This is a genomic window from Lysobacter sp. A289 (assembly GCF_054072675.1).
The window spans coordinates 1-115343 of record NZ_JBSVRN010000001.1 but is presented as its reverse complement, the minus strand read 5'-3'; the positions used below and the strand labels follow the sequence as shown (position 1 = coordinate 115343).

The following is a 115343-nucleotide window of genomic DNA, read 5'->3' as shown; positions in this document are numbered from 1 at the left end:
ATGTACCGCGACATGTACGACCAGCAACTGGCCAAGGAAATGAGCAAGGGCCGCGGCCTGGGCCTGGCACCGATGATCGAGCGCCAACTGTCGCGCAGCCTGCCCATGACCCCGGCCGCGAGCGAGGCGATGCCAATGACCATTGGCCCCTTGTCCAGCGCCCGTCCCGCCACCCACGCGCCGATGGCGTTGATGAAGAACCTGCCGCTGCCAATGCCGCTGCCGGGAGCAACGATAATGACCGGCTTGTCGCTGGCGCCCAGCCATGGCGGCATTTCGTTGCCGGCGTTGGCGCCGTTGTCGCCGCCGCCTGCGCCGGAGCCAGCGGCCATATCGAACGGGGTCGGCGCCCCCGGCCATGTCGACGGCCCTTGCGATCCCAACGCCCAGCTTGACTGCAGCAGCCCGGAAGCCTTCGTACAGTCGATCTGGCCACACGCGGTGGAAACCGCGCGCGAGCTGGGAGTGTCGGCCAAGGCGCTGGTCGCCCAGGCCGCGCTGGAAACCGGCTGGGGCCGGCGTCTGGTTGGCGGCGATGGTTCGCACAATCTGTTTGGCATCAAGGCCAGCGGCCACTGGGACGGCAAGCGCGTCGACTCAGGCACCCATGAGTTCGTCAATGGCCGCCGCGTCGAGACCCGCGCCCAGTTCCGCGCCTACGGATCGGTGCACGAAAGCTTCGCCGATTACCGACGGCTGATGCATAACGACCGCTATGCCGGCGCACTTGCCGCCGGCGAAGACACCTCCCGCTTTGCCAACGCATTGCAAAAGGCCGGCTACGCCACCGATCCGGCCTACGCCGCCAAGATCTCCGCGATTGCCAACGGACCGACCCTCCGGCGCGCGCTGGAAGCCCTGGATGACACCCACGGCCGCACCTTCGCCTCCCTACCCGACACCACACCCCGAGGCTGACCATGAGCGGACTGCTATCCACCGGAAGCTCGGCCCTGCTCGCGTTCCAGCGTGCACTGAACACCGTTGGCCACAACGTCGCCAACGCGTCCACGCCGGGCTATAGCCGCCAGCGTGTGGACCTGGAAGCACGCCCCGGGCAAAGCACCACGGCCGGCTACATCGGTGCCGGGGTGGACGTCGCCGGGCTGCAGCGATTGGCCGATGGCCTGGTATTCGGCCGCCAGATCGACAGCAGCGCCGAGATCGGCCGGCTCGGCCAGCTGTCGTCGATGTCGACCCGGCTGGACATGCTGGTCTCGGATTCGGCCAGCAGTCTGGCGGCCCCATGGTCGGCCTTCTTTGCCGCCGCCGAGGGCGTGACCGCCGAACCCACCTCGGGTACGGCACGCAACGCACTGCTCGCCGCTGGCAACCAGCTCGCCACGCGCTGGGGCAACCTGGACGCCCAGATGGCGACCCAGGAAGGCCAGGTCGACCAACGCATCAAGGCCCAAGTCGCCACCGCCAATCAGCTGGCCGGCGAAATCGCGATCCTCAATCGTGATATCGCCGCCGCCGGCAGCAATGTCGTGCCCGACATGCTCGACCAGCGCGCGCTCCGGATCGACCAGCTGGCCAACCTGGTGGGCGCGGAGACCGTCGCCCAGGACGACGGCTCGGTCAACGTCTTCACCACCGGCGGCCAGCCAATGGTGCTGGGCAGCCGCGCCATGAGCCTGGGAACCGTTGCCGACCCTTACCGCGCCGACCGGGTGCAACTGTCACTGGAAACCGCCGGCGGCGGCTCGATCCCGCTCTCGTCGACCACCGTGTCGGGTGAAGTCGGCGGCCTGCTGGAGTTCCGCAGCCGCGTGCTCGACCCCGCGCGCGCCGAACTGGGCCGGCTGGCGACCGCGTTCGCCGAAAGTTTCAACGCCACCCAGCGCGCCGGCGTGGACTACCACGGCAATCCTGGCAGTGACTTCTTTACCCTGCCGGCGCCGCGCATCGACCGCCATGCCGGCAATGCCGGCGATGCCGTGCTCAGCGCCAGCATTGGCGACCTGGGCGCGCTGAAGGGCAACGACCTGGTGCTGCGTTTCGACGCCGGCAGCTGGGCCGCGACCCGCAGCGACACCGGCGAGCCGGTCGCGATCACCGGCAGTGGCACCGCCGCCGACCCGCTGCGGATGGACGGCATCGAGCTGGTCCTCGCCGGTACCCCCGCCAATGGCGACCGGTTCTCCCTGCGCCCCACCGCAGGGGTTGCCGGCGGGCTGAAAATGGCGCTGACCGACCCCAATTCCATCGCCGCCGCTGCGCCACTGGAAGTCAGCGCCGACAGCGGCAACCTGGGAACCGCCAAGACCGGTTCCAGCAAAATCACCGATACCACCGCCTTCGCAGGCTTCGCCGGTGCCAGCATCGAATTCATCGATGCCGGCCAGTACACCATCGATGGCGCGGGGCCGTTCCCATACAGCCCCGGCACCCCGATCAGCGGCGACGGCTGGTCGCTGGAGCTGGATGGCACGCCCGCCGCGGGCGACCAGTTCAGCCTGTCGCCCACCCCGCCACGCTCGTCCGACAACAGCAACGCACGCCAACTGGCCGGGATGGATGAGCAAGACATCCTCAATGGCGGAACCCTGGATCTTACCGCCGGGCTGGCGCAGTTGACCGGCAAGGTCGGCGGCGATGCACGCCACGCCGAGCTCAACCTGGAGGCGCAAGCGGCGATCCACGGCCAGGTCACGGCCGAGCGCGAATCGCTTTCCGGCGTCAACCTGGACGAGGAGGCCACCAACCTGCTTCGCTACCAGCAGGCCTACCAGGCCGCCGCGCAGATCATCGCCACCGCCGACACCCTGTTCCAGTCCCTGCTCAGCGCCGTCCGCCGCTGATCGCCGCCGCGCTGACCGACCCGCACCGATGAGACCACTCCCATGAGAATTTCCACCGCCGGGATGTACGCGCAAGGGCTGCAGAGCATGCTGCAGCGGCAGTCCGAAATGGTCCGCACCCACGAGCAGATGACCACCGGGGTGCTCTATTCGCGTGCCGGCGAGGCGCCTGCCGCGGCCGCCACCGCGCAAGGCCTGGACCATGCGTTGGCTGCGCTGGAGAGCTACAAGACCAGCGCCGGCCACCTCGACCGCCGCCTGAACCTGCAAGAGCACGCACTCACCAGCGCCAATGACCGCCTGGGCCGTGCCCGCGACCTGATCGTACAAGCCAACACCCCGACGTTGTCGGCCGACGACCGCAAGACCATCGCCATCGAGCTACGTCACCTGCGCGCGGAGATGATCTCCATCGGCAACACCACCGACGGCTCCGGCCGCGCCCTGTTTGCCGGCACCCGCGACGGCGTGGTGCCGTTTACCGACAACGGCGGCACCGTCACCTATGCCGGCAACGACGGCCAGAACGACCTTGACGTTGCCCCCGGCCTTGGCTTGCGCGATGCCGACCCCGGCAGTGACCTGTTCATGCGGGTGCCCACCGGCGACGGCATCGTGCGCGGCAGTGCGGACGCGGCCAACACCGGTAGCGGGGTGTTGCAATCGGCCAGTGTCACCGACCACGGCGCCTGGATCGGCGGCGACATCACCGTGGAGTTCACTGCCACCGATCAATACCGGGTACTCGATGCCGGCGGCACCGAAATCGCCACCGGCACGTGGGAGCAAGGCGAGACCATCAATGCCGGTGGCGTGCAGTTGAAGATCAATGGTGCACCTGCCGCGGGCGACAGCTTCGGTGTCGGGCGCGCCCCGCAGAACGACATCTTCGGCACGCTGCAGTCACTGGCCGATGCACTCGACGCGCCGGGCGACTCCGCGGCCGACACCGCCCGCCGGACCAACGCGCTCACTGCCGGGCTGGGCGACCTGAGCCGCGCCCAGGAACACATGATTGCCGCGCGCGCCAGTACCGGTAACCGCTTGTCGGCACTGGATGCGGCCGAGGAAAGCCGCAGTGCCACCAAGTTGTCGCTGGAGGCCACCTTGTCCGGCTTGCGCGATGTCAACTACGCCGAAGCCGCCTCCGAATTTGCAATGCAGCTCACCGCACTGGAGGCCGCACAGACGGTGACCCTGCGGATCCAGGGCCTGTCGCTGTTCAACAAACTGGGTTGATTGGCAAGTTTTTGCTAAAGCTTCCATAACCGGTGCCGTTACCTTTCTCAGCAGCGGACAAGTCCTGATTACAGCGACGCCCCTGCGAGCTACCGGTCCAACCACCGGCATCCCTTCCAGGAGAACCACACCATGTCTGTCATCAATACCAACGTCATGTCGCTCAACGCCCAGCGCAACCTCGCTGCCAACAGCGCCGACCTGGGCACCACCATCCAGCGACTGTCCTCGGGCCTGCGCATCAACAGCGCCAAGGACGACGCCGCCGGCCTGGCCATCTCCGAGCGCTTCACCACCCAGATCCGCGGCATGGACCAGGCCGCCCGCAACGCCAACGACGGCATCTCGCTGGCGCAGACCGCCGAAGGCGCGCTGGGCGAGATCGGCAACAACCTGCAGCGCATCCGTGAGCTGGCCGTGCAGTCGCGCAACGCCACCAACTCCGACTCCGATCGCGCTGCACTGAACGCCGAGGTCAGCCAGCTGAAGTCCGAGATCCAGCGCGTCGCCGAACATACCGATTTCAACGGCAAGAAGTTGCTTGATGGCAGCTTTGGCGATGCCGTGTTCCAGATCGGCGCCAACCAGGGCCAGACCATTACCGTCAGCGGCATGGCCGATGCCAACATTGCGACCTTGGGCAACTGGGACGCTCCGGACACCACGACGTATGCCCAGACCACCGCGGCCGCTACCGCAACCGCACCCGCCATCGGCGTGTCGATGGACATCAACGGTGTCACGATCTCCACCGCCGACGGCGCAGCCGACGCTGCCGCTGCTACCACAGCGCTGGTTGCCGCATTCACTGCAGCCAAGACAGCCAACCCCACTGAGCTCGGCAACGTCACGATGGGTGCCACTGGCGAGATCACCTCGACCGACCAGAACCTGGTCCTCGCCAACCTGACCAACGTCAGCGGCGTTACCGCAGGCACCACCGCAGGCACGGCAACCACTGTCTCCGGTGCCACCGGAATCGCCGGCTTCGAGAACGAAACCGTCCTGACCGCTGACAATGCCGACCGCATGATCCTGGCCATGGACGCCGCACTCAATACTGTCAACTCCTCACGCGCCGACCTGGGTGCGATCCAGAACCGCTTCACCTCGGTGGTGACCAACCTGCAGACCAGCTCGGAGAACCTGTCCGCAGCCCGCAGCCGGATCGTGGACGCCGACTACGCCAAGGAAACCGCCAACCTGAGCCGCACCCAGATCCTGGCCCAGGCCGGTACCGCGATGCTGGCCCAGGCCAACCAGGTGCCGCAGAACGTGCTCAGCCTGCTGCGTTAATCTCCCTCCCCTGGGAACCCGACCGGTCAGTGGCTTTGCCCTGACCGGTTTTTTTGTGCGCTGATTTTCGGGACGGGGAAAGTGATGTGGCTCACGGTATTGCTAAAGGTTTGCCGGCGCTGGCCGATACCTTGAGAGCAGGACCGGCGGGCGTAAGCCGCCGCCAATCCATCGGAACGGTTCTTGCTTGGTTGACGGGCCTGCTGTCGGGATCTGTTGTCGGGGTCGGTTACCCGGGCCCATCAGCCATCACTCAAAGGAGACACGTGTGGCTTCCATTTCCAGCCCAGGGTTTGCATCCGGCCTCACCGATCTGGTACCCCAGCTGGTAGCGGCCGAGCGCGCGCCGGGCGACCGCCGCTTCGACCGGATCGAGAGCACCACCAAGGCGCAGATCTCCGCCTTCGGCAAGGTCAGCAGCGGCTTGTCCGGGCTCCAGGACACGCTGGCGAAACTGGACGGCATTGGTGCCTCACTGGGCCGCAAGGTCACCGTTGGCAGCGATGCCGGCTTTACCGCCACCGCCACCGAAAAGGCCGCCCTTGGCAGTTACCAGATCGCCGTGGAAAGCCTGGCCACCACCCATAAATTGCAGTCCGCCGCCCTGGCCAAGGACACCCAACTGGGCCACGGCAACCTGTCGATCACCATGGGCGACGGTGAACCCATCGAGGTCACCATTGAGGAGGGCAAGGGCTCGCTGGCCGATATCCGCGACGCCATCAACGCCCAGACCGGCGGCAAGGGTGTCACCGCAACGCTGATTCACAGCGATGCCGGCGACGTGTTGGTGCTGGCCTCCACCGAGACCGGCACCGAAGGCCGTTTGCAAGTCACTGCCACCGGTGGTGACGGCGGTCTGGCGGCGCTGGACACCACCAGTGGCAGCATGACGGTCACCGACCCGGGCAACGATGCACGCGTGGTCATCGACGGGCTCACCCACACCAGCAGCAGCAACCGGCTCGACGGCGCGATCGACGGCATCACCCTGGATCTGACCAAGGCCCAGCCGGGGGAGACGTTCTCGCTGGACCTGAGCGCCGATGCCAGCCCGTTGAAAGCCAAGTTGCTTGGCTTTATCAGTGCCTACAACACGGCCCTGTCCGCATTGGGCACACAAAGCGCGGCCGGCGGGGAAGCCAGCAGCGGCGCACCGCTAAGCGGGGATTCCGCGCCGCGCTCGATCACCTCCAGCCTGCGTAATACCATCAGCGCCAACTACTCCCAGTTGGCCGCGCTCGGCTTCAAGACCGAAGTGGACGGCTCGTTGAGCATGGACGGTGCCAAGTTCGACGCCGCCGTGGCCGCCGACCCCGAAGCGGTGTCACGCCTGTTTGGTGGCGACGGCGGGTTGCAGAAAACCATGGCCGGTTCGTTGAAGTCCTGGGTCGGCGACGACGGCTTGATCAAGGGCCGCACCGATGCCCTCAACTCACGCCTGGAATCGCTGGCGACCGACCGGGAAAACTTCGACCGCCGGATCGAAGGCGTGGAAGCCCGGTACCTGCGCCAGTTCACCGCGCTGGACGTGATGATCTCGAAGTTGCAAAGCACCAGCTCCTTCCTCACCCAGCAGTTGCAGAACCTGCCAAGCCCTGCCGGCAACTAACTTTCCTGGACCCCGAGCCCGCCATGCATAGCGCCCGCAGTTACGCCAACCAGTACCGTCAGACCAACGTCAACAGCGCCGTGCTGGAGGCCAGTCCGCACCAGTTGGTCGCGTTGATGCTGGCCGGCGCCCGCGCCCGCGCCCGCCTCGCCATTGCCTGCCTGGAGCGCGGCGACCTGCCGCGCAAGGCCAAGGCAATCAGCGAGGCAAGCGCGATCATCGGCGGGCTGAATGGTGCACTGGACATGAAAGCCGGCGGCGAGATCGCCGATGGCCTGCAACAGTTGTATGACTACGCCCAACGCCGGCTGCTGGACGCGAACATCGGCAACGACAGCGCGCCGCTGATCGAGATCGAAGACTTGTTGGGCGAGATCGAGACCGCGTGGTCCGCCATCGCACCGGGGCAACCGGGCGCCGCGGGCCCGTCGCCTGATCAAGCAAGGCTGGGGCCATGACGCCGGTGCTGCCCAGCGACGCCATCCGTCTCGCGCTGGACAGCGGACGGCTCGACGACGCAATCGCCTTGATCACCCAACACGAGCTGGACGTGCGCGCCGCATTGGGAAAATCCCCGGCCAGCGCAGACGACCAGGACGGATGGCAGGCACTGCTATCGACACAGCGCTCGTTGCTGGAACAACTGCAAGGCGCACGCAGCGACACGATGGAGGCGTTGCAGCGGCTGCAAGGCAACCGTCGCAGCGCACAGGCCTACCGGGCCCAGAGCCTGCCATGAATGCCGACGAGGCCCGCGCCGCGGTTTTCGGTGACTCGCTTACCTGCCAGGAGGTTCGTCCGGTCGCGTTCGTGCCCGGGGCGCTGGACGAGAGCGCCCAGCGCGTCGCATGCGCCCGCGCCGAGGCGCTGCTACGCGCGATCGCCTTGGTGGAGGACAGTCGCACCGACGACCCGGACGAGCGCGGCACCCAGGAGCTGGGAATGCAGCGCATTGAAGCCAAGCTCGACCTGCTGACGGCGCTGGTTGCCACGTTGGTGGGCAATCGCGATACCCAGGACCACCCGCAGTCTGTCCGCTGGTCGGCACTGGGTGTGTGCCTGGCCGTGGGGAACTCCGCCGCCGACGTGGCGCCCGGCACCGTGGGCGTATTCCGGGTGCTACCTTGCGACTGGTTGCCACAGGCGCTGGAGCTGCCCGCGACCGTATTGGCCAGCGTCGCTGATGGCACGGGCCGTCAGCTATGGCTGCGCTTCCAGGCATTGCCGGCAACGCTCGCCTCGGCCCTGGAACGGCACTTGTTCCGGGTCCACCGTCGAGCGATCGCCGAATCGCGCAGGCCCCGCTGAACCCCTTGCCGCACGGACCTTCCCCGCAAGCGGCAATGGAAACGGGACAGTTGGGCTAAAGTGAACACGTCTCCACGTCCCGTTGGAGCACGTCCCGCGAGAGGTTCACTTGCTGCGCGTACTGATTTGCGATGACCACACCCTGGTCCGGGCCGGCTTGCGCCGGTTGCTGGAATCCTTCGATGCGATGGAGGTGGTCGCCGAAGCCGCCAGCGCTGACGAGGTGGTGATACAAGCACGCAGAACCCTCCCCGACGTGGTGCTGCTTGACCTGTCAATGCCCGGCCGCAATGGGTTCCAGGCCTTGGATGAGCTGCGCCAGGTCTGTCCCGACACCGCGGTGGTCATCATGTCGATGCACGACGATGCCTCCCATGTCCGCGAGGCGCTGGCGCGAGGGGCGTCCGGTTTCGTCGTCAAGGAGGCCGCACCCGCCGAACTGGACATCGCCCTGCGCGCCGCGGCCGCCGGGCGCACTTACCTGAGCCCGCAGGTCTCTGCGCCCCAACTGCGCGGCGGACGCTCCAGAGCGGTGACGGGGGTGGATGCGTTGCCCCCGCGCCAGCGCGAGATCCTGGCCGCGCTGGGTGCCGGCCGCAGCAGCAAGCAGATCGCCGGCGACCTGAACATCAGCGTCAAGACCGTTGAAACCCACCGTGCGCGGATGATGGAAACCCTGGGCTGTCCCAACGCCACCGAGTTGCTGCGCATCGCCCTGGGATTACACGCGGGCGGTTTGTAGCTGCAAAGCCGGCACCAGGTCCGGAAAACCCTTACATGAATTCCGGATAATCCCTACTTGGCTCGGGTTTGCCCCGATTCGTTATCTGTCACCGACGAGGCAAGATCAGCCATGCAGGATCCGTACCGCGAGTACGGCATCACGACAGGGGGATCTGTGAAACAAACCGTCCACGGGCAGTTGACGCAAACCGTCAACCTCACGCCGCAACTGTTGCAGTCGATCCGGCTGCTGCAGCTATCTGCCCCACAGTTGGAAATGGAGCTGCTGCAGGCCTTGGAGCTCAACCCAATGCTGGAGCACGATGACGCCGACGAGATTGGTGAAACCGACGCCAACGTCCAGGAGGCTGACGGCGACGATGCGACGCTGGACGCTGGTGCCTGGGACGAGCTGCCCGAGCCGATCTACACCTCGGCAGCGTCTGGCAGTGCGTCTGGCGACGACGACGCCACCGCGCGGATCGCGGCCGGCAGCTCCAGCGACCCCCGGGTCCGCCTGCTGCAGGAGCTGGCCCTGGATTGGAATATCGACGACCTGCGTGTTGCCCAGTGGTGGCTGGACCAGTGCGATGACCGCGGTTACCTGGAACACCCGCTGGCCGGTCTGGTAGCCGCCGGCGCCAGTGAGCTGTCGATTACCCGGCAGGCAATGAAAACCTTGCGTTTGCGGCTGCTCAACGGCCCGTGGCCGGGGATGGCGGCGGTCGATGCAGCCGAGTGCCTGCGTGCGCAACTGGCCCGGCAACGCCAACAGGCCGAACGAGCTGGGACACATCCGGGCGAGCCCGTCGCGCGCGAGCTCGCCACTTACGCCTTGGCCGACCGCATCCTCGCCCGCCACATCGACCTGCTGGCCGCACACGATCACCCCGCACTGGCCGCCGCATTGGATGCCACCCCGGACGCCATCAACCGTGCCACCGGATTGATCCTCAGCCTGAGTCCGTGCCCGGTCGAGGAACCCGCCGACGCCGCAACGCCCTACATCACCCCCGACGTGGTGGCGCGTTTCCTGGGCGGGCGGTGGCGGGTCGCCCTGAACGGCCGAGCCACCCCGCGCATCCGTGTCGCCGCCCATTGCGCGCGTGCCCTGGACGGCGCACCGGGTGACCAGAGCGTGCTGCGTGGCCTGCTCGACGAGGCGCGCTGGCTGGTGCGCGGCGTGGCGATGCGCAACGACACCCTGCTGCGCACCACCCAGGTGCTCATCGAGCGCCAACGTGGCTTCCTGGAACGCGGCGAGGAGGCGATCGTGCCACTGACCCTGCGCGAGGTTGCCGACGAGATCGGGATGCACGAGTCCACCGTCTCGCGCATCACCACCGGCAAGTATGTCCAGACCCCGCGCGGCACCCTGGAGCTCAAGCGCCTGTTCGCCGTCCGGCTGGAAGGTGCGAGCGTATCGGGAACCGCGGTCAAGGCGATGGTGCGGCGCCTGATTGATGCCGAGCCCCCGCACGCACCGCTGGCCGATGACACCATTGCCGGCCTGCTGGAGCGCCAGGGGGTTTGCATTGCGCGCCGCACCGTGGCGAAGTACCGCGGCCAACTTTGCATCGGCCCCGCACGCTCGCGTCAACGCCCGGCGCCTACCGCCACCGCCAGCTGAACTGGAGTAACCCCTCATGCGCACCCTCACCGTGTTGCTGGTCGACGACCACGAAGGTTTCATCAACGCCGCCATCCGCCACCTGCGCCGGGTCGACTGGGTGAACGTGGTCGGCTCGGCGACCAATGGCATCGAGGCCATTGCCCAATGCGAGGCACTGCTGCCGGACGTGGTGTTGATGGACCTGGCGATGCCGGAGATGGGCGGGCTGCAGGCAACCCGCCTGATCAAAGCCCAGGACAAGCCACCCTATGTGGTGATCGCCAGCCATTTCGACGATGCCGAGCACCGCGAGCACGCGCTGCGGGCCGGCGCGGATGCATTCGTCAGCAAGCTTTCCTACCTGCATGACGTCATGCCATTGCTGGAGGCGGTGGTCGGCGGCGCGGACGCCGGCACCACTGAGGTAGCACCGTGAGTGAATCCCGCATCCTGGTGCTGGACAACGACATGGAGCGCGCCGAGCGGGTCGCGACGTTGTTGGAGTTCATGGACTTCACCCCAAGGCTGGCCGAGCCCGGCGACATCGACCTCAAGAAGGCCCGGCACAGTGATTGGGTCGCGGTGGTCGTGGGCGACGTGGAGGGCGATCCGGCGTGGCCGGGCCTGGTGGACTGGCTGGCCCGCCAGCCCTTGCATCCGCCGCTGATGGTGCTGCCCGGCAATGCCGACGACGCCGGGTGGCGCACGGCCGTGCATCCGGAGGCGGTGTGGCCGCTGCATTACCCGATCCGCCGGACCGAACTGCAGGAAGCGCTCCGTCGCGCCAGCCTGAAGCGCATCAACGAGGACGAGCAACCCAGATCCACTACCGGCGGTCCCACCGGGAAAAGCGCAGCAGCATTGCGACTGTCGCGGATGATCAACCAGGTGGCGCCGTTTGATACCACCGTGCTGATCCTCGGTGAGTCGGGCACCGGCAAGGAAGTCGCCGCACGCGCCGTGCACGCGCGCTCGCGGCGCCATGATCGGCCCTTCGTGGCGATCAACTGCGGCGCCATCCCCGCCGACCTGCTGGAAAGCGAATTATTCGGCCATGAGAAAGGCGCCTTCACCGGCGCGCTGACCCAGCGCAAGGGGCGCTTTGAAATGGCCGACGGCGGCACCTTGCTGCTGGATGAAATCGGCGACATGAGCATGCCGATGCAGGTCAAGCTGCTGCGGGTGCTGCAAGAGCGCACCTTCGAGCGCGTTGGCGGCAACCAGACCATCCAGTGCGACGTGCGCGTCATTGCCGCCACGCACCGCAACCTGGAGTTGCACATCGCCGATGGCAAGTTCCGCGAGGACCTGTTCTACCGGCTCAATGTATTTCCCATCGAGATGCCACCGCTGCGTGAGCGCAGCGACGACCTGCCCGAGCTGATCGCGGCGATTACCCGCCAGCTGAGCGAGGCCGGCCGTGGCCAGGTCGCCCTGAGTGACGGTGCCGTTGAAGCCCTGCGCCATTACGCCTGGCCGGGCAACGTGCGCGAGTTGAGCAACCTGCTGGAACGACTGGCGGTGCTGCACCCGGTGGACACCGTCCGCGCCACCGACCTGCCCGCACGCTACCGCGCGGCAATGCCGGAGCTGCCGGACGAAGAGCCCCTGCGCGAGTCGGTGCTCGACCCCCACCCTGCCGCCACCGTGTCACCCCGCGCCACCCTGCCGCCGGAAGGCATGGACCTGCGCTCACACATCGCCGACGTCGAACTGGAACTGATCCGCGCCGCATTGGAACAGGCCGACGGCGTGGTAGCCCACGCCGCCCCCCTGCTGGGCCTGCGCCGGACCACCCTGGTGGAAAAGCTGCGCAAGTACGGCATCGAGCGCTGAGGCTTTTTACGGGCACGAGCGCTTGATTGGCTAAGGAGCGTTTAGGGACAATTTGCCGTCATCTCTGGACAAGTGCCGTCGTCCCGAGCAGCCACCGTCATTCCCAACCATCCACCGTCATTCCCGCGAAGGCGGGAATGACGAGCGAAAGCGGGGATGACGAGCAAAGGCAGGAGTCCAGCGACGGGATCCCGGCACGGCTCTGGCACACGGCTTGCATCGTCATGGGCAGCTACCCAAGACGCTTGAAGCCCGGCCATGAGCGATGCGATTTCCTCGATTCTTTCCCAGATCCGTGCCCATCAGGCGCAGGCAGGCGGCCGTTTGGGCGATGCGCCGGCCAGCAACGCGATCCAGCCCGGCGGATTCCATGCCGACGGGCCCGGCCGGGTCGGCGAAACGAAAGCGCCGGGGTTCTCGGAAACCCTCAACCACGCACTGGATAGCGTCAGCCACGCGCAGAACAATTCCGCGCAGTTGCAACAGGCATTCGAGATGGGTGACCCGCGCGCGGATCTGGCGCGGGTGATGGTCGCCATGCAGCAATCATCGGTCGCCTTCAAGGCCACCGCCGAAGTGCGCAACCGCCTGGTCCAGGCTTACCAGGACGTCATGAACATGCCGGTGTAAAGCATGCCGGTGTAATGCATGCCTGTTTGATACATGCCTGTGTGATGCCAACCCGATTGCCGACGTAGTACCGCACATTCGAGACCGCAACAATGAGCGCCACTTCCCTTCCCAAGACTGCGATCACCAACCTGCGCGAGCTCGGCCCGCTGCAGGACATCCCCGTGGTCCGCCAGATGGGCACGTTTGCGCTGGTGGCCGCCGCCATCGCGATCGGCCTGTGGTTGTTCTTCTGGACCCAGCGCCCGGACTACGTGCCGGTGTTCGCCGGGCTGGACGCTAAGTCCACCAGCGAAGCGTCCGACTTGTTACGTAGCGCGAACATTCCGTTCCGTGTCGACGCTTCCAGCGGCTCGCTGGCGGTGCCCACCGACCAGAGTGGCCAGGCCAAGCTGGCGTTGGCCTCGGCGGGCTTGCCGGCCAAGACCGGCGGTGGCTTCGAGTCATTGCAGGGCGACCAAGGCTTTGGCACCAGTCAGTTCGTGGAGAACGCGCGCTACCAGCATGCGCTGGAAACCGAACTGGCACGCACCATCGGTAACCTGCGCCCGGTGTTGGAGGCGCGCGTCCACCTGGCGATACCCAAGCCCAGCGCGTTTACCCGCCAGAAGGAGGCGGCCAGCGCATCGGTAGTGCTGCAGTTGCGCAGCGGCAGCGTGCTTGAGGCCGGCCAGGTCAACGCGATTGTGCACCTGGTGTCGGGCAGCATCCCGACCCTGCCACCGGAGAGCGTAACCGTGGTCGACCAGTTTGGTCGCATGCTGTCCAACGCCGATCCCGACAGCAGCTCGGCCATCGGCGCCAAGCGTTTCGAGCAGCAGCACCGCCAGGAAGCGGTTTACGTGCAGCGCATCCAGGAGTTGCTGGCGCCGATGACCGGCCCGGGGCGGGTCAGCGCACAGGTAAGCGTGGCGATGGACTTCTCCCAGAGCGAGCAGGCGCGGGAAATCTATGGCCCCGAGGCGGCAATCGTCCGCAGCGAGCAGGTTTCCGAATCCGGCGACCTCAGCGCAAACGCAACACCGGGCGGCGTACCGGGCAGCACCAGCAACACCCCGGTTGCCGCTCAAGCGGCCGCCAACGCCGCCGCCAACCCCGCGGCCGCAGCACCAGCCACGGCCCAACCCGCCGACGACACGCTCACCGGCACCCGTACCGCGGTACGCAACTACGAGATCGACCGCACCCTGACCCACACCCGGCAGGCACCCGGCCGGATCACCCGGGTGACCGCCGCAGTATTGGTGGACAACCTCCCCACCGCGGTCGACAAGGACGGTAAGCAGACCTCCCGCCCCCTGACCGATGCCGAACTGGAGCGCATCAAGTCGCTGGTCCAGCAGGCCATCGGCTTCGATGCCCAGCGCGATGACATGGTCACCGTGGTCAACGCGCCATTCAACCATGGGCAACTGGACGAGCCCGCGGAGCTCCCGTTCTGGCAGAACCCCAGGGTCAAGGAACTGCTGCGTATCGCGCTGGGCGGGCTGGCGGTGTTGATGCTGATCTTCACCGTGTTGCGCCCCGCCATGCGCCAGCTGATGGGTCCGGTCAAGCCACGCACGGCGGTCGCAACATTGCTCGACGATGACGAGGACGTACCGGTCACGTTGTCTGCGCCGACCAAGAAGCCCGCCGCCCGCCTGGACGGGGACGCGCAGGAGGCCTCGATGAACTTCGACGAGAAACTGCAGGTGGCGCGCACGGCGGTCAGCAACGACCCCAAGCGCGTCGCCAGCGTGATCCGCAACTGGGTGGAAACCGATGGCTGAGCCCAGAACGATGAAACAAGAACCGCTGACCGGCGTGCAGCGTGCCGCCGTGGTCTTGCTGTCACTGGGCGAGGCACAGGCCGCCGAGGTGCTCAAGCACATGGGCGCGCGGGAAGTGCAGAAGCTCGGCATGGCGATGACGTCGGTGGGCGGCGTGTCGCGGGAGGCCGTCGGCACGGTGTTTGACGACTTCGTGGAGACCCTTGCCCAGCCCAGCGCCCTGGGCTCGGGCGCCGACGATTACATCCGCGCCGTGCTCAACCAGGCCTTGGGCGAGGAGCGCGCCGGCAGCCTGATCGACCGTATCCTGGCGGGGCGCAACACCACCGGGCTGGACACGCTGAAGTGGATGGAGCCGCGCGCGATCTCCGAACTGGTGCGCAACGAGCACCCGCAGATCATCGCCATCGTGATGTCCCACCTGGACGAGGACCAGGCCGCCGAAGTGCTCAAGTGCCTGGCCGAACGCGTACGCGCCGACGTGCTGCTGCGCATTGCCACCCTTGACGGCATACCGCCCAATGCGCTCAACGAACTCAACGAGGTGATGGCGCGCCAGTTTGCCGGCAACCAGAACATCAAGTCCTCCAACATCGGCGGCGTGCGGGTTGCGGCCAACATCCTCAACTTCATGGACTCCGGCCAGGACGAGACCATCCTGGGCAATATCAGCCAGATCGACGAGCCGTTGAGCGCCCAGATCCGCGACTTGATGTTCGTGTTCGAGAATCTGGTCGAACTCGATGACCGCGCCATACAGACCGTATTGCGCGAGATTCCCAGCGAAAAACTCGGGCTGGCATTGCGCGGTGCCGACCAGAAGGTACGTGCCAAGATCACCGAAAACATGTCCCAGCGCGCGGCCGATATCCTGATTGAGGACATGGAGGCGCGCGGGCCGGTGCGACTGGCCGAGGTGGAGGCTGCGCAGAAGGAGATCCTGGCCGAAGTCCGGCGACTGGCCGATAGCGGCGCGATCCAGCTGGCCGCCAAGACAGAGGCCTTCGTATGACGGTCATGGCCAATCCCGCGCAGTTGGTGCGCTGGACTGCACCGGACCTGGAATCGATGGCCACGTGCGGCGCGAGCCCGGCCGTGCCCGCGGCGGAACCGGCACCGGCCCGACCGAGCGTGGAAGAGCTGCAGGCACTGGAGCAGTCGGCGCGAGACGAAGGCTACGCCGCCGGCCATGCTGAAGGATTGGCCAGCGGCCAGTCCGAAGTACGCAAGATGGCCGCCCAGATGGAAGGCATCCTGGACGGCTTTACCCGCCCCTTGGCGCGCCTGGACGATGAGGTGGCCGACGCGCTGGGCGAGCTGGCCGTGCGCATCGCCGGCAACCTGCTCGGCCGTACCTACCGCGCCGACCCGACCCTGCTGGCAGACCTGGTGCGCGAGGCACTCGACGCCGTCGGCACCAGCTCGCGCGAGATCGAGCTGCGCCTGCACCCCGATGACCTGGGCGTGCTGGCACCGCACCTGATGGGGCTGAGCGGCGTGCGCCTGAGCGAGGACAGCACCCTGTCCCGCGGCGAACTGCGGTTGCACAGCGAGAGCGTCCGCATCGACGGCACCCTCGCCGCGCGCCTGCAGGCCTGCCTCGACGCGGCCATGGAGACCGACGCCGACACGAACGCCGAGGACACCCCATGAGCCGCATCGCCGCCGACCAGTGGGAAGAAATGCGCAACCTGCGCCTTTCAGCGCGGCTGGGCACCATCAACCCGCAGCCCCCCTCGCTGGGTCTCGCCCGCGAAGGCGTGTTGCGGCGTGCGGTCGGCCTGACCCTGGAAGCCTCCGGCTGCAGCGCGCCGCTGGGCTCGCGCTGCCGGGTGGAAACCTCCGGCGGCCGCTGGGTCGATGCCGAAGTGGTTGGTTTTTCCGGCGACCGCACCTTCCTGATGCCCACCGCCGACCTCGCCGGCCTGTTGCCCAACGCGCGGGTGGTGACCACCCGCCAGCGCGGCGAGGTGGCCGTGGGCGAAGGGCTGCTGGGGCGAGTGATCGACAGCGACGGCGTACCGCTGGACGGTCGCGGCCCGCTGCGCCCGGAGAACTGGGTCGGGCTGGGCGGACAGATCATCAACCCGCTGACGCGCGAGCCGATAACCCGCTCGCTGGACGTCGGCGTGCGCGCAATCAATGCGCTGCTGCCGATTGGCCGCGGCCAGCGCATCGGCCTGTTCGCCGGCTCCGGTGTCGGTAAGTCCACGCTGCTGGGCATGATGACCCGCTACACCGCCGCCGACGTGATCGTGGTCGGCCTGGTCGGTGAGCGTGGCCGCGAGGTACGCGACTTCGTCGAGGCCACTCTCGGTGAGGAAGGCATGCGCCGTGCGGTGGTCGTCGCCGCCCCGGCCGACCGGCCACCACTGGCCCGGCTGCACGGCGCGTTACGGGCGACGGCCATCGCCGAGTGGTACCGCGACCAGGGCCTGCACGTGCTGCTGCTGATGGATTCGCTGACCCGCTTCGCCCAGGCACAGCGCGAGATCGGGCTGTCGGTAGGCGAGCCGCCGACCACCCGCGGCTACCCGCCATCGGTATTCGCCAAGCTGCCGCAATTGGTGGAGCGGGCCGGTAATGGCGCCGACGGCCGCGGCTCGATCACCGCCTTCTACACCGTGTTGACCGAGGGCGACGACCAGCAGGAACCCATCGCCGATGCCGCCCGCGCGATCCTCGACGGCCACATCGTGCTGACCCGCCGCATCGCGGACTCCGGCCAGTACCCGGCCATCGACGTGGAGGTCTCGGTCAGCCGGGTCATGCAGGACATCACCGACGCGCCGTGGCGCGAACGTATCCGCAAGCTGCGTCGGCTGCTGGCGGCCTACTCGGCCCAGCGCGACCTGATCGCCATCGGTGCCTACCAGCGCGGCAGCGATCCGGCGGTCGACGAGGCTGTCGCCCGCTGGCCCGCAATCCAGGCGTTCCTGGGCCAGGACGTCAGCGAGGCGTCCGATGTCGACGCCAGCCGCGCCGCACTCGCCCGCCTGCTTGACGATGCGCCCGACATTCCGCAATCCCCGACCCCCAACCCGCAGGAGACCTGACCGACATGCGATCGCAACGACTGGATCCACTGTTGAAAGTGAAGCAGCGACGCCAGGACGACGTCGCCCGCGAGGTCGCCGAACGCGACCGCGCGGTGGTTGAGCAGCAGGCACGCCTGGACGCGCTGCGCCGCTACGCACTGGAGTACGCAGTGCCCGGCGGCTCCAGCCTCACCAGCCCGGCATTGTTGGCCAACCGACTGGCATTTCGCGAGCGGCTGGATACCGCCATCGCCCAGCAAAGCCGCGTGGTCAGCGACACCCGTCAACAAAGCGACGTCGAGCGCGCGCGCCTGCTGCTGGCCAGCCGCGAGACCCACGTGCTGGAGAAGTTGTCGGCCAGCTACCGTGCCGAAGAATCCCGCACCGTCGAGCAGCGCAGCCAGCGCGAGATGGATGATCTGGGCGCACGACGGGTATCGAGCAGCCGCCGCGGCGAGCCGGAGCCGGAGCCGGAGCCGGCCGCATGATGGCCGCCGGCGGAGTTGGCGCAGGTGCTGCCAGCACGTCCGCCGGCAGCGCGCCGGCAGCGGGCGCTTCCCGAAGCTCCACCAAAGACTCAGCGCGCGACAGCGATAGCAGTGGTTTCGCCGGTGTCTTGGCCAAGTCTTCGGCGGGCAACGGTGCGTCCAGCGACGCGGCGACGACGGAAGCAAAGACCTCGTCCCCCGCCAATGATGCACACGACCGACAGCCGGCGGACGCGGACAAGACCACGGACGAAGACCATTCCCCCGACCGGATCCTGGCTCTGCTGGGAGGCCACTGGCCCACCCCGGCACCGCTCGCCCCGACTGCCCCGGCCGCACTCGCAACCGGCGCGGATGCCAGCCTGGCGCTGACGGCGGACTCGACAACATTGACCGCATCGGTGGCCCCGGCAGGGGAAGCGCTGAGCCAGCTGGCGGCCACCGATTCCGACCTCAGGCTGCCGGCCTTCGCGCTTGGCCCAACGACACTAGCCACCAATGCCACGTTGGCCGCCAATGCCGCCGGCGCCGCCTCCGCCGACGATGCGCTTCCTCTAGCAGATCTTGCCCGCGCGATGGGTCTGGCAGCCGCCGATGACGCCGGCAAATCACTCCCAGCGGCACCGGCGGTGGGTGCCGATGCGGATGCCATCGAGTTCTCCCTCCCCTCCCAACCGCTCACCGGCAACAGTCCGGTCCGTGCAGCGGCGACGGCGGCGACACCCATCCCGATGCCGGCTGATCCGGATTCAGGCTTCGATGACGCGTTGGGCACACGGATCGGCTGGCTGGCCGACCAGCGCATCGGCCGCGCCGAAATCCGGATCAGCCCGGACCACCTCGGCCCCATCGATGTGCGGCTGCATATCGACGGCAACCGGGTGAGTGCCGAATTCAACTCCGCCAACGCCGACGTGCGGCAGGCACTGGAAGCCAGCGTCGGCCGCCTGCGCGACATGCTCGCGCAACAGGGTTTGCAACTGGCCCAGTCCGACGTTGGCAGTGGGCAATCAAACAGCAGCGACGGTTACGTGGCCGATGCCGGCTCCGACCGACACGACGCCGACATCGTGGACACCCCGATTCCAACCATCCTGCGTCGCGGGTTGCTGGACGAGTACGCCTAGTTAAGGACGGCACACAGGACGGTTGCTGGACAAGTCGATTTTTGATCGTCATCCCCGCGTAGGCGGGGATCCAGGGACGTTGGTATTCAACCGCCTAAAGGCCATGGATGACCAGCCCTTTGGGCTGTTGTGGAGCGCTTCCCGCTTTCGCCGGAATGACAGGGCGGTCAAACCGCCGCCACCAGTGACCATTGCTGCATGCGTCAAATCCCTGTCACTGCCCGTCGCCGGAGTTGCGGCACACCCCTTGCATTGCCTTGGCAACCCCCGCATCCCGGAGTTGTCGCGTGCCATCCAAGAAGCCATCGTCCTCCAGCAAGCTGCCGTGGATCCTTGTCGCTACCCTGGTGCTGATACTGGCCACCGGTGGCGGATGGTTCTGGTATTCCAGTGCCGTGGCAGCGCCCGTTGCAACCGATGCGACTGCCGCGGAAACCGATCAAGCCTCGCCACGCAAGCCGGCGATCTACTTCGCGCTGGACCCGGCCTTCGTGGTCAACCTGGCTGACACCAACGCGGTGCGCTACCTGCAGGCCGATGTGCAGCTGATGACCCGCGATGACGCCACCGCCAAGGCGATGGAGTTGCATGCACCTGCCATCCGCAACCGCCTGCTGCTGCTGTTTGGGCAGTACTCCGCCGACCAGCTGGCCCAGCGCAGCGCCAAGGAACGGTTGCAGAAGACCGCCGCCGACGAAGTGCGCACGCTGCTGAAGGCCGAGACCACCGCCAGCAAGCTCGAAGCGGTTTATTTCACCAGCTTCGTGACCCAGTAGGACACCTGCGATGAGCTCCGACCTGCTCTCCCAAGACGAAATCGACGCCCTGCTGCACGGCGTCGACAGCGGTGCCGTTGATGTAGATGAGGACGCGCCCGCAGCTCCCAACGAGGCGCGCAACTACGATTTCGCCAGTCAGGACCGTATCGTCCGTGGTCGCTTGCCCACCCTGGAGATGATCAACGAGCGCTTCGCCCGCACCTGGCGGGTCGGCCTTTTCAACCTGCTGCGACGCTCGGCCGATCTGTCGGTACGCGGGGTCGACCTGATGCGCTTTGGCGAGTACATGCACTCGTTGCAGGTGCCGACCAACCTGAACCTGGTGAAGATGAAGCCACTACGTGGCACCGCCATCGTGATGTTCGAACCGCGGCTGGTATTCACCGTGGTCGACAACTTCTTTGGCGGCGCCGGCAAGTACCCGGCCAAGATCGAAGGCCGCGAGTTCACCCCCACCGAGATGCGGGTCATCCAGCTGTTGCTGAAGCAGACTTTCGCCGACCTGGCCGACGCTTGGGCGCCGGTGCTGCCGGTCGAGTTCGAATACCTCAACTCGGAGGTCAACCCGCACTTCGCCAACATCATCAGCCCTCGCGAGTACATCGTGGTCAGCCGCTTCCATGTCGAGCTGGAAGGCGGCGGCGGCGAGTTCCACGTGTCCATCCCCTACTCGATGCTCGAACCGATCCGCGAACAGCTGGACGCCGGCGTGCAAAGCGACCGGGTGGAGCGCGATGAAAGCTGGACCCGGGCCATGCGCGAGCAGTTGCAGGACGCACAGGTCGAGCTCAGCAGCTCGTTGACCCAATGCCAGATCAGCCTGCGCCAACTGTGCCAACTCAAGATCGGTGACGTGATTCCGATCCATCTGCCTGACACGGTGACCTTGAACGTTGAACAGACCGCGCTGTTCACCGGCCAGTTCGGCAGTCACAACGGCCATAACGCCATCAAGATCGGCACCGTCCACCCCGCCCGCGCCCTCCCCACTTTCGAAAGCCTGACAACGCCATGAACCCGACAGACACCCCACAGACCGACGACGGCCAAACCTCGCGCGCCGCGTTCGATACCCTGACCGCCGACGGCGACGGCCGGGCCACCGACCTGAACCTGGACGTGATCCTGGATGTATCGGTATCGCTGTCGCTGGAGGTCGGGCGCACCCGTATCCCGATCCGCAACCTGCTCCAGCTCAACCAGGGCTCGGTGGTTGAGCTGGAGCGTGGCGCGGGCGAGCCGCTGGATGTGTTCGTCAACGGCACCCTGATTGCCCAGGGCGAGGTCGTGGTCGTCAACGACCGCTTCGGCGTGCGACTGACCGATGTGGTCAGCCCCGCCGAGCGCATCAAGCGACTGCGATGAGCCCGGCGGCCGACACTGCGGCGGCGGCGGTTGCTGCGGCCACGTCTACAGCCACGTCCATGGATTCCCGCCTGCGCGGGAATGACGAGGTTGTGGTGCCGCTGCCCCTGCCAATGGCAAGCACGCACACCGCGTCGGTAGCGCCGGCGCCGATGTTCGCGCCGCCGCCAGCCGGTGGTTCCGGTGGCGCCGGCGCGGTAGGCGGTGGCGTGCTCGCGCTGCTGCTGGTGGTCGCGCTGATCCTCGGACTGGCGTGGTTGGCCCGCCGGATGCCGGGCATGGGTGTCGCGGGTGCCGGCAACCCGGCACTGCGGGTGGTCGGGTCGCTGGCACTGGGCCCGCGTGACCGGGTGGTGGTGGTCGAGATCGGCCAGACCCAACTCCTGCTTGGGGTCGGCCCCGGTGGCACCCGCACCCTGCATACCCTCGACGCGCCGCTACCGTTCGCCCCCAACAGCGGTCCCTCGCCGTTCGCCCAGTTGCTTTCACAACACTTCGGCAAAAAGCCGTGAGCCGGGTCACTGCCCGGATGTCGCGACTGCTCGGCGTAGTGCTGTTTGTCGCCGCGTTGCTATTGGCCCCGACCGTCGCGGCGCAGACTGCGCCCGCGTCAACCACACCCATGGCCGCGCCGGCAACGGCGCCATCGCCTGCCGCGACGACCACCCCCACATTGCCAAACGTGACGGTTGGCAATATCGGCGGCGAACCGGTCAGCCTGCCGCTGCAGGTGTTGTTGCTGATGACCGGCATCACCCTGCTGCCGGCGGCATTGCTCGGGCTGACGGCCTTCACCCGCATCATCATCGTGCTGGGCCTGTTGCGGCAGGCGCTCGGCACCGGGCAGACCCCCAGCAACCAGGTGCTGCTGGCGTTGGCGCTGTTTTTGACCACTATGATCATGATGCCGGTGTTCGATCAGTCCTGGGCCGCGGGCATTTCCCCCTACCTCAATGACCAGATGGATTTCCGCAGCGCCTGGACCGCCTCAATCGAACCGTTTCGCGGCTTCATGTTGGCCCAGGTCCGCGAGAACGACTTGATGACCTTTGCCGGGCTGTCCGGCAGCGGCCCGTACGCAGGACCGTCGGACGTGCCGTTCGGGGTGCTGGCGGCGTCGTTCCTGACCAGTGAGCTGAAAACCGCGTTCGAGATCGCGTTCCTGGTCTACATCCCGTTCGTGATCATCGATCTGGTGGTCGCCAGCGTGCTGATGTCGATGGGCATGATGATGCTCTCGCCGATGCTGATCTCCGCCCCGTTCAAGATCCTGCTGTTCGTACTGGTGGATGGTTGGATCCTGGTGGTCGGTTCACTCGCTGCCAGCTTCAACGCGGTGTAGGACGATGACGCCGGAAACCGCCATCACCGAAATTGGCCGCGGCCTGCAGATGGCGCTGTTGATGGGCGCTCCTCCCCTGCTGGCGGTATTGGTCGTGGGCGTGGTGGTCGGCATCATCCAGGCCGCCACCCAGGTGAACGAGCAGACCATCGCGTTCGTGATGAAGGCGATTGCATTGGCGACGATATTGGCACTGACCGGGCACTTCCTGCTCGGCAAGATGGTGGCGTTCACCATCGGCCTGTACCAGCGCATCCCGCACTTGATTGGCTGACCGAGAACCCGCGCGATGGACCCGGCGACCGCCACCGCCATCGATGGATTGAACCTGTTTGGCATGCTTGGCCAGGTGCTGTGGTACCTGCTGCGCATAGGCGGGACGTTGCTGGCATTGCCGATGATCGGCGGCCGCGGAATGCCGGTGCAGGCGCGGCTGATCGTCGCCCTGGCGCTGTCGGCGACGATGTCCACCGTGCTGCCCGTCCCGCCCATCGCCGCGATCGACGCGACAACGGTCCTTACCGTTGTGCGGGAACTGGCAGTCGGCATCGCCATTGGACTGATGCTTCGGCTCGCCTTCGAGGCCGGGCAACTCGCCGGCGAGCTGGTCAGCCAGGGCATGGGGCTGTCGTTCGCGACTCTGGCAGATCCTTTGAGCGGCGCATCGTCGACGGTGCTCTCGCAGTGGTTCTTCCTGACTTTCGGGTTGCTGTTTTTCGCCTTCGATGCCCACCTCGCGCTGGTCGAGTTGCTGGTCGACAGCTACCGAACCCTGCCGATCGGCGCGCCGCTGGTTGACCTGCACGGTTTCCTGGCGGCATTGCCCGCATTCTTCGCCACCTGCCTGCGGGCGGGATTGTTGCTGGCGCTGCCGGTAATGATGGCGCTGTTGACCTCCAACCTGGCCTTCGGCGTGCTCTCGCGCGCCGCCGCGGCGTTCAACCCGATCGCGATCGGCCTGCCGGTGGCCCTGGTCGTTGGACTGGTCCTGCTGGGGTTGCTGGCACGGGAACTGCAGGAGCCGATACAGCGACTGTTCGGGGAAGCCTTCCTGGCGGCGCGCGCATTGACCGGCTGACCGCGCTCAGCCTGCCGGTCGCGCTGTATCCGATTGGCCACCCAGTGGCCGCAGCAGGAACCCTGTCATGTCCGTCGATCAAGAGGACCGCACCGAGCAACCGACTGAGAAGCGCCTGCGCGAGTCTCGTGAAAAAGGCGATGTCCCGCGCTCCCGTGAACTGGCCAACGTTGCCGTGCTGGGGGTCACCGCAGTGGCATTGATGCTGCTGGCGCCGGGGATCGGCACCGCGGCACAGGGCTGGCTGGGCGGCGCGCTGGCCTTCAATCCGGCCATCCTCGGCCACCCTGACCGCTTGATTACCCACGCGGTGACCCTGGCCATTTCACTGATGCTGCCGGTGTTGCCGGTGCTGGCCGCCGCATTGGTGGCCTGCCTGATCGCGCCGGCCCTGATGAGCGGCATCCGCTTCTCCAACAAGGCATTGCAACCGGATTTCAAGCGACTCAACCCGGCCTCTGGTCTCAAGCGCATCTATGGCAAGGAAGGCTTCGCCGAGCTTTTGCGTTCGATGTTGCGGGTGCTGCTGGTGGTTGGCACCGGCGCCTTGGTCATCATCGGCGCGGTCGACAACCTGTTGCTGATGCCCCGGATGGGACTGCATGTCGCCATTGACACCGGCCTGCACACCGCGATGACCGCGCTGCTGGCGATGGCGGGTTCGCTGGCGTTGATTGCCGCCATCGATGTGCCGTGGCAGCGCTACCAGCACCGCAGCAAGCTGAAGATGACCAAGCAGGAAGTCCGCGACGAGATGAAGCAGACCGAGGGCAACCCTGAGGTCAAGGCCCGGGTGCGCCAGGTCGCACGCCAACTGTCGCAACGCCAGACGATGGAGGCGGTGCCCAGCGCCGACGTGGTGGTGATGAACCCGACCCACTACGCAGTCGCGCTGAAGTACGACCCCGACAACATGCGTGCGCCCCGGGTGGTCGCCAAGGGTGTGGACGAGACCGCATTGATGATCCGCGACGTGGCCGGGAAACACCGCATCACCGTGATCGAGGCACCGCCGCTGGCACGCGCCTTGTATAGGCAGGCCAAGGTCGACCAGGAAATCCCCGTGAAACTCTACGCTGCAGTCGCACAGATACTGTCCTACGTGTACCAGCTCAAGCGCTGGCAGCCGGCGCACGGTCCGGCTCCGTCGCTGCAGCCGTTGGACGTAGGCGCGGACGGCGCCGTCGACCCGGCTGACGGGGGGCCGGCAGCGTGAGTGCAACCATGAGCCGGTTTTCCATAGTCGACTTCGCCCGTTCGCTGCGCGACGGAGCCGCCGCCCCGGTAGTGGTGTTGGCGATGTTGGCGATGGTGGTGGTACCGCTGGCGCCGGTGGTGCTGGATGCGTTGTTCACCATCAACATCGCGCTGTCACTGGTGGTGTTGTTGGCGGTGGTTTACGTCAAGCGGCCGCTGGAATTCTCGGTGTTCCCGTCGGTGTTGTTGATGGTCACCCTGCTGCGGCTGGCGCTGAACGTCGCCTCCACCCGGGTGGTGCTCCTGCATGGTCACGAAGGTCCTGGCGCGGCCGGGCACGTGATCGAGTCGTTCGGCAATTTCGTCATTGGTGGCAGCTACGCCGTCGGCCTGATCGTTTTTTCGATCCTGACCATCGTCAACTTCATCGTGGTAACCAAAGGCTCCGGGCGCATCGCCGAAGTGTCGGCACGCTTTATCTTGGACGCGATGCCCGGCAAGCAGATGGCGATCGACGCCGATCTCAACGCCGGTTTGTTGACGCGCGAAGATGCCAAGGCCCGGCGCCAGGAAGTCTCGGAGGAAGCCGACTTCTACGGCTCGATGGACGGCGCCAGCAAGTTCGTCCGCGGTGATGCGATCGCCGGCCTGCTGATCCTGGTGATCAACCTGGTCGGCGGCATCCTGATCGGCGTGATCCAGCACGACATGACATTCTCCAGCGCGGCCCAGGTGTACGCGCTGCTGACCATCGGTGATGGTCTGGTCGCCCAGTTGCCGGCACTGCTGGTGTCCACGGCGGTCGCAATGCTGGTCACCCGGGCAACCCGCGAGCAGGAAATGGGGCCGGCGGTATCGGCGCAGGTATTCGGTCACAAGCGCGCGCTGTTCGTCGCCGCCTTGCTGCTGGGCCTGATCGGCGTGGTTCCAGGAATGCCCAACCTGCCGTTCCTGACCCTGTCGGCCATCGTCGGCTATGCGGCCTGGAAACTGCACAGGCGCGAGACCGCCGCCGCCGCGACCGCGGATACCGATGAGGCTGCCACCGGCAGCAGCCAGAACCAGGCCATGGCCGAGCTGAGCTGGGACGAAGTGCGCCCGGTGGAGCCGCTTGGACTGGAGGTGGGATACAAGCTGATCGCGCTGGTCGACAAGACCCGTGGCGGTGAACTGCTGGCGAGGCTGAAAGGCATCCGGCGCAAGCTGACCCAGGATCTGGGCTTCCTGATCCCGGCGGTGCACGTGCGCGACAACCTGGAGCTGTCGCCCGGCCAGTACCGGATCCTGGTGCATGGAGTGCCAATGGCGACCGGCGAGCTGTACCCGGACCGCAACCTGGCACTCGACCCGGGCCAGGTATTTGGCCCGTTGGAAGGCATCCCCGGCAAGGATCCGGCATTCGGGCTGGATGCGGTATGGATCCCGCCGGACCAGCGCGCCCATGCCGAATCGCTGGGCTACACGGTGGTGGACGCCGCCACCGTAGTCGCCACCCACCTGTCGCACGTGGTGCGCGAGCGCGCCTCCGAGCTGCTGGGTCACGACGAAGTACAGCAGCTGCTGGCCAGCGTGGGCAAGGCGACCCCGAAACTCGTCGAGGACTTGACGCCCAAGTTGCTGCCGCTGTCGGTGGTGGTGCGGGTACTGCAATCGCTGTTGCTGGAGAAGGTGCCGCTGCGGCAGATGCGCCAGATCGTGGAGGCACTGCTGGAGCACGGCGCGCACACCCAGGACCCGGCCGCACTGACTGCTGCGGTCCGCAACGCACTGGGGCGCTTCATCGTCCAGGAGCTCAACGGCCTCAAGACCGAGCTGCCGGTCTATACCTTGGCGCCGGCTCTGGAACAGGTATTGCAAGAGTCGGTCAACGGCACCGGCGCCGCGTTGGAACCAGGACTTGCCGAGCGGCTGCACCAGAACCTCAACGATCTGGTGACACAGCAGGAGGGACGCGGCGAACCGGCCGTCCTGCTGGTGCCCGGCGGGATCCGCGCAACCATCGCGCGGCTGGTGCGGCACAGCGTACCGGCCCTGTCGGTACTGGCTTACACCGAAGTACCGGAAGAGAAGCGTTTGCGGTTGGTCGGCTCGATTGGTTGACAAACCAGGGCCTGGAATAACGGGAACAAGGGAACAACGTCATGAGAATCAAGCGTTTCATTGCCACCGACATGCGCAGCGCATTGCGCATGGTGCGCGAGGAACAGGGGGCGGAGTCGGTCATCCTGTCGACGCGTCCGACCGCCGACGGGATCGAGGTCGTCGCGGCGACCGATTACGACGAGGCACTGGTGCATCAGGCGCTGCGTGCCGCGACGCCGGCACTGTCGCCGACGCCGGCTGCCACCAGGCCCGACGAGCTGCCGCCGGCAACCCCCGGACACGCGGGCCGGAACCACGACGACGCGAGCGACAAGGCAGCCGTGACGACGGCATCGGGCCCCGACTCGAAGACGTCGCCACCGCGCGACAGTTTCGCCAGCCGCGCACGCGCCGTGTTCCGCATTGGTGGTTCCCCGGCGGAAAGCCATGACAAGGAACACGCCGACGCGACCCTGGCCGAGCTCACCGGCCACACGCCGCCAGCGGCCGCCCTTCACCCGAATGCGTCACGCCCTGCCGGTGCGCGGCCACAGGCCAACGCTGCCCCGACCGCTACAGCCTTGAACGCAGCAACCGGATCACCGACCCACTTCGAGGCGATGATGAATGCCCTCGCCGAGGCCCCGGCCGGCAAGCTTCCCGCCGATCTTCCAGACCCGGCCCCAGTCCAGGAACTGCCCTCACTGGCCACGACGATGTCGTCGCCCTTGCCGGCACCGGCCGATGCGACCGGGGCCAGCGTCAAGGTAGCGCCACCGGCGGTACACGCGGTTGCCGAGCCGGACCCCGGCATCATCGCCATGCGCGAGGAACTGGGTTCGATGCGACGGATGATCGAGCGCGAGATGGGCCAGTTCACCAGCGAACGCCTGCGCGGCTCCCCGGCTCGTGGCGCCGCCTACGACATGCTGCTGGGGTATGGCTGCGACGAGTCCCTGGCGCAGACCATTGCCGCCAAGATCAACCCGGCACTGGACCCGGACAAGGTGCGCGCACCGATGCTCGCCGAGCTGGCACGGATGCTGACCATCAGCCGCAGCGAGCCCATCGACGACGGCGGCGTGATCGCACTGATCGGACCCACCGGCGCCGGCAAGACCACGACTGTGGCAAAGCTGGCGGCCCGCTTTGCCGCCCGCCACCGTGCGCGCGATGTCGCCATGGTGACCACTGACAGCGAGCGCGTGGGCGCAATCGAACAACTGCATGCACACGGACGCCGCCTCGGCATCACCGTATGCGAGTCGAACGGGCCGGAAGCCCTGGCCCAGACGCTGGCCCAGTTGCAGGACTATCCATTGGTGCTGGTCGATACCGCCGGTTATGGCGCCCGTGACCGCGCGCTGCTCAGCCAGATCACCTGGCTGCGTGCCACCCGCCAGTTGCGCAGCTTGCTGGTACTGCCCGCCAGCGCGCACCCCCATGACATGAGTGAACTGGTCCGCCGCTACCGGATGGCCAGTCCCGAAGGCGTGGTGCTGACCAAGACCGATGAGACCGGACGCCTTGGCGCGGCCTTGTCGGTCGCCATCCGCAACGGCCTGAGCCTGACCTACACCGCCCACGGCCAAAGCGTTCCAGAGGATCTGGAGGCCGCCGATGCGTCCAACCTGGTCCTGCAACTGGAGAAACTGCGCCGTGCGGCCGATAACCCCTTTGTCACCGAGGATCACCATGCCATCGCCTGACCTCCAACCCGTTCCCGCGATGATGGCGCAGCCTGCTGGCGCCACGCCGACAACGTCTGCGCGCGCGGCCCCGGTCCGGGTCATTGCCGTGGCCAGCGGCAAGGGCGGCGTGGGCAAGACCAGCGTATCGGTCAACCTGGCAATGTCGCTGCAGAACTCCGGCCAGCGCACCTTGTTGCTGGATACCGACCTGGGCCTGGCCAATGTCGACGTCATGCTCGGCCTGTCGCCGCGGTTCACCCTGGCCGATGTATTCGCCGAGCGCTGCGAACTGCGCGACACCCTGCTGGAAGGCCCGGGTGGCCTTTGGGTCGTGCCCGCTGCCTCCGGCAAGCGCCACATGGTTGAGTTGCTGCCGCAACAGCATGTTGGTCTGGTGCATGCCTTCAGCCAGCTGGACCTGCCAATCGACGCCATGGTGATCGACAACGCCGCCGGCATTGCCGACAGCGTGCTGACCTTCTGCCAGGCCGCGCAGGACGTGATCGTCGTGGTGTGCGACGAGCCGGCTTCGGTCACCGATGCCTATGCGCTCATCAAGGTGCTCAATCGCGACCGCGGGGTCAGTCGCATCCAGGTGCTGGCCAACCAGGTGCACAACCCCGGCGAGGGCCGCCAGCTGTTTGGCAAGCTGGAGCGGGTCGCATCGAAGTTTCTCGACGTGACCCTGAACTACCTGGGCGCGATTCCCCGCGACGAATGGTTGCGCCGCGCCATCCAGCGCCAGGAAGCGGTAACCCAGGCGTTCCCGTCCAGTCCTTCGGCGATGGCATTCCGTGACATCGCCCGCCGCGCCGGCCAATGGCAATCCCCGCAAGGTCCGCGCGGGCATGTCGAGTTCTACATGGAGCGCCTGATCACACCTGCCAGGAGTGCCATCGCATGAGCCATGCCGCCGCTGCCTATCGCGCCAGCCTGCCCCGCCAGGATGCATCCGAAGTGGTCGAGCGCCACGGCGAACTGGTCCGTCGCATTGCCCACCACCTCGCGGCACGATTGCCGTCGAGCGTCGAGGTCGACGACCTGATCCAGGCCGGGATGCTCGGCTTGCTGGACGCTGCACGAAACTTCCAGGACGACCAGGGCGCGGCATTCGAGACGTATGCGTCGATCCGCATCCGCGGCTCGATGATCGACGAGATCCGGCGTGGCGACTGGGTGCCGCGATCGGTACATCGCCGCTATCGCGACGTGATCGCCGCGACCCGCCGGATTGAGCAGGCCACCGGCCGCGCCGCCACCGCGCAGGAGGTTGCCGGTGAGTTGGAGATCGGCCTGGATGAGTACTACCGCATGCTGGAGGAATCCTCACGCGGCCAGTTGATCAGCCTTGACGCGCACACCGACGAGCACGACGGCGAACCGCGCGTGGCCGCCCCTGGCGATGCCAACCCTGCACGCGCGTTCGATTATGGCGAGTTCCGGGAGTCGCTCGGCGGTGCCATTGGCGAGTTGCCCGAGCGCGAACAACTGGTGCTGTCGTTGTACTACGAGCAAGAGCTGAACATGCGCGAGATCGGCGCCGTGCTGTCGATCAGCGAGTCACGCGTGTGCCAGATCCACGGCCAGTCAATGCTGCGGCTGCGCGCGCGGCTGGGCGAGTGGCGCGACACCGCCATGGACCCGAGTGGCTGAACCATCGCCGCAATCGAATCATCATTTTCAACCGCTTCCCGAGTGCCTCCAGACCCATGGACAAGAACATCCGCATCCTCATCGTCGACGACTTCTCCACGATGCGTCGCATCGTCAAGAACCTGCTCAACGACCTTGGCTTCACCAACACGGCCGAAGCCGACGACGGCACCACCGCCCTGGTAGAGCTGAACAAGGCGAGCTTCGACCTGGTGATCACCGACTGGAACATGCCCGGCATGCCCGGCATCGACCTGCTGAAGGCGATCCGCAAGGATCCCGCATTGGCCAAGGTGCCGGTACTGATGGTCACCGCCGAAGCCAAGCGCGAGCAGATCATCGAAGCCGCGCAAGCCGGCGTGAACGGCTACGTCATCAAGCCGTTTACCGCCGCGACGTTGGGCGACAAGTTGGGCAAGGTATTCGAGCGCCTCGGGGCGGGCGCGTGAACAGCGACGACCGGCAGGTCATCACCCAACGCCTGCACGCCGCGCTCTGGGCATTGGAAAACGACGACCATGACGGCTGGCGAGAGAACGTCGATGAGTTGATCCAATGGCGTACCCAACCATTCGTGCAGGGGCTGTCCCGACTTGCACGCGAACTGGAGCAGGCGTTCGGCGAGGATGGCCACGAGCAACCCAGCGCGACCTCGCTGCCCGACGCCTGCGCTCGGCTGGAGCATGTGGTCACCCTGACCGAACGCGCCAGCATGCGGTCACTGGACCTGGTCGATGAGTGCAGCGCGCTCCTGCGCCAGCTGCCCACGCCGCTGGACGATACGCAACGCGATGCCATGCTCGGCATCCGCTCGCGACTGTCGGAGCTGACCGCCGCCCAGGGCTACCAGGACCTTACCGGGCAGATCATCCTGCGCGTGGTCTCGCTGGTACGCGCCGTGCACGTCGGGCTGGGTGAGGTGGTCGGCCAGGAGGAGTCCGGCATTGCACCGCAAGCTTCCAACCGTGGCCACGGCCCCGCGATCGCCGGCCTGGATCCGGAGCCGGTCAGCCAGGACGACGCCAACACACTGCTGTCGTCGCTGGGGCTATAGCGGCATGGACACCGCGTCCGACATCTGCGCCGACTTTCTGGTCGAGGCGCGCGAGATCCTCGATCAGCTTGGCGAGCAGATGGTCGCACTGGAGCACGCGCCCGCCGATCGTGAATGCCTGAACTCGGTGTTCCGCGGTTTCCACACCATCAAGGGTGGCGCCGGGTTCCTGGATTTCCCGGCCATGGTGACGATCTGCCACGCGGTGGAGGATCGACTGAACCTGGCACGTACCGGCGATGCGGTGCTGGATGCCGCTGCCTTCGACGGCTCCCAGCAGGCCCTGGACCTGCTGGTCGACATGCTCGATTGCGTCTCCGCCGGCGAGCCGATGACGCCCGCACCCCAAGCATTGATCGACAGCCTGCGGGTCGATGCGGCCATAACCGGAATTCCGGCAAACCACGACATCAAATCGCCAGCCGCCCCCGGCGGCGGCGACCTGGATGAGCTCGACTTCGAGGCATTGCTCGACAGCCTGCACGGCAGCGGCGGCACACCCGGCGTGGTGTCGCCTACAGCGACGCCGGAGCCGCCTGCGGCCATCCCTGAAGCCGTGCCCGCGCCACCACCGGCTCAACCGGCGGCGCCCAGCCCGCCAAAGCCGCGCAAGCCTGCCGCCCCGCCACACCAGGACGAGCCGACGGTGCGTGTCGACGTGCGCCGCCTCGACACCATGGTCAACCTGGTCGGGGAGCTGGTACTGGCGCGCAACCGCCTGAAGACCTTGCGTCCGCGACTGCATGACGAGGAACTCGATCGCGCGGTCGGCGCGCTGGACGGCGCGACCTCGCGCCTGCAGTCAGCGGTGATGATGGCGCGAATGCAGCCGGTCGGCCGCGTGTTCGCCCGCTTTCCCAAGCTCGCCCGCGATGTCGCGCGACAACTGCAGAAGAATGTCGAGTTGGAAGTCGTTGGCGCGGAGACCGAGCTGGACCGCAATCTGGTCGAGGCGCTGGCCGATCCGCTGGTGCACCTGGTACGCAATGCGATCGACCATGGCATCGAGTCACCCGAGGCGCGCCGCAACTCAGGCAAGCCCGAGCAAGGCCACGTGCGCTTGTCCGCACAGCAGGAAGGCGACCACGTGGTCATCGAGGTCCGCGATGACGGCGCCGGAATCGACCCGGACCGGATCCGCGACATTGCCGTGCGCAAGAGCCTGGTCGATGCCGACGCCGCAACCAGACTGTCGCCGGACGAGTGCCTGCAACTGCTTTTCCTGCCGGGCTTCTCCACCCGCGCCGAGGTCAGTGACCTGTCCGGGCGCGGGGTAGGCATGGACGTAGTGCAATCACGCATCCACGAGTTGTCCGGCCGGGTCCAGATCCAGTCGGAACCGGGTCACGGCTCGCGCTTCATAATCCAGGTACCGCTGACCCTGGCGATTCTTCCGACCTTGCTGGTGGAGGTCGACAACGACGTCTATGCCTTGCCCCTGGTCCGGGTAATGGAGGTGCTTGCGCAGCTGCCCGGGGCGCCCATGTCGATCGATGGACAGGAGGTGCTCGACCTGCGCGAACAACCGGTGCCGCTGTTGAGCCTGCGCGGCTGGCTGGGTGTTGAATCCGAGGCGACCGCGGGCAGCACCGTGGTCGTGTTGCAAGCCGGCGAGCAGCGATTCTGCCTGTCGGTAGACCGCGTGCGCGGTCGCGAGGAAGTAGTGATCAAGGCCTTGCCGCGCACCTTGCGCGGGTTATCGGGCTATGCCGGCGCCAGCCTGATTGGCGACGGCCGGATGGCACTGATCCTGGACGTGGACGCACTGTATCGAACCGGCGTGCGTGGCACGTCGCGACTCAAGTAATCCCGGCCAGCACCGTTAACGGACAGTATGGACAGACTCAGCGTCATCGGCACCGCACTTGCGTTGTTCGCCCTCGTCGGCGGCAGCCTGCTCAAGGGCGCGGGCCTGTCGGGACTGTGGTCGCCGGCAGCATTCGTGGTGGTGATCATCGGCACCCTGGCCGCTATCCTGTTGCAGACACCGATGGACACCTTCATGCGTGCGATGAAGATCGTGCGCTGGGTGTTCCTGCCGCCAGCACATGACCGCCCCGCAATGATCAGCCGGATCGTCGAATGGAGCACGGTTGCGCGCCGCCAGGGCCTGCTCGGGCTTGAACCCGAGATCGCCGCGCAAGAGGATCTGTTCGTCCGCAAGGGCCTGCAAATGGTCGTTGACGGACTGGAGCCCGAGACGATTCGGCAGATGCTGGAGATCGAGCTGTACGGACAGTCCAGCCGCGACCTGGCGGCGGCAAAGGTGTTCGAGGGCATGGGCATCTACGCACCCACCCTGGGAATCATCGGTGCGGTAATGGGCCTGATCGCGGTGATGAAGAACCTGGCCGATCCCAGCAAGCTGGGGGCCGGCATCGCGGCCGCGTTCACTGCCACCATCTATGGCATCGGCACCGCCAACCTGGCGTTGCTGCCGGCCGCCAGCAAGCTCAAGGGCCTGATCAACCAGCAGACCGAAGAACGCGAGATGATCATCGAAGGCCTGATCGCCATCGCCCAGGGCGAGAATCCGCGCAACATCGAGATCCGGCTGAACGGCTTCGTACACTGAGATGGCACGCCGACACCAGCATGAGGAACATCAGAACCACGAAGCATGGGCAATCCCGTACGCCGACTTGTTGACGCTGCTGTTGGCATTTTTCGTGGTGATGTACGCGATCTCCTCGCTTAATGAAGGCAAGTACCGGGTACTGGCGGACTCCTTGTCCTCCGCCTTCGGCGGCGCACCGCGAACCATCAGCCCGATCCAGCTTGGCGAGACCCAGTTGCGCGGCTCCTCCTTCGACCGTCCGTCGATCCAGACCGCTGCCTCCAAGGCCGGCCCGGCCGCCGCCACCCCGATCAACTCGCCGCGGATGTTGCAAGTGCTGGACATGCCAACCTTCGGCCAGCAGGCGCGCAGCCGGCAGGCCGCGGCCGCCGCAGCGGCAACGATCGAGGTCGAGAACCGGCGTCAGACTGACCTGCACTTGCTCGGGCAGCGTATCCAGGACGCCCTGTCGGAACTGGTGCGCGAGAAGTTGGTCACCGTGCGGCGCGGGCCGATGTTCCTGGAGGTGGAGATCCAGAGTGACATCCTGTTCGCCAGTGGCATCGCCACACCCAGTCCGCTGGCGGTGGAAACCATCCGCAAGCTCGCCCACGTCCTGCGCGATGAACCCAACGCGGTGCGGGTGGAGGGATACACCGACGACGTGCCGATCGCCACCGCGCGCTTCCCTTCCAATTGGGAATTGTCGGCCGCGCGCGCCGGTAGCGTGGTGCACGAGATGATCGATGCCGGGGTGGAGGCGACACGACTGGCCATGGTTGGCTACGGCCAATACCAGCCGGTGGCCGACAACACCACGGGCGAGGGCCGTAACGCCAACCGTCGCGTGCTGCTGGTCATCCTGGCCTCGCCGCAGGGGCCGGATGCCATCACAGCCCCCTTGCCGCCGGCAGTAGCCGCCGGCGCAACACCTGATTCCACGATGGCGACGGTCGCGCGCCCCAACCCGAACTCCGGAGCCGGCTGACATGCAGACCTGGGCCATTGCCAATCAAAAAGGCGGGGTGGGCAAGACCACCACGTCGCTGTGCCTGGCACGTGGACTGGCCGAAAAGGGCAACCGGGTACTGCTGATCGACCTGGATCCGCATGCGTCACTGACACGTGCTTTCGGGGTGCCATCGGACCCGACGCCGCCGGGAACCCACGACATTTTCTCCAGCCGGAGCGTGGAGCTGTCCACCCTTGCCCGTAGTACCCCGATCGACGGCTTGCAGCTGGTGGCGGCACAGCCTGCACTGGCGACCCTGGAACGCCGTGGAGCCACCCAGCCCGGCCTGGGCCTGTCATTGGCGCGCGCGCTGCATGCCACGCGTGGTGGCTATGACCATGTCCTGCTCGACTGCCCACCGACGCTTGGGCTGCTGATGGTCAACGCACTGGCCGCCGCCGACCGGTTGGTGGTGCCCACGCAGACCGACCCGCTGGCGCTTCACGGACTGACCGACATGCTGCGCACCGCGGACATGGTCGAGCGGTCGCGTCGACGCCCGTTGCCACGGCACATCCTGCCCACCTTGTATGACCGGCGTACCCGCGCCGGGGTACGCATCCTGGAACAGCTGCATGACAGCTACGCGGCGCTGGTCTGGCCCAAGGCGGTGCCAATGGATACCCGCCTGCGCGATGCCATGGCGCTGACGGCTGCCACGCCACCCAGCGGCCGCGGTGCGCAAGCGTATCGCTCGGCACTGAACTGGTTGCTGGATGCAATACCGCAGCAACAGGAGGCCGCATGAGCTCACAGATGGTGGACAGCTACCTGGACGAGCTGCTGGCACCGCTCCAGGCGGCCACCAGGCTCGTGCCTGCACCAGTGCCCGTCCTCCAACTTGCCCCCGCGCCAGAAGTGGAGTCGGCACGACTTCCGGCCCGCCCGGCGCCAGCACCGGCTCATCAATTGGACACGGTAGCGCCGCCATTGCGGGCGACCACGGCCGGGCATCGCTGGCTACGCGCCACCCTGGGCAGCGACCACTACGCGTTTGAACTGCTGCGGGTGCAGGAAGTGGTGCGCATGGCCACCATCACGGCCATGCGCGGCACCTCCCGCGCGATGTTGGGCGTCATGAACCTGCGTGGACGCATCGTGCCGGTATTCGATCTTGCCCGCTGGCTGGGTACCGGCGAAGTCACCATCGACGAGAACGTCCGCATCATCGTGGTCGAGCGCGACGACGAGCTGATCGGCGTGCTGGTCTCGGCGGTGGAGGACGTGGTGACGCTGGCGCGCGAGCACATCGAGCCGCCGCTACCGGGCAACGACCCTGGCGGGGTACTCGGTGTCGCCCGGGTCGGCCGCGCCCCAACGGTTCTGCTGGATGCCAACGCATTGTTTGAATGAATCTTCAAGTTCCCGCGCACTGCGCCGTTAACGCCATTGACTGCAGCCATTTACTGCAACGGCCGCCCATTCCATGAATGAAATATCGTTACAACCCGACTTGGGTATCGAGCACGTCGAAGCGCTACGGGCGACGCTCGCGCCGCTCCTCAACCGTGCCGGCATGCTGGCATTGACTGGCGACCGGGTAGAGCGGGTGCATACCGCCGGCCTGCAGCTGTTGCATGCCTTCATCCGCGACCGCGCGAACGCCGGTCACGGCACCACCATCACCCTGGCCTCGCCTGCCCTGATGGACGCGGCGCGCGTGCTCGCGCTGACCGGCGTGCTGGGGCTCGGCGCACCGGTTGGAACGGCTGGCGACCTTGAAAACAATGGAGATCCCGCATGAGCGCCAAGCTGCTGATCGTCGATGATTCCACTTCCATGCGGCAGATGGTCGCCTTTGCCCTGTCGTCGGGCGGCTACACCGTGCACGAGGCGGAAGACGGACAGGCTGCACTGGATATCGCCAGGACCACCCACTTCGACGCCGTGGTGACCGACGTCAACATGCCGCGCATGGACGGGATCGAACTGATCCGCCAACTGCGCCAGTTGCCCGGCTACAAGTTCACCCCGCTGTTGATGCTGACCACCGAGTCGGGTGGCGACAAGAAGCAGGAAGGCCGCGCCGCCGGCGCCACCGGCTGGCTGGTCAAGCCGTTCGATCCCGAACAGTTGCTCGCCACGGTTCGCAAGGTTCTCGCCTGACACCATGGACATCACCCAATTCCACGCCGCGTTCTTTGAGGAAAGCCGTGAAGGGCTGCAAGCCATGGAAGCGGGTTTGTTGCGCCTGGAAACCCAAATGGAACCGGATCTGGAGCCCGGCATCGCCGACGGTGACACCATCAACGTCATCTTCCGCGCCGCGCACTCGATCAAAGGGGGTGCGGCCACGTTCGGCTTCGGTGACGTCACCGACCTGACCCACCTGCTGGAAACGTTGCTGGATGAGACCCGCTCTGGCCACCGCTATCTCGACCACGTCGCCATCGATGCGTTGCTGGACGCGGTGGATGTACTGCGAGGATTGCTCGCGGTGGCCGAACACGGCGGGCAGGTCGACCAGCAGGCCATGAGTCGCGTGCGCTCCGGACTGGACCGACTGCTGGCAAGTGAGGCGGGTGCTGCGCCGGCCATTGCTGCAGCGGGAAAGACCGGCGACATGGGCGACCCCGAACACTGGCGCATCGGATTCCGCCCGGAAACCTCGTTGTTCATGACCGGCAACGACCCGCTGCGGATCCTGCGCGAACTGGGCAGCCACGGCGAGTTGACCGCGACCTGCCTGGATGACCGCCTGCCGGCGTTCGACGTACTCGACCCGTTCGAGGCGCACCTGGCTTGGGACCTGATGCTGCCGGGCAACGTGCCGCGCGCCACCATCGACGAAGCGTTCGCGTGGGTCGAAGACCAGTGCGAGCTGTCGATCGAGGCCGTCGCCGCGACGTCGTCGCTGCGGATGCCGAAACCCGCCCTTGCCGCCGTGCCGTCCGACGACGAATCCACTGCCGCCCGCACGCCGGGCGCCGCCCGCGCCGCCAATGCGGACGCCGACACCTCCATTCGCGTCGCCGTGGCCAAGGTCGATGCGTTGATCAACCTGGTCGGCGAACTGGTCATCACCCAGGCGATGCTGCGCCAGCGTTCCGAAAACCTGGACCCGGTGGCCAACGAAACCCTGCTGACCGGGCTCGGCCAGCTCGACCGCAACACCCGCGACCTGCAGGAAGCGGTGATGAGCGTGCGCATGCTGCCGGTGGAATTTGCCTTCAGCCGCTTCCCACGCATGATCCGCGACCTGGCCTCGCGGCTCGACAAGAAGGTCCGCCTGCGCACCTTCGGCGAGGCCACCGAACTGGACAAGGGCATGATCGAGAAGATCGTCGACCCGCTGGTGCACCTGATGCGCAACGCGATCGATCACGGCCTGGAGTCCGCCGACGAGCGCCGCGCCGCGAACAAGGACGAGACCGGGACCATCACCATGAACGCCGCGCACCAGGGTGGCCACATTCTGATCGAGGTCAGCGACGACGGCCGCGGCATGGACCGCGACCGCATCGTGCAGAAGGCGGCCGAACGCAACCTGCCGCTGCCGGAAAACCCGACCGATGCACAGGTCTGGGACCTAGTCTTCCACCCCGGATTCTCCACCGCCGATGCGTTGTCGGACCTGTCCGGGCGCGGCGTCGGCATGGACGTGGTCAAGAGCAACATCCTGGCACTGGGCGGCCAGGTTGAGATCCGCAGCGAAAAGCACATCGGCACCACCGTGTCGATCCGGCTGCCACTGACGCTCGCGATCCTGGACGGCATGTCGGTCGCGGTCGGCGACGAGGTGTTCATCCTGCCGCTCAACATGGTGGTCGAGTCGTTGCAGCCGCAACCACACGAGGTGCGCACGATCGCCGGCGACACCCGTGTGCTGCATGTGCGCGACGATTACCTGCCGCTGGTCAACCTGCGCCAGCAATACCGGCTGCCACCGGCCGATGCGGCCACCGCACCGATCGCGGTGGTCGTGGAAAGCGGGGGCCGCCGCCTGGCACTGGAAGTGGACGAACTGCTCGGCCAACAGCAGGTGGTGGTGAAGAACCTGGAAGCCAACTACCGCCGGATCCCGGGCATCTCCGGCGCGACCATCCTCGGCGACGGTCGCGTCGCCCTGATCATCGACGCCGCCGGCATCGGGACCGGCACTCCGTTGCCCGTCGCCGCCTGAGCCTGCCCGCCCCATTCATTGCCGCCGCCGCGGATTGCACCAAGGACACATCCCATGACCGACTCCACGCCCAACCGCACCCTGCTTGCCCCACGCGCCACGTACACCCAACCGGGGCTGGATGCCGACACCGACAACAGCGAGTTCCTCACCTTCGCCCTGGGCGAGGAAGAGTACGGGGTGGACATCCTCAAGGTGCAGGAGATCCGCGGCTACGACGCCGTGACCCGCCTGCCCGACGCGCCCGACTACATCAAGGGCGTGGTCAACCTGCGCGGCACGATCGTGCCGGTGATCGACATGCGCCTGAAGTTCCGCCTCGCCAACGCCGACTACACCGCGGTGACGGTGATGATCGTGCTCAATGTCTCCGATCGCATCGTCGGCATCGTGGTGGACAGTGTCTCGGACGTCATCCGCCTGGGCGGCGACCAGATCCGCCCGGTTCCCGAATTGGGCGTGACCATCGACCGCCAGTTCCTGACCGGTATTGGCACACTCGACGAGCGCATGCTGATCCTGCTGGATATCGAGCGCCTGATGACCAGCACCGAGATGGGCCTGGTGGCCGAGGCTGCAGCACTGCAGTAGCCAATCTTCGGTCAGCTGCAGGTTTCACTGCAGGATCCCCCAAAATAAAAACGCGCCGGATTCGGCGCGTTTTTTTTGCGGGCGCCGAAGCGCACGGGCATAAGGCGATGGCCTTCAGAGGGTGAAGTCCAGGCGCACCTTGCCACGACCACCACCCGGCTCGAACGTCCACTGCTTCACCGCGCTCACCGCGGCCGACTCGAACGTGCGCGACGGACGCGCGTTGACGACCGAGACGCTCTCCACGCTGCCGTCGGCACCCACGGTGAACTCCACTTCGACAAACCCTTCAGTACGGTTGCGAGCCGCCTCGGCGGGATAGGTCGGCTCCACACGCTTGATCGGGCTGAGAGCGGCTTGGGCCGGGAGGGCGAACGCCAGTGCCAGCGCGGCAATGACAAGGACCTGGTAACGGGGCATGGGGGGACTCCTGAGTGTGGGAACGTATTGGATCGTGTGGGGACGGGAACACATGCTCCCGCTGTACTTCCACACATCGGCCAGCACGGAGGTTTCTTTAGCTCCACGCGGATTTGCCAGTGATCGCTAAAGTTTCCGTTCATCCAGCCGTTGTCCCGGGGGTCGATCAAAACGATTCACTCCCCGAGGTCTCCGATGTCCAATCGCCACACCCCCTCCTTGCTGGATCGCGCCCTGGCCCCAGCCATGCAGCTCATGGCGCGTCTGCGCTTCGGCCACAAGGCATTGGTCATCGGTGCCGCATTCATGCTGACCTGCGGCCTGCTGGCCGGCATCCTGGTGGTACGAACCAACGCCGACATCAAGGCGGTGAAGCAGCAACGCACGGCGGTTGAAGGGCTGTCGCACCTGCAGAGCTCGATGCTGGCCATGCAATCCCATCGACAGATGAGCACCCGGGTCTCGGCCAAACAGGACGTGCCCGCGCAGGAGATCGCCGGCACCGCTTCCACCGCTGCCACCGAACTGGATGCCGCCGCACGCTGGGCCGGCCAGACCCTGAAGGACGCGGACGTCCGTACTGCCTTCAAGCAGGCGCAGGACGGATGGGCGAGCGTCAGCAGCGGTGACGCCGGCGCCGACGTGACTGAATCCACGATCCAGCAGGTACGCGGACTGATGGGCCTGGTGGCGGAGCGCACCGGTCTGTCGCATTCCCAGGAACCCACCGTGCTGTACATGGGCCGTGCCGCCAGCGAGTGGCTGCCGACATTGGCCGAATACACCTCGCAACAGGGCGTGGTCGGATTGCGGGTACTGGGCGAAGGGGCGATCTGGGTAGACGACCGCACCGGCCTGGCCGTGTCGCGCACCATGCAGGACTTCCTGCGCAGCCGGATCGAACTGGAGCTGGCCAATGCCGAGCAGCGCATGCCGTCGCTGGTTGCCACCGCCGGCAAACCCATCGAGGCCGCGCTGGAGTCGATGGGTAAGCAGAACGATGCCATCGCCACCCACATCCTGGATGCCGACACCCCCGTGCTGCCAGTGGAAACCCTGGCCGCACGCGAGCATGCCACCCAGTTGGCGATGGCCGCCGCGATGGTCGGATCGATCAACTCGCTGGATGCCGCCGCCGCTGCCCAGATCTCACGCATGACGACATCGGCCAACCTCACCTGGATGGTGGTGGTGCTGATGCTGCTGATCGCGGGCTACCTGTTCCTGGGGTTCAGCCGCAGCACGCGCGATTCGCTGCTGAAAATCCAGCAGGCCACCGAGTCCATCGCCGCCGGTGAGTTCCCGCAGAGCGTCCGCGTCGACAGCCAGGACGAACTGCGCGACATCGCCCGCAGCCTGGAGCGCGCGGTCACCAGCCTGCGCACGTTCGCCGGCGCACAGCGCGACGTCTATGAGGCCCACCAGGCCGGCAACATCGACGAGCGCCTGGACGCGGCGGCGTTCCCGGGCGCATTCGGCGAGATGGCCGAAGAGATCAACACACTGGTCGCCTCGCACATCGACCTGACCCGCAAGACCATCGAGATGGTCGGCGCCTACGCACACGGCGACCTGTCAGGTGACATCGAGCGCTACCCCGGCACCAAGGCCGAAGTCACCGCTGCGGTGGATGCGGTCAAGGTCAATACACAATCGGTCACCGCCGAGATCAAGAAGCTGGTGGACGCGGCGGTGGCCGGCGACTTCAGCCAGCGTGGCGACGCCGAGCAGTTCGAGTTCGTTTACCGCGACATGATCCTGGGCCTCAACGAGCTGATGGCAAGCGCCGACCGCGGCCTCAACGAGGTCGGTGACCTGCTGACCTCAATGGCCCAGGGTGACCTGACCCAGCACGCGGACACCAACCTGCCGGGCCAGTTTGGTCGCTTGGCGAGTGACGCCAACGACACCGTGCGACATCTGTCGGAGATCGTCGGCCAGATTCGCCAGGGCAGCGACGCGATCAGCGCCGCCGCCAGCGAGATCGCCGCTGGCAACAACGACCTGTCACATCGCACCGAGCAACAGGCCGCCTCGCTGGAGGAGACCGCCTCCTCGATGGAGGAGCTCACCTCCACCGTGCGCCAGAACGCCGACAACGCCCGCCAGGCCAACCAGCTCGCCATCGGCGCGGCCGAGGTTGCCGGCCAGGGCGGCGAGGTTGTGGGCCAGGTGGTGGACACCATGACCGGCATCAACGAATCCTCGCGCAAGATCGTTGAGATCATCAGCGTGATCGACGGGATCGCGTTCCAGACCAACATCCTCGCGCTCAACGCCGCGGTGGAAGCCGCTCGTGCCGGCGAGCAGGGCCGCGGCTTTGCCGTGGTCGCCTCCGAGGTGCGTTCGCTCGCGCAACGCTCGGCTGCTGCTGCCAAGGAGATCAAGACCCTGATCGACGACTCCGTCAGCAAGGTCGAGAACGGCAGCGCGCTGGTCGGGCGCGCTGGCAAAACCATGGACGAGATCGTCACCAGCGTGAAGCGCGTCACCGACATCATTGCCGACATCTCCGCCGCCTCGCAGGAGCAGAGCAGCGGCATCGAACAGGTCAGCCAGGTCATCACCCACATGGACGAAGGCACCCAGCAGAACGCCGCGCTGGTGGAGGAAGCCACCGCCGCAGCGCGCTCGCTGGAGCAGCAGTCCGAGCAGCTGGTGCAGACAGTCGCCGCGTTCCGGCTGGAGGCAGGCACGACCACCGCCAGCAACGGCGTCGCTTCCGCTGCCTCGGCAAACACCGCCAAGGCGAACCTTTCGGTGGCGGATTTCACCGTCAAGGCGCCCAGCGCAGCAACCGGCAAAGCCATCACCAGCGCCCGCCGCCACAGCCAGCGCACCGCATCGGCAACGGCGGTGAACGACCAACACTGGCAGGAGTTCTGATCGCGCCGGAAACCACAGGCGCACCAGAATTCGCACACGAAAGACAGCCGTTGGCCCCTGGGTCACGGCTGTTTTTTCCTATGGGTTGCTTGATCCAGAGGCGACACCACTACTGACGGCCCGCCCCGGACACTCAAGACAAGCCCCCACCGGCCGTTATCTGGGGCATGGGATCCGCCTCGGATCCTTCCGGCGCCTGGCCGCTGAACGCAAACGCTTTCATCCCCAGAGGGTTCCATGCGCAACAACCTTCCTGTTACCGACGTCGAAATTGAACTCGACAACGACGCCACGCTGGTTTCCTACACGGACAGCAAGGGCCGGATCCTGTCGGTCAACCGGGACTTTATCCAGGTCAGCGGCTTCAACGAGGCCGAGCTGATCGGTCAGGCGCACAACATCGTGCGCCACCCGGAGATGCCGTCGGCGGTGTTCGCCAACTTCTGGCAAACGCTCCAGGCCGGTCGCCCATGGGTCGGCGTGATCAAGAACCGCTGCAAGAACGGCGACTTCTACTGGGTGCAGGCGCATGTCACCCAGGTATACGAACGTGGACAACTCACCGGCTACATGTCGGTTCGACGCAAGGCCAGCCGTGCCGCCATCGCCACCGCCGAGCGCGACTACGCGGCATTCCGCAACGGCCGCGCGAACGGATTGCGCATCCATGTCGGCTCGATCGGCAAACGCGACTCGCTGCGCGATCTCAATCCGCTTTGGCGGCTGTCGTTGCGCCAGCGCCTGATGCTGGCCGCCGTCGGCGCCGGTGCCTTCGCCATGGCACTGGTCTGGCTGGCAACCGGCGGCACCAATGTCGGCTTTCTGTATGCCGTCGCTGCGCTGGCCGGCCTGTTCGGGATCTACAGTGCGTGGTGGTTGTCGCGCGATGTCGTCGACCGGCTGGATCAGACCATCGGGCATTTCCGCCACATCAGTTCGGGCGATTACACCGATGTGATCCCGATCGCGCGCAATGACGAGATCGGCCGGGTGATGCAGGCCGTCAAGTCGATGCAGATCCGGCTCGGCTTCGAGGTCCAGGAGCAGCAACGCGGCAACGAAGCCAACACCCGTATCCGGAATGCGCTGGATTTTGCCAACACCAACATCCTGGTTGCCAACCGGGAACTGGTGATCGTGTATGCCAACAGCGCCATCCAGACATTGATGAGCAATGCTGCCAATGGAATCCGCCGCACCCTGCCCGACTTCGATGCGCAACACCTGATCGGCAGCGACATCACGCCACTGCTGCAGGATCCCGGCCAGTCGCACACGCAACTGTTGCAGCTTCAGCAGGCGTCGACCCGCCGACTCCAGCTTGGCGACTACACGATGGATGTCATCGTCACACCGGTACGCGATGCCATCGGCACCCAGATCGGCGTGGTCAGTGAATGGCGCGACCGCACCGTCGAACTGGCCATGCAGGCGGAAGTCACCGAGGTGCTGCAGGCCGCCGCCGATGGGGACTTCAGCCGCCGTATCCGCACCGACGACAAGCAGGACTTCCTGCTTCTGCTGGCCGAAAGCATCGACCGGTTGCTGGCTTCGACCAGCACCAGCCTGGATGCGATGCAATCGGTGCTGCATGCGTTGGCGCAGGGCGACCTGAGCCATCGCATCGATGCCGACCTGCGTGGCGTGTTCGGTGACATGAAGGGCAGCACCAACCGCACCGTCGACCAGATCGCCGCGACCGTCGGTGCGATCCAGTCCGGTGCCCAGGCCATCGATGCCGCCGCGTCGCAGATCGCCGTCGGCAACCGGGAGCTGTCCCAACGCACCGAACAACAGGCCACCTCGCTGGAGGAGACCGCCTCTTCGATGGAGGAGTTGACGTCCACCGTCCACCAGAACGCCGACAACGCCCGCCAGGCCAATCAGTTGACCATCAGCGCGGCGGAAGTGGCCAGCCAGGGCGGCGAAGTCGTCGGCCGCGTGGTTCACACCATGAGCGGGATCAGCGAATCCTCGCGCAAGATCGTCGACATCATCGGCGTGATCGACGGCATCGCGTTCCAGACCAACATCCTGGCGCTCAATGCCGCGGTGGAGGCCGCTCGAGCCGGCGAACAGGGGCGCGGCTTTGCCGTGGTCGCCTCCGAGGTGCGCTCGCTCGCGCAGCGTTCCGCCACGGCCGCCAGGGAGATCAAGACCCTGATCGACGATTCGGTGGAACAGGTCGGCATCGGCAGCCAACTGGTCGAGCAAGCCGGCCGCACCATGCAGGACATCGTCAGCAGCGTGAAACAGGTGGCCGGACTGGTCGCCGACATCAGCCTGGCATCGCAGGAGCAGTCCACCGGGATCGACCTGATCAACCAGATGATCATGCAGGTCGACGAGGGCACCCAGCAGAATGCCGCACTGGTCGAGGGAGCCGCCGCCGCGGCGCGCAGCCTGGAGCAGCAGTCCAGTCATCTGGTGCAGACCGCGGCGGCATTCCGTCTTGGCAGTGAAAGCACTGGCGCAACGGCCAACATGCCTCGCCCCGAATACTCGAAGGCCGCGACGCAGCGCCCATTGGGCGCCCTGCGAGCTGTGGCGGGTCCAACCACCAGACGGATACCCCGACATGCATGAGGCTGTTGCGGCCGCACCCCGTGACCCGGCGACGACGCGGGAGTTCGTCTTTGACGAGCGCGACTTCCGCCGCGTCGCCCGGTTGATCCACGTCCGCGCGGGGATCAACCTCAGTCCGCACAAGCGCGACATGGTGTACAGCCGCCTGGCCCGTCGCGTGCGTGCATGCGGCATGCAACGCTTCGACGAATACCTGGACGCACTGGAGCGCGACGGCAGCGAGGAGTGGGAGCACTTCACCAACGCGTTGACGACCAACCTGACGTCGTTCTTTCGCGAGTCCCACCATTTCGACATGCTGTCCGAGCACCTGCTGGCCGCCCATGCGGCGCGCACCGACCGGCGTGCGCCGCTGACGATCTGGTGCTGCGCCGCATCCACCGGCGAGGAACCCTACTCCATCGCCATCGCCGCCTGCGAAGCGTTCGCCACCCTCGCCCCGCCGGTGCGCATCCTGGCCACCGACATCGATACCAGCGTGCTGGAGAGCGCCGCGTTGGGGCGGTATTCGATCGACCGCATCGACGCATTGTCACCGCAGCGGCGGCAGGCCTATTTCCAGGCCGGCAGCGGGCCCAACGCGGGCCTGTGCCGGGTACGACCGGAGCTCCAGTCGCTGGTGAGCTTCCGGCCGCTCAATCTGCTGGATGAAAGCTACCGGCTGCGCGGCGGGTTTTCGGCGGTGTTCTGCCGCAACGTGATGATCTATTTCGACAAGCCCACCCAGTACCAGATTCTGGCGCGCATCGCGCCGTTGCTGGCTCCCGGCGGAGTGCTGTTCGCCGGCCACTCCGAGAGCTTCACCCACGCACTGGACGTAGTCACCCCGTGCGGACGCACCACCTACCGGGCCACCGGAACAGCACCCTCGCCATGAGAAGCCGCCACCCCGGCAATGCCGCCGTCGCCGATGCGGGCCTGGTCACCGAACCCGGCCACTATTACGACAAGGCCCTGCAGACCCACGCGGTGCGGTTGATGCCGGCCGAGTACCGGGTCAGCAGCGAGCCGCTGGCACTGGTCACGCTGCTGGGATCCTGCGTGGCGGCCTGCCTGTACGACCCGCTGATCGGCGTCGGCGGCATGAACCACTTCATGCTGCCCGGCGCGGCGGGCAACACCCGCAACGACCTTGCCGATGGCGACATGAGCGCCCGCTATGGCGCGCACGCGATGGAACTGGTGATCAACGACCTGCTCAAACGCGGCGCCAACCGCTCCCGGTTGCAGGCCAAGGTATTTGGCGGCGGCAACGTGCTGAGTGGATTCCACAACGACCCCATCGGCACCCGCAACGCACGCTTCGTGCTGCAGTACCTGGTGGCCGAACGCATCCCGGTGGTCGCGCAGGATCTGGGCGATACCCAGCCACGCAAGGTGTGCTTCTTCGTGCAGACCGGCCGCACCCTGGTGCGTCGCCTGCCGTCGACACGCGACGACGACATCGTCCGCGCCGAGCGCGCCTACTACGGCGACCTCAACCGCGCGCCGGTCGCCGGCAGCGTCGAGTTGTTCTGATGGATGGGCAACGTGTCCGGGTGCTGGTGATCGACGACTCCGCATTGATGCGCCGGCTGATGAGCGACCTGCTGTCGGTCGACCCCCTCATCGAGGTGGTCGGCACGGCCGCCGACCCGTTCATCGCCCGCACCAAGATCAAGCGCCTGTCTCCCGATGTGCTCACCCTGGACGTCGAGATGCCGCGCATGGACGGGCTGGCCTTCCTGGGCAACCTGATGCGGCTGCGGCCGATGCCGGTGGTGATGGTATCCACGCTGACCGCGAAAGGCGCGGCGGTGACCCTGGATGCGCTTGCCGCCGGCGCGGTGGACTGTATCGCCAAGCCGCAAACCGATGTCGTGGGTGGTCTGTCGGCTTACGGCGAAGAGCTGCGAGCGAAGGTTCGCCAGGCCGCAAAGACGCGCACCGGCCACCGCGTGAGCGTGCCAACCCAACCCGTGCCGGCCGCCGCCTACCGACATCCGAACCTGCACGTGATCGCCATCGGTGCATCCACCGGGGGCACCAACGCGATTCTCGACGTGCTGTCCGCCTTGCCGGCGGACACGCCGCCGGTCGTAATCGCACAGCACATCCCGGCGGCCTTCAGCGCGGCGTTTGCCGAGCGCCTCAACCAGCACAGCGCGATGACCGTGCTGCATGCCGGGCCGAGCCAGCCGCTGCTGCGCGGCCATGCCTATATCGCCCCGGGCGGGTTGCACCTGCGTGTCTACCGACGCGGCACCACCTGGCACTGCGGCACCAGCGACGACGAGCAGGTGAACGGGCATCGCCCCAGCGTCGATGTGCTGTTTGAATCGGTTGCGCGGCATGTCGGCTCCGGTGCCGGCGCCGCCTTGCTGACCGGCATGGGCAGCGATGGCGCACGCGGATTGCTGGCTTTGCGCGATGCCGGCGCCTATACGCTTGCCCAGGACCAGCCCAGTAGCGTTGTGTGGGGCATGCCGGGCGCTGCCGTCGCCCTGGGCGCGGCAAAGCAGGTCGCCCCGCTGAACGAAGTCGCTATCCGCCTGCTGGCCCGGGGCGAAGCTCGCTGACCGCGATTTACCGGCCTGATGAGATCCCCCGCACGATGCGGGAATGCGCTCACTGCTCGTTAAAGCTTGTCGCGTTCCCGCCGTTATCCGTAGTGACCGCCCCCCGCAAAGAGAGCAGCAATGGACTCCCGTGTAGTTATCCGTCTGGCCGCACCGCTAGCACTCACAATTCTTCTGTTGTGCGCACAACTGCTTGACTGGCCAAGCGCGGCACGCCTGGGCGCCACCGTGGCCGTTGCGGCCGCTTGGCTGGTGTTTGCCTGGTCCCGGCGCGAGCGCACCCCGCCAGCAGTGGTCCGCGAACAGACCCGCCTGTTGGAGGATCTGCGAAAATTCATCAGTGCCGAGGTGAGTGGCTCACACACGGAGATCGAACGCACCCGCGAGCTGATCCGCGAGTCGGTCGGCAAGCTGGGCGGCAGCTTCGAGGCCGTCAACCGGAAATCCCGCCAGCAAAGTGAGATCGTCACCCGCATCATCGACCGCACCGGCGATGAGGGCGGCATGGACGTGCACCAGTTCGCCCTGCAGGCCAGCCAGAAGATGGAGCAACTGGTCGAGGCATTGGAAGAAGTCAGCGGCCAGAGCGGCAACACCGTGACCCACATTGACGCCATGGCCGAGCATCTGGACGGCATCTTCGCGTTGCTTGAAGACGTCAAGTCAATCGCTGACCAGACCAATTTGCTCGCGCTCAATGCGGCCATCGAAGCCGCTCGCGCAGGCGAGGCCGGACGCGGCTTTGCCGTGGTCGCCGACGAGGTACGCAATCTGTCCGAGCGCTCCACTACGTTCAACGAGCAGATCCGCAAGCTGGCCCACAGCTCCAAGGATGCCATCGCCAAGGTCCGTGACACCGTCAGCCAGATGGCCTCCCGGGATCTGGATCGCTCCCGCGGCGCTCGTGCCGAGGCCGCCGGCATGCTGGAGCGCGTGGACGGCATGAACCGCGGACTGGGCAATGGCATGCGCGAGATCGCCGAATGCGGCCAGGCCATCGACAGCTCGGTTGCCGAAGCGGTACGGTCTTTGCAGTTCGAGGACATCGCCACCCAGGCCTTGACGGCGGCTACGGCCCATCTGGAACGATTGAACCAAATCAACGGCGAGGCTGCCAACCTGCAAGGACTGCTGCATCGCAGCCACAGCGACAACGATGTCCAACTCGCACTCAAACAGCTCATGCAACGCGTCGGACAGATGCGCGGCGAGTGGGAACGCCCACCGCACAAGCCGGTGATGCAGCAAACGATGGATGCTGGCAGCGTGGAATTGTTCTAGGTGACACACTGGGTTGCATGACTGAGACCCCCGACGCTTCTTCCGGCAGGCTCCCGTACTCCGTTCGTCGACACTGGCGTTCGGGGACGAGGCTTTCATGCATTACCGGCGCCGTCGTCGTGGTGGCGATCCTGGCCCGACTCGAGTTCGGTGCAGGCCTCACCCGGGAATTGCCCCTGGGTTTCGCCAGTGCGTTGTTCGGCGCCAGCCTGGCCGTCCTGGCCATCCAGCGCGGCTGGCTCCCGACCTCGAGCGGGCGTCACTCGATCGAAGCTCGCCTGAGGCAACAGCGCGAGGAACTGCGGGCGCTGGCCCGACGCATCATCACCTTGCAAGAAGACGAGCGCAGCACGTTGTCGCGCGAGCTCCACGATGATATTGGCCAGGACATCACCGCCATCAAGCTGAGCGTGATGGCGCTGGAAGATGAAGACAGTTCGCAGCGCACCGCGACCATTGCCGAAATCGGCAACATCGCCGACTCAACCGTGATCAAGTTGCGGAACATCTCGTTGCTGTTGCGCCCCCCACAACTGGACGCGCTGGGGCTGGAGTCGGCCTTGCGCTGGCAGGCCAGCGCGTTGATTCGCCCCGGCGGTCCACGACTGGAGCTGGCGCTGGAGCCATTGCCTCGGCGCCCGGATCCGGCGGTGGAGGTCGCCTGCTTCCGGATCGCACAGGAAGGGCTGACCAATGCCTTGCGACACTCAGGCGCCAGTGCGGTAAGCCTGACGCTGGTATGCGACGGTCATTCGCTGTTGCTCACCATCCATGACAACGGCTGCGGCTTCGATCGCGCGCGAACTCGCGGACTGGGAATGATCACGATGCGTGAACGGGCGCAACAACTGGATGGCACGTTGCAGATCGACACCCAGTCCGGACTCGGCACCCGCCTATCCGCACGCTTTCCCATGCACCGGTCGACCGCGATTTAACTGCCCTGCGAACGCCGCCACGCCGCCAGCAACACGGCAGTGGCGGCCGCGACGTTGAGGCTTTCCACCGCACCGCTGCCGGGAATCGACAGGCGCAGGTCACAAGTGCTGGCGAACGGACGATCCATCCCGGCACTCTCTGCGCCGAGGACATACACCAGGCGCTGCGGCAGCGCGGTAACAAACAGGTCGTCACCGCCGTCGACGACGGTCGCGGCAACGGTGAAGCCTGCCTCGCGCAGTTGGGTGAGCGCATCGGTGCTGCCCGGCAAACGCACCATCGATACCGATTCGGCGCCGCCTTCGGCGACCCGGGCGGCCGCGCCCGACAACGCCAATGACGAATCCTCGGGAAACAGCACCGCTGCGGCGCCGAAGTGCGCGCACGAGCGCAGGATCGCGCCGAGGTTGTGCGGATTGCCGACGCCATCGAGCCAGATCGCGCACTGCGGACCGGCGGCCAGCCTGGCCAGCCAGTCAGGCAGTGGCTCCGGCTCGGCACGCAGGACGTCAGCGATCACACCTTCGTGGTGGGAGCTGGCAGCCAGCTTGCGCAGGTCGTCCTCTTCCACCACCCGATAGCCGATGCGGTTGGCGGAACACCACTTCAGCAACGGCTGCAGTACCGGGATACGCGACTGGGCCAGGTACACCTTGCGGATCGCCTCGGGACGCCGCTGGAACGCAGCACGCACCGCGTTCAGGCCATACAGGCGCAACTCGCGGCCTTGCTTGTCGGACGCGTGCTTGTCAAAGACCGGTTTGCCGGACGCCACGGTATCCGCATCGGCCGCTGCCGGCGCGTCGACTCGCCGCGGTGATTCGGACGACTGGCCCCCTGATGGCACACCACGTCGGCCACCACGCGCCGCACCGCGCGCCCAGGGATCAACGCTCATCTGGACGCTCCGGCGCCTGGCGTGGATCGCCATCACGCTCGTCGGTCTCCACGACTTCCAGACCATCGATGCGACGCTCCCAGAACCGTGCGTTGCGGATTCCCAGGGCCCGCGGGTCGAAGCTGTGTTCTGCGACGCCGAGTTTCTTCTGCGCCTCGTAATCGCGCAACGCGGCCAGCGCGGGCTTTTGCAGGATCAGGATCGCGACCAGGTTGAGCCAGGCCATCAGCCCCACGCCGATATCGCCCAACGTCCAGGCCATGCCCGAGCTGCGCACCGCACCGAAGGTAACCGCCGCCAGCAACAAGATCCGCAGCAGGAAGATCAGCCACGGCCGATGGATCTTGCGGTTGATGTAGGCGATGTTGGTCTCGGCCATGTAGTAGTAGGCAACGATGGTGGTGAAGGCGAAGAACAGCAACGCCAGCGCGACGAAGCCGGCACCGTAGCCGGGGAGGATCGCCTCGACCGCATTCTGCGCGAACGCGGGCCCCGCCACTACGCCGGGCAGGCCCTCCACCAGCATCGCGCCGCTCTTGCCAACCACGTTGTACATGCCGGTGGACAGGATCATGAATGCGGTCGCGGAACACACCAGCAAGGTGTCCACGTAGACCGAGAACGCCTGCACGTAACCCTGTTGCGCCGGGTGGCTGACTTCGGCGGCGGCGGCGGCGTGCGGTCCGGTGCCCTGACCGGCCTCGTTGGAGTAGATGCCACGCTTGACCCCCCACTCGATCGCCAGGCCGATCATGGCGCCAAACCCTGCCTGCATGCCGAACGCGCTCTTGAAGATCAACACGAACATCGGGCCGATCTGTTCGGCGTTGAGGAACATGATCACCAGCGCGACCAGGATGTATGCCAACGCCATGAACGGCACCACGACCTCGGCAAAGCGCGCGATCCGCTTGACGCCACCGAAGATGATGAAGCCCAGCGCCACCACCACGAACGCGGCGGTGACCTCCGGCGGGAGGCCCCAGGCGGTGGTCATGCTCTCGGCGATCCCGTTGGCCTGCACGCCCGGCAGCAGGAAGCCGGTCGCAATGATGGTGACCGCAGCAAACAACCATGCGTACCACTTCTGCCCCATCGCTTTTTCGATGTAATAAGCCGGGCCGCCGCGGTACTTGCCCTCGCTGTCTTTCTCTTTGTAGATCTGCGCAAGGGTGGATTCGACATACGCGGTCGACGCGCCCAGGAATGCCATCACCCACATCCAGAACACCGCGCCCGGGCCGCCGAAGGCAATCGCGGTGGCGACGCCGGCGATGTTGCCGATGCCGACCCGGCCCGACAACGACATGGCCAACGCCTGGAACGAGGACACGCCGGCGACGGAACTCTTGTTGGTCAACATCAACCGGATCATTTCCGGGACACCACGTATCTGCAGGAAGCGGGTGCGGAACGAGAAGTACAGGCCGGCACCCAGGCACAGGGCGATCAGCGCCTTGCTCCACAGGATGGCGTTGAGTGCGTTGACGAAGTCTTCCACGTGTCGGTATCCCTTGGCCGTGAGTGCGCCGAAATCGGCCGGCGACAAGAGTGGCACCTTAACCGGAATTCATCCTGGCGAAAAACCCCGGCAGTCATGGACGGACATGACGCGGGGTTTCCGGGGGGTGTCACTCAGGCGTGGCCACCGACTTCAGGCGTTTCCGCTTCCAGTCGCTCCAGCTCGCGCGACACCGCGTGCGGGGAACGGGTGTACTTCGCCAGCAACACATAGAACGCCGGCACCACGAACAGTGACAACAAGGTGGACAGCGATACGCCGAAGATGATCACCACGCCGATGGTGGCCCGGCTGGCAGAGCCAGGCCCACCGGCCAGCACCAATGGCAGCGCGCCCACCGCAGTCGCAATCGAGGTCATCAGGATCGGCCGCAGCCGTACCCCGGCCGATTCAATGATTGCCTGCTGGATGCTGCGTCCCTCGTCACGCAACTGGTTGGCGAACTCCACGATCAGGATGCCGTTTTTCGCCGCCAGCCCGATCAACATCACGATGCCGATCTGGCTGAACAGGTTGAGCGTCCCCCCGGTCGCGGCCAGCCCGACCAGCGCCCCAAGCACCGCCAGCGGAACCGTCAGCATGATCACGAACGGATGGATGAAACTCTCGAACTGCGCCGCCAACACCAGATAGACCACCAGCAGCGCCAGCGCGAACGTCAGCACCACCGCACTGCCCGCCTTCTGGTACTCGCGTGACTCACCCTTCCAGTCGACCTGCGCGTACTCGGGCAACTCGGTGCTGACCACGCCTTGCAGGAACTCCAGCGCCTCGCCCATCGTGTAACCCGGCGCCAGACCAGCGGTGATGGTGATCGCGCGCATGCGGTTGAAGCGGTTGAGGCTGCCCGCCTCGGCCAACTCGCTCAGCGTGACCAGGTTGGACAGCGGTACCAGCTCGCCACTGGTCCCGCGCACCTGGATCGCCGACAGGTCCGCCGGCGAAGCTCTGCCTTCGCGGCCGGCCTGCACGATCACGTCGTATTCCTCGCCGTCCTGGACGAAGGTCGTGACCCGGCGGCTGCCCATCATGGTCTCCAGCGCATGACCGATATCGGTAACACTCACGCCCAGGTCGGCGGCACGCTGGCGGTCGATCTGCACCCGCATCTGGGGCCGGGTTTCCTTGTAGTCCGAGTCCACCGAGAACAGTCCCGGGTTGGCTTCCATGCGCTTCATCATGGTGTCACGCCATTTGGCGATCTCGACATACTCCGGGCCACCCAGCACGATCTGGATCGGCTGCCCACGGCTGCCAACCAGACCTCCACCTACGCGTGGCTGCGCGCGCACGCCGGTCAGCTGGTCCAGGTCGGCCCGCAACGATTCGGCGACTTCAGCCGTGCTGAGCTCGCGTTGGTTCCAGTCCTGCAGGAACACGATCACGTTGCCGGTGTGCATTTCCTCGGTGGCACCCCAGCCACCCGGTGCCCGGGTGTTGTAGCGACGGATCGCGTTGTCTTCGCCGGTATGGGCGGCCATGATTTCCTCGACCTGCTCGACCTGCTTGACCGTGTAGTCGAAACCCGCACCTTCCGGGCCGGTGATGGAGACGAAGAAGGACCCGCGATCCTCGGCCGGAGCCAGTTCCGATGGCACCACCTGGATCAAGCCATAACTCAGCACCAGCGCACCGGCCATCAGTACCGCCACCAGCCAGCGCTTGCCGAGGTGGCGTCCCAGCCAGCCCTGGTAGCCGCCACTCACCTGGACCAGCTTGCGGTTGGTCCAGCGGTGCAGCCGGTTGGATTTCTCCTGGTCGTGGGGACGCACCAGCAGCGACGACATCATCGGCGTCAGGGTCAATGCGACAAATGCCGACAGCGCCACCGCCCCGGCCAAAGCGACCGACAACTCGCGAAACAGTCGCCCGATATTGCCTTCCATGAAACCGACCGGCAGAAATACCGCCACCAGTACCGTGGTGGTGGCGATCACCGCAAACCTGACCTGTTGCGTGCCACGCACCGCGGCGACCAGTTTTGGCTCACCAAGGTCGGCGCGCCGCTGGATGTTTTCCAGCACCACGATCGCGTCGTCCACCACCAGTCCGATCGACAACACCAGCGCGAGCAGGGTCAACAAGTTGATCGAGTAGCCAAACAGGTACAACGGAATGAAGGCCGCCACCAGGCACACCGGCACGGTCACCGCCGGGATCAGCGCCGCGCGGAAACTGCCCAGGAACAGCCAGATCACCAGCAGTACGAGTGCCATGGCCTCTGCCAGCGTCCAGTACACGCGCTTGATCGATTCATCGATGAAGACGGTGTCGTCGTAGGCGACAAAGATGTTCATCCCTTCCGGCAACGTCTTCTGGATCTCCACCGCCTCGGCCTTGGCCGCGCGGGTCACGTCCAGCGCATTGGCCGTGGAGGTCTTGACGATTCCCAGTCCAATGTTCGGCTGGCCGTTGCTCTTGTAATAGGCACGACGCTCGGCCGAGGCGAGCTCGACCTTGGCGACATCACCAATGCGCACCACGTAGCCGCCTTCACCCTGCTTGATCGGGATCTGGGCGAAGTCGGCGGGGTCCTCATACTGGCGGGCAACACGCAAGGTGAAGTCGCGATTCTCGGACTCGATCCGGCCGGCCGGAAGCTCCACGTTTTCGGCCCGCAGCGCCGTCTCCACGTCGCGCGCGGTGACCCCGCGCGCGGCCATCGCGGCACTGTCCACCCAGATCCGCATCGCATAACGCTGACGCCCACCGATCCGGACCTGGGCGACGCCATCGAGGCTGGACAGGCGGTCGGCGATGTAGCGGTCGGCGTAATCCGACAGCTGCAGCGTATCCATACCGGTCGCGCTCATGTTGAGCCAGATGACCGTGTCCGAATCACTGTCAGCCTTCTCCACCTCGGGTGCATCGGCTTCGTCGGGCAGCCGGTCCGCGATACCACTGATGGCGTCGCGCACGTCGTTCGCTGCCGCCTCGATGTCACGCTCCAGGGTGAACTCCAGGGTCACCGCCGAGCGTCCGTTGACGCTGCGTGACTGGATCATCTCCACGCCCTCGATGCCCGACAACGCGTCCTCGAGCACCTGGGTGACCCGGGTCTCGACCACGGCCGCCGAAGCGCCCGGGTAATTGACATCGACCGAGACTATCGGTGGATCGATCGCAGGCAGCTCGCGCAGGGTCAGGCGCGAGAACGCCATGATCCCCAGCACCATCAACAGCAGGCTCATCACGGTGGCAAACACCGGCCGGCGGATGCACAGCTCGGAAAGGTTCATGCGCCCGATGCCACCTTGTCTGCGGCAGGCTCGACCGTGATCGTCGACCCCTCACGCAGTTTGCCGGTGCCATCGACCACCACCGTGTCACCGGGTTGCAGGCCGCTGACGACCTCGGCCACGCCCTTGCCCCGACTGCCGATCATCACATCGGCACGTTCCACCTTGTTGTCCGCCCGAACCCGGTAGACAAACGAGCTACTGCCCACCTGGACAATCGAGATCTCCGGCACCAGCAGCGCCTCGCGCTCGGGCCGGATCAAGGTGACCTGCATCAACATGCCGGGAATCAACTTGCGCTCGTCATTGGCAAACTCGCCGCGTACCACCACGGAGCGGGTCACCGGATCGATCCGGGAATCAATTGTGCTGACGATGCCGGTAAATGTTCGCTCGGGCCAAGACGCGCTCTCGGCGGTCAGCACCTGGCCTATCGCCAGGTGGCCCAATGCGGTCTCCGGCACCGGGAAGTCGACATAAACCTGCCGGGTGTCGTCCAGGGTCGCGATCGGAGTGCCGGGAGTGACCAGCGCACCCGGACTGACCTGGCGCAAGCCCAGGGTGCCGGCAAATGGCGCCCGGATCACCCGGTCCGACAGCTGCGCCCGGATTTGTGCCATCTGCGCATTGGCGGCGTCGCGGGTCGCACGCTGGCTGTCCAGTGATGAACGCGCAATCAGCTGTTGCTTATCCAGCCCGACCATCCGCTGATACAGGCCATCGGCCTCGTCGGCAGTGGCTTGTGCCTCTGCCAGCGCTGCCTGCTGCTGACGCCCACTCAGGGTCACCAGGGGCACCCCGGCCTTGACCTGGTCGCCGCTGTCAAAGTGAACTTTCTCCACCGTCTCGCTGACCTTGGCGGTAATGATCACGGACTCGCGCGCCTTGACCGTTCCCAGCGCCCGCAGGGTGTCGTTCCAGGGCTGCATCTGAAGCGTTTGCGTCGTCACCGGGATGGCATCGGCGGCGGCCGCCTGAACGGCCTCCTCGCTACAGGCGGCTAACGCCAGGGCAATCAAAATCGCGCAAGCTGCGCCTGGTCGGGTGGGGATTCGCATGCTGTGTCCGGATCGCTCGGAAAAACGGATGGGGGGGTGCAACCGCAACTCCGGTGAGTCTAGCCGGAGCCATGTAGCGTCCGCGTGGGCCATAGGTTGGCCGGCCGACAACCGGGACCGTCACGGCATGCCATGGAACCCTGTGTTTTGCTGCAGCTACCGATACTACCGTCGGGCCGTGACATTCTTGCCCTCGCCCCCCCGAAACGAGCCCATCCCATGATCCACGACAGCATTCTCGAGACCATCGGGCGCACCCCGGTGGTGCGCCTGCGCAACCTTGCCCCTGCCGGCGTCACGCTGTACGCCAAGGTGGAATCCTTCAACCCCGGCGGTTCGGTCAAGGACCGGCTGGCGCTGGGAATCATCCTGGATGCCGAATCGCGCGGCCTGCTCAAGCCCGGCGATACCGTGGTGGAGGCCACCTCGGGCAATACCGGGGTCGCACTGGCGATGGTCTGCGCGGCGCGCGGGTACAAATTTGTCGCAGTGATGACCGAGACCTTCTCGATCGAGCGCCGAAAGTTGATGCGCGCCTATGGCGCCAAGGTGATCCTGACCACCGCCGCCGAGCGCGGCACCGGCATGGTTCGCAAAGCGCAGGAACTGGCGACCCGGCACGGCTGGTTCCTCGCCGACCAGTTCGCCAATCCGGCCAATCCTGCTTACCACCGTCAAACCACCGCAGCGGAGATCCTGCAGGATTTCGCCGGCCGTCGACTCGACTGCTTCGTCTCCGGATGGGGCACCGGTGGCACCTTGACCGGCGTTGGCGAGGTGCTCAAGGTCGCCCGTCCCGACGTCCGTATCGTCGGGGCGGAACCCGCCGTTGCCTCGATGCTCGCCGGCCAACCCTGGCAGCCGCACAAGATCCAGGGCTGGACACCCGATTTCGTGCCCGAGGTGCTGAACGCCGAGGTGGTGGACACCCTGGTCCCGGTCGATGACCTAGTGGCACGCGACTTTGCCCGCCGGCTGGCTCGCGAGGAAGGCATCTTCGTCGGCCTCTCCGCGGGCGCCACCGTCGCCGCCGCGCTGGAAGTGGCACAGACCGTCGACGAAGGCTCGGTGATCCTGGCGATGCTGCCCGACACCGGCGAGCGCTATCTCAGCACCTTCCTGCTGGAAGACGTCAACGAAGGCTCCGACGACGATTGGCTGGCCGGATTGCCGTGAGGGCTCCGGTGTGGTGCATTGCGCCTTTGGGTTCCGGTGCATTGCGCCTTTGGGTTCCGGTGCATTACGGCCTTCGGCCTAAAGCACCCTACGGACCACGGATCGAGGTAGGGCGTATTAGGCCGAAGGTCGTAATACGCCGAATGCCAAATCGCGATACAACCAACGCAACGCAAAACGCCGGCATGAAGCCGGCGTTTTGGTTAACCCGATATCGACCGGGCGAAGATGAATCCGGTCAAGCCAGCTTCCACTCGCCTCGCGCGGCCAAACCGTTGTCGCGGGCGCGGGCGAACACCATTTCCTGCGCCTTGCCGATGTTGCCAACCAGGTCCTTGGACCAGATTTCCAGCGCCGCGGCCTGCATCGCGCGGCCGTAGGAGAAAGACAGTGGCCACGGGTTCGGGCCGGCCAGGTTCATGGCATTCAAGTGCGCGGTGGCGTCCTGGTCGGACTGCCCGCCGGAAAGGAACACGATGCCCGGCAGGATCGCCGGCACGGTCGACTTCAGGCACTGCAAGGTGGCCGCGGCGACTTCCTCTACCGATGCCTTCTCGCCGCTCTTCGACCCCGGCAGCACCATCGACGCCTTCAGGATGGTGCCTTCCAGCATCACGTTGTGCTCGTACAGCGAGCCGAACAACGAGCGCAAGGTGATCTCGGAAACCTCGAAGCAGGTGTCGATGTCGTGGTTGCCGTCCATGATCACTTCCGGCTCGACCATCGGCACCAGGCCCTGCTCCTGGCACAGCGCGGCGTAACGCGCCAAGGCATGCGAGTTGGCCTCGATGCAGGTACCCGACGGGCCGTCTTCGCTGATATTGATCACCGCGCGCCACTTGGCGAAACGCGCGCCCAGCTTGTAATACTCCTCAAGGCGCGCACGCAGGCCGTCCAGCCCTTCGGTCACCACGTCGCCCGGGAAACCGGCCAGGGCGTGGGTGCCCTTGTCGACCTTGATGCCGGGGATGATGCCGTTGTCGGCCATCAGTTTGGTGAACGGCACGCCGCCCTTGGTCGACTGGCGGATGGTCTCATCAAACAGGATCGCGCCGGAAATGTGCTCACCCAGGTTCGGCGTGCTCAGCAACATCTCGCGGTAGGCACGCCGGTTCTCCTCGGTGCACTCGATGCCCACGCCATCGAAACGCTTCTTGATGGTGCCGGTGGACTCGTCGATCGCGATGATGCCCTTGCCCGGGGCAACCATCGCCTTGGCGGTTTCGGCAAGCTGTTCGATGCTCATGGATTTCCTGCAAAAGGTGGCTGAATAGCCTTCTAGTATAGCTGGCAGCTCGGGCAAAGGCCATTGCGAAACAGTGGCTTACCGTTCATCACAGCTCGTCCGGACCTTCCGCCTTGCCACCTTCTCCGACCTGCAGCAGGCGCAGGGTGTTGGTCGCGCCACGGTGCTCCATGTGGTCGCCGCTGGTGAAGATCACCCGTTCGCCCATGGCCAGTTGGTCTGCGTCGAACAGTTGGCTGATGGCGCTGCGGACGGCGTCCTGGGTGTCCAGTCCACGACTGTCGAAGCTGAGCGGGATGACGCTGCGCATCAGCGCCATCTTTCGACGTGTACCGGGATGGCGGGACAGGCCGAAGATCGGCACCGGCGCACGAAACCGGGACAGGAAGCGCGCGGTGCCACCCGACTCGGTCATCGCCACGATGGCACGCACGCCGATGTGCTCAGACACGAACATCGCCGCCATCGCGATGGCCTGATCGGCGCGTTGCAGGTTGCGTGGGGCGGCCTCGAAATCGGTGTCGTGGTCGAACTGGCGCTCCGCGCCCAGGCAGATCCGCACCAGCGCCTCGACCGACTTGACCGGATACCGGCCGGCGGCGGATTCGGCCGACAGCATCACCGCATCGGTGCCGTCGATCACCGCGTTGGCGACATCGAGCACCTCTGCCCGGGTCGGGATCGGGCTTTCGACCATCGACTGCAGCATCTGGGTGGCGGTGATGACCACCCGGTTGCGGGCCAGCGATTCGCGGATGATTTTCTTCTGCAGGCCGGGCAGTTCGGCATCGCCAATCTCCACGCCGAGGTCGCCGCGGGCCACCATCACCACGTCGCTGGCGTCGATGATCTCGCCCAGGTTCTCGATCGCCTCGGCACGCTCGATCTTCGACACCAGCGCGGCGTCGCTGCCCGCGGCGCGCGCGATCCGGCGGGCGTCGTGCATGTCGGCGGCGGTGCGGCAGAACGACACCGCGATGAAATCGGCGCCAAGCTGCGCGGCGACCTTGATCAGTTCTTCGTCGTGCTCGGTCAGCGCGCCCAGCGACAGCCCGCCGCCCTGTTTGTTCAGCCCCTTGCGATCCGACAGGTCCCCGTCGTTGAGCACGCGGGTGATGATGCGCTGGCCTTCCACCGCTTCCACCCGCAGTTGCATCATGCCGTCATCGAGCAGCAGCACGTCGCCCGCGGCGACATCGCCGGGCAAACCGAGATAACTGACGCCGACCCCGGATTGCGTGCCCGGCGCGGCATCGGCGCTGGCCAGCAGATCGAAGCGGTCCCCGGCACTGAGGCGCACCTTGCCCTCGGCGAAGCGGTCGATGCGGATCTTCGGCCCCGGCAGGTCGGCCAGGATGCCAATCTCGCGGCCGACCTTGTGCCCGGCCGCGCGCACCGCCTCGGCCCGTGCGACATGCGATGCCGGGTCGCCGTGGGAAAAGTTCAACCGCACCACATCGACACCGGCGGCGATGATCGCCTCCAGCACGCCGGGCGCGTCGGTCGCCGGGCCAAGGGTGGCAAGGATCTTGGTACGTCGCAGCAGCGCGGCCATCGGCAGACTTCCATGCAAGGGATCGATCAGATCACGCTAGCACGTCTTCACGTCCGTCCTGCCCGATACAAACCACTGCCGGCCCGCCCCTCGGATGGCCCGGCAGGCAACGCGAGAACCCGCGATTCGCGGGTGGATCAACCCCCCAGCAGACCCGGCAACTGCGCCGGCGCGGCGGCCAGTACCTGGGCACCGGCGGCGCGCAACTCCGCCTCCCCGCCAAACCCCCACAACACGCCGATGTTGCGCATGCCGTGATGGCGCGCACCGTCGATATCCATGTGGCGGTCGCCGATCATCCAGCACTGTGACGGAATCAGCTGCAGCCGCTGCAATGCCTCGGCGATCAGCTCGGGCTTGTCGCTGCGGCTGCCGTCGATGGTCGCGCCGATCACATCGTCGAAACGATGGCCGAACGGCAGGTGGTCGACGATCTTGCGCGCATGCGGCTCGTTTTTCGCGGTCACCACCGCGAGCCGGTGGCCGTCGGCATGCAGCGACTCGATGACCTCGTCGATCCCGTCATAGAGGTCGTGCTCGGCCCAGCCGTGGGTCTCGAAACGCTCGCGGTAATGCTCCACCGCAAGCTCGACATCGGCGGGGTCGTCGAACAGCGGGCCGAAGCTGGTACGCAGCGACGGCCCGATCCAGCGTCGCAGCTCCGACTGCGGCGGCACTGCCACGTTCATCTGCGTCAGCGCGTGGGCCACGCAACGGGTGATGCCGACCGCCGAGTCGATCAGCGTGCCGTCCATATCGAAAAACAGGGTGGGTTTCATCGGTGCTCAGCCGCGTGCCTTGAGTGCCGTCACCGCCGGCAGTTCCTTGCCTTCCAGGAACTCCAGGAACGCGCCGCCGCCGGTGGAGATGTAGCTGACCCGCTCGGCGATGCCGTACTTGTCGACCGCAGCCAGGGTGTCGCCACCGCCGGCGATCGAGAATGCGTTGCTGTCGGCAATCGCACGCGCCAGCACCTCGGTGCCCTTGCCGAACGCGTCGAACTCGAACACCCCGACCGGGCCGTTCCAGACCACCGTGCCGGCGCTGCGAATCAAAGCCGCGTAGCGCGCCGCGGTGTCCGGGCCGATATCGAGAATCATGTCGTCGGCGTCGACCGCATCGACCGCCTTCACCGTCGCCGGTGCATCGGCCGCGAATGCGGGCGCGACGACCACGTCGGTCGGCACCGGAATGTCGGCGCCGCGCGCTTTCGCATCGCTCATGATCTGCTTCGCGGTGTCGACCAGGTCCATCTCCACCAGCGACTTGCCCACGCCATGGCCCATCGCGGCGATGAAGGTGTTGGCGATGCCACCGCCGACGATCAGTTGGTCGACCTTGCCGACCAGCGAGGACAGCAATTCAAGTTTGGTGCTGACCTTGGAGCCGGCAACGATCGCCAGCAACGGCCGCGCGGGCTGGTCGAGCGCCTTGCCCAGCGCGTCCAGCTCGGCCATCAGCAGCGGGCCGCCGGCCGCGACCGGTGCGTGCCGGATGACGCCGTGGGTGGACGCCTGCGCGCGGTGCGAGGTACCGAACGCATCCATCACGAACACATCGCAGAGCGCGGCATACTGCTTCGACAAGGCATCGTCATCGGCCTTCTCGCCGACGTTCATGCGGCAGTTCTCCAGCAACACCAACTGGCCGGGCGCGACATCGACACCGTCGACCCAGTCCTTGACCAGCGGCACCTCGATGCCGAGCAGCGCGGACAGCCGACTGGCGACCGGCGCCAGCGAATCGGCTTCGCTCCACGCGCCTTCGGTCGGCCGCCCGAGGTGCGACATCACCATCACCGCCGCGCCCTTTTCCAGTGCCAGTCGCAGGGTCGGCAGCGCCGCCGCGATGCGCTGCTCGGAGGTGATGCGGGCCGGCTGGCCGGCGACATGCTCGATCGGCACGTTCAGGTCTTCGCGGATCAATACGCGTTTGCCGGAAAGGTCGAGGTCGGTCATGCGGAGAATGGTCATGGGTGCTTCCGTAGTCATGCGGGTGAGCCTGGACGTTCACCAGGCGGGACTGGCCATTGTCCAGTTCGTGGAGATGCCGGGCAAACCTTGCGTGGTTGACGAGGACGCAGCCATTCTGCGACACCGGGCATTTCCCACATATTGTGTTGACTAAAAATTAAAACACGATATGTTGTGCCCGTCGGTGCCGATCCTCGCGATCGGCTGAAAAGGGAAGCCGGTGTGAATCCGGCGCTGCCCCGCAGCGGTAAATGGAAACGAAAGCCGTCTTGGCACTGGGGCAACACGCCCTGGGAAGCGACGGCCAGTAGGAAAGACAGGCACTGCCTGCCCACGTCCAGAGCCCGAAGACCTGCCGACAACCGCGTGATGCACACCGCGCGGTGACCGGCCAGGGAGTCTTCGGGGGAAGACGGTCGGTGTCGCAGAACCCTGCCTCGGGCAGGGTGGCAGGGCGTCCTTCGATGCCCGGCGACACCTTCCGTTTCAGACCCGAGAATTCCACCGCCCGCGGGGGCGTGGCCGTGCCGTCGACAGCACGCTTTGCGCGTGCCGGCGGTGCGCCCATGCCTCCGTGCGTCGACCTTCGAGGGAAGGCCGTCGACCCGTGCGCCCTGCACCGGAGCCCACCCATGACCACCCTCGAACCAGCCACGGCCGACCTCGACCCGATTGCCGCAACCGACCCGTCTATACCCCCGAAAGGAGCCGCCGAACCCGGCTTCACCCTGACCCCGCCGGCCACCGCACTCAGCATGCGCGTGACCAAGCGCAACGGCAGTCACGAACCGGTCGACCTCAACAAAATCGTGCGTGCGATCACCCGCTGCAGCGACGACCTGTACGCGATCGACCCGATGCGCGTCGCCACCCGCACGATCTCCGGCCTGTACGACGGCGCGACCACGTCCGAGCTGGACGAACTGTCGATCCGCACCGCCGCCCTGCTGACCGCCGAGGAGCCCGAATACGGTCGCCTCGCCGCGCGCCTGCTGGCCGGGGTGATCGAGAAGGAAGTCGCGTCCATCGACATCAACGCGTTCTCGCAATCGGTGCAACGCGGCTACGACCTGGGGCTGATCAACGAGCGTCTGTTGGGCTTCGTGCAGGCCAACGCGCGCAAGCTCAACGACGCGATCGACCACACCCTCAACGCCCGCTTCGACTACTTCGGTCTACGCACCGTGTACGACCGCTACCTGTTGCGCCACCCGACCGCGCGCACGGTGATCGAGACCCCGCAGCAGTTCTTCCTGCGCATCGCCTGCGCCTTGTCGGAGGACGTGGCCGACGCGCTCGCGCTGTACCGGCGCATGGCCCAGCTGGACTATCTGCCCAGCTCGCCGACGCTGTTCAACGCCGGCACCACCCACGAACAGCTGTCGAGCTGCTTCCTGCTCGACTCGCCAGAGGACTCGTTGGAAGCGATCTACCAGCGCTACATGGACGTCGCCAAGCTGAGCAAGTTCAGCGGCGGCATCGGCCTGTCCTATAGCCGGGTGCGCTCGCGCGGCTCGCTGATCCGCTCCACCAACGGCCTGAGCAACGGCATCGTGCCGTGGCTGAAGACGCTCGATGCCTCAGTTGCAGCGGTCAACCAGGGCGGCAAGCGCAAGGGCGCGGCCTGTGTGTACCTGGAGCCGTGGCATGCCGACGTGGAGGAGTTCCTGGAACTGCGCGACAACACCGGTGAGGACGCCCGCCGCACCCACAACCTCAACCTCGCCAACTGGATCCCCGACGAGTTCATGCGCCGGGTGGAAGCCGATGCGATGTGGTCGCTGTTCGATCCGGCTGCGCTGGCAAAGAGCGGAGCGCCGTCATTGACCGACCTGTTCGGCGAGGCGTTCGACCGCGCGTATCACGCTGCCGAATCCGCCGGTCTGGCGACCCGTCAGGTCAAGGCGCGCGAGCTGTACGGGCGGATGATCCGCACCCTCGCCCAGACCGGCAACGGCTGGATGAACTTCAAGGACAAGTCCAACCGCGCCTGCAACCAGACCCTGCGCGAGGGCAACGTGGTGCACCTGTCGAACCTGTGCACGGAAATCCTGGAGGTCACTTCGCAGGAGGAGACTGCGGTCTGCAACCTGGGTTCGATCAACCTCGCCCACCACGTCGAGGGCGGGCCGCCCGGTAGCGGGGCGGCCCTGTTCGATTTCGGCAAGCTTGCCGAGACCGTGCGCCTGGCGGTACGGCAGCTCGACCGTGTGATCGACCTGAACTTCTATCCGATCGACACCGCACGCCGCGCGAACCTGAAATGGCGGCCGGTCGGACTGGGGGCGATGGGCCTGCAGGATGTGTTCTTCAAGCTGCGTCTGCCGTTCGATTCCGAGCCGGCGCGCGAGCTGTCCAAGCGGATTGCCGAGGATATCTACTTCCATGCGCTGGCCGCCTCCTGCGAGCTGGCCGTCGAGCAAGGCAAGCATCCGGCGTTCGGCGACACCCGCGCCTCGCAGGGCGAATTGCAGTTCGAGGCTTGGGGCGTGGCGCCGTCTGACCCGGCGCGCTGGGACGCACTGCGCGAGCGCATCCGCGAGCACGGTCTGCGCAACTCGCTGCTGATCGCGATCGCCCCGACCGCCACCATCGCCTCGATCGCCGGCTGCTACGAATGCATCGAGCCGCAGGTGTCCAACCTGTTCAAACGCGAGACGCTGTCGGGCGACTTTTTGGTGGTCAACAAGTACCTGGTCGAGGAACTCAAGACGCTCGGGCTGTGGACCCCGGAACTGCGCGACGCGGTGAAGATGGCCGACGGCTCGATCCAGGGCATCACCGCGATTCCCGAATCCCTGCGCGAGATCTACCGCACCGTCTGGGAACTGCCGATGCGTTCGCTGATCGACATGGCCGCCGACCGCGGTGCCTTCATCGACCAGAGCCAGTCGTTGAACCTGTTCATGGAGAACCCGAACATCGGCGCGTTGTCATCGATGTACATGTACGCGTGGAAGCAGGGCTTGAAGACCACCTACTACCTGCGCTCGCGGCCGGCGACGCGGATCGCCAAATCGACCGTCAGCGCGCCGGTACCCGGCAGCGAGGCGATCGCCTGCTCGCTGGAAAATCCGGAAAGCTGCGAAGCCTGCCAGTAACGCGCCGCGCATTCACTCCCTCACATTTAAGGAATCCCCATGACCACTCCACGCCTGCTCGACCCCGGCTTCGACCTCACCCTGCGCCCGATGCGCTACCCGCGTTTCTACGAGATGTACCGCGATGCGATCCGCAACACCTGGACGGTCGAGGAGGTCGATTTCTCGCTCGACGTCAACGACCTGCGCGGCAAGCTCGGCCCGGCCGAGCGCCACCTGGTCGAACGACTGGTCGCATTTTTCGCCACTGGCGACTCGATCGTCGCCAACAACCTGGTGCTGAACCTTTACCAGCACATCAACGCGCCCGAAGCCCGCATGTACCTGTCGCGGCAACTGTACGAGGAGGCGCTGCATGTGCAGTTCTACCTGACCCTGCTGGACACCTACCTGCCCGACGACAAAGCGCGTACCGAAGCGTTTGCGGCAGTCGAGAACATCCCGTCGATCCGCGCCAAGGCCGACTTCTGCTTCAAGTGGATCGACTCGATCCAGGACCTGAAACGCATCGAGACTCGCGAGCAGCGTCGCCAGTTCCTGCTCAACCTGATCTGCTTCGCCGCCTGCACCGAAGGCCTGTTCTTCTTCGGCGCCTTTGCCTACGTGTATTACCTGCGCTCGCGCGGTCTGCTGCATGGATTGGCCTCGGGCACCAACTGGGTGTTCCGCGACGAAAGCTGCCACATGGCGTTCGCCTTCGAGGTGATCCGCACCGCGCGCGAGGAGGAGCCGGAGCTGTTTGACGAGTCGATGCAGCGCGATGTCATCCAGATGCTGACCGAGGCCGTGGAATGCGAAATGCTGTTCGCCGCCGACACGCTTTCTGGTGGCGTGGTCGGCCTGTCGCTGAAGGACATGCGCCAGTACCTGGAATATTGCGCCGACCAGCGGCTCGGCCAGCTCGGCATGCCAACGCATTTCGGCGCAAGCAATCCGTTCGGCTTCATGGACCTGCAGGACGTGCAGGAAGTGACCAACTTCTTCGAACGCCGGGTGTCCGCCTATCAGGTCGGCGTGCAGGGCGAGGTCGCCTTCGATGCCGCGTTCTGAGCCCGCCACCGAGGCACGCATGACCGAGATCGTCTTCCCCGACCACACCAACCACCTGGGCACGCTGTTTGGCGGCCAGGCGCTGGCGTGGATGGACAAGGCTGCATTCATTGCTGCCTCACGCTACGCGCGCTGCACGGTGGTCACCGCGCGCTCGGAGCAGGTCGACTTTCACACCGCGGTCAACCAGGGCGCGCTGGTGCAATTGGTCGCACGGGTGATCGCCACCGGTCGCACCTCCTTGCAGGTAGAAGTGGAGATGCACGCCGAGGATCTACATTCGGGCCAGGCGCAGCTGGCCACACGCGGCCGCTTCACGATGGTCGCCTTGGATGACAGTGGCCGACCGACGCCGGTACCCCCGATGCCGCCGCCCCCACCCGCGTAGGGCGCATTAACAATGCGCCAGACCAACGGCGTAATGCGCCGCTCGCCCCACTCAATAAAACATCAGCTTCGCCAGCACCACGATGCCTGCCATCAGCACCAGGATGAGCTGATGGGTATGGCGGACGCTGCAGGGATCCAGGCCGCCGCGCGCGCTGGCCAGCACCGTGCGCGCGAACACCGCCAGCACCAGGAACGCCAGCGTCACCTTGGCCAGCAGCAGCCAGCCGAAACGCGAGCCCATGCAGGCGATTCCGTCACAGCGGATGTCGAACAAGGCGAACCCGCTGAGAAACAGCGCAGCCACCACCCACGGCATGAATCGTCGCGCACGTGACATCACCGCCTGCTCGATGCGACGCATCAACGCCGGTTCGAACTGGCCGTGCAGCGACTCCAGCACCAGCACTTCGAACGCGACCGCACCGATGAAGACGATCGCGCATGCCAAGTGCAATAGCAGGATCAGGGGGTACCAGCTGGCCATGCGCGCTCCTGGTTGTCGAGTTGGTGCGGCGTATTGTTTCGGTGTGGCGCATTGTTAATGCGCCCTACGCGCCTCTATGTGGATTCAGCCGCCGACGATGGGCAGGCCGAGCGAGCGGCCGCCGTCGTTCAGGCCCAGGCCGTAACGCAGGCTGCGGCCGATGCGCTGGGCGTAGTCGTGGACTTGCTGGGCGTGCTCGGGATCGAGTACTTCGTCGGCGGTCTCGCGCCACAGCGCCAGCCAGTCCTCGAAGTGCTCGGCATGGATCGAGTGGCCGCGGTGCTTGGCCATCGGGTTGCCGCGATAGGTTCCTGCGCCCAGCGCGACCGACGACCAGAACGAGGTCAGCAGGCGCTTGTGTTCGGGCCAGTCGTCCACGGCGGCGTTGAATACCGGGCCCAGGGTGGGATGGACCTGGATCTTGTCGTAGAACCGGTCGACCAGAGCCGCCAGTTGCTGTTCGGTGAGTTCGGTGGAATCGCGTGTCATGGGATACCGGCAGTAGCTCGCGACGACGGCCGCGAAAACGAAAGAAGGGCGACCACGATGGCCGCCCTTCTCCAGATGGAGGCTTACTTGGCGAGAGTCAAGCTGCCCTTCATCATCGCGACGTGGCCGGGGAACGAGCAGAAGTAGGTGTAGTCCTCGCCCGCCTTCAGTTTCGCGACCGGGATGGTGACCGTGGTCGATTCGCCACCGCCGATCAGTTTGCTGGCCGCAATCACCCGCGCATCGCCCGCCTTTACGTAGTCGGCGTCCGCTCCGGCCTTCATGCCGCCGGCATTGATGCCATTGACGTCAGCGGTCTTGCCGAGCACGAAGTTGTGCCCCATCACCGTCTTGGGCAGCTGCCCGGTGTGCTTCAGGGTAACCTTGAACTCCTTGCAGGTTGCCGGCACCTGCAGGCTCTTGGTGGTGAACTGCATCGCGTCGGTGCTTTCGACCGTCGCCGCGCAATCGGCGGCCATCGCGGGCAGGGCAAAGCTCCCGGCAAGACCGAGTACGGCAACAGCTGTCAACTTGCGGATCATTTTTCTGGCTCCATGTAGTGGGGTGTTGGCGCCATTGTCCCGGCGCCCTGGCAAGCCCGCCTTGATCCATGTCAGGGCCGCGATGAATCCAATCGCGAGACAATGGCAATGCCGGAAACCGTTAAGGTGGAGCGTCCATGACCCACGTCGTTACCGAAAATTGCATCAACTGCAAACACACCGATTGCGTCGAGGTGTGTCCGGTCGACTGTTTCCACGAAGGCCCCAATTTCCTGGTGATCGATCCCGACGAGTGCATCGACTGCACCTTGTGCGTGGACGAATGCCCGGTGGGCGCGATTTACCCGGAAGACGATGTCCCCGCGGGGCAGGAGAAGTTCCTGGCGATCAACGCCGAACTGGCGCCGTTGTGGCCGGTGATCGACCGCAAGATCCCGGCGCTGGAAGACGCGGAAAAGTGGGATGGTGTGCCGGACAAGTTGCCGTTGCTGAAGCGCTGAAGAAGCCCTGATCAGTTCGCTTTTGAAGGACGTTGCCAATCAAGTCCATGGATCCTCGCCTTCGCGGGGATGACGGCAGTTGTTCCGACCTGCCTTTATGAAACCCAACAAAAAACCGGGCGATGAAGCCCGGTTTTTCGTGTGCGGCAATGGCGATTATTTCGCCACGACCTTGACCATCTCCAGGCACTTGTTGGAGTAGCCCCACTCGTTGTCGTACCAGGCGACCAGCTTGACGAAGGTGTCGTCCATCGCGATGCCGGCGTCGGCGTCGAAGATCGAGGTGCGGGTGTCGCCACGGAAGTCGGTCGCCACGACCTTGTCGGTGGTGTAGCCCAGGATGCCCTTCAGCGGGCCTTCGGACTGCGCCTTCATCTCCGCGCAGATCTCCGCGTAGGTGGCCGGCTTCTCCAGCTCGACGGTCAGGTCGACCACCGACACGTCCGAGGTCGGCACGCGGAAGCTCATACCGGTCAGCTTCTTGTTGAGCTCCGGAATCACCACGCCGACGGCCTTGGCCGCGCCGGTGGATGAGGGAATGATGTTCTCCAGGATGCCGCGGCCGCCGCGCCAATCCTTGTTGCTCGGACCGTCGACGACCTTCTGGCTCGCGGTGGCGGCGTGCACGGTGGTCATCAGGCCACGCTTGATGCCCCACTTGTCGTTGAGCACCTTGGCCACCGGGGCCAGGCAGTTGGTGGTGCACGAGGCGTTGGAGATGATCGCTTCGCCGGCATACTTTTTGTCGTTGACGCCATAAACGAACATCGGCGTGTCGTCCTTGGACGGTGCCGACAGGATCACCTTCTTGGCGCCGGCGTCGAGGTGCTTCTGCGCGGCTTCCTTGGTCAGGAACAGGCCGGTGGATTCAATGACCACATCGACATCGACCTCGTCCCACTTCAGGTTGGCCGGATCGCGCTCCTGGGTCAGGCGGATCTTCTTGCCATTGACGACGATGTGCTCGCCCTCGACCTTGACGTCACCGTCGAAACGGCCGTGGACGGAGTCGTATTGCAGCATGTAGGCCAGGTAGTCCGGCTCCAGCAGGTCGTTGATGGCAACCACTTCGATGTCATTACCGAAATTCTCAATCGCCGAACGCAGGACGTTGCGTCCGATACGGCCAAAACCGTTGATACCAACCTTGATCGCCATTGCAGGGCTCCTGACGGGCATGTGTAAGGGGAAAAGCCCCTCATTTTAGCCTATTCCCGGCCACGACAGGCTTGAGCCATCGCGCCATCCGCCCTGCCACCCCACACCTCGACGTGAACGACGCGGCCGCGACGCGTCACGGCATGTCGCGCAAGGCGGCAACGATCCTGCTCCGCTACCCTTGTCGGCATGAATCGATCCGTATGCGGCATTTCCCTGACTTTGGCGTTGGCCACCTGCGCCTTGCTCGCCTCCTTCGACGCTTCGGCCTGGGGTCCTCGCGGCCACCAACTGGTCGCGTCACTGGCCAACGACGCGTTGACGCCGCAGGCGCGCAGCGAGGTCGAGCGCCTGCTGGCCGACGACCCGGCGCGGGACCTGGCCGGCATCGCCAGTTGGGCGGACGAGTTGCGCGAGCGCGACCCCGACCTGGGCAAGCGCAGCGCGCGCTGGCATTACGTCAACCTTGCCGAGAACGACTGCCATTACGACGCGGCGCGTGATTGCCCCGGTGGCGATTGCGTGGTCGAGGCGATCCGGGTCCAGACCACGATCCTGGCCGATCGTGACCAGCCGCTGGAAGCGCGGCGGCAGGCGCTGAAGTTCGTCGTCCACTTCGTCGGCGATGTCCATCAGCCCGCCCATGCCGGCTACGCCCACGACCTGGGCGGCAACAAGTTCCAGATCAACCTGTACGGCAAGGGCAGCAACCTGCACAGGTTGTGGGACAGCGGGCTGCTCAACACCCGGGGGCTTAACACCGCGCGTTATCTGGAACGTCTGCGGGAGTTGCCGGAGCCGGCGACATCCCAATCCTCGGGACACCCGGTATTGATCGCGGACAGTGCCCCCGAATGGGCCAGGCACTCCTGTTCGATCGTGCGCCAGCCAGGCTTCTATCCGCCGCGCGCCAAGATCAACGGCGACTACGTACAGGCGTGGCGGCCGGTGGCTGAAACGCAATTGCGCCTGGGCGGCGCCAACCTTGCTGCGGTGTTGAACCAGGCATTCGGCGAGCCGTAGTCACCGCGCGCCGCAACGGGAAAACGGATCCGGCTGCGGGCATACGCAACTCGTGACGTCCGAACGTGGCCGTATCTCGAGAGCAAGACCAACACCACGCTGGCAACTGCGATGCAGGACATCCATTGTTCACTTGCCGATAGCGCTGCCGGACGCATCATCAATACCCTGCACAACCTCACGTTGTGCTGCGAACCCTCCGTAGTCGGGAGCAACCTGATGACCACCGACCTGCTCATCCAGCCGTTCTTCCATGATCCGACCGGCACCTGGAGCTACGTCGTCAGCCGAGGCGTCGATGCGGTGGTGATTGACCCGGTGCTCGACTACGACCACCGCTCCGGCCGGGTTGCCACCGACAGTGCCGGCGCCCTGCTCGAGCACATCGCGGCGCACGGCCTGCAAGTGCATCGGATCCTGGAAACCCACGCCCACGCCGACCACCTGAGTGCGGCCGCCTTCCTGCGGGCGCGAACTTCGGCGACAGTGGCGATCGGCACCGGGATCCGCTCGGTGCAGGCGCATTTCGCCGCGATCTTCCGACTCGCCACCGACGACGACGCAGTCGTCCACGCGTTCGATCAACTGCTGGCCGATGGCCAGGTCATCCATGCGGGCCGGTTGCACATCGAGGTGATCGCGACGCCCGGACACACGGCCGATGGACTGAGCTACCGGATCGGCGACAACGTGTTCATCGGCGACACGCTGTTTTCCCCTGACCTGGGCACCGCCCGCTGCGACTTCCCCGGCGGCAGCGTCGAGCAACTGCACACCTCCATACAGCGCCTCTATGCACTGCCCGATGAGACCACGCTGTGGCTGTGCCACGACTATCCACCGGCCGGGCGCGAGCGCCGCGCCAGCGTCAGCGTCGGCGAGTCCCGCCGCGACAATCGCATGCTTGCGGGCGAAACGACTCTGGAGACCTTCCGTGCCGCGCGCAGCGCGCGCGATGCCGACCTGCCCGCGCCCAACCTGCTGTACCCGTCGCTGCAGGTGAACCTCCGCGGCGGCCGCCTGCCCCCTGCCGGAGCCGACGGTCGCCGTTACCTGTGCATGCCGCTGCAGGTGGAGCCACCAGCAGACGGCTTATGAACGCTCGTCAGGAGCAACGGGGGGCGCCGGCGGCATGGGAGGCGCCGGCGGCGCATGAGCCGAAGGCGCGGCAGGCGGCGCCGGCGGTGCCGGAGGCGCGGGCCGGTCAGGATCAAACTCCACCGGAACCCGGATGCGGCTGGCAACCGGCTTGCCGTTTTCGATCTTTGGCTCGAACCGCCAGTTGCGCGCTGCTTCCACCGCGGCCTGATCGAACACACCGGCCGGCTCGGCCGACTCAACCTGGATATCTGCCGGGAGCCCTTGCGCGTCCACGCCTATCACCAGATTCACTTTGCCGCCGATGCCCTGAGTGACCGCTTCGGCCGGGTACGACGGCCGCGCCATCTCTCCAATGCTGACGACTTCCTGATTTGACTCGACCTTTGGCGGCTGTGCCGCCCATGCGCTGTAGCCGACCAGCAAACTCAAGGCGGCGACGACGGTGCTGCCGGCCAACCAGCGCGAAACCGTGGGGATGGGTTGCTTGAGCATGGCGATTCTCTCCGTGAGTGGATGGCTATAACCCCAGTGGCATCCCAGCGGCAGGGGCTGTGTAGCCAGCTGGGTCTTGAGCATTGCCTCGCCGTACGCGCGACGCGACTGCGGATGGCGAGCGATCACGCGCTGGTCGCAGGCCAGCTCCTGGTCATGACGAAAATGCCGGGCCGCGACGTGGACCAGCGGGTTGAACCAGAACACGCAACGCAGGGCGGCGGCGACGGCATTGAGGTGTAGATCGCCGCGGCGGATATGGCTGGTTTCATGGGCCTGCATCAGCACACGCTGCTCGTGGCTGTAGCGTTGATCGAAATCGGCCGGCACCACAATTTGCGGTCGCCACGCACCCAGCACGGCAGGCAGGCCATTGGTCGTGCCGGCCTGATGCAGGCCATCGGTGCGCTGGCGCAGCGGACCCAGCGCGCGCCGGAACCGGCGTTGCTGGAGGAAAAAACGCAACGCCATCGCCAGTGCGCCCAACCACCAGACCGGCAACAGTACGGCTGCGGTGTCGACCGTCGCCAGAATTCCAATGACAACCGCTTGCGGCACCGTGTCACCCAAGGCCAGTCCCATCGCGCCCGCTGCTGGTGCAACCGCCGCTGACGGCAGCAGCACCGCCAGCACTGCGACCGGAACCAGCCACCAGGCCGCATAGGCGGTCGCCGTACCGAACCGGCCCCGTAACCCGTGACGCAGCAGCATCACCAGCACGATCGCCACGCTCGACGCGACCGTGGTCTCGACCAACGCGCCAAGCATCTCAGGAGCTTCCATCGTCGATCTCCTCGAGCAGTTTGCGCAGCTCGGCGACGTCCTTGGGACTGAGCTTGCGGTGCTCACTGAAGTGCGCCACCAGCGGCGCGACCCGGCCACCAAACAACCGGTCAAGCAGGCTCTCGCTTTCGTCGATCAGCCAGTCCTCGCGCTTGAGCACCGGCGTGTACAGATAGCGGCGCCCGTCCTTCTCGGCAGCAATCGCACCCTTGTTGAGCAGGCGGTTGAGCAAGGTCTTGATGGTCGCTTCCTGCCATTGCCGACCCTCGGCCAGGGCGACAACCACGTCCTCGGCCGCCAGCGGCTGCTGCCGCCAGAGCACGTCCATCACGATCGATTCGGCTTCGCTGATCTGCATTGTTTACGCCTGTAATCCTATTGACAGATTACGGATGTAAACGCGGATGTCAAGCTACCGATCCACCCACTCGCCCAGGCCTCGCAACCGATGACCATGCCACCACCCTGAGGCCGTGCACGGACCTGCCCATCCGCGAACATCGCGACGGCGACCGCGTACACCGCTGCCGAGCAGGCCGCGTGCAATTGCCTTGCCTTGGCGGCTCCGTGGGATGTGCCTTACAGCGAGCGCGCCACCTCGACCACGCGCTCGACGGTGAAGCCAAAGTGCGGGAACAGCTTTTCCGCCGGCGCACTGGCGCCGAAGGTGTCGATGCCGATCACCGCTCCGTCCAGGCCGACGTACTTGCCCCAGAAGTCGCTGACACCGGCCTCGATCGCCACCCGCTTGCGGCAGGCCTTGGGCAGCACCGATTCGCGATACGCCACGTCCTGGCGGTCGAACACGTCGGTCGAGGGCATCGACACCACGCGCACGTTGTCGCCAAGCTGCGCGGCGGCCTTCATCGCCAGGCCGACTTCCGAGCCGGTCGCGATCAGGATCACGTCCGGGTTCGGGCCGCCGTCCTTGAGCACGTAACCGCCGCGCGCGATGGCGGCGACCTGGGCGGCGTCGCGCGGCTGGTGGTCGAGGTTCTGACGCGAGAACACCAGGCAGCTCGGACCGTCCGCACGCTCGATCGCGGCCTTCCACGACACCGCCGACTCGACCGCGTCGCAGGGACGCCAGACGTCGTTGTTGGGGATATAGCGCAGGCTGGCCACATGCTCGATCGGCTGGTGGGTCGGGCCGTCCTCGCCCAGGCCGATCGAGTCGTGGGTGTAGACGTGGATCGCGCGTGCGCCCATCAGCGCGCTCATCCGCACCGCGTTGCGGGCGTAGTCGCTGAACACCAGGAAGGTCGCGTCATACGGAATGAAGCCGCCGTGCAGGGTCAGTCCGTTGCTGATCGCGGTCATCGCGAACTCGCGCACGCCGTAATAGATGTAGTTGGCGTCGCGGGCGTCGGTGGTGACCGACTTGCTGCCGCTCCACAAGGTCAGGTTGGATCCCGCCAGGTCGGCCGAGCCGCCAACCAGCTCCGGCAGGTGCGGCGCGAACGCTTCGATCGCCATCTGCGAGGCCTTGCGCGAGGCGACGACTGAACCGTCGGCCTGCAGCTTGGCGATGTAGGCATCGGCCATGGCCGCGAAACCTTCCGGTAACTCCGCGTGCGAGCGACGGATCAGCTCGTCGGCCTGCTCCGGGAAACGCGCCGCGTACTTGTCGAACGCCTCGTTCCACTGGTCCTCGCGGAACTTGCCGACCTGGCCCACGCGCCAGCCGTCGTAGATCTCCGGCGCGATATGGAACGCTTCATGTTTCCAGTCGAGCGCCGCGCGGGTGGCGGTGATTTCATCGGTGCCCAGCGGTGCGCCGTGACTGGACGCCTTGCCGGCCTTCGCCGGTGAGCCGTGCCCAATCGTGGTTCGACAACAGATCAGGGTCGGCTTGTCGCTGCTCAGCATCGCCTCGTCGATGCCGCGCTTGATCGCGTCCGCGTCATGGCCGTCGATACCGCGCACCACGTTCCAGCCATAGGCCTCGAACCGCGCCGGGGTGTCGTCGGTGAACCAGCCGGCGGTGTCACCGTCGATGCTGATGTGGTTGTCGTCCCAGAACGCGACCAGCTTGTTCAAGCCCCAGGTACCGGCCAGCGACGCCGCCTCGTGGGAGATGCCTTCCATCAGGCAGCCATCGCCCATGAACACCCAGGTGCGGTGGTCGACGATCGCTTGCTCGGGACGGTTGAAGCGCTGCGCCAGCAGTTTCTCCGCCAGCGCCATGCCCACCGCGTTGGCGAGACCCTGGCCCAGCGGACCGGTGGTGGTCTCCACCCCCGGGGTCATGAAGTTCTCCGGGTGGCCGGGGGTCTTCGAGTCCAGTTGGCGGAACTGCTTCAGGTCCTCGATCGACAGGTCATAGCCGGACAGGTGCAGCAGCGCGTACTGCAGCATCGAGCCGTGGCCGTTGGACAGGATGAAGCGGTCGCGGTTGAACCACCCGGGGTTGGCCGGGTTGTGGCTCAGGTAATCGTTCCACAGCACCTCGGCGATATCGGCCATGCCCATCGGCATGCCGGGGTGGCCGGAATTGGCCGCCTGGACGGCGTCGATGGCGAGGAAGCGGATGGCATTGGCGAGGTCGCGGCGGCTGGGCGTGGGCATGACGGGTCCAAGAAGGGAAGGCTCGGCCGGCGCGGAGATACCCGGGCAGGCGGGCGCCAATTGTCGCCGAGTCCGCGCGTGCGGCCAAACCTTGGCCATCGGCAGCGGCGGGAAAGCCGGGATTCACGCACTTGGCGACCGTGCGCCACGCCTGTCTTGCGCGGCTTTTGCGCCGCTACCGCCGCTGGCCAGCGCCGATCAATCCGCCATTGTCAGCGGTACCGGGTCGCTCTCGCCACGCGACACCACAGCCGCCGCGACCAGGTCGCCGGTGACGTTGAGCGTGGTCCGGCACATGTCGAGGAAGCGGTCGACGCCCAGGATGATGCCGATGCCCTCCGGCGGCACCCCGACCATGACGCAGATCAGCGCGATCACCGGCAACGAGCCCGCCGGCACGCCCGCAGTCCCGATACCGCCGAGGATGCACACGAACATCACCGTGACCTGCGACGCCAACGACAATTCGACCCCGAAGAACTGCGCCAGGAACAGCACCGTCACACCTTCGAACAACGCGGTGCCGTTCTGGTTGGCGGTAGCGCCGACGGTCAGCACGAAACGTGAGATCTTGCGCGGCAGTCCCAGATCCACTTCGGCAACCTTGAGCGCGGTCGGCAAAGTGGCGTTCGACGAGGACGTCGAGAACGCCATCAGCATCGCTTCCTGCGAGTTCTTGAAGAACTTCAGCGGCGAATAGCCGCCGACGAACTTCAGCGCGATCGAATAGACCACGAACATGTGGATCGACAGCGCCAGCACCACCACGCCGACATACGCGCCAAGCCGCACCAGCAAGTCCCAGCCAAACAATGCCGCCAGGTTGAACATGAAACAGAACACCGCATACGGCGCCAGCTTGATGACCAGCCCGATCAAGGTCATCGACACCTCGAACAGCCCTTCGATGCCGCGTTGCAGGGTATCGGCCGCCTTGCTGTTGGTCATCACCAGGCCGATGCCGACCATCAGCGCGAAGAACATGACCGAGAGGATCGAGTTTTCAGCCGCCGCGGTAATCACGTTGCTCGGCACGATCGACAGCAACATGTCCATGCCCTGCGCCTGGCCCGCACTGCTGGCGACGATCGCCTGCGCACGGTCGGCACCTTCAGCGAGCATCTGCTCGGCGGCAGCGCGGTCGACGCCGACGCCCGGCTGCAGCCAGTTGACCAGCACCAGCCCGATCACCACCGCGATGCTGGACACGATGACCGTATAAGCCAGCGTCTTCCAGCCGACCCGGCCCAGCGAGCGCACATCCCCCATCTCGGCGATGCCGACCACCAACGCGGAAAACAGCAGCGGGATGATCAGCATGAAGATCAACCGCAGGAACAACTGGCCGGCCGGCTGGGTCACGTAGTTGGTCAGCCACTGCACCCAGGCGGCGTCGGCTCCGGACACGTAGTGCGCGATCATCCCCAGCAACAGGCCGGCGACGAAACCAATTGCCATCTTCCAATGCAAGGGCATCTTGCTTTTGCCCTTGGCGTCCGCACCGCTGTTCGCTTCGGTCATCGGGTGTTTTCCTGCTGGACAGCGGCCGAGCTTAGCAAACCTGAACCTCTATTCCACGCCGGGCCCGGCGGGACTTCCCTCAGGGTTTTGGATACAACGGCGGCAATGGCGAGGCGGGCTCCGGCAATGACGGGCGCCAACGTGGGCCGCGGGCGAATGCCGCACGCATCATCTGGCGTGCGACAACCCCGTCACCGCCGCCCCAGCGCGCGCGCTGCATCGCATCGAGCGCATCCACCTGGGCCGGCTCATCAAGCCGTGCCTGCACCTCATCAATGCTCCCCGCCGGCAACCGGGCCAGGCGACACAAGCGGTCGGCAATGTCTTCAAAATCACTGCTGGCCAATGCGCGCTTGAAACCGGCGACGTCCGGCTTTGCGACATCCTGCTTTGCGACCTCGGTCCGGCCAGGCGTCGACGCCGCCGATGGCGACGTGCCCGCGGGCAACCGGTGCAAGCCCCACACCAGGGTCACCAACCACAGCAGCGCGAACAGCGCGGTAGCCAGCACCCAGCCGCGATCCGCACCGGCAATCACATTGGCTGGCGCGGGCTCGCTCACCCCCGGTGGCAGCGACGCATCCATCGGGGGCACCGGCAAGCCACCGGCGGCGGCAGCCACCGTCCACTCCAGCGGCGGCAACTTGGCGGTGCGGGTTGCGCCTTCGTCCACGTCCCACCACTGCAATTGCAAACCCGGCAGCGTCACCACGCCGGCCCTCGACGGCACCAGCGAAAACTGGCGTGTCACCGTCACCTGTGGGCGTCCATCGACGAAGCGTTCGTCCGTCTGGGCCGGCTCTGCGAATACTTGCACATCCTCTACCGGGGGCAGTTGCAACTCAGGCACCTGGGCCGTGGTGGCACCGTCGACCACGGCTTCCACGGTCACTGTCGCCGCCACGCCGGCATGCAGTTGCTGGGGCGTCGACAAGTAGCGCAGCTTCATGTCGTGCAATGGCAACCACGGCTGCGGCGCGGTCTTGGGAATCGGCTGAACCTCAAGCACCCGCGGTGGCGCCTGTGCGTGCAACGCGCCACCGCCGCGGCCGAGGAAGTCCTCGAAGAACCCGGCCGCGCCCCGGCCCTCGAAACTGGCACCCGGCACGCTCAGGCTGCCGCTGCGCTCGGGAATCAGAAGGTAGCGACGCTCGATCACGTTGTAGCGCCGACCGTCGATCTGGCGGCTGTATTGCGCATCATCACCCACTTGCTGCAACGTCGCGCCCTCCGGCGCCGCCTGGTCCAGTTGCCCTGAAACCAGCGGCACCGCCGCGTACAAGCGCACCACCCAGCCCACCGTTTGCTGCACGTAGGGCGTCGTGTCGTCGGGCTCGCTTTCCAGGAACACATCATCGCCGGCGCGCGCCGGACTGACGGCGCTGGCCGGGGTCACCACCAACGATAACGGGTCGGTGCGCTGGCCGCCAATATCCAGTGCCGGCACGGTCAGCACCCCCTCACGTTGGGGTTTCAGGGCGACCGCATACAAGGTCCGGGACACGGCGCGACCATTGGTCAAGGTCATCTGCCGGCTGCTGCTGCGCCCGCTGATCTGAAAGTCGGCCTGCAGCGGCGTGTAGTCGGGGCTGGCGCCAGTGTCCGTCTCAATGTTGAGGGTGACTGTCTCGCCAAACTCGATCCGGTCACGGTCAAGCCAGGTCCGGGTCTGTGCGTTGGCCGCCAGGCTGGCCATCGAAAGCAGCAGCAACAAGGCCTGCAGCATTACTCGCGACATCGGTTTCATTGTTCACTGCCTCCCTGTTGTTGGCGACGCTGGTACTCGATCCGGAATTTCGCACGCAGCAGTCCACCCGGGTCGTCAGGGATCCGGCCCAACCAGGCCTCGTTGGCGATCCTGCGTTCGCGCTGGGCCGGCGTCTCCGATGCGGGCGCCGTCGACGCTTCCGATTCCTCACGCTTGCCCGGTTCCTGGCTGGCCTGACCAAGCGCCTGCTCCATGCGCTCACGTTGGGCCTCGTCCGCCGCCTGCTGGGCGTTTGCATCGGCGGCCTCGGGCGGTGCGGAGGACGACGGTGGCGATTGCGGAGTACCGGGATCGTTGGAGGGATCTTGCGGCTCTCCATCCTCGGGTTGGCTGGGCGGCTCGGCCTTCTTGCCACTGTCGGATGGCGAGCCTGATGGGGACCCGTTTTCCGGTTCCTGTCCTGAGCCTTTTTGATCCTGATCCCCAGGTTGCTTGCCTTTGCCCGGGCCCTTTGGCGGTTGACGCTTCATCGCCGCCTCGACGGCCTGCCGGTTGGCGACCGCGTCCGGCATGGTGGCCTGGCGGGCAATCGCCTCATCGTAGGCTTCCAGCGCCTGGGGATACTCGCCGGCCTTGGCCAATGCGTTGCCACGGTTGTAATCGGCCTCCGGGCCGTCGATGGTTGCGTAGAGTTCTGCGGCGCGGCCGAAATCGCCCTCGCGATACGCCTGCGCTGCCTGTTCCATCTTCTGATGGGACACCTGGTCGGGGCGTTGCCACAGCTCCGCGGCCTCCGCGGTGCGGCCGGGAAGCCACAAACACAGCACGATCACGGCAACCGGGGCGCCACGTCGAAACGCGAACAATGCCAGCAGCATCAGCGGCGGCAGCAACCAGAAGCCCCCATCCTGCCAACTCAAACCGTGCTCGGCAGCAGCGGACTGATCGCCAGCGCCATCCATGCCCGTATCCGTCGGATCCAGCACTCCGAGCGTCTCCAGGTCGGTGTTGTCCGGCGTGAGGGTGACGTAGCGTCCCCCGCCCGCCGCCGCGAGCTGGCGTAGCGAATCGACCTCCAGACGCGTGCTGGCTATGGCGCCTGTCGCGGTCTTGTAGGGTGCTCCCTGGGGAGTGCCCAAGCCGACGGCCGATACCGAATAGCCCCGGGCACTCGCGGCGCGCGCCGCGGCCAATGCATCGGCATCGGCCTGATTGGTCAACATCAGGATCCGGCCACTGCGGAAACCGGCCTGCTCCAGCAGCCTGGCCGACCGGGCGATCGCGCGGTCGCCCCGCTGGCCCTCCACCGGCATCACATCGGGCTGAAGCGCACCCAGGAACAGCGCCACGTTGGTCGCGTCGCGGGTCAACGGGGCCACAGTGAAAGCATCACCGGCGTAGACGACCAGCCCGACCTGTCCGCCTTCGCGCTGGTCCAGCAATACCGCCAGCTTGGCGCGCGCCTGGGCAAGCCGCGACGGCTGCAGGTCCCCGGCAAGGCTGGTGCTGGACAGATCCAGTGCGATGACCAGCGGTGTCTGCGGTTGCCACAGCGGCTGCGCGGCCTGCTGCCAACTCGGTCCTGCCAGTGCCAGGACGGCCAGCAGGTAGGCCAGCGAGTATCCGAACGCGGCAAGCAGCACTCGCGGCTTGCGCGAACCGCGTCGGTCTGCGAGCAGATGCGCGAGCAGGTGCGGGTCAACGGCGTCACGCCAGACACTCGCGCGGTGCCGGCGACGTTGCCACCACCAACCCAGCAGCGGCAGGCCCAACAGCAGCCATAACCAGTCAGGCCGAAGGAAATGCAGCGCATCGAGGTCGATATTCACGCGCGCCTCCTGCCGGGCCAGAGCAAAGCCAGCAAGCCCAGCGCGAACGCCGCGCCCAGCGGCCATGGGTAGCGCTCCAGCTTCGGTCGTACCGCCTGGCCTGGACGCTCCACCGGCTCGAGCCGGTCAATCTCGGCGTAGATTCCGGCCAGCGCAGTGGTGTCGTTGGCACGGAAGAAGCGGCCACCGGTAATCTCCGCGACCTTCTTCAAGGTCGCCTCGTCAATATCATCGGCGGTCCCTGCCATCGGCAACTGGAAGCCGAACAGCGACGTCGCGCCGCCACCGCCAAACGCAACGGTGTGTACCCGCACGCCGGCGTCACGGGCCAGCTCGGCCGCCTTCAACGGCTTCAGCAAGCCGGCGGTGTTGACGCCATCGGTCAACACAATCAGGACAGTATCGGCATCGCCATCAGCGGTGGCGGCTGCCGGCCGGCCCTGCAAGCGTTTCACCGCCAGGCCGATCGCATCGCCAATCGCGGTTTCCTGACCGGCCAGGCCGACCACGCTGTCGGCCAGTTGCAGACGCACGCTGGCCAGGTCCCCGGTCAACGGGGTCAACGCGTAGGCACGACGCCCGAACACCACCAGTCCGACCCGGTCACCCTGGCGACGGTCCAGGAAATCCGACAGCACCGCCTTGGCCGCCGTCAGTCGATCCACTTGGCGCCCACCCAACTGCATGTCCGGCTCACTCATGCTTCCCGACAGATCCAGCGCCAACATCAGCTCCCGGCCCTGCTCCGGTGGCAGGATTGCCTCACCCAGCTGCTGCGGCCGCGCGGCCGCCACGCACAACGCCAGCCACACAAGCCACAACAACCACGGCACGCCGCTGCCCCGCACGCCGCCGGTACCGGCCAGACCGCCAAGCCGGTCACCGAAGGGCACCTTCAGCGCCGGTGATGGGCTGGGCCTTGCCGGCAGCAGCCAACGCGCGAGCAGCGGCAACGGCACGGCGAGCAGCAACCACGGCCAGGCAAACCCCGCGAATGCCTGCGCCAGCCACGCGTCCCACGCCGAGATCATGATTTCGCCATCCATTGCAGGAAGCGTGCACGCGCGAGTGGGCGCAGCGCTGCTACTTGTTGCGGATCGACCTGCTTGCGATAGCCTCCGTCCAGCAACAAACGACCTGGACCTTGACGAAAACCGCGGTTGTCAGTCGCCCGTTTGCCGCGTTTTTCCTTGGTTTTGACATCACGGTCGAGCAGCTCCAGCCACGCGTCGCCTTGCAGTCGATCCGCCTCGGGATTGACCCGGCGTGCCGCGCGGCGCAGCAACTCCGATATCGCTGCCACCTCCGCGGCCGGCGTGGCTGCGGCCGCCACGGTCTCGTCGAACACCGCGGCAATGGCCGCGAGCCGCCTGCGCCGCCGCCGAGCCCACCAGGCCCAGCCGCCCACAGCCGCGACCACCAGCGCAGCGAGCAGCCACCAGCCGGGTGCGGGTGGCCACCACGGCGGCGGCGGCGGCTGGTGGATGTCGCGCAATACCAGCGCCGCGCCCTGCATCACGCCACCATCGGCCGTGGCTGGCCCAGCAACGGCAACCACGACTCACTGGGTGCATCACAGGACAAGGCCTGCACACGGACCCCGCGCGCCGGCAACGACGCCAGCGCCGCCTCCAGTGGGACAGCAAACTCGGCGCGCCATTGCTTCCGCCGGGCGGGGCTGTCCAGGTCCAGCTCGATGCGTTGATCACCGCTGCGAAACGGCAACGTCGCCGTCGGTGGCGACAACTCCAGCGGGTCGGTCAACAGCAGTACCACGACCTCATGGTGCTGGGACAACACCGACCAGCGCCGCTCCGCAATATCGGCCAGGCTGTGCGGATCGGCCAGCACCAGCAGTCTTGAACCAGGACGCAGCAAGCGTTGGGCGTGGTCGAGGGCAACGCCAAGACCGGCATCCTCGTCGGGCGGCCCTGCGTACCACCGCACCAGTGCATCCAATACCCGCAGGGCGCCGCGAGGGCCACCGGCCGGCGTCACCGGCGGCTCGGCCTGGCTGCCGCGCAACGCCGCGATACGGTCGCCGTCGCGGACCGCCGCCCAGGCGGCGACCGCCCCGGCCCGAGCAGCCTGGACCGACTTGAACCGGGTCCGGGTTCCGAAATACAGCGAGGGCGCGGTGTCGGCGACGATCAAGGTCAGTCGTTCGCGTTCGGCCTGATAAAGCTTGGTATGGGCGCGACCGGTGCGCGCGGTCAGGCGCCAGTCGATATGACGGGCGTCGTCGCCGGCGATGTACTCGCGTGACTCGGCGTACTCCATTCCGCGTCCGCGCATCGGCGACAGCGCTTGTCCACTGACCCCGTGGCGGCCGTGCCTGGCACCGCGCCGGCCACTCGCCGCGGCACGCAGCGCCACCAGTTCTGCCAGCGTCGGGGTAATGCCGTCGCTCACGGCAGTGGGACTTTGGCCAGCAGCTCGGCCACCAGCCGGTCGCCGTCCCAGCCTTCCGCCGTCGCCTCGTAACTGGGCAGGATGCGATGGCGCAGCACGTCGGGTGCGACTGCGCGGACATCATCCGGAGTGACATAGTCGCGTCCCACCAGCCAGGCGTGCGCCCGTGCACAGCGCTCCAACGCGATCGATCCACGTGGGCTCGCCCCCCAGGCAATCCGCCGGGTGAGCGCGGCGTCGTAGGCGGCGGCATTGCGCGAGGCCAGCACCAGTTCGATCAGGTAACGCTCCACTGCCGGTGCCAGATGGACGTCGAGCACCGCATCGCGGGCGGCAAATACATCCTCCTGCGACAGCCGCGTCGCGGGCGCGGTCACCGGCTTGAGCGCATCGCGCGCGCGATCGCGGGCCAGCTTGAGGATCCCGGCCTCGGCCTCGGCTTCGGGGTAGCCGATCCGCACGTGCATCAGGAACCGGTCCAACTGCGCTTCCGGCAACGGGAACGTGCCCTCCTGTTCGATCGGGTTCTGGGTCGCCATCACCAGGAACAACGGCGGCAACGGATAGGTCGCCCGGCCGACGGTCACCTGCCGCTCGCCCATCGCCTCCAGCAATGCGGACTGCACCTTGGCCGGGGCTCGGTTGATCTCGTCCGCCAGCAGTATCGGGTGGAAAATGGGCCCGGGCAGGAATTCGAAACGGCCGTCCTGAGGACGCCAGATCTCGGTCCCGGTCAGGTCGGCAGGCAGCAAGTCCGGGGTGAACTGGACCCGCGCGAACTCGGCATCCAGCCGTGCCGCCAATGCCCGGATCGCACTGGTCTTCGCCAGCCCGGGCGCGCCCTCGACCAGCAAGTGTCCGTCCGCCAGCAGCGCAATCAGCAACCGGTCGATAAGGGCCGCTTGGCCGATGATCTCAACCGACAAGGCCGTGCGCAGCTGGTCGAACGTCCGTCGCAGCCGGGCCAGCTCGGTCGGGTCGGTTCCGGATGCGCGATCCGGTTGGTCGGCGGTCGCGCTATCGTCCATCGAAAATTCGTCCATCGGGGGTCTCGGGTCGGGGCATCGCTCGAGTTTGACCGATGTCAGCTGTCGAGGTTCCGTCCCGGGAGACTCGCATTCAGCTTTTCGACTCCGTCCTGCCCAACGAAAACAGGGCCCGAAGGCCCCGTTTTCATGGTGCTGGCAACCCGCTTCAGTCGCGATGGTTGCGCTGGGAAACCTCGAGCACCTTGGGGGTCACGAAGATCAACAGCTCGGCCTTTTCCTTGGTGCGACCCTTCTTCTTGAACAGATTGCCCAGGAAGGGGATGTCGGCCAGGAACGGTACCTTGCTGGCATCTTCGCGGTCACGGAACTCGTACACGCCGCCCACCACCACGGTCTGGCCATCTTCGACCAGCACCGCGGTATTGACCTCGCGGGTACTGATCAGCGGAACGTCGCCAATACCGGTCGGGATGAAGCGTTCGATCTCGTCCTTCTTGACGTTGAGATTCAGGAACACCCGGCCGTCATTGGTGATGGTCGGGGTGACCTTCATCTCCAGCACGACGTCCTTGAACTGCACGCTCGGGGTGGCGACGCCGCCGGCGGTGGCCGGCTGGATGGTCACGTAACCGACTTCCTGACCCTGGCGGATAATCGCTTCGCGCTGATTGCTGGTGACGATACGGGGATTGGAGATGACCTCGCCACGCCCCTGGGTCTGCATCGCCGACAACTCGATATCCAGCAGGTAGCCGGCATTGAGGATCGACAGCGCCACCGCTCCGGCTGGATTCACGCCCAGGTTGCTCATCAGGCCTTGCGTGATCGTGCCGGCAATAAGCTGCGGCAGGGTCGGAACAGGCGCAGGCAGCCCAGCCAGGCCCTCCAGCGCACGCTCCGCGTTCTCCATCTGCCAGTCGCGGATGGCATTCGCATTGGCCTGGTTGTTCTGGTAAATCGCGTTGCGATTGGCGATGTTGTTGGTGACATCATCGGTGCGGTTCTCAGCATTTGTTTCTATGTCCCCGCTGAAGTAGGCGTTGTCCTTGCTTCCGCTGATGCCGAACTTCGCACCCAACTCGCGCATGAAGCTTTCGGTGGCGATGACCACCCGCGCCTCGATCACGACCTGGTCAACCGGACGGTCGATCTCGCGGATGAGGATCTTCATCGCCTCGACCTTGTCCGGGGTATCGCTGACCATCAAGGTGTTGGTGCGCGAGTCGGCAATCACGCGCCCACGCGAGGACAGGAAGCCGGTATCGATCTGGCCACCCTGACCACCGCCACCACCGGCACCCGAGCCGCCGATGCCCTTGGCCTCGGTCAGCATCTTGAAGATCTGCTCGGCGTTGTGGTAGTTGATCTGGATGTACTCGGTGACCAGCTCGGTCCGGTTGGACATCGCAATGCGGGCGTCAGCCTTGTCCTGCTCGTACTTGGCCAGTTCGGCCTGCGGGGCCACCCAGACGACGCTACCGCTGCGACGCTTGTCCAGGCCCTTGGCTCGCAGCACGATGTCCAGCGCCTGGTCCCATGGCACGTTGATCAAACGCAGGGTCACGTTGCCCTGGACCGTATCGGAAGCCACCAGGTTGAGGTTGGACTCCTCGGCGATCAACTGCAGCACGGTGCGTACCGGCACGTCCTGGAAGTTGAAGGTCACCGGGCGCCCGGCGTACTTGCGGGTGTCGCTGGTGGTCGCGCTGGTGGCACCCATCGCGGCACTGGATTGGTCATCGCCCTTCGGCGCGGACTTCGCGACGGCCGCGCGCGGCACGATTTCGACGATGTAGTCGTTGCCGGTCTGGTACGCCATCGACTCGTAGGCACCCGACGTCTCCAGCACCAGGGTGGTGCCGCTGTTGCTGCTACGCGCCTCGATATGATCCACCGGGGTCGCGAAGTCGGATACGTTGAGCGGGCGTTGCAGGGATGCCGGCAACGACGCGTTGGCGACATTGATGACGACCTGGGACCCCTGGTTGCGCAAGTCCGGTGTCGCACCGGTGCCGGTGAAGCTGAGGATCAATTGCCCGGAGCCACCATCACCGCGCTTGAAGTCGATGTTGGACACCGCGATCGCACCCGGCAATTGCTTGGCAGGGTCCAGGCTGGTTGTCGGAGCCGCTGGCGCGACCACGGCCGACGCGGCCATGCCGGCGTGCGGCGTCCCCGCGTGCACGGCGGTGAAGGCCGCAATCCCCCCCAGCAGCAGTCCGAAACCGGCACTGCGAAACAACAGGGGGCGCTGCGTACGCCGCGATCGTGTGGCTTTGAATACGGTCATCGTGCTATCCCCAATTCTCATTGATCTTCCAAAGCGACAGAGGCCGCGCGTTCCAGCCAACCCCCCGCACCGTCCGGCACCAGTTCCACCAACTCGATGCGGTCTTCGAACACGCCGGTCACCCGACCGTCGCTCTGTCCTACGTACATGCCCGGGCTCACCCGGTAGGTGACTTTGTCGGGCGCCATCACCAACGCCACGATGTTGCCGCCCTGGCCCAGCGTGCCGACCATGTCGAGGCTGTCCAGCGGAAACTGCTCCAGCACCTGCTTGCGCCGACCTGAATCCGGACGCGGACCGTTGTTGCCGTCGCGATCGGTGAATGCGTTGCTGAACGGATCACGCAGGCCGTGGGCGGCGTACTCGAAGGTTTCGAATTGCTGCATCACCGGCAACGGATCCAGGGGCGGCGCAGGGCGTGCCTGTACCTCGGCCACAAATTCCTCCAGGTTCGGCGCCTGGTCGTAGCTGCTGGTCACCCCCCGCGTGCAGCCGACCACGGCCGTTGCCAGCAATGCGACCCCCAGCACCCGGGCTACCAGCACTGCGCGGTGAACGGTCAGGTTATGCATGTCAGGACCCTCCCTTCTTTGCCGCTTGATCCTGTTGCGCCTGCTCGGCCACTTCGTCCTCGTCCAGATAGCGATAGGTCTTTACCGTGCCGGCGAGCTCGAGTGGCGCGTTGGCCGTGATCCCGGCGCCCTTGTCGTCACCGCGGGGCTTCAGAGAAATATCGTGCATGGTCATGATGACCACCCGTGGCAGCGAGGCGACCCCGCTGACGAATCCGCCAAACTGGTGGTAGCTGCCGACCATGCGCAACGCGATTGGCTTCTCGGCGTAGAACTCCTTCAGCTGCTCGGGGCCTGGTTGGAACAGCTCATTGCGGATACCGGTGGCGAGCGCGGTCTGCGAGATGTCGACGATCAGGTCGGGCATCTCGGTCTTGCTCGGCAACTGGCGCAGCATCTGTTGCAGTTGCTGCTCCATCTGCGCCAGTTGCAGCTTGAGCGGCTCGAGGTTGGAGGCTCGTCCCTGCTTCTCGGCGAACTCGTCGCGCAGTTCGGTTTCGGTGCGTTCCAGGCCCGCGAGTTGCTCGCGCTGGTCGCGCACGAACACCCACCATGACAAGCCGACGATGAGCAGGCCGATGATTACGCACAAGCCAACCCTGGCCCGCTGCGGCCATCCGCCGATGTTCTGGAAGTCCAACTCCCGGATATTGATCTTCTGGCTCACGAGGCGGCTCCTGGTGCGGGGGCAACGGCGGCGTCGCCTGCAGCCGGGTCGGCCGCTGCGTCATCGGCGGTCGGAATGTCGGCGGGCGCGGTATCGACGACCGTCGTATCGGCATCGCCGGCAACCGCCGATTCGGCCTCGGAGCCGACAGCGTCATCTGCAGCACCGGTTGCGGGCGCAGTCCCGGCATCGGGGCTGGCCGCCGCGGCCTCCGGCATCGCCGCAGCCGCGTCCTCGACAGCCACGTCCTCAACCGCTGAATCGGGCACGCCATCGCCATCTTCATCGGTGGGTGCGTTCGGGTTCGCCATCTTGACCTGCAACTTGAATTCGTACGGCAGGCCCTTCTCGAAGCCCTTCGCCTCGATGATCGACAACTCCGGCTGCGTCATCCAGCTGGAACCTTCCAGGTTGCGCATATAGGTACTGACGCGGGCACTGGACTGCGAGCGGCCCTCCAGGCTCAAGGTCTCGTCGTCCTGCTTGATTGCCGTCAGGATGACCCCGTCGGGTATCGTGCGCACCAGCGAATCGAACAAATGCACCATCTGCGAGCGATTGGCCTGCAGCTTCTCGATCACGTCCTTGCGTGCGAGCAGCTTCGACTTCTGCCGGTCGAGCTCGTCGATCTCGGTGATCTTCTTGTCGACCTCGGCGATGCGCGCTTTCAGGAAGCTGTTGCGTTCGGTTTGGCCATCGATCTGGGCGTTGTGGTAACCCACGATCAGGAACGACAGCACCACCGCCGCCAGCGCCGACAGCGCCAGCATCAACATCGCGTCTTTCTGGCGCTGCTTGCGGCGCTCGGCGCGCCACGGAAGAAGGTTGATCCGGGCCATCAGTCAAAGCTCCTCAAGGCCAGTCCGCAGGCAATCATCAGTGCCGGCGCGTCCTGGGCCAATGCATGTGCCTGCACTCGCGACCCCAATGTCATGTGGGCCAGCGGATTGGCGATCATGGTTGGCACGCCAAGCTGCTCTTCGACCATCTGGGCGATGCCCGGGATCGCGGCGCAACCTCCGGCGATCACGATCTGGTCGACCCGGTTGAACTCGCTGCCGGCGTAGAAGAACTGCAGCAACCGGCTGACCTGCTGCGCCATGGCTTCCTTGAACGGCTCCAGCACTTCGGCTTCGTAGGTCTCCGGCAATCCACCCTGGCGCTTGGCCAGGCCGGCTTCCTCGTAGCTCAGGCTGTAGCGGCGCATGATCTCGTCGGTCAGCTGCTTGCCGCCGAACACCTGCTCGCGCCCATACAGGCTGCGACCATTGCGCAACACGTTGAGCGTGGTCATCGTCGCGCCCGAGTCGATCAATGCCACCAACCCGTCCTTCGGCACGTTCAACTGGTCGACAATCAAGCCGAACGCGTTCTCGATCGCGAAGGCTTCCACGTCCATCACTTTCGGAATCAGCCCGCCCATCTCCAGCGCCGAGACGCGGATCTCGACGTTCTCGGAGCGGGAGGCGGCCAGCAATATCTGCACCGACTCGGTGCTGCCGGGAACCAGCCCGAGCACTTCGAAATCGAGGTTTACCTCCTCGATCGGATACGGGACGTAGTTGACCGCTTCCAGTTCTACCTGCGCCTCCAGGTCATCGCCCTCAAGCTCGGCCGCCATCGGAATCACCTTGGTGATGACGGCGGAACCGGAGACTGCCGCAGCTGCATGTTTGGCCCGGGTTCCCGAGCGCGCGACGGCACGCTTGATCGCCTCGCCCACGGCTTCAGGCTCGACGATGTTTTTTTCCACCACCGCATTGGGTGGCAGCGGCTCCACTGCGTAGTGCTCAACGCGGTAGCGGTTGCCCGCCCGCGAAAGCTGCAGGAGCTTGACTGCGGTCGAACTGATATCCACACCGACGAGCGCCGGCTGGCTCTTGCTGATCACGCCCACTGTTATCTCCCCTTGCCCCTTGCAACCACTGGCCCGCTTGCGCGAGCTTCGTGTGCCCCGTCTTAGATAACGGACTTTTCACAAAGCCGCAACCACCTTACCCGCTAATTGCCCACCAGTGCCCCTTTCTGACGCTATGCGGCGCCGGCGCCATGGTAAGCCGGATACCGATCCAGACGCCATCATATACTTCACCACCTTGATGACTGCGTTCCGGAACTCCTTGATGTCACCTCGCTTCCGTCGTGTCCTGCGCTGGGCTCTTCTCACCGTTGCCGCCTTGGCAGTGGTCGGCGTTATCGCCCTGGGCGCGCTTTACTACCTGATCGCGCCGACGTTGCCCGACGTGCAAAGCCTGCATGACGTCGAGTTGCAGGAGCCCATGTCCATCTACGCACGCGACGGACAGCTGATGTCGGTATTCGGCGAGACCCGTCGTTATCCGATCGACATCGACGATGTGCCCGAGACCGTGAAACAGGCCTTCATCGCCATCGAGGACAACCGCTTCTACGAGCACCACGGCGTCGACTACAAAGGTGTGGGGCGTGCGATCTGGCTGTTGGCCACCACCGACGACAAACGCGTACCAGGTGGATCGACCATTACCCAACAGGTCGCCCGCCAGTTTTTCCTGAGCTCCGAGTACAGCTATACCCGCAAGATTGCCGAGATGATGCTGGCATGGCGGATGGAACGCGAGCTCAGCAAGGACGAGATTTTCGAGCTGTATCTCAACAAGATCTTTTTCGGCAATCGCGCCTACGGCATCGCTGCGGCTGCGGAGTTCTACTACGGCAAGAAGCTGGACGAGCTGGATCTGGACGAGACCGCATCGCTGGCCGGCACCCCCAAGTTCCCGTCCAGCGGCAACCCGCTGGCCAATCCCGAGCGCGCACGCATACGTCGCGATTACATCCTGCTACGCATGGCCGACCTGGGGTTCATCGATGAAGCGCAGATGGCGCGATCCCAGTCCGTCCCCATGCACGCCACGGCGCATGAACCACCCATCCAGATGTATGCGCCGTACGTCTCGGAGATGGTGCGCCGGGAAATGATCGCCCGTTACGGCGCCGAAGCGCTGACCAAGGGTTACCACGTCACAACCACGATCGATCCGAGACTGCAACACGCGGCCAATCAAGCGGTGCGCGAAGGGCTGGTCGCCTATGACCAGCGCCACGGCTGGCACGGGGCGGAGCAGCATTTCGACCTGGCGGCCGATGAGGACGCAGACAGCGTTCGCGCACGCCTGCGCCCGATCGCGACCCAATCGGACATGTTGCCGGCCATCGTGCTCACCACCGAAGGCAGCACCGCCACCGTGGTACTGCCCAGCGGCCGGCAGGTCGAGCTGGGGGCCAAGGATGGCTGGGGCGGTCGCAGCCCGGGCAGCCTGCTGAAGCGTGGCGATCTGGTACGAGTACACCGCACCGACACACCGGTCGCCAACACGGACAACGATGCCGATGACACCGGAGCGCAACCGGCGACGCCCGCCGCGCCACGGTACGGGTTGACCCAGATCCCGCGCGCCCAATCGGCACTGGTGTCGTTGGAAGCCGACACCGGAGCCCTGCGTGCGCTGGCCGGCGGCTTCAGTTTTGCCGGCAGCAAGTTCAACCGCGCTACCCAGGCCCGGCGCCAGCCTGGTTCGAGCTTCAAGCCCTTCCTGTACTCCGCCGCCCTGGAGCGCGGCTTCACCCCGGCCTCGATCGTGCTAGACGCACCGGTGGTGTTCAAGGATCGCCGCGACCACGTGTGGCGGCCACAGAATGACGACGGCAGGTTCCTGGGGCCGATGCGCCTGCGCGAAGCCCTGGTGCGTTCCCGCAACCTGGTGTCGGTACGCCTGCTGGACGCCATCGGCATTGATTACGCACGCAAGTACATCAGTCATTTCGGCTTCGAGGAATCAAGCCTGCCGCCCAACCTGTCGATGTCGCTGGGCACCGCTTCGTTGACGCCACTGTCGATCGCCCGTGGTTACGCGGTCTTTGCCAACGGCGGCTCACGGGTCGACCCGTGGTTCATCCAGACGGTCAAGGATCGCGACAGCATCGTGATTTTCGAGGAAAATCCGGCCACGGCCTGCCGCTACTGCAATCGGCCATCTGAAAACGCGACATCGGCAAGCAACCGGATCACGGTGGGAGGTTTCAACCTCGGTCCGGCACCGGTCGCGACCGCCCCGGCGGCGCCCGAGCCGGATGACAAGGCCAACGCCGACACGACCCCGATAGAGCCACCCGCCGACCTGGTGGTAGCGCCACGCGCGATTGACGAGCGTATCGCCTACCAGATGGTGTCAATGATGCGCGACGTGGTCCAACGCGGCACCGGCGTCCGTGCCAAGGTGCTTGGGCGCGAGGATGTGGGCGGCAAGACCGGCTCGACCAATGAGCACCGCGACGCCTGGTTCTCGGGTTTCGGCGGCAAGCTGGCCACCACGGTGTGGGTGGGTCGCGACAACTTCCAGTCACTGGGTCGCGGCGAGTACGGTGGCCGGGCGGCACTGCCGATCTGGATCGATTACATGCGGGTCGCACTGGAGGATCGTCCGGTGGCCACCAACACGCCGCCCGACGGCATGGTCGAGGTCTCCGTGGCGGCCAACGGCAACCTGCTGCCCGCCGGCAGTGGCGGGATCAGTGAGTGGATCAAGACCGAGGACCTGGAACGGATGCAGAGCCACGCCGCCTATGAAAATGTAGACAGGGCCGACATGACCGAAGAGACCTTCGATATCTTCTGAGCAGCGCCGACGACCTAATCGCGGCCTCATGTCACAAACCAGAAACGCCCCGCAAATGCGGGGCGTTTCTGGTTGCATCAAATTGCTGCATCAACTTGTTGCGTCAAGGCAGAACCGGCGCCTGCGGTTGCAGGTGCCAACCCGGAGCCTGGCCTCAGCGCTGTTCCATGCCGAGGTAATCGCGGTTTACCGCGCCGGTATAGATCTGGCGCGGACGACCGATCTTGTTTTCCGGATCGTCCTGCTGCTCCAGCCAATGGGCCACCCAACCGGCGGTGCGCGCGATAGCGAACATCACGGTGAACATCTCCACCGGGATGCCGAGCGCCTTGTAGATGATGCCGGAGTAGAAGTCGACGTTCGGGTAGAGCTTGCGCTCCACGAAGTAATCGTCCTTCAGCGCCGCCTCTTCCAGCTTCAGGGCAACCTCAAGCAACGGGTCGTTGACCCCCAACTGGCCCAGGACCTCGTGGGTCATCTTGCGCACCAGCGCCGCGCGCGGATCGTAGTTCTTGTAGACGCGGTGGCCGAAGCCCATCAGGCGGAAGCCCGACTCCTTGTCCTTGGCCTTGTCGATCGCCGACTGCACGTTCTCCGGACGGCCGATCTCGTTGAGCATGCCGAGCACGGCTTCGTTGGCACCACCGTGGGCTGGCCCCCACAACGCGGCAACGCCGGCGGCAAGGCACGCATATGGGTTGGCACCGGTCGACCCCACCAGACGCACGGTGGAAGTCGAGGCATTCTGCTCATGGTCGGCATGCAGGATGAACAACAGGTCCATCGCCTTGGCCGCGATCGGGTTGAGCTCCAGCGGCTCGCTGGGCACCTCGTACAGCATGTGCAGGAAGCGGGTGGTGTAATCGAGGTTGTTGCGCGGATAGCGCAGCGGCCAGCCGATGGAATGCCGGTAACAGGCGGCGGCGATCGTCGGCACCTTGGCCATCAGGCGGATCGCAGCCAGGCGGCGCTGTTGCGGATCCTCCAGGTCCAGGTCGTTGTGGTAGAAACTGGCCATCGAGCCGAGCATGCCCACCAGCATCGCCATCGGGTGCGCGTCATGGCGGAACCCGCCCAGGAAGCCCTTGAACGCCTCGTGCATCATCGTGTGATGGGTGACGTCGCTCTCGAACGCGGCAAACTCCGGCTTGCTGGGCAGCTCGCCGTTGATCAGCAGGTAGGCGACTTCCAGGAAGTTGGAGTTCTCGGCCAGTTGCTCGATCGGGTAGCCGCGGTACAGCAGCACTCCCTTCTCGCCATCGATGTAGGTAATGGCGGATTTGCAGCTGGCGGTGGCGGTAAAGCCGGGGTCGTAGGTGTAGCAGCCGGTACCCTTGGGCAATTTGCCGATGTCAATGCAGGGTGCGCCCAATGTGGGCTGCTGCACCGGAAGCTCGACGCGGCTATCGCCGACGGACAGGATGGCCTGGCTCAGGCCTGACGGTGACTCGGACACGAAACACTCCTCTTGTCTACGCATTCGCGCGATGCGCGAACGGGAAGGGGGACAAAGGATCGCGGCCACGCCGCGAACGTCCAATTATCACACAATGCTGTACCGCATGGCCGGCGCGCGGATGTCCGCGGGCGGCGACGCAGTGTTGCAATGGTGTGGCAACCAGGCTCCCAGACACGACAACGGCCGCCTTTTGGCAGCCGTTGTTGATAACCCGGATACAGCGCCGTGCGCCGCCGAGAATTACTTCTGGGCGTAACGCTTGCGGAACTTGTCCACGCGACCACCGGTATCCATGATCTTGTGCTTGCCCGTATAGAACGGGTGCGAGGCCGACGAGATGTCGACCTTGATCAACGGATACTCGTTGCCGTCTTCCCACTTGATCGACTCCTTGCTGCCCATCTTGGAATCGGCAAGGGTCGAGCGGGTCAGGAACTGGAAATCGCTGGTCACGTCCTGGAACACGACCTGACGGTATTCGGGATGGATGCCGGCTTTCATTGGCACTCACCAATTATGCGGAAGGAAGCGGGTAAGTATAGCGGCCCTGCCCAAGGCTGTGCAAGTACGATGGACAACCTTTTAGCGGGCGGCCAATGCCGACTGGACCTGTTGCTCGAATCGGCGCTGGTCGTACTGCATCAGGATCGAGGCATTGTCGGGCGCGCCGCTCATCTGCAGCCAATCCACCACCGTCGCGCCACGGGTGTGGCGGCCATCCAGCTCGATAGCCACCGGGCGTGCCAGCTGCGACAGGGCGCCCTGCGGCTGCAAGGCATGCGCCATCGCCAGGGCATCGGCCGCCAACCATTTGTCACCGCGCCGGTCGATCGACCATTCCCGGGTCTGGCGCGAGATCGCCTCGAAGAAGCGCGCCGCCTCACTGTCGGCCCCCAGCCAGGTCACCACGTCATCGTGATGCAGGCCGTGGGCGATGGTCGCTTCCCAGTCCACCAACTCAAAGCGGTCGAATGCCGACATGACCACGTGCGCGGCTTCCGGATCAAACCCGATGTTGAACTCGGCCACGGCGGTCATGTTGCCGTGCCCGGTCACTGCCCCGCCCATCACCACCAGCCGATCAATCCGGTCCGGCAAGCTGGGGTCGAGCTTGAGCGCCAGAGCGAGATTGGTCAGCGGCCCCAGCGCCACCAGCAGCAAGCGCCCTGCGTATTGATGTGAAAGCCGCAGGATCGCCAGCGCCGCATGTTCGGTTTCCATGCGACCCGTCGGCGGCGCCAGTCCCGCGTCACCAAAGCCATCCTGCCCATGCACGTGCGCGGCATCGTCGGCGGGATGCAGCAGCGGCGATGCACAGCCGGCGAATACCGGTACATCCGCCCCGACCACCTCGCACAGTTTCAGTGCATTGGCGACGGTGTGGGACAGGCCGACATTACCGGCGGCAATGCTCAGCCCGACCACCTCGTGGCGAGGGTCGTTGAAGGCCATCAGCAGCGCGAGCGCATCGTCGACACCGGGGTCGGTATCGATCAGCAGCGGGATTCGGGGTTCAGTCGTCGAATGATCAGTCATCAGGTGATTATCGTCCTTGGGCATTGGGATGTCGCAGGCGTTGGACGCTACCCGAGTTCCAGTGTCTTGGCATCCTGGTGGTACGCGATTCAGGCGCCGGCATAGCGCACGGCGGCTCCGATCCAGCGCGCCACGATGCGGTCGGCAACCTGCGGCGCCTCGACCAGCAGTTGTTCGGCCAGCGCCTGCACCTGCGGCAACAGGTCGGCGTCACGAACCAGATCGGCCAGCCGGAACTCGGCCAGGCCGGTCTGGCGGGTGCCCAGCAATTCACCGGGACCGCGCAGCGCCAGGTCCTTCTCCGCGATCAGGAAGCCATCGTTGGTCTCGCGCATGGTTTCCAGCCGCTGCCGCGCCAACATCGACAACGGCGAGCGATACAGCAACACGCAACTGGAGGCCGTGCTACCCCGCCCCACCCGTCCACGCAACTGATGCAACTGGGCGAGCCCGAGCCGCTCGGCGTTCTCGATGATCATCAGCGAGGCATTGGCCACGTCCACGCCGACCTCGATCACCGTGGTCGCCACCAGCAGGTCGATGTCACCCACCTTGAACGCTGCCATCGTCGCGCGCTTTTCCAGCGACTTCATCCGGCCGTGGACAAGACCGACACGCAACTGCGGGAGTTGTCCCGACAAGGCCTCGAAAGTCGTCTGCGCCGCCTGTGCCTCGATTTTCAGTGCACTGCCGGCGCGGCCGCCTTCCTCCGGCTCGTCGATCAGCGTGCAGACCCAATACGCCTGCTTGCCCTGGGCACAGGCCTGGCGGATCCGCTCAACCAGCTCGGGGCGGCGCTCGCCACTGAGCGCGACGGTCTGCACTGGCGTCCGTCCGGGCGGCAACTCGTCGATCGATGACACATCAAGGTCGGCATACGCCGACATCGCCAGGGTGCGCGGAATCGGGGTAGCGGTCATCACCAGCTGGTGCGGGACGACGCTGTGCGCGCCCACCACGCCACCGGCGCCCTTGTCGCGCAGTGCCAGGCGCTGATGGACCCCAAAGCGATGCTGCTCGTCAACGATCGCCAACGCCAGGTCGTGGAACGCGACCCCCTCCTGCATCAGCGCGTGGGTGCCCACCACGATCCGCGCTTCGCCGGAAGCCACCTGCTCCAGCACTTTCGTCCGTGCCTTGCCGGTGACCTTGCCAGCCAACCAGGCGACGCTGACACCCAACGGATCAAACCAGCCGCGCAGGTTGACCAAGTGCTGCTCGGCCAACAGTTCCGTGGGTGCCATCAAGGCGGCCTGCTTGTCACCGGCAATGGCGACCATCGCCGCCAATGCGGCGATCACGGTCTTGCCGCTACCGACATCGCCCTGCACCAGTCGCAGCATCGGCGTGGGCCTGGCCAGATCAACCAACACCTCGCCCAGCACCCGTTGCTGGGCGCCGGTAAGGCGGAACGGGAGGCTGTCGCGCAGGCGTCGTGCCAACGTGTGGTCGGCCAGTACCGGTGCGGCGTGCGCCTGGTGGGCCATGCGTTGACGCCGCAGGCTGAGGTGATGGGCCAGCAGCTCCTCCAGCGCCAGCCGCCGCTGCGCCGGATGGGTACCGGCAAGCAGCGCCGTGACGTCCGCGTCGCCAAGTGGCCGATGGACCGTCAACAATGCCTCGCGCAAAGACGGCAACCGCAACGAGGACAGCACATTGCCGGGCAGCAGCTCGATGGCCTCGTCACCGGGCAGGCGATCCAGGGCGAACCCGATCAGTCGCCGCAGCGAGGCCGGACCGACGCCCTCGATCGCCGGGTACACCGGGTCCAACCGGTCACCCAGCTCGTCACCTGCCGCCTCATCCAGCAGCCGATAGCTGGGATGGACGATTTCCAGCCCCAGCTGGCCGGGGCGAGGCGTGCCGTAACAGCGGATCCGCGCGCCTGGCTGGAACTGGGCGAGCTGCGCGGCGCGAAAATGAAAAAAGCGCAAGGTCACCGTCGCGTGTGACCCGTCACCCACAGCCACCCGCAGCATCGGCCGATACCGGAAGCTGCGCTCGACCGCTTCGACACGCCCTTCGATTTGTGCGGCGACACCCGGCTGCAACGCGCGGATCGCCGTCAGCCGGGTCCGATCCTCGTACTGGCGAGGCAGTTGCAGCCACAGGTCCTGCAGGCAGGACAAGCCTCGCGCGGCCAACTTTTCGGCCATTTTCGGTCCACAACCGGGCAACACGGTCAGCGGGTTTTCGCCGACCGCGGCCAGTGCGGGTGCGGGACGAGTGGCGCGTCTAGCCAAGAACCAGGATCGCGTCGACCTCGAATGCCGCACCCTTCGGCAGGCCGGATACCTCGATCGTCGATCGAGCCGGATACGGCGCCTGGAAATAGTCGGCCATCACCGCGTTGACCGCAGCGAAGTCGCCCAGGTCGGTCAGATACAAGCCAAGCCGGGCGACCTGCTCCAGCGAGCCACCCGCGGCTTCACAGACGGCCTTGAGATTGTCGAACGAGCGCCGCGCCTGGGCGGTCACGTCGCCGGCAACGATCTCGCCGGTGGCCGGGTCCAGTGGAATCTGGCCGGACAGAAAAACCGTCTGGCCCATGCGCACGGCTTGTGAGTACGGGCCGATGGCTGCCGGGGCGTGGTCGCTGTGGACGGGGGTGCGGGACATGCGGGCTCCTAAGGGGGCGGGGTCAACCCACATTGTAGGAGGCTGGGCTCAGATCCGCTGCACCGCGATCACCACGCCGGACTTGCGGACCTTGCGGATCACGTTGGCGAGATGACGCCGATCGGCGACCTCGATCGAGAAGCGCAACACGGCCACATTGGTATCGCGCTCGAGGTACTCGACCCGCTCGATGTTGGATTTCGCCTCTGCGATCGCCGCGGCGACCTGGGCCAGCGCGCCGGGCCGATTGTCGACCTCGATCCTCAGCGCCGCGCTGAAGTCACCACTGACCTTGCGATCCCACCCGATCGGTACCCACCGATCCGGCGACTTGCGGTAGTCGGCGACATTGGGGCAGTCCAGCCGATGCACCACGATGCCCTTGCCAGTGGTGTGGTAACCCATGATCTCGTCACCCGCGATCGGCAGGCAGCAATTGGCGAAGCTGATTATGCCGCCTTCCGCGCCGGTGATCAGGATCTTGTCCTGGGCCTGCGAGATGCCCGGCGTCTTCGGGGCAGCCCGGCCTTCGCTACCAGCCGGGTAGGCCAGGATGAACGCCACTTGCCTGGGCATCTTGTTGCCCAGTGCAATGTCGGCCAGCAAAGCCTCCAGGCGCGGGTAACGGCTTTCCTGCAGGTAGTTGTCAAGCTGCGCTGCCGGGATCCGCTCCAGCGAGCTGTCCAGCGCCTCCAGCGCACGGTCCAGCATCCGGTGGCCGAGCTGCACGGCATCCTCGTGTTCGATGCTCTTGAGTTGCTGGCGGATGGAGGTGCGGGCCTTGCCCGAGACCACGAACTCCAGCCATTGCGGCTTTGGCATCGACGACTTGGCGGTAATGATCTCGATCCGCTCGCCGCTCGACAGCCGGGTGCGCAGCGGCACCAGCTTGCCGTCCACGCGCGCGGCGACCGCCTGGTTGCCGACGTCGGTATGCACCGAGTAGGCGAAATCGAGTGCGGTCGCATTGCGCGGCAACGACAGGATTTCACCCTTCGGCGTGAACAGGTAGACCTCGTCCGGGAACAAGTCGACCTTGACATTCTCGAGGAATTCCAGCGACGAGCCGGCCGTGCTCTGGGATTCCACCAGTCCGCTGATCCAGTGCTGGGCGCGGCTTTGCGCGCTGTTGGGGCCGTCGCTTCCTTCCTTGTACGACCAATGTGCGGCGATGCCTTTCTCCGCGATCAGATCCATCTCCTCGGTCCGCAGCTGCACCTCGATCGGCGATCCGTAGGGACCGAACAGCACCGTATGCAGCGATTGGTAACCGTTGGCCTTGGGGATCGCGATGAAGTCGCGGAAACGCGCATCCAAAGGCTTGTAGGTCGAGTGCACCACGCCCAGCGCGTGGTAACAATCCGCTACCGAGGTCAGCACGATGCGGTAGCCGAACACATCCATCAGTTGGGCGAAGCTCTTTCCCTCGGCTTCCATCTTGGTATAGATGCTCCACGGCGACTTGACCCGGCTGATCAGTCGGTTGGGCAGCTTCTCCTTGGCCAGCCGCTGGGCCAGGTTGGCCTCGATCTGCACCAGGGCTTCGCGCCGGACCACCGGCTGGTCACGCAGGTATTTTTCCAGCACCGCATGGCGCCACGGATACAACGCGCGGAACCCGAGATCCTGCAACTCCGCCTTGATCAGGTTCATGCCCAGTCGCTGGGCAATCGGGGCATAGATCTCCAGCGTTTCACGGGCGATCCGCTGGCGCGACTCGGGATCTTTTGCACCCAGCGTGCGCATGTTGTGCAGACGATCCGCCAACTTGATCAAGATCACCCGCAAGTCGCGCGACATGGCCAGCAGCATCTTGCGGAAGCTCTCGGCGGTCGCTTCCAGACGGTCACGGAACTGCACCCTGTCGAGCTTGGTGACCCCGTCGACCAGTTCCGCCACGGTGTCGCCGAACTCCGCGGCGATGCAATCGCGGGTCAGCGAGGTATCTTCGATGGTGTCGTGCAAGATCGCCGCCAGCAGGGTCTCGACATCCAGCCCCTGGTCGGCCAGCACCCGCGCAACCGCTACCGGATGGGTGATGTAGGGCTCGCCGGACCGCCGCACTTGGCCGGCGTGGGCCTGCGCTCCCACCGCCCATGCCCGGCGCAGCAACTTGCGTTGCGGCTCGGTCAGGTAGCGAACCGCCTGTTCGAGCTCGCGCATGTAGTCGGGCAGTGCCGCATCGTCATTGTCGACAGCGGGTCCGGGGCGACTACAGGCGGGCTCGAAAGAGGTCATGGTGGCAATCTACGCGTCCGGCGCCACGCCATGCAACGCATGGGCGCAAGTCGATTCCCCAAAACCAGACGACCCCGCACAAGGCGGGGCCGCGTCAAGCAACACAGGCTGGGCAACCGGCCGATGCGGGGTCAGTCGTCGCCCTTGGCCAGGTCGTCGTCGGTGACCACCTCGGCGGCGGCCCACTCCAGCGCTTCGCGCTCCTTGCGGGCACGCTCGGACTTGTCCACCGCGTCGATGTATTCCTGGTTGATCTCGCGAGCGGCGATTTCGCGCAAGGCAAGCACCGTCGGCTTGTCGTTGGACTCGCTGTTGTCGATCCTGGATTCGACGCCGGTGGCGAGTTGACGAGCACGCTTGGCCGCCATCATGACGAGTTCAAAGCGGTTATCGACCACTTCCAGGCAATCTTCTACGGTAATGCGGGCCATGGGGCTCCTGACGGCCGGGGCCGTCAATACAGATGCAAAGGGGACGCGATTATAGCGACTGTGGACGACGCAGGGCAAGTCACGTCTTTTGGAATCAAGCAGTTACGCAGCCATCACCGGTCGTCGGCCAGCAGCGTGGTGATCAGCTTGCCGTGGCGCGCCACCTGGGCGTCACGCCGCAAGCGGCTGGCGGTGAAAATCGCACACATCTCGTCGACAGCCACGTTGAAAACGTCATTGACGATGACGTAGTCAAATTCGCCATAGTGCGACATCTCCTCGCGGGCGGCGGCCAGCCGACGGGCAATGACATCCTCACTGTCCTGGCCTCGCGCACGCATGCGCAGCTCCAGTGCGGCGCGCGAGGGTGGCAGGATGAAAACACTGACTGCTCCGGGCAACTTGCGACGGACCTGGCGTGCACCCTGCCAGTCGATTTCCAGCAGCACGTCCTTTCCTGCCGCCAGTTGCGGCTCGACCGACTGGCGCGCGGTGCCCTTCCAGTCACCGTGGACGCGGGCATGCTCGAACAGGTCGCCGGCTGCAACCATGCGTTCGAACTCGGGCTCGTCGACAAAGTGGTAATGCTCGCCATTTTTCTCGCGGGGGCGTGCCGGCCGTGACGTGAACGATATCGACAAGCGGATGTTCGGATCGCGGGCCAGCACCGCGTTGACGATGCTGGATTTTCCCGCACCCGAGGGCGCGGCGACGATGTAGAGAGTTCCACGCATGCTCATTCGATGTTCTGGATCTGTTCGCGGACCTGGTCGATCAATACCTTCAACTCGATCGCGGCAGCCGAACTGCGCCCATCCACCGACTTGGAACCCAGCGTATTGGCCTCGCGGTTGAACTCCTGCAGCAGGAAATCCAGCCGGCGCCCAACCGCCTCGCGCAAGGTCAGCACGCGGCGCGCCTCGACCACGTGCGAGTCGAGCCGGTCGAGCTCTTCATCGACATCGAGCTTCTGCAGCCACATCACCAGTTCCTGCTCCATCCGACCCGGCTCTACCGGCTGGGCGAGATCCGCCAGCCGCCCTTCCAGTTTGGCACGTTGGGCGGCCCGGATGACCGGCATCAGCTCTCGCACCTGCGCGGCGATGGCGGCAATGCCGTCAACACGCTCTGCAATACCCGCCGCCAGTTTGCCGCCTTCGCGCTCACGGGCGGCGATGAACTCGTCCAGCACGGTGTCCAGCAACGCCAGCGTCTGGGCCTGCAACGCGGCCGCATCGGTGGCCGGTGCCTGCAACACACCGGGGAACTGCAACAACTGGGTGAACTCGGTATGCAGGCCCGGGAAACGATTGGACAGCTCGGTCGCCAGATCGCCCAACTCGCGCAGCCGGCCCGGGTCGGCCTGCAACCCGCTGGCACCTTCAGGCGAGCGCAACCGCACGGTGACATCGACCTTGCCGCGAGCGATGCGCGCGGCGATTCGCTCGCGCAGCACCGGCTCCAGCGCGCGTAAATCGTCGTGCAAGCGGACACCGATCTCCAGGAAGCGGTGATTGACCGAACGCAGCTCGCAACTCAGCGTCCCCCATTCGGTGACGCTCTCGCTGCTTGCGAAGGCGGTCATGCTGCGAATCATGCGCAATATCCTGTGATGAACGGCGGGGGAGACGGTTGGGTGCCGGGGTGCCCGATGGGAGCGGTTGATGCGAATGGTAAACTCGCCCACCCAAAACCCCCTAACTTCAACGGCAGTCCGCACCATGTCAACCACCGGCAGCAACGAATTTTCACGACCCAGCGGTCGCACGCCGGAACAGCTGCGTGAGGTCCGCATCGAGCGCGCCTTTACCCGCCACGCCGAAGGCTCGGTGTTGATCAGCTTCGGCGACACCCGCGTGCTGTGTACCGCCAGCGTGGAGAACCGGGTGCCCGGCTTCCTGCGCGGCAAGGGCGAGGGCTGGGTCACTGCCGAGTACGGCATGCTGCCGCGCGCCACCAACACCCGCAACGACCGCGAGGCCGCGCGCGGCAAACAGGGCGGGCGCACCCTGGAAATCCAGCGCCTGATCGGCCGCTCGTTGCGCGCCTGCATCGACCGCAAGGCGCTCGGCGAGCGCACCATCACCCTGGACTGCGACGTCCTCCAGGCCGATGGCGGCACCCGCACCGCGGCAATCACCGGCGCCTACGTGGCATTGACCGATGCAGTGAACTGGATGATCAAGCGCGGCGACATCAAGTCCAAGGCGGGGCGTTCACCGATCTTCGGCGCCGTAGCGGCCGTATCGGTGGGCATCTACCGCGGCGTACCGGTGCTGGACCTGGACTACGCCGAGGACAGCAACTGCGACACCGACATGAACGTGGTCATGAATGACGGTGGCGGCTTCATCGAGTTGCAGGGCACCGCTGAAGGTCACGCATTCCGTCGCGAAGAGTTGGCGGCAATGACCGCGCTGGCGGAAGTAGGCATTACCGAGCTGGTGGCGAAGCAGCGTGAAGCGCTCGGACTTTGAGCCCGTGCCGGTGAGCGTTCGCATTGTCGTTGCCAGCGGCAACATCGGCAAGCTGGCCGAATTCAACCGCCTGCTCGGCGAGGCCGGCATCGAATTCGTCGCGCAGGGCGAACTCGGGGTCGGAGACATCGAGGAAACCGGGCTGACGTTCGTCGAGAACGCCCTGCTGAAGGCGCGCCACGCCGCCCGGGCCACCGGCCTGCCGGCGCTGGCCGACGACTCCGGACTCTGCGTCGATGCGCTCAATGGCGCGCCCGGCTTGTATTCGGCGCGCTACGCCGGCGAACCCAGCGATGCGGCACGCAACATCGACAAGCTGCTGCAAGCGCTCGACGGAGTGCCCGAGCTGCAACGCGGCGCCCATTTCCACTGCACCCTGGCACTGCTGCGCCATGCCGACGATCCGCGCCCGCTGATCGCGCAGGGCGAGTGGCATGGCCGGATCCTGACCGCGACTCGCGGCGCCGGCGGCTTCGGCTACGACCCGCTGTTCCTCGACCCCGAAACCGGGAAGACGGCAGCCGAGCTCGATCCGGCAACCAAGAACCGCGTCAGCCACCGCGGCCAGGCGTTGGCGATCCTGCACCGGAAACTCGGTTCGCTGCCTGCGACGTCGCCATGACCCTCGCCCCGCCGCCACTCTCGCTGTACGTCCACATCCCCTGGTGTGTACGCAAATGCCCGTATTGCGACTTCAACTCACACGAAGGCCGCGGCGAGTTGCCGTTTGCCGCCTACGTGGCGGCGCTGCTGGCCGACCTGGATCTCGACCTGCCGCTGGTCTGGGGCCGCACGGTGCAATCGGTGTTCTTCGGTGGTGGTACTCCCAGCCTGATGCCCGCCGAATTCATCGACCGCTTCCTGCAGGGCGCCAGTTCACGGTTGCGGTTCGCGCCCGGTTGCGAGATCACGCTGGAGACCAACCCCGGCACCGCCGAGCACGGGCGCTTCGAAGGCTACCGCGACGCCGGCGTCAACCGCCTCAGCTTTGGCATCCAGAGCTTCGATGACGGCTGCCTGCAGCGCTTGGGACGGATCCATGACAGCGCCGAGGCCGAGGCCGCGGTCAAGCTGGCCCAGGACGCGGGGTTCGACAACCTCAACCTTGATTTGATGTACGCGTTGCCACAACAAACCCTGGCGATGGCCGAGCACGACCTCACGCGCGCGTTCGCATTGCAACCCGCGCACGTCAGCCACTACCAGTTGACCCTGGAGCCCAACACCGTGTTCGCCGCCCGCCCGCCGGCAGGCATCCCCGATGACGATGGCAGTTGGGACATGCAGGAGCACTGCCAGGCGATGCTGGCCAACGCCGGTTATCGCCAGTACGAAGTCAGCGCCTACGCACGGGCAGGCCGCGAATGCGCGCACAACCTCAATTACTGGAAGTACGGCGACTACCTCGGGATCGGCGCGGGCGCGCATGGCAAGATCACCCAGGGCCACGATCAGTCGATCCTGCGACGCTGGAAGCACAAACACCCCACCCGCTACCTGGCCGATGCCGGCACCCCCGCCGCGATTGGTGGCCAGGAACTGGTGGCACCGGATCGCCGCGCATTCGAGTTCATGCTCAATGCGCTGCGGTTGGTGGACGGGTTCAGCATGGCCGGCTTCGAAGCGCGTACGGGTCAATCCCGGGCGACGATCGCGTCCCAACTGCAAACGGCAGTCGATCGCGGTTGGCTGGCGATCGAGAACGACCATGTGCAGCCCACCCCATTGGGACGGCGCTTCACCAACGACGTGGTGTCGTTGTTCCTCGATCAGTGAGAGTGGGGGCGCGTCATCGATACCGGTGAGTTTCGGTCATAATCCGATTCGTCAGGCACCGTTTGCTGCCAGACGCGCCAGCGGCTCGGGGGGAGCCTGACCAACATGCCGAAACACCAGGATCCGCTTGCCACGCCAGTAGCGCCACATGCCGCCGTGGCGATCTTGCCGTTGCCGACCCGGGTGAATGGCCTGCTGGTGCAACTGCAGACGCAGTTGGCGGCCAAGCTTGGCCTCGAGTTGGAGCGCGTGCTGGAGACCGTGGAACAAGACCTGTTTCGACTGGCTGACGGCGCCCGTAACACGGCACTGCAATCGGGGCACTTCGATGACTTGCGCGGTTTGCGCGAACAACGCGACAGCTTCGTTCCGCGCTTCCTCGCCAGATTGGAAACCGCACTGTGGAACCTGCGAGCCGCCGGTGCGATCACTGCGCTCGACCCGCACGAGCCGGTTCAGCGATCCGGTCAGTTGCGCCTGCTCGAACATGACGAGATCGCCGAGGACGCCATGCTGGCCACCATGGCGCGCCGTCAGGAATCGCGTGCGGGGTTGCCGCTACTGCTGTTGGGCCAGCGATTCGGGGTGTTGGCCGGAATGCCCGCGTTCGAGGCGGCGCGGCTCCCGGTGGGGCCGCAGTCATTGGGCCGGATGTTCTCCGAGACCTGCGCCGAGCTATCCCTCAACCTCGACACGCGATTGTCGCTCTATCAACGGTTCGACCGGCAGTTGATGGCCGGCTACCCGGCACTGGCGGAGATGATGAATTCGCTGCTGGATAAAGCCAATGTCCTGCCGGGATTGGCTTTCGTCCCGTTGCGCAAGCGGCGCGGCGCGGCGCCTGACCCGCGGCTTGAGACCGACGACCAGGGCAAGCGCATCGGCAGTGCCGACGCCATTGCTGCAGCGACTGCCACAACGGACGATAGACGAGCCCACACCAAATTTGGTGTCGCCAGCGACGAGGACATTCAAGCCCTCGCACGGCAGGAGCTGGATCTACTGCTGGCACGGCGACGCGAGATGCGCCAGGCGCCGGCTGGCACCGGTGCCGATGCTTCCACACCGACCAGGATCGCGCTCGACACCGCCGAGGTCGACGCCGCGTTGCACCAGCTCCAGGTACAACCCGCGACGGCGGGCAATCGGCGCAGCACCGACCAGATTCGGCAGGCCCTGCTGGTGCAGAGTCGACAGCAGCGCGGCCATGCGACGTCGCTATCGCCGCAGGATAACGAGACCTTCGAGCTGCTTGGCCTGTTGTACGCACAAATCGGTCGTGAACTGCGGCGCGACACCCCCAGTGCCGGCCTGCTGGAACGCTTGCAGGTGCCCTTGTTGCGAGTCGCGCTGCAGGATCGCGGTTTCTTCATACGCGGCGACCATCCTGCACGCCAGCTGCTCAACGCGGTCGCCCAGGCCGGGGCCGGCTGGATCGCCGAGGATGAAATCGATCCACAGCTTGACCAGCAGTTGGGCCAGGCGGTCGAGCATGTCGTCGAGCATTACAGCGGCGACGACACCGTATTTGAATCAGCCAACCAGGTCCTTGACGAGCATCAGCAGGCCGTGGCCCGCAAGGCCGAAAGTGCTGAGCGACGTCATGTGGAAGCCGCTCGCGGGCGGGACAAGCTGGATCTGGCAAAGCAACACGCCGCCGATACCGTGAAAGCGGCCATCGGCGACGCCGCGGTACCCCGGTTCCAACGCAACGTGCTCGACCAGGCCTGGGTCGATGTGCTGAGCCTGACGCTGCTACGCCATGGCCAGGATTCCGATCAATGGCAGGAGCTGGTCGAGGCCACCGACGCCATCGTCGCCGCCAGCACCGGCAACCAGCCTGCCGGAGACGAGCTCCAGCCCCGGATCGAGCAGGCTTTGGGGCTGGTCGGCTATCAGGGCCAGGAAGCCAGTGCGATTGCCAGTCGCCTGGTCGGCGCGGCCGAAGAGGAACACGATCCGGCATCGCGTACCGAACTGGCGATCAAGCTCCGCACAAGGACCCGGCTCGGTGCCGACAACGCCGTGCCCCCCGCTCCTCAAAAGGAGCGCAATCCACGCGAGCAGGCGTGCTACAACCATCTGCGCAGCTTGCCATTCGGTACCTGGATCGAGTTTGCGACCAACCAGCAAGGCGACAAGATCCGGCGTCGCCTGGCGTGGTACAGCCCGGTGACCGGGCGTTCCCTGTTTGTGAACCAGCGTGGCCAACGGGTGGAGGATGCCGGGCAACACGACAGCCTGGACCAGGTCGCGCGGCTGCTCGCCGTGGGCCAGGCAGCAGTGCTCGGCAGCGAGCGTGAAAGCGTGGTTGATCGTGCCTGGCAGGCGACGCTGGGCGTGCTGCGCAGCCTGGTCGGCCAGGACCCACCGCAGGAGACTTCACCGTGAGTTCCATAGCCACCACCGAGGACGGCCGCGATCAGCGCCGTGGTGTCCGCCGCCCCGCCGACGGCGTGATCGCGGTTGTCGACTGCATGACCGACCGCACGTTGGGCTTGGTTGGCAACGCGTCGGAGACGGGCATGCTGCTGATCGCAAACGTCGCACTGGTCGACGACGGGTTGTACCAGTTGCAGTTCCAGTTGGGCAGCACCGATAGCCCGGCGTCGTTGATCGAGGTCGGAGCGCACGTGTTGTGGCAAGCACCCACCTCCAACCCGGGGCGAACCTGGGTCGGGCTGCGCTTCATCAACCTGCCGGAGCCCTATCGGCAACGCCTGCACGGCTGGCTTGCGCGGCCCCAGTGAATCGCAGGCCCCTCGGCAGCCATGCCCAATGTCCCCTGCGCCGTGGCAACGAATCGGTCAGAATTGCACCACTGACCCAAAGAGGACTGACATGGCAACCGAAGATCTGGCGAGCGCCTATTCGCACTACATGGTGGAACTGCAGCGCCGCAGCACGCAGGCGCTGGAGCTTGGCGGTTTTGATCACCTGGTCATTCCCAGCGGGACCGTTCACTACCAGGTATTCGATGATCGCGACTACCCGTACGCCGTCAATCCCCAGTTCAAGACCTGGGCTCCACTGACCCGGAATCCCGGCAGCTGGCTGGTGTTCACTCCTGGCCAGAAGCCCAAGCTCATCTACCTGCAGCCGTTCGACTATTGGCACGTCGTGCCCCGTGCACCCGAGGGCTATTGGGTCGACGAGTTCGAGATCATCATCATCCGCAAGGCCGCCGAGGCCCTGCAACACCTGCCCGCCGATCCGGCGCGTTGCGCGATCCTGGGTGAGCCGCAGAGCGCCCTTGGCAGCGATGACCAACGCAGCTTCGTGCCCAACAACCCGGCAGCGGTGGTGAATTACCTGGACTACCATCGCGCGTTCAAGCTGCCGTACGAAATCACGATGATGCGCGGCGCAACGCGCATTGGCGTGCGTGCGCACCTGGCCGCAGAGGCCGCATTCCGCGCCGGCAAGAGCGAGTTCGACATCCACATGGCCTACTGCTCCGCGGCGCGCCAGGATCCCAACGAGCTGCCGTACCACAATATCGTGGCGCTCAACGAGCACGGCGCCGTGCTGCATTATTCCGATGCGGAAACAACGCCGCCGGCGCAGCTGCGCAGCTTCCTGATTGATGCCGGTGGCAGCTACAACGGCTACGCCAGCGATATCACCCGCACCTATGCCTTTGATCGCGACAGCGAGTTCCAGTCGCTGATCGACGCCGTCGATGCCGCCCAACTGAAGATGTGCGACGAGGTACGCGCCGGCTTCGACTACAAACAGCTTCACCTGGGCGCACACCTGAAGTTGTCCGCGGTACTCAAGGACTTCGGCTTCATCGACATGTCGCCCGAGGCCGCGCTGGAAACCGGTGTCAGCAACGCCTTCTTCCCGCATGGGATTGGCCATGGCATCGGCCTTCAGGTGCACGACGTCGCCGGCTTCGCCGAATCCGACCGTGGCGGCACCATCGCCCAGCCCGAAGGCCAGCCGTTCCTGCGCACTACCCGGGTGATGGAGGCGGGCATGGTGATGACCATCGAGCCCGGGATCTACTTCGTCGACATGCTGCTTGATGAGGTCCGAAACAGTCCGCAGGCGAAGTCGGTCAATTGGGACAAGGTCGCCACCTTCCGCCCTTATGGCGGTATCCGGATCGAGGACGATGTGGTCTGCACCGATGGCGACCCGATCAACCTCACCCGCGAGGATTTTGCCGCGAACGCCGCGTGAACCGATAGCAACGGCTGCCGCCGACTACCAGCAAGCCCGGCTCCGGCCGGGCTTGTTTATTATCGACGTTGCTCTTTACCGGGGCTCGCTCAACCCTGCGCCATGAACGCCTCAATCTCCTCCGCACTTCTTGCAAGCTTCCCGGTCAGCACCTTGTGGCCTTCCCTGGTCACCAGCACGTCGTCCTCGGTACGGATGCCAATACCGCGCCATTTGACGGCAACGCTGGTGTCATCCGGCCGCACATACAGGCCCGGCTCGATCGTGAACACCATCCCCGGCTCCAGCAGGCGCGACTCGCCATCGATCCGGTAATCGCCGACGTCGTGGACATCGACGCCGATCCAGTGTCCGGTCTTGTGCGGATAAAAACGCTTGTAGCTGCCGTCACTGATGTTTTTTTCCAGTTTGCCTTTCAGCAAGCCCAGTTTGAGCAGGCCCTCGGTAAGTGTCTCGACCGCCGCATCGTGGCCGGCCGCGTACGCGTTGCCCGGTTGCGCCAGCGCCAGCGCCGCCGCATGGGCGTCGCCGACCAGGTCGTGCAGCGCCCGCTGCTCCGTACTGAAGCGGCCATTGGCTGGAAAGGTTCGGGTGATATCGGCGGCATAACCGCGGTACTCCGCGCCCGCATCCACCAGCACCAGGTCACCATCGGCAATCGGACCGTTGTTGGCGACGTAGTGCAACACGCAAGCATTGGCCCCGGCACCGACGATGCTGCTGTAGGCAGGCACCGAATCATTGGCTCGGAAAACCCGTTCAACCTCCGCCTGCAGCTGGTACTCCTGCATCCCGGGCCGAACGGCGCGTATCGCGGTCTCGTGCGCCGTCACGGTGATATCGACCGCACGCTGCATCAGTCGCAACTCGTCGCGATCCTTGAACAACCTCAACTCGTCGAGCAGGTGGCCCAACTCGAGGAACTCGTGCGGCGCCCGGTTGCCCATCTTCATCATTGCCCGCACCCGGTTGACCCACCCGATCAGCTTGAGGTCGAACTCGGCATCGCGGCCAAAGTGGTAGTACACCCGGGAGCGACCTTCCAGCAGGCCCGGCAGGATGTCGTCCAGGTCGCTGATCGGATAGGCATCATCCAGCCCAAACGCCTCCACCGCTCCCTCGGGGCCGAATCGCGGCCCGTCCCAACCCTCCCGATCCCGGTCGCGCTCACGGCAGAACAACAGGGTCTCGCCATGCTTGCGGCCGGGCACCAGCACCAGAACAGCCTCGGGCTCGGGAAAGCCAGTCAGGTACAGCAGGTCGGAATCCTGCCGGTAGGGATAGTGGGTGTCGCGGTTTCGGATCCGTTCCAGGGCTGCCGGCAGGATCAAGATGCTGTCGTCGCCGGCGACTTCCATCAACTGCTTGCGCCGCCGCGCATGAGCCTTGATAGGCATAGCCAACGGATTGGCCATGTCAGTTCAGTCGTTGCCGGTGTTGGGTGGCCAGCACGCAGTCGCCATGCACCAACAACGCCGCCACACGGACGAACTCTTCGATCTCGGCCAACGCCGCCTCGTCGTCCTCGTCCCCCTCATCCTGCGAATGTGCGGCCGCCAACCTGGCCAGGTCGCCCAACGCCTCGGTGCTTTCCTCCGACAATGGCGGGTTGGCCCCCGCCGCCAGGCCAAAACCGCCCAGAAAGCCGCGGCACCAATCAAACAGTGCACCGCTGCGGGCGGCCAGGGAGCAGCCGGAATCGGGTAGCAGCAACGCGAAATCGAAACTGCGGTCGGCAAGCTGTTCGGCGCTGGCCAGGCGCAATTCATCCAGCGCGCTGCCCGCTTCCGGGTTGGGAACAGCGTCGTCGACCAGCACCTTGCCGGGCCATTGCCGCAGGTTCGCGCCGCCGCCGGAAAGCCAGCCGCACAGGCCGCCGTGAAGCTCGGAAGCGGGGGTGGACAGGGACAGCTGATTGATTTCGGCTTCCACTGCAGCGTGGGTAGGGAGTTCTGGGGTGGAGCTTTGCGTCATGGACGATCACTGCCATTGATGGGCCTGCAGTCTAACAACGTCGCTCCGGCAGCATCGATGGCCGGGTCAGGCGGGATTACGCGGTCGCGTCGATCACGCTGATCCGGCGGCGGGCTGAACCAATCCGTTGGTTCCCCTCACCGGCCTTCTTGACCGCCTGCCCGGCGCTGCCTATCGTGCCGGGATGGATCGCTCTCCACTGATCTCCCAAATGCAGTCGTTGGCCGCTCGCGTGGACCAGCTGGCGGAGCGCATGCGAAAACTCCAGGATGAGAACCGGAGCCTGCGCCAACAGCAGGAAACCCTGTCGAGCGAACGCGCTGCGCTGCTGGCCAAGAACGAGCAGGCACGGACCCGCGTGGAGGGCATGATCGCCCGCTTGAAATCGCTGGAGCAACACACTTGAGCAGCAATCAACCCGTCAGCATTCGCCTGCTGGATCGCGAATATACCGTCGGCTGCGAACCAGGCGAGCAGCACAGCCTGATCGCGGCGGCGAAGTTGCTCGACACCAAGATGCGCGAGATCCGCGGCAGCAACCGCATGGCTGCTCTCGACCGCGTCGCCGTGTTGGCTGCGCTCAATTTCGCCCATGAACTGCAACAGATCCGCGACCAGGATGCAGAAGGGGCGCAGGAGTTGACACGCACCCTGGGCGACTTGAACCGCAAGCTCGACGGACTGTTCGACTCATCAGCGAGCTGAACGCCCGACGATAGATGACCACCTGTTTGCGGACACCGCGCTATACTCCGACTACGTCCTCTGCTGTGGACGACCGCGTGCGCAAACATACACCTTGTCCCTTAATTGCGACCGCGGGGATGCAACGGAAGCCCGGCGTGCAAGTCCGCCCTCGTAGCGGAAAGCCCGACGGCCTCCAGGCGTCCCCACTTGAACCTCGGGTTCAAGGTCGTTTCGCGCGCATCGCCATCGGCGGAGGATTTTTCTTTCCAGCTGGCAGCCGGTTGCTGCTGCCGGCCAGTGCTATCAAGGATCGGGCCAACCCCCGCCACACCGGGCTGGCGCACCACCACTGCCGGACAGGGCACGCACGATGACGACGGAGCAGGCGGCAGACCGCCAGCAATTGCGCACCGAACTACGCGCCCGCCGCCGTGCTGTACCGGAGTCCGAGCGCACCTGTGCCGCCGAGCGCCTGGCCTGCAACCTGCTCAGCCTCCCATTTGCGCCGGTCAGCGGCCATGTGGCCGGTTACTGGGCTATGGACGGGGAGATTGCATTGGATGCGTGGCAGGCTGGACTTCCCAACGAATGCGTCTACTGTCTGCCGGTGCTTTCCGCGGGCAGGCTGTGCTTTTCGCCCTGGCGCGCTGGCGACCCGCTGATCACCAACCGGTACGGCATACCGGAGCCCACGGTCGGCCCAGGGCAATTACTCGAAGCCGATCAACTCGGCTTGGTGGTGGTGCCGATAGTGGGGTTCGATACGACAGGTCAACGGCTGGGCATGGGAGGCGGCTGGTACGATCGCAGCTTCGCGTTCCGCCAAGGAAGCCGCCCGCCGCCGTGGATGGTCGGGGTTGCCTTCGACCTCCAGCGGGTGGATACACTTGAGGCAGCCGAATGGGACATTCCCATGGACGCCGTGTGCACCCCATCCCACTCCAGCCTCCACAGACCGATGAATCCATGAGCAGACGCCGCCGATACTGGCTGATGAAATCCGAACCTGAAGCATTTTCGATCGACGATCTGGAGCGGGTTGGAACCGAACCATGGAACGGCGTGCGCAACTACCAGGCGCGCAACTTCATGCGAGACGGCATGGCGATTGGCGACGGGGTACTGTTCTACCATTCCAATACCAAGGTTCCTGGCATCGTCGGTACCGCCACCGTCGCGACCGAATCCTATCCCGACGAGACCCAATTCGACCCCAAGTCGCATTACCATGATCCCAAGGCCACGAGGCAAGAGCCGCGTTGGCAGTTGGTCGACGTGGCATTCGAGCGCAAGTTGTCGCGCACCATAGCCCTGGATGAGATCAAGCAACACGCTGAGGAACTGGGCGAAGAGTTCGCGTTGATTCGGCGCGGCAATCGCCTGTCGGTGTTCCCGGTCTCTGCTCACCAGTACAACTACCTGCTTTCCCTGGAGTAACCCTGGATGTCGGAAGCCAAGCGCCTTGCTGCGGAAAAAGCCATCGAGTTCGTCGAGGACGGAATGATTGTCGGTGTCGGCACGGGTTCCACCGTCGCCTACTTCATCGACGCGCTCGGTCGAATCAAGGATCGCATCAAGGGAGCGGTCTCCAGCTCCGAGCAAAGCACCCGGCGCCTGCGTGACCTCGGCATCGAGATATTCGACCTGAATGCGTCCGGCCAGCTGTCGTTGTATGTCGACGGCGCGGATGAATGCGATCCGCACAAACGCCTGATCAAGGGCGGCGGGGCCGCACTGACCCGCGAGAAAATCATCGCCGAGGCCAGCGCCCAATTTGTCTGCGTGGTTGACCCGTCCAAATGCGTCGACGTGCTGGGTCGGTTTCCATTGCCGGTCGAGGTCATCCCGATGGCCCGTAGCCTGGTCGCGCGCGAGATACTCGCCATGACCCGCGCACAACCCGTCTGGCGTCAGGAATCCGATGGACGGGGCGTGGTCACCGACAATGGCAACACGATCCTGGATATCCACGGTCTGGGGATCACCGACCCGGTTGCATTGGAATCCGCGATCAACCAGATCCCCGGCGTCGTGAGCGTCGGCTTGTTCGCCAGGCGACCGGCGGACGTGGTGATCGTTGGCGGGGAGCCCCCACGGTTTTTATAAGCAGGCGTGTGGGCATTAACACCCAGGGAATTCCTGAACAACTGCCGTCGTCCGTCCCAGCTAAGGCGGGGATCCATGGACGCTAAGCCGCTGATATTTATATAGCCAACCTGGACAAGCTGCGCAGTCTGGTCTGGGCTGTGGGGCTTCTTTGCGTGATCGCCTTGCTGGCGCAAGCGGCGTTGGGCATCGGCAGCTAAATCCGCAAAAGAAGAAGGCCG

The 115343-nt window shown here is 65.8% G+C and carries 107 protein-coding genes, 1 other RNA gene and 1 riboswitch (1 of these 109 running past the window's edge); of the genes, 69 read left to right on the top strand and 39 right to left on the bottom strand.

Annotation, left to right across the window (positions count from 1 at the left end; genetic code table 11):
• The 42 genes from flgJ to ACW5DN_RS00335 form a co-directional block, all read left to right on the top strand.
• Window positions 1-918, top strand: partial view of a flagellar assembly peptidoglycan hydrolase FlgJ gene (gene flgJ / locus ACW5DN_RS00540; RefSeq protein ID WP_456960820.1) — the 3' portion only. It extends 162 nt beyond the left edge of the window; only the last 918 of its 1080 coding nucleotides appear in the window; the start codon falls outside the window, past its left edge; the stop codon is at window positions 916-918.
• A gap of 2 nt (window positions 919-920) precedes the next feature.
• Window positions 921-2804 carry a flagellar hook-associated protein FlgK gene (gene flgK / locus ACW5DN_RS00535; RefSeq protein ID WP_456960819.1) on the top strand — a complete coding sequence of 628 codons (1884 nt, stop codon included), beginning with the start codon at window positions 921-923 and terminating at the stop codon, window positions 2802-2804.
• Window positions 2805-2846: 42 nt separating this feature from the next.
• The gene (gene flgL, locus ACW5DN_RS00530) at window positions 2847-4043 is read left to right on the top strand and encodes a flagellar hook-associated protein FlgL (RefSeq protein WP_456960818.1); all 1197 of its coding nucleotides are present in this window, start codon (window positions 2847-2849) and stop codon (window positions 4041-4043) included.
• Between the two features lie 132 nt (window positions 4044-4175).
• Window positions 4176-5339 carry a flagellin gene (locus ACW5DN_RS00525; RefSeq protein WP_456960817.1) on the top strand — a complete coding sequence of 388 codons (1164 nt, stop codon included), beginning with the start codon at window positions 4176-4178 and terminating at the stop codon, window positions 5337-5339.
• A 268-nt stretch (window positions 5340-5607) separates the two neighbouring features.
• Entirely contained in the window at window positions 5608-6951 is a 1344-nt protein-coding gene (fliD, locus tag ACW5DN_RS00520) for a flagellar filament capping protein FliD (RefSeq protein WP_456960816.1), read from the top strand.
• Between the two features lie 23 nt (window positions 6952-6974).
• Entirely contained in the window at window positions 6975-7409 is a 435-nt protein-coding gene (gene fliS, locus ACW5DN_RS00515) for a flagellar export chaperone FliS (RefSeq protein ID WP_456960815.1), read from the top strand.
• A complete protein-coding gene (locus tag ACW5DN_RS00510; RefSeq protein ID WP_456960814.1) occupies window positions 7406-7690 on the top strand; it encodes a hypothetical protein in 285 nt (94 codons plus the stop codon). Before fliS ends, ACW5DN_RS00510 begins: the two co-directional genes overlap by 4 nt.
• Complete coding sequence (locus ACW5DN_RS00505; RefSeq protein ID WP_456960813.1) at window positions 7687-8259, top strand: PilZ domain-containing protein; 573 nt, start codon at window positions 7687-7689, stop codon at window positions 8257-8259. Before ACW5DN_RS00510 ends, ACW5DN_RS00505 begins: the two co-directional genes overlap by 4 nt.
• A gap of 112 nt (window positions 8260-8371) precedes the next feature.
• The gene (locus ACW5DN_RS00500) at window positions 8372-9001 is read left to right on the top strand and encodes a response regulator (protein ID WP_456962911.1); all 630 of its coding nucleotides are present in this window, start codon (window positions 8372-8374) and stop codon (window positions 8999-9001) included.
• 156 nt (window positions 9002-9157) lie between these two features.
• Complete coding sequence (gene rpoN, locus ACW5DN_RS00495; protein ID WP_456962910.1) at window positions 9158-10612, top strand: RNA polymerase factor sigma-54; 1455 nt, start codon at window positions 9158-9160, stop codon at window positions 10610-10612.
• 16 nt (window positions 10613-10628) lie between these two features.
• On the top strand, window positions 10629-11030 hold the full coding sequence (locus ACW5DN_RS00490; protein WP_456960812.1) for a response regulator: 402 nt from the start codon (window positions 10629-10631) through the stop codon (window positions 11028-11030).
• Window positions 11027-12430 carry a sigma-54 dependent transcriptional regulator gene (locus ACW5DN_RS00485; protein ID WP_456960811.1) on the top strand — a complete coding sequence of 468 codons (1404 nt, stop codon included), beginning with the start codon at window positions 11027-11029 and terminating at the stop codon, window positions 12428-12430. The genes ACW5DN_RS00490 and ACW5DN_RS00485 overlap by 4 nt, the downstream gene beginning before the upstream one ends.
• A gap of 258 nt (window positions 12431-12688) precedes the next feature.
• On the top strand, window positions 12689-13060 hold the full coding sequence (fliE, locus tag ACW5DN_RS00480) for a flagellar hook-basal body complex protein FliE (RefSeq protein WP_456960810.1): 372 nt from the start codon (window positions 12689-12691) through the stop codon (window positions 13058-13060).
• Window positions 13061-13152: 92 nt separating this feature from the next.
• A complete protein-coding gene (gene fliF, locus ACW5DN_RS00475; RefSeq protein ID WP_456960809.1) occupies window positions 13153-14832 on the top strand; it encodes a flagellar basal-body MS-ring/collar protein FliF in 1680 nt (559 codons plus the stop codon).
• A 25-nt stretch (window positions 14833-14857) separates the two neighbouring features.
• Window positions 14858-15844, top strand: a complete 987-nt coding sequence (fliG, locus tag ACW5DN_RS00470; RefSeq protein ID WP_456962909.1) for a flagellar motor switch protein FliG — start codon at window positions 14858-14860, stop codon at window positions 15842-15844.
• A gap of 5 nt (window positions 15845-15849) precedes the next feature.
• The gene (locus ACW5DN_RS00465; RefSeq protein WP_456960808.1) at window positions 15850-16485 is read left to right on the top strand and encodes a FliH/SctL family protein; all 636 of its coding nucleotides are present in this window, start codon (window positions 15850-15852) and stop codon (window positions 16483-16485) included.
• On the top strand, window positions 16482-17888 hold the full coding sequence (gene fliI / locus ACW5DN_RS00460) for a flagellar protein export ATPase FliI (protein WP_456960807.1): 1407 nt from the start codon (window positions 16482-16484) through the stop codon (window positions 17886-17888). The genes ACW5DN_RS00465 and fliI overlap by 4 nt, the downstream gene beginning before the upstream one ends.
• A gap of 5 nt (window positions 17889-17893) precedes the next feature.
• Window positions 17894-18358 (top strand): flagellar export protein FliJ, encoded by a 465-nt coding sequence (fliJ, locus tag ACW5DN_RS00455; RefSeq protein ID WP_456960806.1) that lies wholly within the window; start codon window positions 17894-17896, stop codon window positions 18356-18358.
• A 128-nt stretch (window positions 18359-18486) separates the two neighbouring features.
• Window positions 18487-19485, top strand: a complete 999-nt coding sequence (locus tag ACW5DN_RS00450) for a flagellar hook-length control protein FliK (protein WP_456960805.1) — start codon at window positions 18487-18489, stop codon at window positions 19483-19485.
• A 287-nt stretch (window positions 19486-19772) separates the two neighbouring features.
• The gene (locus tag ACW5DN_RS00445; protein ID WP_456960804.1) at window positions 19773-20261 is read left to right on the top strand and encodes a flagellar basal body-associated FliL family protein; all 489 of its coding nucleotides are present in this window, start codon (window positions 19773-19775) and stop codon (window positions 20259-20261) included.
• A gap of 10 nt (window positions 20262-20271) precedes the next feature.
• Window positions 20272-21279: a flagellar motor switch protein FliM gene (gene fliM, locus ACW5DN_RS00440; protein WP_456960803.1), complete on the top strand. Its 1008-nt coding sequence runs from the start codon at window positions 20272-20274 to the stop codon at window positions 21277-21279.
• The gene (gene fliN / locus ACW5DN_RS00435; RefSeq protein WP_456960802.1) at window positions 21276-21629 is read left to right on the top strand and encodes a flagellar motor switch protein FliN; all 354 of its coding nucleotides are present in this window, start codon (window positions 21276-21278) and stop codon (window positions 21627-21629) included. The genes fliM and fliN overlap by 4 nt, the downstream gene beginning before the upstream one ends.
• Window positions 21626-22141 (top strand): flagellar biosynthetic protein FliO, encoded by a 516-nt coding sequence (gene fliO, locus ACW5DN_RS00430; protein ID WP_456960801.1) that lies wholly within the window; start codon window positions 21626-21628, stop codon window positions 22139-22141. The genes fliN and fliO overlap by 4 nt, the downstream gene beginning before the upstream one ends.
• Before the next feature lie 17 nt (window positions 22142-22158).
• Window positions 22159-22971, top strand: coding sequence for a flagellar type III secretion system pore protein FliP (fliP, locus tag ACW5DN_RS00425; RefSeq protein ID WP_456962908.1), 813 nt, complete (start codon window positions 22159-22161; stop codon window positions 22969-22971).
• Between the two features lie 4 nt (window positions 22972-22975).
• The gene (locus ACW5DN_RS00420; RefSeq protein WP_456960800.1) at window positions 22976-23245 is read left to right on the top strand and encodes a flagellar biosynthetic protein FliQ; all 270 of its coding nucleotides are present in this window, start codon (window positions 22976-22978) and stop codon (window positions 23243-23245) included.
• 15 nt (window positions 23246-23260) lie between these two features.
• Window positions 23261-24049 carry a flagellar biosynthetic protein FliR gene (gene fliR, locus ACW5DN_RS00415; RefSeq protein WP_456960799.1) on the top strand — a complete coding sequence of 263 codons (789 nt, stop codon included), beginning with the start codon at window positions 23261-23263 and terminating at the stop codon, window positions 24047-24049.
• Between the two features lie 67 nt (window positions 24050-24116).
• A complete protein-coding gene (flhB, locus tag ACW5DN_RS00410) occupies window positions 24117-25265 on the top strand; it encodes a flagellar biosynthesis protein FlhB (protein WP_456960798.1) in 1149 nt (382 codons plus the stop codon).
• 8 nt (window positions 25266-25273) lie between these two features.
• Window positions 25274-27346, top strand: a complete 2073-nt coding sequence (gene flhA, locus ACW5DN_RS00405; RefSeq protein ID WP_456960797.1) for a flagellar biosynthesis protein FlhA — start codon at window positions 25274-25276, stop codon at window positions 27344-27346.
• 41 nt (window positions 27347-27387) lie between these two features.
• The gene (flhF, locus tag ACW5DN_RS00400) at window positions 27388-29037 is read left to right on the top strand and encodes a flagellar biosynthesis protein FlhF (RefSeq protein WP_456960796.1); all 1650 of its coding nucleotides are present in this window, start codon (window positions 27388-27390) and stop codon (window positions 29035-29037) included.
• Window positions 29038-29056: 19 nt separating this feature from the next.
• Window positions 29057-29923 carry a MinD/ParA family protein gene (locus ACW5DN_RS00395; RefSeq protein ID WP_456962907.1) on the top strand — a complete coding sequence of 289 codons (867 nt, stop codon included), beginning with the start codon at window positions 29057-29059 and terminating at the stop codon, window positions 29921-29923.
• Window positions 29920-30672 carry an RNA polymerase sigma factor FliA gene (locus ACW5DN_RS00390; protein WP_456960795.1) on the top strand — a complete coding sequence of 251 codons (753 nt, stop codon included), beginning with the start codon at window positions 29920-29922 and terminating at the stop codon, window positions 30670-30672. The genes ACW5DN_RS00395 and ACW5DN_RS00390 overlap by 4 nt, the downstream gene beginning before the upstream one ends.
• 56 nt (window positions 30673-30728) lie before the next feature.
• On the top strand, window positions 30729-31121 hold the full coding sequence (gene cheY / locus ACW5DN_RS00385) for a chemotaxis response regulator CheY (protein ID WP_456960794.1): 393 nt from the start codon (window positions 30729-30731) through the stop codon (window positions 31119-31121).
• Window positions 31118-31726, top strand: a complete 609-nt coding sequence (locus ACW5DN_RS00380; protein WP_456960793.1) for a protein phosphatase CheZ — start codon at window positions 31118-31120, stop codon at window positions 31724-31726. The genes cheY and ACW5DN_RS00380 overlap by 4 nt, the downstream gene beginning before the upstream one ends.
• A 4-nt stretch (window positions 31727-31730) precedes the next feature.
• Window positions 31731-33533, top strand: a complete 1803-nt coding sequence (locus ACW5DN_RS00375) for a chemotaxis protein CheA (protein ID WP_456960792.1) — start codon at window positions 31731-31733, stop codon at window positions 33531-33533.
• Between the two features lie 27 nt (window positions 33534-33560).
• Complete coding sequence (locus ACW5DN_RS00370; protein WP_456960791.1) at window positions 33561-34301, top strand: flagellar motor protein; 741 nt, start codon at window positions 33561-33563, stop codon at window positions 34299-34301.
• A 1-nt stretch (window position 34302) separates the two neighbouring features.
• Window positions 34303-35271, top strand: a complete 969-nt coding sequence (motD, locus tag ACW5DN_RS00365; protein ID WP_456960790.1) for a flagellar motor protein MotD — start codon at window positions 34303-34305, stop codon at window positions 35269-35271.
• A gap of 1 nt (window position 35272) precedes the next feature.
• A complete protein-coding gene (locus tag ACW5DN_RS00360) occupies window positions 35273-36043 on the top strand; it encodes a ParA family protein (RefSeq protein WP_456960789.1) in 771 nt (256 codons plus the stop codon).
• On the top strand, window positions 36040-36648 hold the full coding sequence (locus ACW5DN_RS00355; protein ID WP_456960788.1) for a chemotaxis protein CheW: 609 nt from the start codon (window positions 36040-36042) through the stop codon (window positions 36646-36648). The genes ACW5DN_RS00360 and ACW5DN_RS00355 overlap by 4 nt, the downstream gene beginning before the upstream one ends.
• Before the next feature lie 73 nt (window positions 36649-36721).
• Window positions 36722-37039 (top strand): STAS domain-containing protein, encoded by a 318-nt coding sequence (locus ACW5DN_RS00350; RefSeq protein WP_456960787.1) that lies wholly within the window; start codon window positions 36722-36724, stop codon window positions 37037-37039.
• Window positions 37036-37401 carry a response regulator gene (locus ACW5DN_RS00345; RefSeq protein WP_456960786.1) on the top strand — a complete coding sequence of 122 codons (366 nt, stop codon included), beginning with the start codon at window positions 37036-37038 and terminating at the stop codon, window positions 37399-37401. Before ACW5DN_RS00350 ends, ACW5DN_RS00345 begins: the two co-directional genes overlap by 4 nt.
• A 4-nt stretch (window positions 37402-37405) precedes the next feature.
• Entirely contained in the window at window positions 37406-39418 is a 2013-nt protein-coding gene (locus ACW5DN_RS00340; protein WP_456960785.1) for a chemotaxis protein CheW, read from the top strand.
• Window positions 39419-39472: 54 nt separating this feature from the next.
• Window positions 39473-40009, top strand: a complete 537-nt coding sequence (locus ACW5DN_RS00335; protein ID WP_456960784.1) for a chemotaxis protein CheW — start codon at window positions 39473-39475, stop codon at window positions 40007-40009.
• A 114-nt stretch (window positions 40010-40123) separates the two neighbouring features.
• On the opposite strand, the gene ACW5DN_RS00330 is transcribed toward ACW5DN_RS00335, so the two are convergent.
• On the bottom strand, window positions 40124-40429 hold the full coding sequence (locus ACW5DN_RS00330; protein WP_456960783.1) for an energy transducer TonB: 306 nt from the start codon (window positions 40427-40429) through the stop codon (window positions 40124-40126).
• A gap of 195 nt (window positions 40430-40624) precedes the next feature.
• On the opposite strand from ACW5DN_RS00330, the gene ACW5DN_RS00325 reads away from it, so the two are divergent.
• From ACW5DN_RS00325 to ACW5DN_RS00295, 7 genes are all read left to right on the top strand, one after another.
• Window positions 40625-43315, top strand: coding sequence for a methyl-accepting chemotaxis protein (locus ACW5DN_RS00325; RefSeq protein WP_456960782.1), 2691 nt, complete (start codon window positions 40625-40627; stop codon window positions 43313-43315).
• A gap of 237 nt (window positions 43316-43552) precedes the next feature.
• Window positions 43553-45901, top strand: a complete 2349-nt coding sequence (locus tag ACW5DN_RS00320; RefSeq protein ID WP_456960781.1) for a methyl-accepting chemotaxis protein — start codon at window positions 43553-43555, stop codon at window positions 45899-45901.
• Window positions 45894-46778 (top strand): CheR family methyltransferase, encoded by an 885-nt coding sequence (locus ACW5DN_RS00315; RefSeq protein ID WP_456960780.1) that lies wholly within the window; start codon window positions 45894-45896, stop codon window positions 46776-46778. Before ACW5DN_RS00320 ends, ACW5DN_RS00315 begins: the two co-directional genes overlap by 8 nt.
• Window positions 46779-46879: 101 nt before the next feature.
• Entirely contained in the window at window positions 46880-47419 is a 540-nt protein-coding gene (gene cheD / locus ACW5DN_RS00310) for a chemoreceptor glutamine deamidase CheD (protein WP_456962906.1), read from the top strand.
• On the top strand, window positions 47419-48459 hold the full coding sequence (locus ACW5DN_RS00305) for a protein-glutamate methylesterase/protein-glutamine glutaminase (protein ID WP_456960779.1): 1041 nt from the start codon (window positions 47419-47421) through the stop codon (window positions 48457-48459). The genes cheD and ACW5DN_RS00305 overlap by 1 nt, the downstream gene beginning before the upstream one ends.
• Before the next feature lie 120 nt (window positions 48460-48579).
• Entirely contained in the window at window positions 48580-49740 is a 1161-nt protein-coding gene (locus ACW5DN_RS00300; protein WP_456960778.1) for a methyl-accepting chemotaxis protein, read from the top strand.
• A 17-nt stretch (window positions 49741-49757) separates the two neighbouring features.
• Window positions 49758-50678: a sensor histidine kinase gene (locus tag ACW5DN_RS00295; protein WP_456960777.1), complete on the top strand. Its 921-nt coding sequence runs from the start codon at window positions 49758-49760 to the stop codon at window positions 50676-50678.
• Here ACW5DN_RS00295 and ACW5DN_RS00290 read toward each other — a convergent pair.
• The 4 genes from ACW5DN_RS00290 to ACW5DN_RS00275 all read right to left on the bottom strand — a co-directional run bounded on the left by ACW5DN_RS00290 (window position 50675) and on the right by ACW5DN_RS00275 (window position 57396).
• Window positions 50675-51577, bottom strand: a complete 903-nt coding sequence (locus ACW5DN_RS00290; RefSeq protein WP_456960776.1) for a TrmH family RNA methyltransferase — start codon at window positions 51575-51577, stop codon at window positions 50675-50677. The genes ACW5DN_RS00295 and ACW5DN_RS00290 overlap by 4 nt on opposite strands.
• Entirely contained in the window at window positions 51567-53078 is a 1512-nt protein-coding gene (locus tag ACW5DN_RS00285; protein ID WP_456962905.1) for an alanine/glycine:cation symporter family protein, read from the bottom strand. The genes ACW5DN_RS00290 and ACW5DN_RS00285 overlap by 11 nt, the downstream gene beginning before the upstream one ends.
• Before the next feature lie 134 nt (window positions 53079-53212).
• The gene (locus ACW5DN_RS00280) at window positions 53213-56338 is read right to left on the bottom strand and encodes an efflux RND transporter permease subunit (protein WP_456960775.1); all 3126 of its coding nucleotides are present in this window, start codon (window positions 56336-56338) and stop codon (window positions 53213-53215) included.
• Window positions 56335-57396 carry an efflux RND transporter periplasmic adaptor subunit gene (locus ACW5DN_RS00275; RefSeq protein ID WP_456960774.1) on the bottom strand — a complete coding sequence of 354 codons (1062 nt, stop codon included), beginning with the start codon at window positions 57394-57396 and terminating at the stop codon, window positions 56335-56337. The genes ACW5DN_RS00280 and ACW5DN_RS00275 overlap by 4 nt, the downstream gene beginning before the upstream one ends.
• A 219-nt stretch (window positions 57397-57615) precedes the next feature.
• Between ACW5DN_RS00275 and cysK the strand changes: the two genes are divergently transcribed.
• The gene (cysK, locus tag ACW5DN_RS00270; protein ID WP_456960773.1) at window positions 57616-58572 is read left to right on the top strand and encodes a cysteine synthase A; all 957 of its coding nucleotides are present in this window, start codon (window positions 57616-57618) and stop codon (window positions 58570-58572) included.
• Between the two features lie 238 nt (window positions 58573-58810).
• Here the strand turns inward: cysK and ACW5DN_RS00265 are convergent, their stop codons facing one another.
• The 4 genes from ACW5DN_RS00265 to ACW5DN_RS00250 form a co-directional block, all read right to left on the bottom strand.
• Window positions 58811-59818: a class I fructose-bisphosphate aldolase gene (locus ACW5DN_RS00265; RefSeq protein ID WP_456960772.1), complete on the bottom strand. Its 1008-nt coding sequence runs from the start codon at window positions 59816-59818 to the stop codon at window positions 58811-58813.
• 88 nt (window positions 59819-59906) lie between these two features.
• Window positions 59907-61373, bottom strand: coding sequence for a pyruvate kinase (gene pyk / locus ACW5DN_RS00260; RefSeq protein WP_456960771.1), 1467 nt, complete (start codon window positions 61371-61373; stop codon window positions 59907-59909).
• 137 nt (window positions 61374-61510) lie between these two features.
• A complete protein-coding gene (locus tag ACW5DN_RS00255; protein WP_456960770.1) occupies window positions 61511-62152 on the bottom strand; it encodes an HAD hydrolase-like protein in 642 nt (213 codons plus the stop codon).
• Window positions 62153-62158: 6 nt separating this feature from the next.
• Window positions 62159-63346 carry a phosphoglycerate kinase gene (locus ACW5DN_RS00250; protein ID WP_456960769.1) on the bottom strand — a complete coding sequence of 396 codons (1188 nt, stop codon included), beginning with the start codon at window positions 63344-63346 and terminating at the stop codon, window positions 62159-62161.
• 165 nt (window positions 63347-63511) lie between these two features.
• A riboswitch (cobalamin riboswitch) is annotated at window positions 63512-63720 on the top strand.
• 381 nt (window positions 63721-64101) lie between these two features.
• On the opposite strand from ACW5DN_RS00250, the gene ACW5DN_RS00245 reads away from it, so the two are divergent.
• Genes ACW5DN_RS00245 through ACW5DN_RS00235 form a run of 3 tightly spaced genes read left to right on the top strand, consistent with a single transcriptional unit; the run spans window position 64102 to window position 67885 of the window.
• A complete protein-coding gene (locus ACW5DN_RS00245; protein WP_456962904.1) occupies window positions 64102-66447 on the top strand; it encodes a ribonucleoside-diphosphate reductase subunit alpha in 2346 nt (781 codons plus the stop codon).
• Window positions 66448-66486: 39 nt separating this feature from the next.
• Entirely contained in the window at window positions 66487-67497 is a 1011-nt protein-coding gene (locus ACW5DN_RS00240) for a ribonucleotide-diphosphate reductase subunit beta (RefSeq protein ID WP_456960768.1), read from the top strand.
• Window positions 67484-67885, top strand: coding sequence for an acyl-CoA thioesterase (locus tag ACW5DN_RS00235; protein ID WP_456960767.1), 402 nt, complete (start codon window positions 67484-67486; stop codon window positions 67883-67885). Before ACW5DN_RS00240 ends, ACW5DN_RS00235 begins: the two co-directional genes overlap by 14 nt.
• Before the next feature lie 51 nt (window positions 67886-67936).
• On the opposite strand, the gene ACW5DN_RS00230 is transcribed toward ACW5DN_RS00235, so the two are convergent.
• The 3 genes from ACW5DN_RS00230 to azu form a co-directional block, all read right to left on the bottom strand.
• Window positions 67937-68371, bottom strand: coding sequence for a CopD family copper resistance protein (locus ACW5DN_RS00230; RefSeq protein ID WP_456960766.1), 435 nt, complete (start codon window positions 68369-68371; stop codon window positions 67937-67939).
• A gap of 84 nt (window positions 68372-68455) precedes the next feature.
• Window positions 68456-68860, bottom strand: a complete 405-nt coding sequence (locus tag ACW5DN_RS00225) for a group III truncated hemoglobin (RefSeq protein WP_456960765.1) — start codon at window positions 68858-68860, stop codon at window positions 68456-68458.
• Window positions 68861-68943: 83 nt separating this feature from the next.
• Window positions 68944-69402, bottom strand: a complete 459-nt coding sequence (gene azu / locus ACW5DN_RS00220) for an azurin (RefSeq protein ID WP_456960764.1) — start codon at window positions 69400-69402, stop codon at window positions 68944-68946.
• A 137-nt stretch (window positions 69403-69539) separates the two neighbouring features.
• On the opposite strand from azu, the gene fdxA reads away from it, so the two are divergent.
• Window positions 69540-69863 (top strand): ferredoxin FdxA, encoded by a 324-nt coding sequence (fdxA, locus tag ACW5DN_RS00215; protein ID WP_456960763.1) that lies wholly within the window; start codon window positions 69540-69542, stop codon window positions 69861-69863.
• A gap of 156 nt (window positions 69864-70019) precedes the next feature.
• Here the strand turns inward: fdxA and gap are convergent, their stop codons facing one another.
• On the bottom strand, window positions 70020-71021 hold the full coding sequence (gene gap, locus ACW5DN_RS00210; protein ID WP_456960762.1) for a type I glyceraldehyde-3-phosphate dehydrogenase: 1002 nt from the start codon (window positions 71019-71021) through the stop codon (window positions 70020-70022).
• 189 nt (window positions 71022-71210) lie between these two features.
• Between gap and ACW5DN_RS00205 the strand changes: the two genes are divergently transcribed.
• Window positions 71211-72044: a S1/P1 nuclease gene (locus ACW5DN_RS00205; protein WP_456960761.1), complete on the top strand. Its 834-nt coding sequence runs from the start codon at window positions 71211-71213 to the stop codon at window positions 72042-72044.
• Between the two features lie 111 nt (window positions 72045-72155).
• Window positions 72156-73142: an MBL fold metallo-hydrolase gene (locus tag ACW5DN_RS00200; protein WP_456960760.1), complete on the top strand. Its 987-nt coding sequence runs from the start codon at window positions 72156-72158 to the stop codon at window positions 73140-73142.
• Here the strand turns inward: ACW5DN_RS00200 and ACW5DN_RS00195 are convergent.
• The 15 genes from ACW5DN_RS00195 to ACW5DN_RS00125 all read right to left on the bottom strand — a co-directional run bounded on the left by ACW5DN_RS00195 (window position 73137) and on the right by ACW5DN_RS00125 (window position 90873).
• A complete protein-coding gene (locus ACW5DN_RS00195) occupies window positions 73137-74420 on the bottom strand; it encodes a TonB family protein (RefSeq protein ID WP_456960759.1) in 1284 nt (427 codons plus the stop codon). The genes ACW5DN_RS00200 and ACW5DN_RS00195 overlap by 6 nt on opposite strands.
• Entirely contained in the window at window positions 74407-74778 is a 372-nt protein-coding gene (locus ACW5DN_RS00190) for a BlaI/MecI/CopY family transcriptional regulator (protein ID WP_456960758.1), read from the bottom strand. The genes ACW5DN_RS00195 and ACW5DN_RS00190 overlap by 14 nt, the downstream gene beginning before the upstream one ends.
• A 221-nt stretch (window positions 74779-74999) precedes the next feature.
• On the bottom strand, window positions 75000-76988 hold the full coding sequence (tkt, locus tag ACW5DN_RS00185) for a transketolase (protein ID WP_456960757.1): 1989 nt from the start codon (window positions 76986-76988) through the stop codon (window positions 75000-75002).
• A gap of 198 nt (window positions 76989-77186) precedes the next feature.
• Window positions 77187-78509: a dicarboxylate/amino acid:cation symporter gene (locus ACW5DN_RS00180; RefSeq protein ID WP_456960756.1), complete on the bottom strand. Its 1323-nt coding sequence runs from the start codon at window positions 78507-78509 to the stop codon at window positions 77187-77189.
• Between the two features lie 79 nt (window positions 78510-78588).
• Window positions 78589-80256 carry a BatD family protein gene (locus tag ACW5DN_RS00175; RefSeq protein WP_456960755.1) on the bottom strand — a complete coding sequence of 556 codons (1668 nt, stop codon included), beginning with the start codon at window positions 80254-80256 and terminating at the stop codon, window positions 78589-78591.
• On the bottom strand, window positions 80253-82046 hold the full coding sequence (locus tag ACW5DN_RS00170) for a VWA domain-containing protein (protein WP_456960754.1): 1794 nt from the start codon (window positions 82044-82046) through the stop codon (window positions 80253-80255). Before ACW5DN_RS00170 ends, ACW5DN_RS00175 begins: the two co-directional genes overlap by 4 nt.
• Complete coding sequence (locus tag ACW5DN_RS00165) at window positions 82043-83077, bottom strand: vWA domain-containing protein (RefSeq protein WP_456962903.1); 1035 nt, start codon at window positions 83075-83077, stop codon at window positions 82043-82045. The genes ACW5DN_RS00170 and ACW5DN_RS00165 overlap by 4 nt, the downstream gene beginning before the upstream one ends.
• Window positions 83074-83562 carry a DUF4381 family protein gene (locus ACW5DN_RS00160; protein WP_456962902.1) on the bottom strand — a complete coding sequence of 163 codons (489 nt, stop codon included), beginning with the start codon at window positions 83560-83562 and terminating at the stop codon, window positions 83074-83076. Before ACW5DN_RS00160 ends, ACW5DN_RS00165 begins: the two co-directional genes overlap by 4 nt.
• Window positions 83562-84509, bottom strand: a complete 948-nt coding sequence (locus ACW5DN_RS00155; RefSeq protein ID WP_456962901.1) for a DUF58 domain-containing protein — start codon at window positions 84507-84509, stop codon at window positions 83562-83564. The genes ACW5DN_RS00160 and ACW5DN_RS00155 overlap by 1 nt, the downstream gene beginning before the upstream one ends.
• The gene (locus tag ACW5DN_RS00150) at window positions 84455-85501 is read right to left on the bottom strand and encodes an AAA family ATPase (protein ID WP_456960753.1); all 1047 of its coding nucleotides are present in this window, start codon (window positions 85499-85501) and stop codon (window positions 84455-84457) included. Before ACW5DN_RS00150 ends, ACW5DN_RS00155 begins: the two co-directional genes overlap by 55 nt.
• A 151-nt stretch (window positions 85502-85652) precedes the next feature.
• Complete coding sequence (locus ACW5DN_RS00145) at window positions 85653-87737, bottom strand: type IV pilus secretin PilQ (protein ID WP_456960752.1); 2085 nt, start codon at window positions 87735-87737, stop codon at window positions 85653-85655.
• A 17-nt stretch (window positions 87738-87754) separates the two neighbouring features.
• On the bottom strand, window positions 87755-88309 hold the full coding sequence (locus ACW5DN_RS00140; protein ID WP_456960751.1) for a pilus assembly protein PilP: 555 nt from the start codon (window positions 88307-88309) through the stop codon (window positions 87755-87757).
• A 1-nt stretch (window position 88310) separates the two neighbouring features.
• Window positions 88311-88976 carry a type 4a pilus biogenesis protein PilO gene (locus tag ACW5DN_RS00135; RefSeq protein ID WP_456960750.1) on the bottom strand — a complete coding sequence of 222 codons (666 nt, stop codon included), beginning with the start codon at window positions 88974-88976 and terminating at the stop codon, window positions 88311-88313.
• On the bottom strand, window positions 88973-89815 hold the full coding sequence (locus ACW5DN_RS00130; protein ID WP_456960749.1) for a PilN domain-containing protein: 843 nt from the start codon (window positions 89813-89815) through the stop codon (window positions 88973-88975). The genes ACW5DN_RS00135 and ACW5DN_RS00130 overlap by 4 nt, the downstream gene beginning before the upstream one ends.
• On the bottom strand, window positions 89815-90873 hold the full coding sequence (locus ACW5DN_RS00125) for a pilus assembly protein PilM (protein WP_456960748.1): 1059 nt from the start codon (window positions 90871-90873) through the stop codon (window positions 89815-89817). Before ACW5DN_RS00125 ends, ACW5DN_RS00130 begins: the two co-directional genes overlap by 1 nt.
• 226 nt (window positions 90874-91099) lie before the next feature.
• On the opposite strand from ACW5DN_RS00125, the gene ACW5DN_RS00120 reads away from it, so the two are divergent.
• Window positions 91100-93631: a penicillin-binding protein 1A gene (locus ACW5DN_RS00120; RefSeq protein ID WP_456960747.1), complete on the top strand. Its 2532-nt coding sequence runs from the start codon at window positions 91100-91102 to the stop codon at window positions 93629-93631.
• Window positions 93632-93785: 154 nt separating this feature from the next.
• On the opposite strand, the gene ACW5DN_RS00115 is transcribed toward ACW5DN_RS00120, so the two are convergent.
• From ACW5DN_RS00115 to ACW5DN_RS00075, 9 genes are all read right to left on the bottom strand, one after another.
• Window positions 93786-95087, bottom strand: a complete 1302-nt coding sequence (locus ACW5DN_RS00115) for a citrate synthase (protein ID WP_456960746.1) — start codon at window positions 95085-95087, stop codon at window positions 93786-93788.
• Window positions 95088-95330: 243 nt separating this feature from the next.
• Window positions 95331-95591, bottom strand: a complete 261-nt coding sequence (locus tag ACW5DN_RS00110) for a type B 50S ribosomal protein L31 (RefSeq protein WP_456960745.1) — start codon at window positions 95589-95591, stop codon at window positions 95331-95333.
• Window positions 95592-95672: 81 nt separating this feature from the next.
• Entirely contained in the window at window positions 95673-96626 is a 954-nt protein-coding gene (locus ACW5DN_RS00105) for a nucleoside hydrolase (RefSeq protein WP_456960744.1), read from the bottom strand.
• Between the two features lie 89 nt (window positions 96627-96715).
• Window positions 96716-98869, bottom strand: coding sequence for an ATP-dependent DNA helicase RecG (recG, locus tag ACW5DN_RS00100; protein ID WP_456960743.1), 2154 nt, complete (start codon window positions 98867-98869; stop codon window positions 96716-96718).
• Window positions 98862-99245 carry a RidA family protein gene (locus ACW5DN_RS00095; protein ID WP_456960742.1) on the bottom strand — a complete coding sequence of 128 codons (384 nt, stop codon included), beginning with the start codon at window positions 99243-99245 and terminating at the stop codon, window positions 98862-98864. The genes recG and ACW5DN_RS00095 overlap by 8 nt, the downstream gene beginning before the upstream one ends.
• Before the next feature lie 48 nt (window positions 99246-99293).
• Entirely contained in the window at window positions 99294-101483 is a 2190-nt protein-coding gene (locus tag ACW5DN_RS00090; RefSeq protein ID WP_456960741.1) for a RelA/SpoT family protein, read from the bottom strand.
• 131 nt (window positions 101484-101614) lie between these two features.
• On the bottom strand, window positions 101615-101914 hold the full coding sequence (gene rpoZ / locus ACW5DN_RS00085) for a DNA-directed RNA polymerase subunit omega (RefSeq protein WP_456960740.1): 300 nt from the start codon (window positions 101912-101914) through the stop codon (window positions 101615-101617).
• 113 nt (window positions 101915-102027) lie between these two features.
• A complete protein-coding gene (gene gmk, locus ACW5DN_RS00080; protein ID WP_456960739.1) occupies window positions 102028-102648 on the bottom strand; it encodes a guanylate kinase in 621 nt (206 codons plus the stop codon).
• Between the two features lie 2 nt (window positions 102649-102650).
• Window positions 102651-103511 carry a YicC/YloC family endoribonuclease gene (locus tag ACW5DN_RS00075; protein WP_456960738.1) on the bottom strand — a complete coding sequence of 287 codons (861 nt, stop codon included), beginning with the start codon at window positions 103509-103511 and terminating at the stop codon, window positions 102651-102653.
• Window positions 103512-103635: 124 nt separating this feature from the next.
• Between ACW5DN_RS00075 and rph the strand changes: the two genes are divergently transcribed.
• The 6 genes from rph (at window position 103636) to pepQ (ending at window position 110355) form a co-directional block, all read left to right on the top strand.
• Complete coding sequence (rph, locus tag ACW5DN_RS00070) at window positions 103636-104391, top strand: ribonuclease PH (protein WP_456960737.1); 756 nt, start codon at window positions 103636-103638, stop codon at window positions 104389-104391.
• Between the two features lie 10 nt (window positions 104392-104401).
• A complete protein-coding gene (gene rdgB / locus ACW5DN_RS00065; RefSeq protein WP_456960736.1) occupies window positions 104402-105013 on the top strand; it encodes an RdgB/HAM1 family non-canonical purine NTP pyrophosphatase in 612 nt (203 codons plus the stop codon).
• Window positions 105010-106167, top strand: a complete 1158-nt coding sequence (gene hemW / locus ACW5DN_RS00060; protein WP_456960735.1) for a radical SAM family heme chaperone HemW — start codon at window positions 105010-105012, stop codon at window positions 106165-106167. Before rdgB ends, hemW begins: the two co-directional genes overlap by 4 nt.
• Before the next feature lie 105 nt (window positions 106168-106272).
• Complete coding sequence (locus tag ACW5DN_RS00055) at window positions 106273-108558, top strand: DUF1631 family protein (RefSeq protein ID WP_456960734.1); 2286 nt, start codon at window positions 106273-106275, stop codon at window positions 108556-108558.
• Window positions 108555-108917 carry a PilZ domain-containing protein gene (locus ACW5DN_RS00050; RefSeq protein ID WP_456960733.1) on the top strand — a complete coding sequence of 121 codons (363 nt, stop codon included), beginning with the start codon at window positions 108555-108557 and terminating at the stop codon, window positions 108915-108917. Before ACW5DN_RS00055 ends, ACW5DN_RS00050 begins: the two co-directional genes overlap by 4 nt.
• Window positions 108918-109008: 91 nt before the next feature.
• Complete coding sequence (gene pepQ, locus ACW5DN_RS00045; RefSeq protein WP_456960732.1) at window positions 109009-110355, top strand: Xaa-Pro dipeptidase; 1347 nt, start codon at window positions 109009-109011, stop codon at window positions 110353-110355.
• Window positions 110356-110444: 89 nt separating this feature from the next.
• Here pepQ and ACW5DN_RS00040 read toward each other — a convergent pair whose 3' ends face one another.
• A complete protein-coding gene (locus ACW5DN_RS00040; RefSeq protein WP_456960731.1) occupies window positions 110445-111752 on the bottom strand; it encodes an aminopeptidase P N-terminal domain-containing protein in 1308 nt (435 codons plus the stop codon).
• A 19-nt stretch (window positions 111753-111771) separates the two neighbouring features.
• On the bottom strand, window positions 111772-112329 hold the full coding sequence (locus ACW5DN_RS00035) for a UPF0149 family protein (RefSeq protein WP_456960730.1): 558 nt from the start codon (window positions 112327-112329) through the stop codon (window positions 111772-111774).
• Window positions 112330-112513: 184 nt separating this feature from the next.
• Between ACW5DN_RS00035 and ACW5DN_RS00030 the strand changes: the two genes are divergently transcribed.
• The 6 genes from ACW5DN_RS00030 (at window position 112514) to rpiA (ending at window position 115122) form a co-directional block, all read left to right on the top strand.
• A complete protein-coding gene (locus ACW5DN_RS00030) occupies window positions 112514-112735 on the top strand; it encodes a TIGR02449 family protein (protein WP_456960729.1) in 222 nt (73 codons plus the stop codon).
• The gene (locus ACW5DN_RS00025) at window positions 112732-113034 is read left to right on the top strand and encodes a cell division protein ZapA (protein ID WP_456960728.1); all 303 of its coding nucleotides are present in this window, start codon (window positions 112732-112734) and stop codon (window positions 113032-113034) included. The genes ACW5DN_RS00030 and ACW5DN_RS00025 overlap by 4 nt, the downstream gene beginning before the upstream one ends.
• Before the next feature lie 54 nt (window positions 113035-113088).
• Window positions 113089-113276: non-coding RNA, 6S RNA (gene ssrS / locus ACW5DN_RS00020), on the top strand.
• 110 nt (window positions 113277-113386) lie between these two features.
• Window positions 113387-113986 carry a 5-formyltetrahydrofolate cyclo-ligase gene (locus tag ACW5DN_RS00015; protein ID WP_456960727.1) on the top strand — a complete coding sequence of 200 codons (600 nt, stop codon included), beginning with the start codon at window positions 113387-113389 and terminating at the stop codon, window positions 113984-113986.
• The gene (locus ACW5DN_RS00010) at window positions 113983-114453 is read left to right on the top strand and encodes an EVE domain-containing protein (RefSeq protein ID WP_456960726.1); all 471 of its coding nucleotides are present in this window, start codon (window positions 113983-113985) and stop codon (window positions 114451-114453) included. The genes ACW5DN_RS00015 and ACW5DN_RS00010 overlap by 4 nt, the downstream gene beginning before the upstream one ends.
• A 6-nt stretch (window positions 114454-114459) precedes the next feature.
• Entirely contained in the window at window positions 114460-115122 is a 663-nt protein-coding gene (gene rpiA / locus ACW5DN_RS00005; RefSeq protein ID WP_456960725.1) for a ribose-5-phosphate isomerase RpiA, read from the top strand.
• Window positions 115123-115343 lie beyond the last annotated feature (221 nt).

Coding starts and splice junctions, on each gene's coding strand:
- flgL (WP_456960818.1), top strand. CDS start 2,847: ATGAGAATTTCCACCGCCGGGATGTACGCGCAAGGGCTGCAGAGCATG.
- ACW5DN_RS00145 (WP_456960752.1), bottom strand. CDS start 87,737: ATGACCGTATTCAAAGCCACACGATCGCGGCGTACGCAGCGCCCCCTG.
- fliI (WP_456960807.1), top strand. CDS start 16,482: ATGAGCCGCATCGCCGCCGACCAGTGGGAAGAAATGCGCAACCTGCGC.
- rph (WP_456960737.1), top strand. CDS start 103,636: ATGTCAACCACCGGCAGCAACGAATTTTCACGACCCAGCGGTCGCACG.
- ACW5DN_RS00370 (WP_456960791.1), top strand. CDS start 33,561: ATGGACAGACTCAGCGTCATCGGCACCGCACTTGCGTTGTTCGCCCTC.
- ACW5DN_RS00140 (WP_456960751.1), bottom strand. CDS start 88,309: ATGCATAACCTGACCGTTCACCGCGCAGTGCTGGTAGCCCGGGTGCTG.
- hemW (WP_456960735.1), top strand. CDS start 105,010: ATGACCCTCGCCCCGCCGCCACTCTCGCTGTACGTCCACATCCCCTGG.
- ACW5DN_RS00095 (WP_456960742.1), bottom strand. CDS start 99,245: ATGTCCCGCACCCCCGTCCACAGCGACCACGCCCCGGCAGCCATCGGC.
- flhA (WP_456960797.1), top strand. CDS start 25,274: ATGAGCCGGTTTTCCATAGTCGACTTCGCCCGTTCGCTGCGCGACGGA.
- ACW5DN_RS00300 (WP_456960778.1), top strand. CDS start 48,580: ATGGACTCCCGTGTAGTTATCCGTCTGGCCGCACCGCTAGCACTCACA.
- ACW5DN_RS00360 (WP_456960789.1), top strand. CDS start 35,273: ATGCAGACCTGGGCCATTGCCAATCAAAAAGGCGGGGTGGGCAAGACC.
- ACW5DN_RS00305 (WP_456960779.1), top strand. CDS start 47,419: ATGGATGGGCAACGTGTCCGGGTGCTGGTGATCGACGACTCCGCATTG.
- ACW5DN_RS00200 (WP_456960760.1), top strand. CDS start 72,156: ATGCAGGACATCCATTGTTCACTTGCCGATAGCGCTGCCGGACGCATC.
- ACW5DN_RS00280 (WP_456960775.1), bottom strand. CDS start 56,338: ATGAACCTTTCCGAGCTGTGCATCCGCCGGCCGGTGTTTGCCACCGTG.
- ACW5DN_RS00105 (WP_456960744.1), bottom strand. CDS start 96,626: ATGACTGATCATTCGACGACTGAACCCCGAATCCCGCTGCTGATCGAT.
- fliO (WP_456960801.1), top strand. CDS start 21,626: ATGAGCCCGGCGGCCGACACTGCGGCGGCGGCGGTTGCTGCGGCCACG.
- fliP (WP_456962908.1), top strand. CDS start 22,159: ATGTCGCGACTGCTCGGCGTAGTGCTGTTTGTCGCCGCGTTGCTATTG.
- ACW5DN_RS00180 (WP_456960756.1), bottom strand. CDS start 78,509: ATGACCGAAGCGAACAGCGGTGCGGACGCCAAGGGCAAAAGCAAGATG.
- ACW5DN_RS00120 (WP_456960747.1), top strand. CDS start 91,100: ATGTCACCTCGCTTCCGTCGTGTCCTGCGCTGGGCTCTTCTCACCGTT.
- ACW5DN_RS00350 (WP_456960787.1), top strand. CDS start 36,722: ATGAATGAAATATCGTTACAACCCGACTTGGGTATCGAGCACGTCGAA.
- ACW5DN_RS00505 (WP_456960813.1), top strand. CDS start 7,687: ATGAATGCCGACGAGGCCCGCGCCGCGGTTTTCGGTGACTCGCTTACC.
- ACW5DN_RS00295 (WP_456960777.1), top strand. CDS start 49,758: ATGACTGAGACCCCCGACGCTTCTTCCGGCAGGCTCCCGTACTCCGTT.
- ACW5DN_RS00255 (WP_456960770.1), bottom strand. CDS start 62,152: ATGAAACCCACCCTGTTTTTCGATATGGACGGCACGCTGATCGACTCG.
- ACW5DN_RS00225 (WP_456960765.1), bottom strand. CDS start 68,860: ATGACACGCGATTCCACCGAACTCACCGAACAGCAACTGGCGGCTCTG.
- fliM (WP_456960803.1), top strand. CDS start 20,272: ATGAGCTCCGACCTGCTCTCCCAAGACGAAATCGACGCCCTGCTGCAC.
- ACW5DN_RS00275 (WP_456960774.1), bottom strand. CDS start 57,396: ATGCGAATCCCCACCCGACCAGGCGCAGCTTGCGCGATTTTGATTGCC.
- ACW5DN_RS00315 (WP_456960780.1), top strand. CDS start 45,894: ATGCATGAGGCTGTTGCGGCCGCACCCCGTGACCCGGCGACGACGCGG.
- ACW5DN_RS00395 (WP_456962907.1), top strand. CDS start 29,057: ATGATGGCGCAGCCTGCTGGCGCCACGCCGACAACGTCTGCGCGCGCG.
- flhB (WP_456960798.1), top strand. CDS start 24,117: ATGTCCGTCGATCAAGAGGACCGCACCGAGCAACCGACTGAGAAGCGC.
- flgK (WP_456960819.1), top strand. CDS start 921: ATGAGCGGACTGCTATCCACCGGAAGCTCGGCCCTGCTCGCGTTCCAG.
- ACW5DN_RS00035 (WP_456960730.1), bottom strand. CDS start 112,329: ATGACGCAAAGCTCCACCCCAGAACTCCCTACCCACGCTGCAGTGGAA.
- cheD (WP_456962906.1), top strand. CDS start 46,880: ATGCCGGCCGAGTACCGGGTCAGCAGCGAGCCGCTGGCACTGGTCACG.
- fliE (WP_456960810.1), top strand. CDS start 12,689: ATGAGCGATGCGATTTCCTCGATTCTTTCCCAGATCCGTGCCCATCAG.
- ACW5DN_RS00055 (WP_456960734.1), top strand. CDS start 106,273: ATGCCGAAACACCAGGATCCGCTTGCCACGCCAGTAGCGCCACATGCC.
- rpiA (WP_456960725.1), top strand. CDS start 114,460: ATGTCGGAAGCCAAGCGCCTTGCTGCGGAAAAAGCCATCGAGTTCGTC.
- ACW5DN_RS00325 (WP_456960782.1), top strand. CDS start 40,625: ATGTCCAATCGCCACACCCCCTCCTTGCTGGATCGCGCCCTGGCCCCA.
- fliN (WP_456960802.1), top strand. CDS start 21,276: ATGAACCCGACAGACACCCCACAGACCGACGACGGCCAAACCTCGCGC.
- ACW5DN_RS00390 (WP_456960795.1), top strand. CDS start 29,920: ATGAGCCATGCCGCCGCTGCCTATCGCGCCAGCCTGCCCCGCCAGGAT.
- azu (WP_456960764.1), bottom strand. CDS start 69,402: ATGATCCGCAAGTTGACAGCTGTTGCCGTACTCGGTCTTGCCGGGAGC.
- ACW5DN_RS00335 (WP_456960784.1), top strand. CDS start 39,473: ATGACCGACTCCACGCCCAACCGCACCCTGCTTGCCCCACGCGCCACG.
- gap (WP_456960762.1), bottom strand. CDS start 71,021: ATGGCGATCAAGGTTGGTATCAACGGTTTTGGCCGTATCGGACGCAAC.
- ACW5DN_RS00195 (WP_456960759.1), bottom strand. CDS start 74,420: ATGGAAGCTCCTGAGATGCTTGGCGCGTTGGTCGAGACCACGGTCGCG.
- ACW5DN_RS00375 (WP_456960792.1), top strand. CDS start 31,731: ATGGACACCGCGTCCGACATCTGCGCCGACTTTCTGGTCGAGGCGCGC.
- ACW5DN_RS00165 (WP_456962903.1), bottom strand. CDS start 83,077: ATGATCTCGGCGTGGGACGCGTGGCTGGCGCAGGCATTCGCGGGGTTT.
- ACW5DN_RS00245 (WP_456962904.1), top strand. CDS start 64,102: ATGCGCGTGACCAAGCGCAACGGCAGTCACGAACCGGTCGACCTCAAC.
- ACW5DN_RS00150 (WP_456960753.1), bottom strand. CDS start 85,501: ATGGACGAATTTTCGATGGACGATAGCGCGACCGCCGACCAACCGGAT.
- ACW5DN_RS00010 (WP_456960726.1), top strand. CDS start 113,983: ATGAGCAGACGCCGCCGATACTGGCTGATGAAATCCGAACCTGAAGCA.
- ACW5DN_RS00130 (WP_456960749.1), bottom strand. CDS start 89,815: ATGGCCCGGATCAACCTTCTTCCGTGGCGCGCCGAGCGCCGCAAGCAG.
- fdxA (WP_456960763.1), top strand. CDS start 69,540: ATGACCCACGTCGTTACCGAAAATTGCATCAACTGCAAACACACCGAT.
- ACW5DN_RS00490 (WP_456960812.1), top strand. CDS start 10,629: ATGCGCACCCTCACCGTGTTGCTGGTCGACGACCACGAAGGTTTCATC.
- ACW5DN_RS00330 (WP_456960783.1), bottom strand. CDS start 40,429: ATGCCCCGTTACCAGGTCCTTGTCATTGCCGCGCTGGCACTGGCGTTC.
- ACW5DN_RS00250 (WP_456960769.1), bottom strand. CDS start 63,346: ATGACCATTCTCCGCATGACCGACCTCGACCTTTCCGGCAAACGCGTA.
- motD (WP_456960790.1), top strand. CDS start 34,303: ATGGCACGCCGACACCAGCATGAGGAACATCAGAACCACGAAGCATGG.
- ACW5DN_RS00265 (WP_456960772.1), bottom strand. CDS start 59,818: ATGAGCATCGAACAGCTTGCCGAAACCGCCAAGGCGATGGTTGCCCCG.
- ACW5DN_RS00525 (WP_456960817.1), top strand. CDS start 4,176: ATGTCTGTCATCAATACCAACGTCATGTCGCTCAACGCCCAGCGCAAC.
- ACW5DN_RS00510 (WP_456960814.1), top strand. CDS start 7,406: ATGACGCCGGTGCTGCCCAGCGACGCCATCCGTCTCGCGCTGGACAGC.
- pepQ (WP_456960732.1), top strand. CDS start 109,009: ATGGCAACCGAAGATCTGGCGAGCGCCTATTCGCACTACATGGTGGAA.
- cheY (WP_456960794.1), top strand. CDS start 30,729: ATGGACAAGAACATCCGCATCCTCATCGTCGACGACTTCTCCACGATG.
- ACW5DN_RS00340 (WP_456960785.1), top strand. CDS start 37,406: ATGGACATCACCCAATTCCACGCCGCGTTCTTTGAGGAAAGCCGTGAA.
- pyk (WP_456960771.1), bottom strand. CDS start 61,373: ATGGCCGCGCTGCTGCGACGTACCAAGATCCTTGCCACCCTTGGCCCG.
- ACW5DN_RS00205 (WP_456960761.1), top strand. CDS start 71,211: ATGAATCGATCCGTATGCGGCATTTCCCTGACTTTGGCGTTGGCCACC.
- cysK (WP_456960773.1), top strand. CDS start 57,616: ATGATCCACGACAGCATTCTCGAGACCATCGGGCGCACCCCGGTGGTG.
- ACW5DN_RS00090 (WP_456960741.1), bottom strand. CDS start 101,483: ATGACCTCTTTCGAGCCCGCCTGTAGTCGCCCCGGACCCGCTGTCGAC.
- ACW5DN_RS00355 (WP_456960788.1), top strand. CDS start 36,040: ATGAGCTCACAGATGGTGGACAGCTACCTGGACGAGCTGCTGGCACCG.
- flhF (WP_456960796.1), top strand. CDS start 27,388: ATGAGAATCAAGCGTTTCATTGCCACCGACATGCGCAGCGCATTGCGC.
- ACW5DN_RS00230 (WP_456960766.1), bottom strand. CDS start 68,371: ATGGCCAGCTGGTACCCCCTGATCCTGCTATTGCACTTGGCATGCGCG.
- ACW5DN_RS00465 (WP_456960808.1), top strand. CDS start 15,850: ATGGCCAATCCCGCGCAGTTGGTGCGCTGGACTGCACCGGACCTGGAA.
- ACW5DN_RS00160 (WP_456962902.1), bottom strand. CDS start 83,562: ATGCAGGGCGCGGCGCTGGTATTGCGCGACATCCACCAGCCGCCGCCG.
- fliR (WP_456960799.1), top strand. CDS start 23,261: ATGGACCCGGCGACCGCCACCGCCATCGATGGATTGAACCTGTTTGGC.
- ACW5DN_RS00075 (WP_456960738.1), bottom strand. CDS start 103,511: ATGATTCGCAGCATGACCGCCTTCGCAAGCAGCGAGAGCGTCACCGAA.
- ACW5DN_RS00040 (WP_456960731.1), bottom strand. CDS start 111,752: ATGCCTATCAAGGCTCATGCGCGGCGGCGCAAGCAGTTGATGGAAGTC.
- fliJ (WP_456960806.1), top strand. CDS start 17,894: ATGCGATCGCAACGACTGGATCCACTGTTGAAAGTGAAGCAGCGACGC.
- rpoZ (WP_456960740.1), bottom strand. CDS start 101,914: ATGGCCCGCATTACCGTAGAAGATTGCCTGGAAGTGGTCGATAACCGC.
- ACW5DN_RS00015 (WP_456960727.1), top strand. CDS start 113,387: ATGACGACGGAGCAGGCGGCAGACCGCCAGCAATTGCGCACCGAACTA.
- ACW5DN_RS00320 (WP_456960781.1), top strand. CDS start 43,553: ATGCGCAACAACCTTCCTGTTACCGACGTCGAAATTGAACTCGACAAC.
- ACW5DN_RS00190 (WP_456960758.1), bottom strand. CDS start 74,778: ATGCAGATCAGCGAAGCCGAATCGATCGTGATGGACGTGCTCTGGCGG.
- ACW5DN_RS00030 (WP_456960729.1), top strand. CDS start 112,514: ATGGATCGCTCTCCACTGATCTCCCAAATGCAGTCGTTGGCCGCTCGC.
- fliS (WP_456960815.1), top strand. CDS start 6,975: ATGCATAGCGCCCGCAGTTACGCCAACCAGTACCGTCAGACCAACGTC.
- ACW5DN_RS00110 (WP_456960745.1), bottom strand. CDS start 95,591: ATGAAAGCCGGCATCCATCCCGAATACCGTCAGGTCGTGTTCCAGGAC.
- ACW5DN_RS00290 (WP_456960776.1), bottom strand. CDS start 51,577: ATGAGCGTTGATCCCTGGGCGCGCGGTGCGGCGCGTGGTGGCCGACGT.
- tkt (WP_456960757.1), bottom strand. CDS start 76,988: ATGCCCACGCCCAGCCGCCGCGACCTCGCCAATGCCATCCGCTTCCTC.
- ACW5DN_RS00175 (WP_456960755.1), bottom strand. CDS start 80,256: ATGAAACCGATGTCGCGAGTAATGCTGCAGGCCTTGTTGCTGCTGCTT.
- ACW5DN_RS00235 (WP_456960767.1), top strand. CDS start 67,484: ATGCCGCGTTCTGAGCCCGCCACCGAGGCACGCATGACCGAGATCGTC.
- fliF (WP_456960809.1), top strand. CDS start 13,153: ATGAGCGCCACTTCCCTTCCCAAGACTGCGATCACCAACCTGCGCGAG.
- gmk (WP_456960739.1), bottom strand. CDS start 102,648: ATGCGTGGAACTCTCTACATCGTCGCCGCGCCCTCGGGTGCGGGAAAA.
- ACW5DN_RS00420 (WP_456960800.1), top strand. CDS start 22,976: ATGACGCCGGAAACCGCCATCACCGAAATTGGCCGCGGCCTGCAGATG.
- ACW5DN_RS00240 (WP_456960768.1), top strand. CDS start 66,487: ATGACCACTCCACGCCTGCTCGACCCCGGCTTCGACCTCACCCTGCGC.
- ACW5DN_RS00345 (WP_456960786.1), top strand. CDS start 37,036: ATGAGCGCCAAGCTGCTGATCGTCGATGATTCCACTTCCATGCGGCAG.